Origin of the sequence: Pseudomonas sp. 3MA1 (assembly GCF_029237275.1) — a bacterium.
GTDB classification, from domain to species: Bacteria; Pseudomonadota; Gammaproteobacteria; order Pseudomonadales; family Pseudomonadaceae; genus Aquipseudomonas; species Aquipseudomonas fluorescens_AP.
The window spans coordinates 223,852-318,130 of record NZ_JAACFX010000009.1; the positions used below are offsets into that span (position 1 = coordinate 223,852).

Below are 94,279 nucleotides of genomic sequence, written 5' to 3' on the forward strand. Positions count from 1 at the left end.
AAGATGGTGCCGGCCTACCACTTGCCCCAGGCGGTCAAATTCAATGACGCCTTGAGCAAGGGCCGCGGCCAGCCGGTGCAGGAAGCCAATCCCGCCAGCGGCGACGTCGCCGTGCTGCAGTACACCGGCGGTACCACCGGCGTGGCCAAGGGCGCGATGCTGACCCACCGCAACCTGGTGGCCAACATGCTGCAGTGCAAGGCGCTGATGGGCTCCAACCTCAATGAAGGGTGCGAGATCCTCATCACGCCGCTGCCGCTGTACCACATCTATGCGTTCACCTTCCATTGCATGGCCATCATGCTCATGGGCAACCACAACATCCTGATCAGCAACCCGCGGGACTTGCCGGCGATGGTCAAGGAACTGTCGAAGTGGAAGTTCAGCGGTTTCGTCGGCCTCAACACCCTGTTCGTGGCCCTGTGCAACAACGAAGCCTTCCGCAAGCTGGATTTCTCCGCGCTGAAAGTCACCCTGTCCGGGGGCATGGCCCTGCAGCTGGCGGCGGCCGAGCGCTGGAAGTCGGTGACCAACTGCCCGATCTGCGAAGGCTACGGCATGACCGAAACCAGCCCGGTGGCCACGGTCAACCCGATCCAGAACATCCAGATCGGCACCATCGGCATTCCGGTGCCTTCGACCCTGTGCCGGGTGATCAACGACGCCGGCGACGAACTGCCGTTGGGCGAAGTCGGCGAGTTGTGCGTGAAGGGCCCGCAAGTGATGAAGGGCTACTGGCAGCGCCAGGACGCCACCGACGAAGTCCTCAGCAGCGAAGGCTGGCTCAAGACCGGTGACATTGCCCTGATCCAGCCGGACGGCTACATCCGCATCGTCGACCGCAAGAAGGACATGATCCTGGTTTCGGGCTTCAACGTTTACCCCAACGAACTGGAAGACGTGCTGGCCTCGCTGCCGGGCGTGCTGCAGTGCGCGGCCATCGGCATACCGGATGAAAAGTCTGGCGAGATCATCAAGATCTTCATCGTCGCCAAGCCAGGGGTGACCCTGACCAAGGAGCAGGTGATGGAGCACATGCGCGCCAACGTCACCGGCTACAAGGTGCCCAAGGCCGTGGAGTTCCGCGATGCCCTGCCGACCACCAACGTCGGCAAGATCCTGCGCCGCGAACTGCGTGACGAAGAGCTGAAGAAGCTCGGCGTGAAGAAGTAAGCCGCGCCCACAAAAAGCCCCGCCAGTGCGGGGCTTTTTTATGGGTTCGCGCCAGGAGCGGCTTATTGCTGGAACTGGGCAAAACTCACGCCGGTGCCGGCGGGGCGCACGTCCTTGAGGAAGGAGTCCTTGTCGGCGCTCAGCTCCAGGCTCAGGGCGGCCTTGCGCTTGCCTTGGTTGCGGATCACCAGGCCTTCGAGTTTTTCCCGCAGGAACACCGTCGGCACCTTCAGGTGCAGCAGTTGGTCGGTGTCCGGGGTGTGCAGCAGCAGGTGGACCCATTCGTACTGGCCGATGGCCAGGCGGGTGACCAGGATATCGAACCACCAGATATTGCGATTGCGGTTCAGCTCCGCGAAATGGCAGTTGTTGACGCCCAGCACCGCACCGCCCAGTTCCTGGTTTCTGCGGGCGATGGCCTGCTTTTTATCGAGTTTCATAACATTCCTACGGGGATTGGATCTTCAGTGCGTGGCCTGAACAGGTCGAGCATTCTCCCGGGTTGCCCGGCAAACATAAAGCGCAACCTGGCACCGCTGATGAAATGCCCGATGAAAAATAATTGAAACTCTGCGCAACGGCCACGAGTCAACCTTGGGTAACGACGCAAATCCTCTTTGTTTGATCAATGAATGTTCTACGGAGAAATACCATGGGCAGCACAGCAGATAAGGCAAAAGGTCTGGTCAACGAAGCCATCGGCAACGTCAAGCAAGGTGTCGGTAAGGCCACCGACAACACCAAGCTGCAGGCAGAGGGCAAGCTGCAGGAGAAGAAGGGTGAAGCCCAGCAAGCCTTGGGCAAAGCCAAGGATGCTGTGAAGAAAACCATCGACAAGGCCTGAAACTCCCGGGATCGATGATGCACCGCAGCGGCCATCCAAGGATGGCCGTTTTTATGTTCAGGCCCAGTGGGGCGGTCAGCCAATCCACGTGTTGTCATGGTTGCGGTTCGCCAACTGAGCTAATTTGTTGTAGAAAACGCCCCCTGAGTCGCTTTCGACTTCAACCTTTTTGCGGCGAAAGGAGACGCTATGATTTTTCCGGACCTCAAAGGTTTGCCCTTGCACCGGGTGCTGATTCGCACGGTGCATGAATTCATTGCGGACGAGATGTCCACCTACGCCTCGGCACTGGCCTACCAGATGCTGTTCTCGCTGTTCCCTTTCATCCTGTTTCTCATTGCCCTGATCGGTTTCTTGCACTTGCCGGACTTCTTCAGCTGGCTGCGCCTGCAATCGGAACTGGTGTTGCCGCCCCAGGCGCTGGAGCAGGTCAACCCGGTGATCGACCAACTGCAGCAGTCCAAGGGCGGGCTGCTCTCCGTGGGTATCGTCATCGCGCTGTGGACCGCCTCGGCGGGCGTGCGCCTGATGATGAGCGCGATGAACGCGGCCTACGATGTGGTCGAGGGGCGGCCGATCTGGAAGCGTTTTCCGCTGTCGATCTTCTACACCGTGGGTATCGCCGGCATGCTCCTGGCCGCGGCGGCGCTGATGGTGCTGGGGCCGCAGGTGATGACCTGGCTGGCCGGGCAGGTGGGCCTGGAAGAGTTCATCGTCACCCTGTGGACCATCCTGCGCTGGCCGGTGATCGTGCTGCTGATGATGGTGGCCGTGGCCCTGATGTATTACGTGATGCCCGATGTGAAGCAGAAATTCCGCTTTATCACCCCCGGTTCGGTGCTGGCGGTGGTGGTGTGGATCGTGGCGTCCCTGGGGTTCGCCTACTACGTGAAAACCTTTGCTAACTACAACGCCATGTATGGCAGTATCGGCGCGATCATCGTGCTGCTGCTGTACTTCTATATCTCTTCGGCCGTGCTGTTGCTGGGGGCGGAGATGAACGCGGTGATCGAACACATGTCGGCCGAAGGCAAGGAACCTGGCGAAAAGGACTTTGACGGGCCCGGCGACAAACAACACGTTTCTGGACTGGGCCGGGACCACTCGCTCCGTCCCACTACTGACGAAGCCTGAACATGATCCGTGAAATCCTCAAAATGGGCGATGAACGCCTGCTGCGCATTGCCCCGCCGGTGCCGCCCGAGATGTTCGACAGTCCGCAGTTGTGGGAGCTGATCGACGATATGTTCCAGACCATGGAAAGTGTCGGTGGCGTAGGGCTGGCAGCGCCGCAGATCGGTGTCGACCTGCAACTGGTGATCTTCGGCTTCGAGCACAGCGAACGCTACCCGGACGCCGAAGCCGTGCCCCAGACCATTCTCATCAATCCCCTGATCACCCCGCTGAGCCCGGTGCTGGAAGAAGGCTGGGAAGGCTGCCTCTCGGTCCCCGGACTGCGCGGAGCGGTGCAGCGCTACCAGCACATTCGCTACGAAGGCTTCGACCCCAAGGGCGAGCCGGTGGTGCGCGTGGCGTCGGGCTTTCACGCCCGGGTGGTGCAGCATGAATGCGATCACCTGATCGGTCGGCTGTACCCGTCGCGGATCAGTGATTTCAGCAAATTCGGCTTCACTGAGGTGCTGTTTCCCGATCTGGATCCCAACGCCGACGACTGATCTTGCGGCCCCCGGCTCACGGGGGCGGGTCGAACGCGGGGGCGCCCATGGCCAGCAGCGGCTTGCTGCGTTGGTAGCGGGCCAGGCGTTCGGCCAGGGCCGCTGGCAGGTGGGGCGCGCGGGTGAAACTCATGCGTTGATACAAAGTTTCCAGGTCCGGGTGGCAGAACAGCCAGAGCGGGCCTGGCACCACCTGTCGGGCTCGCTGCACCAACTGCGCCGCCAGCCCCCGGCCACGGTGGGACGGGGCGACGAACAAACCCGTCAGCCAATGCCCCTGAGCCAGCGGGGTCAGGCTCATCCCGGCAATCACCTCGCCCTCTTTGACCACCCACAGCTGGCCCTCGGACGAGGCACGCATGGACGAGCGGTGCTGGCGATAGAACTTGTTCAGCAAGGGGCGAGAGGCCTCGTCGAGCGGGCCGATCTGCAGGCTGGGCATGGCGTTTCCGGGGTTGCGACTGGGCGCGGCGGATTATAAAGGAACCCTGGCGGTCCATAGGTGCTATACCTGAAGCCTATCCCGCATCAGTGGAGTCGCTGTCATGTCCAAAGGTATGAACGCCAAGAAAAACGCCAAGAAGAAACCGGCCAAGAGCGCGGACGAGAAACGCGCCGAGAAAAAGGCCAAGAAAACCGAAGTGAACATCTTCGGCCATTGATCGCTTTGACCAAGCCCGCATTGCGGGCTTGGTTTTGTCTGCTCTCGGGCACGTCCCGACGTCTCTCCAGCTCCTCTATGCCAGCTCTAGCGCCAGTGCCTCGCGCACCGTCGGGCGCTGCTCGATGCGTGCCTGGAACTGCAGCAAGGCTGGCCAGGTGGCCAGGTCGATGGCAAACACCGCGGTCCAGCGCAGCACGGTGAACAGATAGGCATCGGCAATGGTGAACTGTCCACCTTGCAGGTAGTCCTGTTGCGCCAGGATCTGTTCCAGCAGGGCCAGGCGCTTGAACAGCTTTTGCCGGAACAGCTCCTTGGCCTTGTCATCCAGCGCAGAGTTGAACAGCCAGCCCATGATCCCGTGAACCTCGCTGCTGATGAAGTTCAGGGTTTCCTGCAGCCGTACCCGCTGCCAGCTGCCCTGGAGCGCCGCCAGACCGGCCTCGGGCTTGAGGTCGGCGAGGTACTGCAGGATCGCCGGACCCTCGGTCAGCACTTCGCCGTTGTCCAGTTGCAGGGCGGCAACGTAGCCCTTGGGGTTGATGGCGAGGAAATCCTCACCCTGGGCCGTGCGTTTGCTGCGATTGTCGACACGGATCGCTTCGAACGGCAGTTGCAGTTCCCGCAGCACGATATGGCAGGCCAGGGAGCAGGCTTGAGGGGCGTAGTAGAGTTTCATCGGCGGCTCTCCAGTGAAGGTTCGCAGCAGTGTCGGCGAGGCTGCTGGCATGGGTAAAATTCATTTTTCAGAAAACGGCCATAAGGACAGCTACTGCCATGATGAACCTGATGCACTGGCGGCTGCTGGTGGCGATCGCCGAATGCGGCACCATCACCCGTGCCGCCGAGCAAGTGGGGATGACCCAGTCCGGGGCCAGCCAGGCCCTGGCGCAGATGGAGGACATGCTTGGCGTTCAGGTGTTCATCCGCGAGCGTCGCCAGGCGCTGCCTACGGCGATCGGTCAGCAGGTGCTGGAGCAGGCGCGGGTGATGCTCGGTGCGCTGGCCCAGGTGCGGCGCCAGGTGGACGCGGCCCGGGGCGTGTCTCACGGCAGCCTGCGCCTGGCGGGGTTTCCCATGGTCCTGGCGCACGTTCTGCCGCCCTTGCTGCGGCGCTTCAGGCAGTTGCACCCGGGAATCGAGATGGTGCAGCTGGAGGTCAGCGACGATGAGGTCGAAGCCCTGCTGGAGGCGCAACTGGTGGACCTGGGGGTGGTGCTGAACCCCGCGGCCGAGCGTCGCTCGTGGTTGCTGGGGCTGGACTCGTGGGTAGCGGTATTGCCCCGGGAGCATCCCTGGCAGGCGGCGAGCATCGATCTTGCGACCTTGCTGGCACAGCCCTTTGTCCTGGCCACTGGCGGTTGCTCGGTGAACGCCCGCAGTCTGGCGGCCGACGCCGGCTTGTCCCTGGCGCACGTGCGGATCGAAGTGCGGGAGTGGAACAGCGCGTTCAGTCTGGTGCGTGAAGGGCTGGGGGTGACCCTGGTCCCGGAAAGTACCTTGCCGGAGCAGCGCCAGGGCTTGCGGGTGTTGCCATTGAGTCGCCCTATCGAGCGTCGGTTCGCCCTGGTAGCGGCGCCGGGTCGTGAGCAAAGCGGTATGGTTCAGGCGTTCGTGCAGATACTTGAGTGAGGTTAGTCAGAACATTCTTAACGTCTTGTTGGACACTTATTGAGAATGCATCCAATGATTTTAAAAGTTGTGAAAACCGACTGACTGGTGGTCTTGCATAGGGGGCGCGGCTGTCTATGCTCAGTTGTGAAAAAAACTATGGATTGCGTTGTCAGGCATTGCCTCTCACCCCGCGATGTTTGCCCTTGTACCGAGTGATTGCGCAATGTTTATCCGCGGGCGGCACCAAGAACATGAACAAAGACGAGAGTGCGCAACCAGAGGCACCAGAGGTTCGGGAGTTATTAATTAGATGGAGTTTCTTTTCTTTGTTAGGTCGGCCCGTTTATAGGGCATCAAGAAAAGGATGGCTTGATAAGAGCGTTGCAATATGAACTCTCCGATTGAACATCATTGATCACCTGACAATTCCTCTCTCATGTGAAGGGGGGTGTTTGCCGTGTTTTATCGAACGTTGTAGTGGCTCAGTTGAAAGACTAGGAACTTCCGTCAATCAAAAGACAGCGTTGAAGGTGATACAACCATGTTTAACCTACATCACAAGGCTGACCTGCAAGAGATCGAACGTTTTAATTGTGCGCTGGCCGAGGCCAACGCCAAGCTGGCGGCAATCAGCCGCTCCATGGCGATGATCGAGTTTTCTCCCGATGGCATCGTGCTCGATGCCAACGACAACTTCTGCCAGACCATGGGCTATTCCGCTGAAGAGATACGTGGCAAGCATCACCGGATCTTTTGCGAGGAAGAGTTCTACCGCAGCGAGGAATACGCCAAGCTCTGGCGCGACCTGGGGCGCGGCGAACCGGTCAGCGGCACCTTCCTGCGGCTGAACAAGCGCGGCGAGGAGATCTGGCTCGAAGCCAGCTACATGCCGGTGTTCGATGCCGATCGCCGGGTCAAGAGTGTGATCAAGGTGGCTTCGGACATCTCCGAACGCATCCATGTCGAACATGAAAACCAGAGTCTGCTGAATGCCATCGGCCGTTCCATGGCGATCATCGAGTTCAGTCCGGACGGCACGATCCTCAAGGCCAACGACAACTTCCTCAAGACCATGCAGTACCCCTTGAACGAAATCCTGGGCCAGCACCACAGCATGTTCTGTCACCGGGCTGAAGCCGAGTCATCGGAGTACAAGCAGTTCTGGGCTTCGTTGAACCGTGGCGAGTATCACTCCCATCGTTTCGAGCGGGAAAACAAGTACGGTCAGACGGTGTTCCTCGAGGCCTCCTACAACCCCCTGTTCGACACCAAGGGCCGCTTGTACAAGGTGGTCAAGTTCGCCAGCGATATCACCCAGCAGATGACCAGCCTGCAATCGGCCGCCGAATCCGCCCACAGCACCTCGGTTCAGAACGACGCCTGCGCCCAGAAGGGCTCGCAGGTGGTGCAGCAGACGGTGCAGATCATCCAGCAGATTTCCCACGATCTGAACGAGGCGGCGCGCAGCATCGATGCGGTGAGCAAGCAGTCGGAGATCATCGGCAGCATTGTCCAGACCATTCGCGGAATCGCCGACCAGACCAACCTGCTGGCGCTCAATGCGGCCATCGAGGCGGCTCGGGCCGGCGAGCACGGGCGAGGCTTTGCGGTGGTGGCGGACGAAGTGCGCAGCCTGGCGGCGCGAACCAGTCAGGCCACGGTGGAAATCGTCGAAGTGGTGCGCAAGAACCACGACCTGTCGATGAGCGCGGTCACCAGCATGCAATCGAGCCTGAGTCGCACCGGTGTCGGGGTCGAACTGGCCAATGAGGCCGGAGAGGTGATTCTGGAGATCCAGCAAGGCTCGCGACATGTGGTGGATGCCATCAGCCAGTTCAATTCGACCTTGCAGTTGCAGTGACTCGCTCAGGCCAGGCACAAAAAAGGGTTCCCGTTGGGAACCCTTTTTCGTCGTGTGCCATTACAGCGAGGCGAGGAATTTCTCGTCGATCGGTTTGGCGCTGGTCTTGGTGTCAGCCTCTTCCTTGGCCAGCTGCATCTTGTCTTTCAGGCGCTGGGCGATTTCCTGGTTGATGGCCAGCTGGCGCTCCGGCGGCAGGTTCTTCAGGTCTTCTTCGGTCAGGCCCATATCCTTGAGGATGCTGTCGCGCAGACGCTGTTCGGGCGTCTTGCTCATGTAGTCCTTGAATTCGCTCAGGGCGCCGGACTCGGTGGCGCTATTGGCCTGTGGCGTGCTCGCGGTCGGCGGCGTGGCCTGGAGCAGGACGCGGGTCTTGGCGAACGCGGCATTGACGTTGTCGTCCACGGAATTGCCTTGCAGGCTGGACTGGGACGTCGGCACGGTGACGGAGTTCTGGGCCTGCTGCAGCATGCCACTGTACAGCGCGCTGGCGGCTGCAGTGGTCGGGTCCATATCGGTGCGCGAGGTGGGCTGCACCGAAACGGATTTCTGGGCGTTGACCAACATGATCGGGAACCTGTGTGAGAGAACTAGGCGAGTAGTTCAGCAAGATCCATGCCGAATAAAATCACCCTTTAATATCAAAGGATTGGCGCCGCCGGGCGCTGCCGGGCTGTCCGCCGGCGGACAAGTCTTGCCGCTTTCTGGCAAGCGCCGCCCGGGTTTGCCGAGGGCGGCGCTCCGTAGGTGATGGGGATGCCGAGTGCTTCCCGGAAGGCGTCGTCCACCGGAATCTCGACGTCCGGTTCGACGCGCTCGGTCCGGGTGAAAGCGGTAGCGCTCCTGCGAGCCCTGGAAGAATACCTGGCCGGCCCGGCCACCGGCGCCGCTCAGCAATAGGTTGAGGCCATCCGTGCCCAATCTCCGGTAGCAGTTAACGCTGTAGATCAGGCTAGGGGATGCCGTTGCGTCCATGCAGGCGAAAGCCCGGACGCAGGCTGAGGCGTTCGTAGTAGGCGGCCACGGCGGGGAAGTCCGGGTGTGCCATCGGGGTCATCTTCCAGCGATTGACCGAGAGGCCAAGGACGATATCCGCCAGGCTGAAGTCTTCACCGAGAACATAGTTCCCGGTGCTCTCAAGCTGCCGTTCAAGGATCGCCATCTTGCCGTTCCAGGCCTGCAGGCTGGCGTCGATGCGCCGGCTGTCCTGGCAATCCGGATGCTGGCGCACCAGGCCCATGAAGGCGTAGCTCCAGGCCGGATTGAGTTCGGTGGCCTGCCAGTCCATCCACTGTTCCACCAGGGCCCGGGCCCGTGGGGCGAGCGGCAACAGGCCGCTGCCGGGATGCAGGTTGGCCAGGTAGCGGCAGATGCTGTTGGACTCCCACAGGGCGCCGGCGTCATCGATCAGCACCGGAACCTGGGCATTGGGGTTGAGGGCGAGAAACTCAGGAGTGTGGGTCGATTGGAAGCCGCTGCCCCAATCTTCCTGTTGGTAGGCAAGGCCCAGCTCCTCACAGGTCCACAAGACTTTTCTGACGTTGATGGACGAGGCTTTGCCAAGAATTCTGTACGGGGCTCCCATGACGCTTCCTTGTTCGTGGCTCAGACGGGCCATGGGAATCTATCAGTGTGTTCGGTTCCCGGCGATGGCCAATGGGCCTGCGGGTGTTTGTCCGCGCCTCAGGCCGGGTCGGGCAAGGCCGAGGCCGGCAGGCCGAAGACCCGGTCGAACAACCAGTTGAAGACGAAGGTGTAGCAAGGGATGAACAGGATCAGTGCCAGGTCCAGGAGGAAGGCCTGTACCAGGCTGATGTTCATCCACCAGGCAATCAGCGGGATCAGGAACACGATCAGGGTCAATTGGAAGCCCACGGCGTGGGCGATGCGGCGCTTGACGGTGCGGGTGCGCGACGGCTGGCGGCTTTCCCAGCGCTCGAAGAGGCTGGTGTAGATGAAGTTCCAGGTCACCGCGATGCTGGTGATCACCACCGCCAGCGGCCCGGTGCTGCTGGGCGAGGTGCCGGACAGCAGGGCCAGGCCGAGGGCCGAGAAGGTCATGCCGAACACCTCGAACAGGGATACGTAGAGCAGTTTGCGTTTCACGCCTTGCATGGGAATTCCTCGGTATTAAATGCAGCTGGCCAGGGCTGGGCTGGCACGGGGCGCAAAAGATAGCTTCAATATCCATGACAGAAAAAGTCGGAAGCTTTCAGTTTTACTGATAGGTTGTGCCCATGAATTTTTCCAGCGACAGCATCCAGTTGTTTCTCGCCGTGCTTGAGCGCGGTTCCTTTTCCGCGGCGGCCCGGGCGCTGGGCAAGGTGCCCTCGGCGGTGAGCATGGGCATTGCCAATCTTGAGGCCGAACTGGGGTACGCCCTGTTCGATCGCAGTCATCGCGAGCCGGTGCCGACGCCCCTGGCGCTGTCGCTCGCGCCCCATGCCCGGCTGATTGCCGATCAGCTCAAGCAGTTGCAGGTGCATGCCATCGAGCTGTCCCTGGGGCTGGAAAGCACACTCTCGATCGCGGTGGTGGATGACATCGACAAGCAGCGGCTGCTGGCGTCCATCAAGCTGCTGGCCGAGCGCTATCCGTTGCTGGACGTGGAAGTCCTCAGCGCTCCGCAGGATGACGTGCTGCAGCTGCTGCACAGCGGACGGGTCAGCGTTGGCGTGGCCTTTGCCGGCCTGAGCGTGAATGCCCTGGAGTACTTCCAGTACGCCGGCAGCGAACGGATCATCGCCTGCATTTCACCCCGGCATCCGCTGTTCCTGGCCAGCGAGGGGGCGCTGTATCTGGAGGAGTTGATCCGGGTTCGCCAGGTGGTGGTGGCCAGCCGCGACCTGCCCATCAGCGATACCCGGCCCCTGGTGGGCGAGTCGCTGTGGCGCACCGACACCCTGACCATGGCCCTGCACATGGTGGAGGCGGGGATCGGCTGGGGCAATTTCCCGCTGTCGGTGATCCAGCCGCTGCTGGCAGCAGGTCGCTTGCAGCGCTTGACGTTCAAGAATCTCGACAACGGCCTGTCGTTGCCGGTGCATGCGGTGTGGCTCAAGAGCCGGCCACTGCAGAAGGGCGCCCTGGCCCTGGTGCAGTTGCTCAGTGGCGAAGATCCGGCGCTGGGGCCGCCGCCCGGCCCCGGGTTCTAGGCCAGGGCCTGCTGGCGCAACCAGCGCAGCAGTTGGCCGGCCGCCGAGTCGTCGCTGATCGCCTGGGCGGATAACAGGTAGTAGGCACTGCCGTCGGCGACGAAGCCGCAAGGGGCGCACAGCAGTCCGTCGCGCAGGTCGTCGCGCACCAGTTGCCAGGGGGCGATGGCCAGCCCCAAGCCCGCCACCGCCGCTTGCAGGCTGAAGTAGAAATGCTCGAAGACTTGCTCCTGAGGAGCCTGCGACAGCGGCAGCTGACGCAATTGCAGCCATTGTTCCCAGGCTTGCGGCCGGGTGGCGCTGTGCAGGCGCGGGGCGTGCTCCGCGAGGACCGGCTGCTGGTTCGACGCTGGCGTCCAGTCAGCCTGCTTGTCCGGGCGGCACACCGGGCCAATGGCTTCGTCGAACAGCCAGTGGGCCTGGGTCTGGTGGTCCCAGGCGAAATCATTGCGGCGGATCGCCAGGTCGATGCCGGCGTTGAACGAGAAGGGCCCGCCGCCCGCCAGCAACTGGATCGATATTTCCGGGTGAGCGGCCTGGAACGCCGGCAGGCGTGGAATCAGCCAGCGCATCAGCAGGGTCGGTTCGCAGGACAGCACCAGCGGCGCCTCGGGGTCCGGTGCCCGCAGGCGGCGGCTGGTGTTTTCGATCAGGTCCAGGGCCTGGGTCACGCTGTGCAGCAGTTCGGCCCCGGCCGAGGTGAGAAACACCCGGTGGCTGCGGCGCTCGAACAGGGCGGTGCCCAGGTCTTCTTCCAGGCTGCGCACGGCGCGGCTGATGGCGCCGTGGGTCAGGTGCAGGGCGGTGCCGGCCAGGGTGAAACTCTCCAGGCGCGCGGCGGCTTCGAAGCAGCGCAGGGCGCCGAGGGGCGGCAGGCGTCGGCGCGATGTCTGTGAGTTTTTATCACCAAGAGTGTCAGTTTTCATCGTTGGCCCTACCCCTGAAGATCCCCATACAGTAGCGCCAGATTGTATAACCGAGGCGTAGGCAACGTGACAGAACTGTTAGTCGTAATCACCATCACCATTCTCGCGGTACTCAGCCCCGGGGCCGACTTTGCCCTGGTCACCCGTAACAGCCTGATGCTCTCGCGCCGTCACGGCGTGCTGACCGCGGTGGGAATCGGGCTCGGGGTCATGCTGCATATCGGCTACAGCCTGCTGGGGGTGGGGCTGCTGTTGCAGCAGTCGCCGCTGTGGTTCACCGGGCTGAAGCTCGCCGGGGCGCTGTACCTGATCTACCTGGGCATCCGCTTGTTGCGCAGTCCCGCCCAGGGACCGCAGGAGGTGGCGGGGCGTGGCCAGGTGTCGTCCTGGGCGGCCCTGCGCAGCGGTTTCCTGACCAATGCGCTGAATCCGAAGACGATGATTTTCGTCCTCAGCCTGTTCATGCAGGTGATCCAGCCGGGCACCGGGTTGTCGCTGCAGATCGGCTACGGGGCGATCATCGTCCTGGCCCACGTTCTGTGGTTCGTGGCCGTGGCGCTGTTCTTTTCGGCGCCGGCCATTGCCGACCGGCTGATGGGCTACAAGCGCCGTATCGATCAGCTGTTCGGGCTGGTGCTGATCGGCTTTGGACTGCTGCTCAGTGTGCTGGGCGTGCAGCCCTGAGCCCTCAGGTGCTTTCCCGGATCCGCAGTTCGAAGCCCATGTCCACCACGGGCTCGGTCACGCTGTTACCGGCCAGCAGGGTCAGCATCTGCTCGGCGGCGCGGCGGCCGATGGCTTCCCTGGGAGTGCTGATGCTGCTCAGGCGCGGCACCATGTGCTCCGAGGACGGCAGGTCGTTGAAACCCAGCACCGCCACTTGCTCCGGAACCTTGATCCCGCAGCGCATGGCTTCCAGCAGGGCGCCCTGGGCCAGGTCGTCGTTGCCGAAGAAGATGGCGTCCACTTGCGGCTGGCTCTGCATCAATTGCAGGAACAGTTCGCCACCCAGGCCGACCGAGGACGGACGCGGGGTCAGCAGTTCCAGATCGGGGTTGTACAGCCCGGCTTCCTGCAGGGCGCGGCGGAAACCTTCGCCGCGCAGCAGGGTGCGTTGATCCAGCTGCGCGCCGACGTAGGCCAGGTGCTTGCGACCACGGGAAATCAGGTGGCGAGCGGCGGTCTCGCCCGCGTTCAACTGGGAGAAGCCCACGCAGTTGAGCCCGGCGCCGGAGTCCAGATCCATCATGTAGACGCAGGGAATGTTGTTGGCCTCGATCATCCGCCGGGAGCTTTCGGTGCGGTCGAAACCGGTCAGCAGCAGCCCGCGCGGCTGGTAGGTCATGTAGTTGCGCAGCAGGTTCTCTTCTTCGTCCCGGGAATAGTGGTAGTTGCCGATCAGCACTTCGAAGCCCTTGGGCCGCAGGACCTGATGAATGGCTTCCAGGGTTTCGATGAACAGCAGGTTGGACAGCGACGGCACCAGCACCACCACCGACTGGCTCTGGGCCGAGGCCAGGGCACGGGCGGCGGAGTTGACCACGTAGTTCAGCTCTTGCGCGGCCTTCTGCACTTTCTCCACCAGCTCGGTGGCCACGCTGCTGACGCCGCGCAACGCCCGGGAGGCGGTGATCGGACTGACACCAGCCAGTCGCGCCACTTCGTTGAGGGTAGGGCGCCCCGTGGTACGGGAGCTTTTATCGTTTTTATGAGGGGTCATCAGACGGCTTGCCAAACAAAATTCAAGTCACTAAGGTAGCGCTGTCCTGAAACAGCTGCAATGCGTGAGCGAGGTGTGCCTGACCCTCGCTCTTTGGTTTGGCGGACTATATACGCGGCAACCCACAAAAATGACAAGAAGGCGTCGGCAGACACTGTTTTTGTACTAGAACTAGAACTAGCGAAGGTAGCGCTGTCTGCGCGCTGAGGTGTTACATGAGTCAACCAATTACCGCCCTGGTCATCATGGGTGTTGCCGGCTGTGGCAAATCCAGCGTCAGTCAGGCCCTGTGCCAGCGCAGCGGCGCCACGGCCATTGAAGGCGATACGTTCCACCCTGCCGCCAATATCGCCAAGATGAGTGCCGGCATTCCCCTCGACGACGACGACCGCGCCGGCTGGCTCGACAGCCTCTGCGAGGAGTTGCGTCGTACCCTGGCCGCCGGTCAGCGTCCGGTGCTGACCTGTTCGGCGCTGAAGCGCAAATACCGTGAACGCCTGCGCGCCGCCACCCCCGGCCTGGGTTTCATCTTTCTCGAACTGACTCCAGCAGTCGCCGCCGATCGCGTGGCGCACCGGCCAGGGCATTTCATGCCTTCGACCCTGATCGACAGTCAGTTCGCCACCCTCGAATCCCCGGTGGGGGAGCCGCTCACCCTGGCCCTGGATGCCAGCACCCTGAGCGTCCAGCGCCTGGCCGAACTGGCCAATCAATGGTGGCTGGAGCATGGCCTTGAACCTTCACATTGAGTGCTGGCTCGAAATAGGTAGCGCTATCCCACTCGGCCCTTGTTTTTAACGCTTAAATAAAAACAACAAACCGGAGGCAATCCCATGTTTGGCATGTCCCAAGAGACCTATCTGCTGGTTGATGCAGTGGTCACCATCATCGGCCTGATCGTGTTGATCACCCGATTCAAGCTGCATCCCTTTATTGCCCTGACCATCGCCGCGGGGTTCCTCGGCCTGACCTCGGGCATGCCAGTGGACAAGATCATCAAGGCGTTCCAGGACGGCTTTGGTGGCGTGCTCGGTTTTGTCGGCATCATCCTGGCCCTGGGCACCATGCTCGGCAAGATGATGGCCGAGTCCGGCGGCGCCGATCAGATCGCCCAGACCCTGATCCGCTCGTTCGGCAAGGAGCGGGTGCAGTGGGCGATGATGTTCGCCGCGTTCCTGGTGGGCATCCCGCTGTTCTTCGAGATCGGCTTCGTGCTGCTGATCCCGCTGGTGTTCATCGTCGCCCGGCGTACCGGGGTGTCGCTGATCAAGATCGGCATTCCGCTGCTGGCCGGCCTGTCGGCGGTGCACGGCCTGGTGCCGCCGCATCCGGGGCCGCTGCTGGCCATCGGCGTGTTCGGCGCCGACATCGGCAAGACCATTCTCTACGGCCTGATCGTTGCCCTGCCGACCGCCATCATTGCCGGTCCGATCTACGGCACCTTCATCGCCAAGTACATCCCGGGTCACCCGTCCCAGGAACTGGTGGACCAGCTGGCCCGTGAAAACACCTCGCAGAACCTGCCCAGCTTCAGCGTGACCCTGCTGACCGTGCTGCTGCCGGTGTTCCTGATGCTGCTCAAGACCTTCGCCGACGTGGCGTTGCCGGACGGGCACTTCTTCCGCATCTGGATGGACATGATCGGCCACCCGATCAGTGCCTTGCTGCTGGCCCTGCTGCTGTCGCTCTACACCTTCGGCTACAAGCAGGGCATTGGCTCCAAGCAGATCCTCGGCCTGCTCGACGCCAGCCTGGCGCCTACCGCGGCGATCATCCTGATCATCGGTGCCGGCGGCGGTTTCAAGCAGATGCTGGTGACCAGCGGCGTGGGTGATGTGATCGGCCACATGGCGGTCAATGCGCAGATCTCGCCGATCCTTCTGGCCTGGCTGGTGGCGGCGGTGATTCGTATCGCCACCGGTTCGGCCACCGTGGCCACCATCACCGGCGCCGGCATCGTGGTGCCGGTGGTGGGGATGATTCCCGGGGTCAACCGCGAACTGCTGGTGCTGGCCACCGGTGCCGGCTCGCTGATCCTGTCTCACGTCAACGACGCCGGGTTCTGGCTGGTCAAGCAGTACTTCAACATGACCGTGGCCGAGACGTTCAAGACCTGGACGGCGATGGAAACCATCCTCTCGGTGGTGGGCCTGATCTTTATCCTGTTGTTGTCGTTAGTGGTTTAAGAGCTTCGCCTGTAGGAGCGGGCTTGCCCGCGAAAAACCGCCAGCACGACCACAAAAAAACCGCATCACTGCGGTTTTTTTGTGCCTGAAGGCGTCTCAGCTTTTCTGCACCAGCCCGTCGGCGCGGAACATGCTGCGAATGCCGCGCACCGCCTGGCGAATCCGGTCCTGGTTCTCGATCAGGGCGAAGCGCACGTGATCGTCGCCGTACTCACCGAAACCCACCCCCGGCGACACGCAGACCTTGGCCTCGGCCAGCAGCTTCTTGGCGAACTCCAGGGAACCCAGGTGCGCATAGGCTTCGGGAATCTTGGCCCAGACGTACATCGAGGCCTTGGGGTTCTCCACCATCCAGCCCAGTTCGTGCAGGCCCTTGACCAGCACGTTGCGCCGCTGCCGGTATTGCTCGGCAATGTCTTTCACGCACTGCTGGTCGCCTTCCAGGGCGGCAATCGCCGCCACCTGCAACGGGGTGAAGGTGCCGTAGTCGTGGTAGCTCTTGATCCGCGCCAGGGCGCTGACCAGCTCCGGGTTGCCGACCATGAAGCCGATGCGCCAACCGGCCATGTTGTAGCTCTTGGACAGGGTGAAGAACTCCACCGCGATGTCCTTGGCCCCCGGCACCTGCATGATCGACGGGGCTTTCCAGCCGTCGTAGACGATGTCGGCGTAGGCCAGGTCGTGGATCACCAGCACGTCGTACTGCTTGGCCAGGGCGATCACCCGCTCGAAGAAATCCAGCTCCACGCACTGCGCAGTGGGGTTGGAGGGAAAGCCCAGGATCATCATCTTCGGCTTGGGGATCGAACCGCGAATGGCCCGCTCCAGCTCGGCGAAGAAGTCCACCCCGGGCACCAGCGGCACCGAGCGCACCTGGGCGCCGGCGATCACCGCGCCGTAGATGTGGATCGGGTAGCTGGGGTTGGGCACCAGCACCGTGTCGCCCTGGTCCAGGGTGGCCAGCATCAAATGCGCCAGGCCTTCCTTGGAACCGATGGTGACGATGGCTTCGCTTTCCGGGTCGATGTCGACCTCGTAGCGATCCTTGTACCAACGGGAAATCGCCCGGCGCAGCCGTGGAATGCCTTTGGAGGTGGAGTAGCCGTGGGTGTCCTCGCGCTGGGCAACGGTCACCAGTTTTTCGACGATGTGCGGCGGAGTCGCGCCGTCGGGGTTGCCCATGCTCAAGTCGATGATGTCTTCGCCGCGCCGACGCGCAGCCATCTTCAGCTCGGCAGTGATATTGAACACGTAAGGGGGGAGACGATCGATGCGCGCAAAGCGGCGCGGCGAACCTTGTTCGGCCATTGTTGCCTCGAAAAGACGTAAGCGCCCGGAACCGTCCGAGCGACGTTGGCCACTGCGGTGGCCTGCGGGGCAGACGATAAGGGCGCTGGCGCGGGCTTGTCCAGAGGGACGGAAAATTATTTTCGTGGCGCCGGGCGGATTTGCGAGGGTCGATGATTTGCCGCTATAACGTGCACGCTTTTTGCCTGCAAGGGCTGCGACCCAGGTCGGCCAGGGCGATTTTTCAGCGCTCGGCGGACCTGGGCAGCGCTTCGAACCACCGCATCAAACGGGATGAATGATGGAGTTTACCAGCGGCTTTTTGCTGAGCCTTTCGCTGTGCCTGGACATCGGCGTGGCCAATATCGCGATGATCACCCTGGCCATGCAGCGCGGCTATTTCCAGGGCTTCTGCCTGGGCCTGGGGACCTGCGTGGGGGACCTGGTCTACGCGCTGCTGGCCCTGGCCGGGATGACCGTGCTGCTGCAGTACGAAACTGTGCGTTGGGTGCTGTGGCTCGGCGGTTCGGCGCTGTTGGTGTATTTCGCGGCGAAGATGATTTACGCCGCCATTCATCACAGCGCGACACTGGCCACCGCCGGGGAGGCGGATCGTGGTTCGCCGCGCAAGGAGTTCCTGCGCGGTATCTTCCTGGCCATGTCTTCCCCCAGCGCGATCCTCTGGTTCGCCGCCGTGGGCGGCACCCTGATTGCCCGATCCGGGGGCGGCACGATCGGCGACTCCGGGTTGTTCCTGGCCGGCTTCTTTTGCGCCGGGCTGGTCTGGACCATGGGTCTGTGCCTGGCCGCGACCCAGGGCGGCAAGTTGCTGGGCGACAAACTGTTGCGCTACTCCTACCTGGCATCTGCGGCGATCTTCTGCTATTTCGCGGTGTACGTGATCCTATCCGGTTATCAGGAGTTCATCGTCGGGGCCGGGGTGGTCGACCTTCCGGCGCTCTGATCCTGGCCCTGGCGATTGGCTTCTATACTTGCTGCCGTACCCATCATTTCTGCGGCAGGAGTGGCATTCATGGATGAGCAAAAACAGGGCGCAGGTCCCGAACCGCGCTTCGAAAGAGAGCGTTTTCTGCTGATCGCCGGCTTCAGCGAGCGGTTTACCCCAGGCGCCGGCCAGGACATCGGCCAGCTCTGGCAGCGCTTCATCCCCCACATCGGCAAAGTGCCGGGGCAGGTGGATGAGGTGACTTACGGCGTCTGCTGCAACCCCGATGGCCAGGGCAGCTTCGAATACCTGGCCGGGGTCGAGATCAGCAAGCTCGACGATTTGCCCGAGCGCTATCGCTGGATCGAAGTGCAGCCGCAGAACTATGCGGTGTTCGAGCACGGCGGCTCCTTGCAGGAGCTGCCCCAGACCTTCAACTACATCTGGAAGACCTGGCTGCCCCAGTCCGGTCGCGAGGCCGCCGATGCCCCGGAATTCGAGCGCTACAGCGCCGATTTCAACCCCGATACCGGCAGCGGCGTGGTGGAGGTCTGGCTACCGCTCAAAAGTGCATGATCCCCTCGGGGGCGCTGGCCGGCCCCCGATTCCCCCGGCCTTGGCCGCAATCTATACGCCGTCTTAATACCGCCCCCCGCAATCAGTGTCCGACCTTGATACGCCCTCACCTAACCTGCGTGGCGCAGAGGAGAGCGGCGGACGGCTCGTTCCCGACTCCCTGCCGGTGCCCATTGCCGGGCGCCTGACCGGTTGCGCCCCGGGCCGCTGTCTGCGGTTGCGGCGCGGCCTCAATGGATTAAGGGGAAAAGCCTTGCTGACACTGGAATTCATCTACGGCGCCAGCGGTTTCTGCGCCGTGCTGCTGTTTGTCTACCTGGGTTACGCGCTGATCCGTGCCGAGAAATTCTGATGACCGCACTCAGCGCTACCCCGGCATTTTCATTCGCCCGTCCGGGCATTCTCGAGAAAGGAAACCAGCCATGTACGACCTGATCTTCGTGGGCCTGTCCCTGGGGTTCTTTGTACTGACGGCCCTGGTCATCGTCGCCATGGGCAAGATTTGAACGGAGCATCGACATGTTGAGTACTGTGCTGGAATACGCGGTGATCCTCGGGGTAATGACCGGGCTCGCCGTACTCATGGGCAAATGGCTGACCCGGGTCTTCAGCGGCCGCGGCCACGCCTTGCCCGAGCGGGCCACCTACCGCCTGCTGGGGATCGATCCCGGCGAAACCATGGGCTGGGCCCGCTATGGCTCGGCGCTGCTGCTGTCCAACGCGGCGATGATGCTCCTGGGCTACCTGGTGCTGCGCCTGCAAACCGTCATGCCCCTCAACCCCCTGGGGCTGGCGGCGCAAACCCCGGACCTGGCGTTCAACACCGCCGTGTCCTTTATCACCAACACCAACTGGCAGGCGTACTCCGGGGAAAGCAGCCTGTCGAACTTCAGCCAGATGGCGGTGATCACCTTCCTGATGTTCGTCGGCGCCACCGCCGGTGTTGTCGCCGCGGCGGGTTTCATTCGCGGCCTGAGCCGTTCCAGCTCGGCGGATATCGGCAACTACTGGGTCGACTTCACCCGCACCCTGTACCGGGTGATGCTGCCTCTGTGCCTGGTCATGGCCCTGGTCTATGTCTGGCAGGGCATGCCCCAGACCCTCAACTCCCAAGCCCTGGCCACCACCCTGGAAGGCGCCCAGCAGCAGTTGATCGTCGGCGCCGTGGCCAGCTTCGAGTCGATCAAGCACATCGGCACCAACGGCGGCGGCTTCTTCAGCATGAACGCCGCCCACCCGTTCGAGAACCCGACCCCGCTGACCAACGTCCTGCATATCCTCAGCATGTTGCTGATTCCTTCGGCGCTGACCTACACCTTCGGCAGCATGCTCCTGCGCCGGCGTCAGGGCTGGGTGTTCTTCGGCACTTTCCTGGTGATGTTCGTCGGCTTCCTGGCCATCGTCTTCACCGCGGAACAGGGCGGTAATCCGCTGCTGACCCAGGCCGGCGCCGACCAGCAACTGTCGGCGACCCAGAGCGGCGGCAACATGGAAGGCAAGGAACTGCGCTTCGGCATCGCCGACACCGCGCTGTTCGTCACCACCACCACCGGCGCCACCACCGGTTCGGTGAACGCCATGCATGACTCGCTGACCCCCATGGGCGGCTTCGTGCCCCTGGCGCAGATGATGCTCAACTGCGTGTTCGGCGGCGACGGCGTGGGCTTTATCAACCTGATCCAGTACGCCCTGCTGACGGTGTTCCTGGTGGGCATGATGATCGGCCGCAGCCCGGAATTCCTCGGCAAGAAGATCGAGGCCCGGGAGATCAAGCTGGTGATGCTCTCGGTGCTCGCGCACCCGATCTGCATCCTCGGTTTCACCGCCCTGGCGGCGCTGTGGCCGGACACCCTGAACAGCCTCAACAACCTTGGCCCCCATGGTTTCAGCGAGGTGCTCTACGCCTACGCCTCGGGTACCGCCAACAACGGTTCGGCGTTTGCCGGGCTCAATGCCAACACGCCGTTCTTCAACACCACCATTGGTCTGGCAATGCTCATGGGGCGCTTCTTCACCATGCTGCCGATGCTGGCGGTGGCCGGTTCCCTGGCGGCGAAAAAGAACATCCCGGCCGGTGCCGGCACCATTCCCACCGCCACGCCGCTGTTCATGTTCCTGGTGGTGTTCGTGGTGCTGGTGGTCGGTGGCCTGACTTTCCTGCCGGCGCTCGCGCTCGGCCCGCTGGTGGAGCAACTGCAGTTGCTGGCCGGCCAGACTTACAAGTAAGGGGTTGTGATGACGACGCAAATGCAAACCCAAGGCACCACCGTGGTGCTGTTCAAGGGCCTGTTGCGCCCGGTGCTGGTGGCGGCGGTGTTCTTCATGCTGCTGACCGGGCTGGCCTATCCGCTGGCGACCACGTTGCTGGCCAACCTGCTGTTCCCGTTCCAGGCCCAGGGCAGCCTGGTGCAGCGTGACGGCCTGGTGGTGGGCTCAAAACTGATCGGCCAGTCCTTCAGTCGCCCGGAGTATTTCCAGGGTCGGCCGAGCATGACCCTGGGCAGCGATCCGCTGGACCCGAGCAAGAGCGTGCCCCAGCCCTACAACGCCGGGGCCAGCGGTGCCAGCAACCTGGGCCCCACCAGCCAGAAGCTGGTGGACAGCGTGAGCGCGCGGGTCAGCGCCTATCGCCAGCTCAACGGTCTGGCGGCGGATATCCCGGTGCCGGTGGACGCGGTGACCGCTTCGGCTTCCGGCCTGGACCCGCACATCTCCCTGGCCAACGCCCAACTGCAACTGAACCGGGTGGCCCGCCTGCGCAACCTGCCGCTGGCCGAGCTGCAGGCGCTGCTGCAGGACCACAGCGAAAGCCGCACCTTCGGCCTGCTCGGCGAGCCCCGGGTCAATGTGCTGCAACTCAATCTCGCGCTGGATGCCCTGGCACCCGTGCCTGCCTCGCCCCTTGCGGTCAGTGAGTAAGAGATACCGATCATGAGTAAGAACCCTCGTATAGCGTTGTTCGACCGTGGGCTGTTGCTGACGGCGTGCCTGGATGCGGTGAAGAAGCTGCTGCCCCAGGCGCAGTGGAAGAACCCGGTGATGTTCGTGGTCTACCTGGGCAGCATTCTCACCACCCTGCTGTGGTTCCAGTCCCTGGGCGGTGAAGGCGAGGCCTCCAGCGGCTTCATCCTTAGCATTACCCTGTGGCTGTGGTTCACCGTGCTGTTTGCCAACTTCGCCGAAGCCCTGGCCGAGGGCCGCAGCCGGGCCCAGGCCGCGAGCCTCAAGGGCATGAAGCGCCAGACCCTGGCCAAGCTGTTGCAGCAGCCCAAGCATGGCGCTGCCTGGCTGCCGATGGCCGCCAGCGAGCTGCGCAAGGACATGGTGGTGCTGATCGAAGCCGGCGACCTGGTGCCTTTGGATGGCGAGGTCATCGAAGGCGTGGCCACGGTGGACGAGAGCGCCATCACCGGTGAATCGGCGCCGGTGATCCGCGAGGCCGGGGGCGACTTTTCCTCGGTCACCGGCGGTACCAAGGTGCTGTCGGACTGGCTGGTGGTGCGCATCAGCGTCAACCCCGGCGAGTCGTTCCTGGACCGCATGATCTCCATGGTGGAATCGGCCAAGCGCCAGAAGACCCCCAACGAGGTGGCCCTGACCATTCTCCTGGTGGGCCTGACCCTGTTGTTCCTGCTGGTGATCGTGACCCTGAGCCCGTACTCGATCTTCGCCGTGGCCATGAGCGGCACCGGCAGCGTGATCAGCGCCACGGTGATGGTGGCGTTGCTGGTGTGCCTGATTCCCACCACCATCGGCGGCCTGCTCTCGGCGATCGGCGTGGCGGGCATGAGCCGGATGATGTCGGCCAATGTCATCGCCACGTCCGGGCGCGCTGTGGAAGCCGCCGGGGACGTCGACGTGCTGCTGCTGGACAAGACCGGCACCATCACCCTGGGCAACCGTCAGGCCAGCGCCTTCCTGCCGGCCCCGGGAATCAAGGACAGCGAACTGGCGGACGCCGCGCAACTGGCCTCCCTGGCGGACGAAACCCCGGAAGGGCGCAGCATCGTGGTGCTGGCCAAGCAGAAGTTCGACATCCGTGGCCGCGACATCGAGGCCCTGGGCGCCAGCTTCGTGCAGTTCACCGCGCAGACCCGCATGAGCGGCGTCGACCTGCCGGAGGGGCGCAGCATCCGCAAGGGCGCGGCCGATGCCATTCGCCGGCACATCGAAGCCCTGGGGGGCAGCTTCCCGCCGGCCTTGCAGGCCAAGGTCGATGAAGTCTCCCGGCGCGGCAGCACGCCGCTGGTGGTCAGCGACGGCGCCCAGGCCCTGGGCGTGGTGGAACTCAAGGACGTGGTCAAGGGCGGGATGAAGGAGCGCTTCGCCGAACTGCGGCGCATGGGCATCAAGACCGTGATGATCACCGGCGACAACCGCCTGACCGCGGCGGCGATTGCGGTGGAGGCCGGGGTCGATGATTTCCTCGCCGAGGCCCGTCCCGAGGACAAGCTGCAACTGATCCGCGACTACCAGGCCAAGGGCAAGCTGGTGGCCATGACCGGCGACGGCACCAACGACGCCCCGGCCCTGGCCCAGGCCGACGTGGCGGTGGCGATGAACAGCGGCACCCAGGCGGCAAAGGAAGCCGGCAACATGGTCGACCTGGACAGCAACCCGACCAAGCTGATCGAGGTGGTGGAAGTCGGCAAGCAGATGCTCATGACCCGCGGCGCCCTGACCACCTTCAGCGTGGCCAACGACGTGGCCAAGTATTTTGCTATCGTACCGGCCGCGTTCGTCGCCACTTACCCGCAATTGGGCGCGTTGAACGTGATGCAGCTGACCAGCCCGAACTCGGCGATTCTCAGTGCGGTGATCTTCAATGCGCTGATCATCGTGTTCCTCATCCCCCTGGCGCTCAAGGGGGTGAAGTACCGCTCGATCGGCGCGGCGGCCCTGCTTAACCGCAACCTGCTGATCTATGGCCTGGGCGGGGTGCTGGTGCCCTTTGCCGGGATCAAGCTGATCGACATGCTGCTGGCCGGGCTTGGCCTGGTTTGAGGCAAGGACTGACAATGCGGCGCTCCCCGGAGCGCCGCATTGTTCATTTAAGGAAGCTCATGACTGTGCTCGATGCGAGTTCCCCGCCCCGCGACGGGCGTCCCGACCCTGATGCGCTGCTGGAAAAGCTGCAACAGGATGAACAGGCCGCCCAGCGCGGCAAGCTGCGGATCTACTTCGGTTCCAACGCCGGGGTCGGCAAGACCTGCGCCATGCTCACCGCCGCCCGCAGCGAAGTGGCCCAGGGCCGCGACGTGGTGGCCGGGGTGGTGGAAACCCACGGCCGGCGGGAAACCGCCGAGCTCTTGCAAGGCCTGGAAGTGCTGGAGCGTCACCGCCTGATGCACCGCGACTACGCCTTGCCCGAATTCGATCTGGACGCGGCCCTGGCGCGGCGTCCTTCGGTGCTGCTGGTGGACGAGCTGGCCCACAGCAACGTCCCCGGTTCGCGCCACCCCAAGCGCTGGCAGGACGTGGAAGAACTGCTGCGGGCCGGGATCGATGTCTGGACCACCCTCAACGTCCAGCACCTGGAAAGCCTCAACGACATCGTCAGCGGCATCATCGGCATCCGCGTGCGCGAGACGGTGCCCGATCACCTGTTCGACGAAGCCCATGAAGTGCTGGTGATCGACCTGCCGCCGGACGACCTGCTGCGCCGCCTCAAGGACGGCAAGGTCTACATGGGGCCGCAGGCCGAGCGGGCTTCACGGCATTTCTTTCGCAAGGGCAACCTGCTGGCCCTGCGCGAACTGACCCTGCGCCGCACCGCCGACCGGGTCGATGCGCAGATGCGCGACTATCGCCGCGAACGTTCGATCAATGCCCTGTGGCCGGCCCGCGAGCGTTTGCTGGTGGGGGTGGCCGGTGATCCGGCGGACGAACGCCTGGTGCGAGAGGCCGCGCGCCTGGCGCAGAAGCTCGAAGCCGACTGGATGGTGGTGCACGTGGCCTCGGCGCAGCGCCGCGGCCACGGCGCCAGCCGTTATGCGGCGGCGATGAAGACCCTGGCCCTGGCCGCCGAGTTCGGCGCCGAAACCGCGACCCTGCCCGGCCTGGACGTGGCCGAGGCGCTGGTGGCCTGTGCCCGCGAGCACAATGCCAATCGCCTGGTGCTGGGCCATTACCCGCGCAAGGTCTGGCAGTTCTGGCATCAGTCGGTGAGCGACCGGATCAGCCGTCAGCACCCGGAAATCGATCAGATCGTGATCGCCAACGGCCCCTTGAGCCGGCGCCCGGTGCCGGCGGACAAGCCCGAGGCCGGGCTGCCGCCGAGCCGCGCGCCGGCCTACCTGTGGGCCAGCCTGGCGTGCTTTGCCGCCACCGCGGTAGCGGCGCTGCTGCTCAAGGTGTTCGACCCGGCCAACGTGGTCATGCTGTTCCTGCTCACCGTGGTCCTGGTGGCCCTGCGTTTTGGACGCGGCCCGGGCGTCTGGGCGGCGATGCTGGCGGTGTTGTGCTTCGACTTTTTCTTCGTCCAGCCGGTGTGGTCGTTCACGGTCAACGACACCCAGTACTTCTTCACCTTCGCCCTGATGCTCGGCATTGCCCTGATCACCGGCCAGCTCACCGCGCGCCTGCGCCATCAGGCGCGCACCGCCGCCGAAGGCGAGCGCCGTGCCACTTCCCTGGCCGGGCTGGCCCGGGAGCTGTCGGCGGCGCTGACCGAGGAGCAGATCTGCGCCGTGGCCCTGCGCACCTTCAGCGGGGTGTTCGAGGCCCGGGTCGGGCTGGCGCTGCCGGACGCCGACAATCGTGTGCGCGCTCTGAGCGCCAATGTCCTGACCATCGACGAGAGCATCGCCCAATGGGCCTATGACCACGCCCAGCCGGCGGGGCGCGGCACCGATACCCTGGCGGCCGCCAAGGGCTGCTACCTGCCGCTCAAGGCGCCGATGCGGGTGCGCGGGGTGCTGGTGCTGGAACTGGCGGATGCCGAACGCCTGGCCGAACCCGAGGAGCGGCGCCTGCTGCAAGCCTGCATGAGCCAGCTGGCGATTGCCCTGGAACGGGTGCATTACGTCGAAGTGGCCCAGAGCACCGTGGTGCAGATGGAAGGCGAGCGCATGCGCAATACCTTGCTGGCGGCTATTTCCCATGACCTGCGCACGCCCTTGACCACCATCATCGGCGCCGCCGACGCCGCCTTGCCCCATGCCTCCGAGGGCCCGCTCAAGCAGCTGCTGGCGGGTATCCACGATCAGGCTTCGTCCATGCAGCGCCTGATCGAGAACCTGCTGGACATGGCGCGCATGCAGGAGCGCGGGGTGCGCCTCAAGCGCCAGTGGAACTCCCTGGAGGAAATTGTCGGCAGCGCCCTGCGCCAGTTGCGCGAGCCCCTGGCCAAGCATCAGCTGCGAGTGACCATGGCACCGCAGTTGCCCCTGGTGGAAGTGGACGCGCTGCTGCTGGAACGGGTGCTGGTGAACCTTTTGGACAACGCCGCCAAGTACACTCCGGCCGGTACCCTGGTGCAGATCAGCGCCCGTCAGGTCGACCAGCAGATCATTCTGCAGGTCAGCGACTCCGGCCCCGGCTGTCCCAAGGGCAGTTCCCCGGACAGCCTGTTCGAAGCCTTCAGCCGCGGCCAGCAGGAGTCCGCCGTGGCCGGGATCGGCCTGGGCCTGGCCCTGGCCAAACGCATTGTCGAAGCCCATGGCGGGCGGATCGAGGCCCAGCCTCACGCCGACGCCGGGCTGAGTTTTGTCATCACCTTGCCGGCGGGACAACCGCCTTCCCTGGAAGCCCTATGAGCAGCCCACGCATCCTGATCGTCGAGGACGAAGCCAACATCCGCCGCTTTGTCGGCATAGCCCTGGAGGACGAAGGCTTCCAGGTGTTCGAGGCCGACAGCGTCAAGCGCGCGCTGATCCATGCCGCCAGCCGCCAGCCGGACCTGGTGATCGTCGACCTGGGCCTGCCGGACGGCGACGGCAAGCAGTTGATCGGCGAGCTGCGCGGCTGGCTGGCGGTGCCGATCCTGGTGCTCTCGGCCCGGGATCGGGAAGACGAGAAAGTCGCCGCCCTGGACGCCGGGGCCGACGACTACCTGGTCAAGCCGTTCGGCGTGCCGGAGCTGCTGGCGCGGATTCGCGCGCAACTGCGCCGCCACGGCCAGAGCGGCGCGGCGGCGGCCACCAGCAAGGTCAACTTCGGCGTGATCGAGGTCGACCTGGCGACCCATGAAGTGCGCCGCGAAGGGCAACTGGTGCACCTCACGCCGATTGAATACCGCCTGCTCTGCGCGTTGATCCGCGGCCAGAGCCGGGTGCTGACCCATCGCCAGCTGCTGCTGGAAGTCTGGGGCCTGGATTACGTCGACCGCGCCCATTACCTGCGGGTGCACATGGCCCATCTGCGGCAGAAGCTGGAGGCCGATCCGGCTCAGCCCCAGCACCTGATCACCGAGTTGCAGGTGGGTTATCGCCTGGTGGGGCTCTGATCCCGGCGTGTGGCGCCGCTCAGGGGTTTCTCGCCGCGGCGCCGCTCATGCACAAAGTCGATGTACAGGGTGATGCAGCCGAAGGTGGCGATGCCGAACAGCAGAAGAAGGCCGATCTGTATGTTGCTCATGGGGAAGGTCCTGTGGGCAAGACGCGGCACGACCGGCTCGACAGGGCCAGTCAGCAAGCGTCGGGGAGCTGATAGATAATCCCTGGGCGCCGCGCTTGCCAGGGTTTATATGAAAGCTTTACGGCGTCGCCGATGATCCCTATACGCTGCATACGCCAGGCTCTGCGCGGCGCCGCTCTTGCTAGAATCCGCCATCCTTCACCGACTTCAGGTTGCCGCCCCATGACCGCTTCGACCCCGCTGATCCGCACCGTACTGCCCACCGACCTGGACCGCTGCTTCGCCATCGAAACCCTGGCCTACGAAGGCGACGAAGCCGCGACCCGGGACAAGATCGCCACCCGCATCGCCACCTGGCCCGAGGGTTTTATCGTCGCCGAGGTGGACGGTGTGGTGGCCGGCTTCATCAACGCCGGCGCCACCTTCGAGGTGCAGATGGCCGATGAAGCCTTCAAGGAACTGGTCGGCCACGACCCGGCCGGTTCGGAAGTGGTGATCATGTCGGTGGTGGTGCACCCGGACTTCCAGGGCCTGGGCCTGGCCCGGCAACTGCTGCACGCCTTCATCGCGCGCATGGGCGAGCTGGGCAAGGCGCGCATCCACCTGATGTGCAAGGAGCGCCACGTGCCGCTGTACCAGCGCTTTGGTTTTGTCTACGTCAAGGCGTCGGAGTCGGACCACGGCGGCATGGCCTGGCATGAGATGGTGTTGGGGCTTGCGCCGTAACACTCCATCCTTGTGAGTGAGCTTTATGTAGTCTAAATTTAGGCTGCTGCTGGCCCGGGCTATCCCAGTCCAGCATTCCCGAGGACATGTGTCATGCGTATTCAAACCATCAGTTTCGTGAAGAAAAACGCTGCGGATCTGGATCTTTCCGAGCCCATGCTGGTGACCCAGAACGGTGTTCCCGCCTATGTGATCGAATCTTACGAAGAGCGCAAGCGCCGTGACGAAGCCATCGCTCTGATCAAGCTGTTGTCGTTCGCGGATCGAGACAAGCAGCAGGGCAAGCTAGTGAGCGCCGACAATCTGCTGCAACGTCTAGCCCAGCGTCGCCAAGTGTCGAAAGACGATGCAGAAGACTTATAGGGTTGAGTTCGCCACGGCAGCCGAACATGGCGTAGTGGCGTTGGAACACTATCTGATCCAGCAGTGCGGCCCGCAGCAGGCGGGACAGTTTGTCGATCAATTGATCAGGCAGATCGCCTCGACCTTGAGTGAGCAGGCATACACCTTCGCGGTTTGCCAACAAGCGGCCTCGTTGGGCGTCACTCACTTTCGCGAATTCCTGTGCATGGGGCAGCGGGTACTTTATGAGGTCTATCCGGATGAGCAACGGGTGGTTGTGGCCTTGATCATCGGCCAGCGTCAAAGTGTCGAAAAGCAACTGATCGACTACTGCCTGATGCTCTGAGCCTCAGAACGCCAGCACCATCCGCCGTTCATAACCTATCCGGCCCTTGCAGGCCTCGCCGTTCTCCACCCAACCCAGCTTGCGGTACAGCTTGAGGGCCGGCTGGTTGTCGCTGTCCACCGCCAGGTTCAGGCCCTTGAGCCCGGGCCACTGTCGGCGCGCGGCGGCGGGAATGGCTTGCAGGCAGGCCTGGCCGAAGCCGCGGCCCTGGAACCGCTGGTCCACTTGCAGGGCGTGCAGGCTGGCGCTGTCGGCGTCGGCCCAGGCCGGCAGGCACGGCGGGCGCTTGAGCAGCACGAAGGCCACCGGCCACTCGTCGCTGAGCAGGGCAAAGCCCTTGATCGCACCCTGGGGCGCATTGACCAGGGCGTGCAGCGCGCCGTGAATGTCGCCGCTAAAGGTCTTCTGTGCGGGCCGCACTTCAAGCTCCAGCAAGCGCGCGTGCTGCTGACTGTCGAGCTGTTCGTAAGGCACGAGGCGGGTGGTCACGGGCAGGGCGATCCGGTCGGGAGGAGGGGGCGGATTCTAGCGATTTTGCCCAGCGGGTAAATTTTTTTCCGTGGCTTGTCGATTGCGCGAATGGCCAGGCGACTAAGGGTGAAGCGAACAGTCAACGCTCCGTGTGCAGGGGCTGCTCGGCCGCGGTTGATTTCACTCTTGAGGAGTTTGGCCATGCTCAATCCATCCAATGAAGCGCAGATCCGCAGCCTGATCGATCTCTGGCAGCAGGCGGTGCTGGCCCGGGATATCGAACGCATCGTCAGCTATTACGCCGATGACATCACCTCCTTCGACGCGGTCGGGGCCTTGCAGTTCAAGGGCAAGGCGGCCTATCGCGCGCACTGGGAGGCGTGCATGCAGGTCTGCCCCGGCCCGGGCATTTTCGAGTTCCACCAACTGCAGGTGCGGGCTGATGCAGAGCTGGCCTGCGCCCACTGGCTGGCCCATTGCGGCGGCACCGACGCCGAGGGCGTGACCAAGGCCTGCTGGATGCGTGTCAGCGCGGCCTATCAACGTCGCGAGGGCCAGTGGCAGGTGGTGCACGAGCACTGGTCGGCGCCGTTCGACATGCTCACCGGGAGCACCCTGTTCGACTTGCAACCCTGAACAGCGAGCGGTTCGCCAAAGCGCAAAACAGCGACCATAGTTGCTCAGCCCGAGTCCGGAGGTGCCCATGAAATACCTATGCCTGGTCTACAGCGACGAGCGCTTGCTGCACAGCCTGCCCGACAGCCCCGAGGACGCCGAATGCCTGGCCTATGCCGAGTCGGTGCAAGGCAGCGGGCGGATGCTGGCCGCCGAGGCGCTGCAATCGGTGCAGTGCGCCACCACGGTGCGCATGCGCGGCGGCAAGCTGTCGATCACCGACGGCCCGTTCGCCGAAACCAAGGAACAACTGGCCGGTTTCTACCTGATCGAGGCCAGGGACCTGAATGAAGCGATCCAGGTTGCCGGGCATATTCCGGCCGCCCGGGTCGGCAGCGTCGAAGTGCGTCCGGTGCGTGAGTTGAATCCCTGAAAACCACAGTGAACAGGAGTGTGGCGATGAGTTTCCCAACCACGGGCCGCCAGCCCGCCGAGCATGAACTGTCCATCAGCCGCTTGATCGACGCGCCGCGCAACCGGGTGTTTCGCGCCTGGACCGAGCCGGCCTTGCTGGCGCAATGGTGGGGGCCCCACGGCATGACCACCCCGGAGTGTGAAATGGAGCTGTGGGTCGGCGGCCAGTTTCGCACCCTGATGCGCGCCCCGGACGGCAGCGAGTACCCGACCATGGGGGTGTTCCTGGAGATCGACGCCCCGTCGCGGCTGGTGTTTACCGATGCCTACCTGCCGGGCTGGATTCCTTCGGGCAAACCGTTCATGACCGCTGAAGTGACCTTCGAGGAGCAGGGCGACAAGACCCTCTACACCGCCCGGGCCATGCACTGGACCGAAGCCGACCGCAAGGCGCACGAAGCCATGGGGTTTCATGAGGGTTGGGGGCAGAGCCTGGAGCGTCTGGTGGCCCTGGTGACCCGGGGCCTGCCGGACTGATGGCCGAGCCAGCCCGGGAAGCGCTAGCGGCGCAGGTGGCGCAGGTCTACCGCGAGCAGTCGCGGCGGATCCTCGCCACCCTGATCCGCCTGCTGGGGGATTTCGACCTGGCCGAGGAGGCGCTGCACGATGCCTTCTTCGTGGCCGTCGAGCGCTGGCAGGACGCTGGCGTGCCCGACAATCCCCGGGCCTGGCTGGTGTCGGTCGGCCGCTTCAAGGGCATCGACGCCTTGCGCCGACGGGCGCGTTTCGCGGCTTCCCAGGCGGCGCTGCTCAGCCAGTTGGAGCAACTGGAACAGGACGACTGGAGCGTCGAGGATGTGCAGGATGACCGCCTGCGCCTGATCTTCACCTGCTGCCACCCGGCATTGGCGGCCGATGCCCAGGTGCCGTTGACCCTGCGCGAGATCTGCGACCTGAGTACCGAGGAAATCGCCCGGGCCTTCCTGGTCAGCCCGGCCACCATCGCCCAGCGCATCGTGCGCGCCAAGGCGAAGATCCGCGACGCCGGGATTCCCTATCAGGTGCCGGAGCTGAGTGAATTGCCCGAGCGCCTGGGGAGCGTGCTGCGGGTGATCTACCTGGTATTCAACGAGGGTTACTCGGCCTCGATGGGCGCCGAACTGACCCGAGATGAGCTGACCCGCGAAGCCATCCGCCTGGGCTACCTGTTGCTGGAGCTGCTGCCCGAGGCGGAGGTGATGGGCCTGCTGGCGCTGATGCTGTTGCACGAGTCCCGGCGCACGGCGCGGATCTCTGCCACTGGCGAGTTGATCCTGCTGGACGAGCAGGACCGTTCGTTGTGGCAGCAGGACATGATCGAGGAAGGTTGCGCCTTGGTGGAACGCGGCCTGCGCAGTGGACACGCCGGGCCTTATTGCCTGCAGGCGGCGATTGCCGCGGTGCATGCCGAAGCCGCGAGCGCCGAACAGACCGACTGGGCTCAGATCGTCGGCCTGTATGACATCCTGCTGCGCTTGCAGCCTTCACCGGTGATCCGGCTCAACCGTGCCGTGGCCCTGGCCCAGCGCGATGGGCCTGCTGCCGGGCTGGCGCAAGTGGAGGCCATTCTGAGCCGCGGCGACTTGCAGGATTACCACTTGGCCCACGCCGCGCGTGCCGATTTCTGCCGGCAACTGGGGCAGGTCAGTGCGGCGCGCGAATCCTACCAACTCGCCTTGACCCTGGCCCGGCAAGGCCCCGAGCAGCGCTTTCTCGAACAGCGCCTGGCCCAGCTCGACGCCTTGTAGAGGCTGGCGATTCAGGGTGGCCGGCGGGGGCTGGTCAGGAGCCGGTGAACGCGGTCATTGCAGCATCCGCGCCAGTAACCAGCTGCCTGCTGGCCCCGGCGGATGCAGGCGTGACCAGAGCGCATCCACCGCCACGGTGCGCGGCCAGCCACGGACTTGCAGCTCTTGCAACTTGCCGGCGCCGAAGCCCTCCACCAGCCAGCGTGGCAGGGGCGCCCAGCCAAAGCCGCCCTGGGCCATCTCCAGCAGCATCAGGTAGCTGGGAGCCGACCAGACCCGGCCCTGGCTCCGGCTCTCGTAGGGGTTGAGCACGGTGGCCAGGCGCAGTTCCCGGTGCTGGCGCAGGGCTTGTTCGTCGACCCGATCCAGGGCCGCCAGGGGATGGTTGCGCGACACGTAGAGCGACATTTCACCCCGTTCATCCAGGGTCTTGTGTTCCAGGTCCGCCGGGTAATCGTCCTGCTTTTCGGCAAAGGCGATCTGCGCCCGGCCACTTTGCACCAGGGCGATCAGGTCATCGCATTCGGCGATCAGGCATTCCAGCTCCAGGTCCGGGTAGCGCTGCTCGAAGGCGCCGAGGCCGCTTTCAAAACGGTCCGACTGGTAGGTGTCGGACAGGGCGATGGTGAGCTTCGCCTCGATCCCCCGGGACAGTTGGCTGGCGGCCATTTCCAGGCGGCTGGTGGCGGCGAGGATCTCTTCGGCGCGCTGCAGTAGGACATGCCCGGCCGGTGTCAGCCCGGGCTTGCGGCTGCTGCGGTCGAACAGCTGGACATCGAGGTCGATCTCCAGGCTGGCCACCGCCGCGCTGATGGTGGACTGACTCTTGCCCAGCTTGCGCGCGGCAGCGGAAAAGGAGCCTTGGGTGGCGGCCTGGACGAACGCCAGCAGCACTTCATGTGAGGCCATGAAACTATCGCCTTGATCGATGGTTATTGGTTATGAAGTATCGGCCTGCTCCTGGATGATCGCCAACACTTTCACTCCAGGAGTACGCCAATGAGCCTGCCTAAATCCCTGACCGAACGTATTTTCCAGGCGGTAGCCTTCGAGCTGCTGGCGGTGTCGATCTGTACTCCGCTGCTGTCCTGGATCATGGACAAACCCATGGCCGACATGGGTTTGGTGACCCTCGCCATCGGCCTTCTGGCCCTGGGCTGGAACGTGCTGTTCAACGGTCTGTTCGATCGTTTGCTCAAGCGTCTGGGCCTTGAGCACAACGGCAGGACCCGGGTCCTGCATGCCTTTCTGTTCGAAGGCGGGCTGGTGGCGTTCTGTGTGCCGCTGATTGCCTGGTGGCTGGATATCAGCCTGCTGCAGGCCTTCCTCCTGGACATTGGCGTGTTGTTGTTCTTCCTGCCCTACACCTACCTCTACCACTGGGCCTACGACGTGCTGCGGGACAAGTGGCTGCAAACGCGTCTGGTCCATTGAATGGCAAGGCGCTTCGGGGGGAGCGCCTTCGCCTGCGGGCTGCGAAAATCTCCGGGGCGCCTATCATGGCGTAGACGCTGGCGGCGACGCAGCAGACAAAACTGGACACTGTCCCGGTGTTTTTCTGAAAATATGCGCCAGCCGGTTCCGGTGACTGAACCTGCCGCCCTCCCGACTATCTGAAGACCATGACTATTCCCCGCAACTGGATCATCTGCGAGCACTGCGATTCGCTGTACGAATCCGTGCCGCTCCGCAAGGGCCAGGCCGCCCAGTGTTCGCGCTGTGGCGCGCTGCTGGCCCGCGCCCGCCACCTGAGCGTGCAGCAGCTGTTCGCCCTGTCGATCAGCGCCGGGTTGCTGTTCGTCTTCGCCAATCTGTTTCCGGTGATCAAGATCAGTCTCGAAGGCCTGAGCAACGAGGCGACCCTCTGGCAATCGGTGGAGGCCCTGGCCCAGGGCCGCATCAGCCTGATCGCGGCGATCACCGGCCTGACCATCATTCTCGCGCCGTGCCTGCAGATCATCCTGCTGTGCTGGGTGCTGGGCTTTGCCAACGTCGGCCGCGCGGCGCCGGGCTTCAAGGCCTGCATGCGCGCCCTGGAACACCTGCGCCCCTGGAGCATGCTCGAGGTGTGCCTGCTGGGCATCCTGGTGGCCATCGTCAAGCTGGCGGGCATGCTCGATGTGCACCCGGGGATGGGGTTGTGGGCCCTGGCGATGCTCACGGTGCTGATCATCCTGATTTCCGGCAAGGACATCCGCTACCTCTGGGATGACCTGGAGGGCCGCTACTGATGAGTGCGCCGCCCTACGCCCGGGATTACCAACTGATGCTGTGCCACACCTGCGGCCAGGTCTGCCAGGACTTCGAGCACCGCTGCCCGCGCTGCGATAGCGTGGTGCATGCGCGCAAGCCCAACAGCCTGGCGCGCACCTGGGCCTTTCTCCTGGCCAGCCTGATCTTCTACATCCCGGCCAACCTGCTGCCGGTGATGCACACCAGCATCTTTGGCAGCGCCAGTGAAAACACCATCATGAGCGGCGTGGTGGAGTTCTGGAAACACGGCTCCTGGGACATCGCCCTGCTGATCTTCATTGCCAGCGTGGTGGTGCCCTGCAGCAAGTTCTTGGTCCTCGGCACCCTGCTGGTGACCTGCCAGCGCCGCAGCCTCTGGGCCCGGCGCGAGCGGGCCAAGCTGTACCGCTTTATCGAGTTGATCGGCTACTGGTCGATGCTCGACGTACTGGTGGTAGCCCTGGTGGCGGCGCTGGTGCAGTTCCGTGCCCTGAGCTCGATCGATCCGCGCATGGGCATTCTGTTTTTTGGTTTGGTGGTGGTGCTGACGATGTTGGCCGCCATGAGTTTCGATCCCCGGCTTATCTGGGACGCAGAGGTTGAAGATGTCTGAGCATCCAGGTTCCAACGCAGCAAATCCCCGGCCCGCGCCTGGTGCTCCGGCGCTGCGCACGCGGCGTTTCAATGTCTCGCTGGTGTGGCTGGTGCCGATCGTCGCGGCCCTGGTGGGGTTGTCGATGGTGGTGCACAAGTCGCTGTCGGCGGGGCCGGAAATCACCATCAGCTTCCAGACCGCCGAAGGCCTGGAGGCCAACAAGACCCAGGTCAAGTACAAGAACGTGGTGATCGGCAAGGTGACCGCCATCGCCTTGAGCGACGACCGCAAGAAGGTGCTGGCCAAGGTCGAGCTGGATCAGTCCGCCGAACCCTTCACCGCCGACGACTCGATGTTCTGGGTGGTGCGTCCGCGGATCGGCGCCAACGGCGTTTCCGGGGTCGACACCTTGCTCTCCGGGGCCTTTATCGGCGCCGACGCCGGCAAGTCGGAAAAGCGCAAGGACAGCTTCAAGGGCCTGGAAACCCCGCCGCCGATCACCTACGGGCAAAAGGGCAAGCGCTTCACCCTGCACACCGATGACCTGGGTTCGCTGGATATCGGTTCGCCGGTCTACTACCGGCGCATCGAAGTGGGGCAGGTGGTGTCCTACCAGTTGGCCAACGGCGGCAAGGGCGTGGACGTGAAGATCTTCGTCAACGCGCCCAACGACAAGTACGTCACCACCGACACCCGCTTCTGGAACGCCAGCGGCGTCGACGTGACCCTCGGCGCCAATGGCCTGAAGGTCAACACCGAGTCGGTGTCGTCGATCCTCGCCGGCGGCATCGCCTTCGTCGAGCCCAAGTACAGCCCCAATGCCAAGCCGGCCGAGGAGAACGCCGAGTACACCCTGTTCGGCGACCAGGACACCGCCCTGGCGCCGCCGGACGGCGCGCCCTATTACATCCGCATGCGCTTCGACCAGGCCCTGCGCGGGCTGTCGATCAATGCCCCGGTGGAGTTCCTCGGGGTGAACATCGGCAAGGTGGTGTCGATGGACCTGGACTACGACGAACAGCGCAAGTATTTCCCGACCCTGGTCGGCGCGGTGATCTATCCCGAGCGCCTGGGCAAGGCCCACGAAAAGCTGGTCAAGCAGACCGGCGGCGAAGACGACGCGCGCTCGGCCCAGCTGATCGGCGCCTTCGTCAAGAACGGCCTGCGGGCCCAGCCCCGCAGCGGCAACCTGCTGACCGGCCAGCTGTACATCTCCCTGGACTTTGTCGCCAACGCCAAGCCGGTGGCCTATGACGCTACGGCGCGGCCGCTGGAGATCCCCACCATCCCCGGCAGCATGGACAAGTTGCAGGAGCAGTTGCAGGCCGTGGTGGACAAGATCAGCAAGCTGCCGATCGACTCGATTGCCGCCAACCTCAATGGCAGCCTGGTGGAGATGCAGAAGACCCTGAAGCAGGTCAACGGCGAGGTGCTGCCGCAGATGCGCGACACCCTGGAGCAATCGAAGAAGACCCTGGCCAGCGCCAACGAGAGCTTCTCCGAAGACTCGCCACAGCGGCAGAAACTTGGCCAGGCCATGGAAGAAGTGCAGCGTACCGCGCGTTCGGTGCGGGTCCTCAGCGACTTCCTCGGGCGTCATCCGGAAGCGCTGATCCGCGGGCGCCTCAAAGACAACCAACCGGATGCCTACCAGTCGCCATCCTCCTCTGTTCGCGAATCCGTACCGGAAGCCCAGCCATGAAACCCCGTGCCCTGTTGCTCTGCCTGACTCTGGGGCTGGCCGCCTGCAGTTCGGCGCCCACCCGTTACTACACCCTGATGCCGCCCGTGGCCGAAGGCAGCGCTGCGGCGCGCACTGGCGACCTGCAGTTCGAGATGTCCACGGTGCGCATTCCGGTGCAGGTGGATCAGCCGCAACTGGTGGTACGCCAGGACAGCGGCAGCCTGGCGATCCTCGAAACCCAGCGCTGGAGCGCGCCGCTGGTGGACGAATTCCACGATGCCCTGGCCAGCCAGATGGAGCACAAGCTCGGCACCCGCAACCTTGAAGGGTTGCCCAAGCAGCCCGGGCGTCCGCTGCTGGCGTTGCAGACCGATGTGCGGCGTTTCGAATCCCTGCCCGGGCGCTATGCGCTGATCGATGTGGTCTGGAGCCTGCGCCTGCGGGGCGAGGGCGGCCCGGCCCGCAACCTGACCTGCAGCAGCCAGATCCGCCAGCCGGCGGGTGTTGAACTGAGCAGCCTGGTCCAGGCCCACCAGCAGGCCATCGCCCTGCTGGCCGGGCAGATTGCTGGCGCGGCGCGTAGCTGGACCTGCCCCTGACTAGGTTTGTGTAGCCGCTGCCGCAGGCTGCGAACGGCTGCGCAGGAGACGCAGGTTCTTCCGGCCGCCGCAGGTTTGGCTCAGGATCGCCAGGCAAGGCCCTGCGGGCCTTTTCGCAGCCTCGCGGGCTCGGCAGCGGCTACAGGTGTCGGGTTGTGGCCGCTGCCGCAGGCTGCGAACGGCTCCGTAGGAGACGCAGGTTTTTCCGGCCGCCGCAGGTTTGGTTCAGGATCGCCAGGCAAGGCCCTGCGGGCCTTTTCGCAGCCTCGCGGGCTCGGCAGCGGCTACAGGTGTCGGGTTGTAGCCGCTGCCGCAGGCTGCGAACGGCTCCGTAGGAGACGCGTGGATCTTGAGGCCGCTGGAGGTTCGGCAAGAGATCGCCAAGCAAGGTGTTCAGCGCCGGGCGCTGAGTTGCTGGGGCGCGAGGAAGGCGTCGTGGAAGTAGGCACGCAGTGCCTGCATAGCCGGGGTGAAGGCCCGTTCGCGGTGCCAGGCCAGCCCCACGCTCATCGGCGTCACCGCGTCGCTCAGGCTCAGGGTCTCGATGCGCTTGCCCTCCAGTGACCAGGGCCGGTGCACCAGGTCCGAAAGAATCGCTACGCCGCTGCCGTTGGCCACCATGCTGCGCACCGCCTCCACCGAACTGGTGCGCACCCGCACGTTGGGCTGCTGGCCGGCCTGTTCCCAATAGCGCATGGCGCTCTGTTCGGCCTCGTCGACGGTGAGCAGGATGAACGGCTCCTGGGCCACGTCCGCCAGGCTGATGCTGGTGCGCTCGCACAGCGGATGGTGGGCCGGCAGCCACAGCCGGCGCTCGGAGTTGAACAGGGTCTGCGAGACGATATCCGGGTGGGTCAGGTTGGCGGTGAGCACCACCGCCATGTCGAAGCGGCCCTCCAGCAAGCCTTGTTCGATGGCCTGGCGTTCCTGTTCATGCAGTTCGATGGTGACGTCCGGGTGCCAGTGCTCCAGGCGTTGCAGGTGGTGCGGCAGGAAGTAGCCGATCACTGTGTAGCTCGCCGCCAGGTGTAGCACGCCGCTGGCCCGGTAGTCCGGCAATGGGCTGTTCAGCGCATCCTCGACGCTGCGCAGAATCACGTAGGCGCGGTTGAGAAAATGCCGCCCGGCATCGGTCAGGTTCATGCCCTGGGCCGAGCGCACGAACAACTGCACCGCGAGCATGGCCTCCAGTTCCTTGATCGCGGTGGTCACCGCCGACTGCGAGATGTTCAAGTGAATCGCCGCCTGGGAGATCTGCCCGATCTCGGCCGTAGCCACGAAATAGCGCACCTGGCGCAAGGTCAACGACATGGCCCATTCCCCCCTTGTCCTGTAGGAGCCGGCTTGCCGGCGAAAGCGATGGTGCGAACGCCGCTGCCGCCAAACCCGGCATTGCTCTTTAGCTTTATCTGTTTTTCAGAAGAAGCTCTATCTGATAATAGATCTTCCCAAGGGGTCAAGGCCGCTCTAATTTCCGTGACACGAAGTCACAAGAGTTGGAGCAACAGTGATGCAGGCAGTGGATTTCAATTCGGACATGGGCGAGAGCTTCGGCCCCTGGACCATCGGCGATGGCGTCGACAACGAGCTGATGGGTTTTATCAGTTCGGCCAATATCGCCACCGGCTTTCACGCCGGCGACCCCAGCACCATGCGCCGCACCATCGAGCAGGCCAAGCGCCGGGGCGTGGCCATCGGTGCGCACCCGGGGTTTCGTGATCTGGTGGGTTTCGGGCGCCGGCATATCAATGCCCCGGCCCAGGAACTGGTGGACGACATGCTCTATCAGCTCGGCGCCCTGCGTGAGCTGGCCCGGGTACAAGGCGTGAAGCTGCAACACATCAAGCCCCACGGCGCGCTCTACATGCATTTGGCCCGGGACCAGGAAGCGGCGCGGCTGCTGGTGGAAAACCTGCGCCAGCTGGAGCCCGAGCTGCTGCTGTATTGCATGCCCAACTCGGTGATCTGGCAGGTGGCTCGGGAGCTGGGCCAGCCAGTGATCCGCGAGTTCTATGCCGACCGCGACTACGACCTCAGCGGCTCCATCGTCTTCACCCGCCAGGTGCGCGCCCTGGACCCGGCCGCGGTGGCGGCCAAGGTGCTGCGCGCCTGCCAGACCGGCCTGGTGCGCACCGTCGAAGGCGAGGACCTGAGCATCGAATTCGACTCCATCTGCCTGCACAGCGACACCCCGGGCGCCCTGGACCTGGTCGAGGCCACCCGCACGGCGCTGGACCAGGCCGGCATCGAGGTGCGCGCACCGCGCTGAGCGCATCGAAAGCCTGCACATCGACAACAAGCACCGCGCACAGACGCGAGCCTCATCCGGTTTTTGAATTTTTGCCTGCCTTTCTACAACTATTCCAAAAGGAACAGACATGGCCGAACACAGTGTTATCACCCCCTTGCCGGGCACCTTCTATCGCAAGGCCACTCCCGAGTCGGCGCCTTTCGTCGAGGTCGGCGACCGCGTCAGCGCCGATACCGTGATCGGCCTGATCGAAGTCATGAAGCAGTTTTCCGAACTGACCGCCGGGAGCGCGGGCCAAGTCAGCGCCTTTATGGTGGAAGACGGTGATCCGGTGGAACCGGGTCAGGTCGTCGCGACGCTCGAACAGTGAGGGCCGGGGCATGACTCAAGCAATCAACAAGTTGCTGGTGGCCAACCGCGGCGAGATCGCCGTGCGCATCCTTCGCGCGGCCAAGGCCCTGGGCATTCCCACGGTTGCCGCGTGCAGCGAGGCGGATGCCGACTCCATGGCTGCACGTTTGGCCGATGAAGTGCAGATCATCGGCCCGGCGCGGGCCGACAAGAGCTACCTGAATGTCGAGGCCCTGCTGAGTGCGTTGCAGCGCAGCGGCGCCAATGCCGTGCACCCGGGCTATGGCTTTCTTTCCGAGAACGCCGGTTTTGCCGAGGCGGTGGTCGCGGCCGGGGCGATTTTCGTCGGTCCCAGTGCCGAAACCATCCGCCGCATGGGTGACAAGGCCGAAGCCCGGCGCACGGCGCAGGCGGCCGGGGTGCCGGTGGTGCCTGGCTCTCCAGGTGAACTCTTCGATTTGGAGGCCGCGCTCAAGGCCGCTGAAAGCGTGGGCTTTCCACTGTTGATCAAGGCCAGTGCCGGTGGTGGCGGGCGCGGGATCCGCCTGGCCCAGGACGTTGCGCAATTGGCCGAGGAGTTTCCTCGGGCGCAGCGCGAAGCCCAGACCGCGTTCGGCAATGGTGCGCTGTACCTGGAGCGTTTCATTGGCCGTGCCCGGCACATCGAAGTCCAGGTACTGGGCGATGGCCAGCACGCGGTGCACCTGTTCGAGCGCGAATGCTCGTTGCAGCGGCGGCGGCAGAAAATCTTCGAAGAAGCGCCGTCGCCGGTGCTCAGCGCCGCGCAGCGCGAGCAGTTGTGCAGCAGCGCCGTGCGCCTGACCCAAGCCTTGGGTTACCAGGGCGCTGGCACCCTGGAATACCTGTATGACGACAGCACCGGCGAGTTCTTCTTCATCGAGATGAACACGCGGATCCAGGTCGAGCACCCGATCAGCGAGCTGATCACCGGCATCGATCTGGTCCAGGCCATGTTGCGCATTGCCGGGGGCGAGCCCCTGGGGTTGCGCCAGAGCGACATCCAGTTCAATGGCGCGGCCTTGCAGATGCGCCTGAACGCCGAAGACCCGGCGCGGGATTTCTTCCCCAGCCCGGGCCGGGTGGAGCAACTGATCTGGCCGCAAGGGCCGGGAGTGCGGGTCGATAGCCACCTGTACCCGGGCTATGCTGTGCCGCCGTATTACGACTCGCTGCTGGCCAAGCTGATCGTGCACGGAGCTGATCGCGACGAGGCCCTGGCCCGGGCAAGGCTGGTCGTGGAGCAGACCACCCTGACCGGCATGGCCAGTACCTTGTCGCTGCACCGTGAACTGCTGGCCGAACCCTGGTTGCAGCAGGCCGATTTTCACACCGCAACCCTGGAAACCTGGCTGGCCGCGCGCCGCGCCGGAGGTGTCGCATGAGCCAGCCGATCCGCTACAGCTTTGGTGCCGACGAGCACCTGTTTGCCGAAGTCAGCGACAGCATGTCCCTGGAGGCCTTCTTCAAGGGCATGGCGGTGACCCGCGCCGTGGAGCGCCTGGAGTTGGATGGGGTGCTGGATGTGTGCCTGGCCAATGCCTCGTTCCAGATTCGTTTCGACCCGGATCGCATCGCTCCGCAGGTTCTGCTGGAGGCGGTGCAGCAGGCCGAGGCCGGGGCGGTGGCCGAGCGCAGCCTGCACACCCGGATCATCGAGATCCCGGTGCTCTACAACGACCCCTGGACCCATGAAACCCTGATGCGCTTTCGTGACCGGCACCAGGACCCCAGCGCCACGGACCTGGAGTACGCGGCGCGGATCAACGGTCTGGCGGACGTCGAGGCGTTCATCGCCGCCCACAGCGGCGCGCCCTGGTTCGTCTCCATGGTGGGCTTCGTCGCCGGGTTGCCGTTCATGTTCCAGATGGTCGAACGTGAACGGCAGCTGCAGGTGCCCAAGTACCTGCGGCCACGCACCGATACGCCGAAACTGACCCTGGGTCATGGCGGCTGTTTCGGCTGCATCTACTCGGTACGCGGCGCCGGCGGCTACCAGATGTTCGGCGTCACCCCGGCCCCCATCTACGACCCGCAGCAGCAACTGGCTTACCTCAAGGCGCACATGGTGTTCTTCCGTCCGGGGGACATCGTGCAATTCAAACCCATCGATCGTGAGGCTTACGATCAGGCGGTGGCCGAGGTCGAGGCCGGGCGCTTCGATCTGCGCATCCGTGAGGTGGAGTTTTCCCTGGATGCCTTTCTCGCCGACCCGGTCGGCTATCCCAAGTCGCTGCAGGAGGTGCTGGCATGATCAAGGTCATCAAACCGGGCCTGGCCACATCGGTGCAGGATCTGGGTCGCGAAGGTTTCTATCACCTGGGGATTCCGCCGTCCGGGGCCCTGGATCAGTACGCCCTGAGCGCAGCCAACCAGCTGGTGGGCAACCCGGCAGGCGCGGCCGGGCTGGAATGCACCTTGCTCGGGCCGGAGCTTGCGTTCAGCGCCGACGCCCTGGTGGCGGTCTGCGGCGCCCACATGACTCCCAAGCTCGATGGCGTGGACATGCACCTGGACACCGCCTTTGCGGTCAAGGCCGGGCAAGTGCTGCGTTTTGACTTTCCCAAGGCCGGGGCCCGGGCCTACCTGGCGGTGGCCGGTGGCATCGATGTGCCGCTGGTGCTGGGCAGTCGTTCGACCTATGCCCTGGGCGCCCTCGGTGGTTTCCAGGGCCGGCGTCTGGCGGCCGGGGATGAACTGCCGGTGGGCGTCGCCAGCGGCAAGGGCCGACCCGGTGCCAGCCTGCCCATGGCGCTGCGCCAATCCCTGGGCGGCGAAATCACCCTGCGGGTGGTGCCGGGCCTGTACTACGAACGCTTGAGCGAGGCGGCCAAGGTCAGCTTCTTCGCCGAACCTTGGACCGTGGGTTCGGAGGCGGACCGCATCGGCTATCGCTTCAAGGGGGGCAGCGCCTTGAGCTTCCAGCCCCGGGAGCAGCCGTTCGGCGCCGGTTCCGATCCGTCGAACATCGTCGACAGCTGCTACCCCATCGGCTCGATCCAGGTACCGGCGGGGCTGGAGCCCATTGTCCTGCACCGGGACGCGGTGTCCGGTGGCGGCTACGCCATGATCGGCACGGTGATCAGCGCCGACCTCGACCTGATCGGCCAGATGCAGCCCAACCAGAAGGCCCGCTTTGTCGCGGTGACCCTCGAAGAAGCGCTGGAGGCTCGGCGCTCCTACAAGAAAAAGCTCAGCTGTCTGAGCAAACTGTTTCCTTCCTGATTCTGCCCGCCGCATCGCGCGGGCCATGCCAAACGGTAGGCCAACGCCGCACTTCGGTGCGGTGACGGCTGCCCGCGCTTCAACCCTTGATCGGTTCTGGAGTTCACGCATATGGCAGCTTTATCGCAAGCGAATCAAACCGGGCAGACCCCGGCCAATGTGGCCCTTCCCAGCGAGGCCCGGATGGGCCGACTGTCCCTGACCATGGCCTGGTGGGCGGTGTGCAGCGCGATGTTCTACATCGTCGTCGGCGCCTCCCTGGCCTTGTCCTACGGCACCCGCAATGCCTTGATCGGCATGCTCCTGTCGGTGCTCAGCTATGGCCTGGTGAACAGCGTGCTCAGCCGCTTCGCCATGCGCAGCGGGCTCTCGGTGGCGCTGTTCTCGCGGTTGCTGTTCGGCAGCACCGGGGCTTGCCTGGCGACCCTGATCTTTTTCTCCACGGCCATCTACTACGCGGTGTTCGAAGGTTCGGTGATCGCCGTGGCGCTCCATCATCTGTACCCGCAACTGCTGTACCCGCTGGCGGCCTTGCTGGTGGTGCTGTACAGCGTGCCGCTGATCCTGGGCAGCGTGCAGCGCTGGCTGGACAAGCTCAACGGCGTGCTGTTGCCGGTGTATCTGGGGGGCTTGCTGTTCGCCGTGGGCCTGTCCATCAGCCGTTATGGCTACCAGCCGCAATGGCTGGATTTCGGCCCGGCCAATCCCGGCAATACCGGCTGGTGGGATTGCTTCGTGGCCTACATGGGGGTGTGGATCCTGATGCTGTTCACCTTCGACTACGCGCGTTTCGGCAAGCCCGAGGACGCCGGCTACCACGGTCGCTGGAACTTCGGCATGCCGTTCTACGCGGTGACCTTTCTGCTCAACGGCGCCGCGGGGATCTACCTGGTGAGCAGCATTCCCCATGAGGGCGCGCTCAATGAAGTCTCGGTGGTGATGGCGATCCTGCAGTTGATGGGGCTCTGGGGGCTGTTGTTCGTCTGGGCCACGCAAACCCGGATCAACACTGCCAACTATTACTTGGCGACCCTGAACATGCAGGCATTCTTCGGCCGCTTCGGCCTGCGCGGTTCCTACCTGATGTGGGCGCTGGCGGTGGGAGTCATCGTCTACGGCCTGATGCTGGCGGATGTGTTCGCCTACCTGCTCAAGGCCCTGGCCTATCAGGGGATCTTCGTGGTGGCCTGGGTCGGCGTGGCCCTGGCGCAGATCCTGCTGGGGCGTACTGATGTGGCGGCGATTGATCGCGTGGCGGCCTTCAACCCGGTTGGGCTGACGGCCTGGTTCGGCGGTACGGCCCTGGGCCTGATGCTGATGGGGGCGGGGGGCGGCCTGGCGAGTTTCTCGGCGCCGCTGACCGGGGTCCTGGCGTTTACCTTGCAGGCCGGGCTCGCCAGTCGCTTGCACAGCCGCCTGCCCGCCGCCGGCTGAGCGGGCGACCGGGCAGGCGCTGGCTGATCAGAACAGCTGAGTGAACAGCCAGTACAGGCTGCCGGACAGCAGGATCGCCGCCGGCAGGGTCAAGACCCAGGCCATGGCCAGGTTGCGGATGGTGCGCATCTGCAACCCGCCGCCATTGGCCACCATGGTCCCGGCCACCCCCGAGGACAGCACGTGGGTGGTCGACACCGGCAGGCCGAACATGTCCGCCGCGCCGATGGTCAGCATGGCCACGGTTTCCGCCGAGGCGCCCTGGGCGTAGGTCAGGTGGGTCTTGCCGATCTTCTCGCCGACGGTCACCACGATGCGCTTCCAGCCGACCATGGTGCCCAGGCCCAGGGCGATGGCCACGGCGATCTTCACCCACAGCGGGATGAAGCGGGTGGCGTTGTCGATCTGTTGCTTGAACAGTTGCAGCTTGTCCCGGGTGTCCTGGTCGAAGTGGCCGACCTGGTTCTTGTCCATCAGGCGGATGGCTTCGCTGGTCAGGTACATGTCGTTGCGCACGTTGCCCATGGCTTCGGCGGGCACCTTGGCCAGCGAGCCGTAGCCCTTGACCTCGGCACCGATGGCGCCGGTCAGGGCGGCCAGGGCGGGGATCAGCTCCGGCGTCGCTTGCTTGCTGCGCATGTACTCCGAGAGCACAGCGCGAGGATCGGCCGGGGCCGGTTGCGGGGCGCTCTTGATCAGGGCTTGCTGGGTGACCTCGGCCACCGCGGCAAATTGCAGCGACTGGTCGGCGGGCATGGTGCGGTTCAGGGCATAGGCCATGGGCAGGGTGCCCACCAGGATCAGCATGATCAGGCCCATGCCTTTCTGGCCATCGTTGGAGCCATGGGCGAAGGACACCCCGGTGCAGGTCAGGATCAGCAGGCCGCGAATCCACCACGGTGGCGGCGCGTCACCCTTGGGCGCCTTGTACAGGGCGCGGTTCTTGACGAACAGGCGCAGGGCCAACAGCAGCAGGGCGGCAAACACGAAGCCGATCAGTGGCGAGAACAGCAGGGCGTAGCCGACCTTGGTGGCCTGGCTCCAGTCCACCCCGCTGGTGCCGTCGCGGCCGTGCATCAGTGCGTTGGCCACGCCGACGCCGATGATCGAGCCGATCAACGTGTGGGACGAGGAGGCCGGCAGCCCCAGCCACCAGGTGCCGAGGTTCCACAGGATGGCGGCGATCAGCAGGGCGAAGATCATGGCGAAGCCGGCGGAGGAGCCTACTTGCAGGATCAGCTCCACCGGCAGCAGGGCGATGATGCCAAAGGCCACCGCGCCGCTGGACAGCAGCACCCCGAGGAAGTTGAACAGGCCGGACCAGACCACCGCGAACTGCGGCGGCAGCGAGTGGGTGTAGATCACCGTGGCCACGGCGTTGGCGGTGTCGTGGAAGCCGTTGACGAACTCGAAGCCCAGGGCGATCAGCAGCGCCACCCCCAGCAGCAGGAACGGGGTCCAGGTGGTGACCGTGGTGCCCAGCTCGTGCATGTCGTGCACCAGGCTATAGGCGGTGAACAGCAAGCCCATGGCCAGCACGGCGAAGAAGATCACCAGGGTGAAGGGGCTGGGTTTCTTATCCAGTTGCGGTTTGACGTCGGGGCTGGGAGACGCGGCAGTCAGTGACGGGGTGGCCATTGCCGGACAATCCTTTGGCGGAAGAGGAGTGTCGCCCATGATCGTAGCCAAATGTTACAGACAGACTGCCTCAGATCATGGTTTGCGCGATTGAGGCGTTCCGTTGATCCGATCCAGCCCGCGCCGTCGTCGTGCTCAGTAGTCCTGGCGTTTGCGGAAGGCCCAGCGCCCGGCGATCAGGGTGAAGGTGGCCACCAGCGCCACCAGGATCCAGAAACCCTCCGGGTCGCCGGAAAACGGAATGCCGCCGACGTTCATGCCGAAAAAACCGGCGATGATGTTGATCGGCAGCGCCAGCACCGTGACCACGGTCAGGGTGAACAGGGTGCGGTTGGTCTGTTCGTTGAGGTTGGCGGCGATCTCTTCCTGCAGCAGTTTGATCCGCTCCCCGAGGGCCGTGAGGTCGTTGATGATCAGGGCGAACTCTTCGGTGGATTTGCGCAGTTCCTTGACGTCTTCCTTCTGCAGCCATTGCGGCGGGCGGTTGAGCAGGCGCAGCAGGGAGCCCGGCTCCAGGGCCAGCAGGCGTTGCAGGCGCACCAGCACCCGGCGCATGGCCCCCAGTTCGGCGCGGTTGCTGGAAACCCGGGCGGCCAGGAGCTGATCCTCGATCTGGTCGACGCTGAGGCTGGTCTTGCGCACGATCTGGGTCAGCACCTCGCCTTGGTCGCGCAGCAGGTGCACCAGCAGTTCCAGGGGCGAGCGAAAGCGTTCGCCGGCCTTGACCGAGGAGCGCAGCTTGTCCACCGAGTGCAGGGGTTGCAGGCGCGCGCTGATGATCAGGTTGCTGCGCACGCAGACCCACAGGGTGGAGATGTCCGAGGACACCATGCTGCTGAAGTTGAACACCACGTCGTTGACCACCGCCAGGAGGGCCGAGTCGACATGTTCTATGCGAGTCGAGCGCGAGCCTTCGTGCAGGGCTTCGAAGAACTCCTCGGGCAGTTGCAGGTGGGCCTTCATCCAGCGCTCGCAGGCGGCGTGGGCCAGGTTCAGGTGCAGCCAGAGGAATTCATCGCTGTCCTGGGGGTGTTGCAGGGCTTGCAGGGCCTTGGCCGAATCCAGTTCATGACCGCGTTCGCCGGGGCGAAAGCTGAAACCGTAGAGCAGGCCAAACAGATCGGAATCGCGGTGACTCTGGTCGAGGCTGTGGTTCATGGGGTCTCGCAGGAGGGACAGTGCCTGGCGCGGGTTTCACAGGTTCACTTGGGCCCCATCATGGCAAGGCTTTTTGACAGTTTTGTGACGTTTCAACGTGCACAATCCGCGGCGCCATACCGGTGGTCGGCAGCGCTCAAGAATGGATTGCGCATGCCGATCACGCTCACATGCAATGCGCATTCGATTTTCCTCGAATGCTCCTGACAGGGAAGTTCGGACCTACGCATGCCCTTGGTGGGCCTGCTCTATCCCTGTCATGAGATCTTCTCGATGTTTTTGCAAAAATCCCTGAGAGCGCAAATTCTTGCCCTGCTGAGCGGTAGCCTGATTGCGATGCTGTTGATCGCCCTGGCGTGTTTTCAATTGCTGTCCGGTGGCGTGCAGAGCTACCGCGAGCTGATCGACGGCCCGCTGCGCAGTTCGCAGCTGATCGACGAGGCCAACCTGCAGTTCAAGAGCCAGGTGCAGGAGTGGAAGAACGTGCTGCTGCGGGGCAAGCAGCCCCAGGAACTGAACAAGTACTGGCAGCAGTTCGAAGATCGTCAGCGGGATGTGCAGAACATTCTCGGCCAGCTGGTCCAGACCCCGGGTCTGGATCCGGCCCTCAAGAGCCGGGTGCAGCGTCTGGCCGAAGAGCATCGCCTGCTCGGTGCGGCCTATCAGAAGGGCCGTGACGCCTATGTGGCCCAGGGCGCCGACCCCAGCGCCGGGGACGCCGCGGTCAAGGGCGTGGACCGCGCCGCCAGCGAGCAGATGAGCGAGTTGGTAACCCAATTGCGCAAGCACGGTGAGCAGCAGTCGCGGGACATCAGCGCCGCCGCCGACCGCACGGTGTGGCTGGGCATTCTGGTGATGCTGGGCTCGGGTCTGCTGATCGGCCTGCTCAGCCTGTGGCTGGTCAACCGCAGCCTGGTCCAGCCGATTCGCCAATTGATCGACTACGTGGCCCAGCTCAGCCGTGGCCAGTTCGCCGAGCGCGTGGCCAGCGAGCGTCAGGACGAGTTGGGCAAGCTGGCGGCCGCCGCCAACACCCTGCGCGACTTCCTGGCCCAGACCTTCAGCAGCCTGCAGCGCAGCGCCTCGGACCTGGACAGCTCCAGCGGCGAGCTCAATGCCATCGCCACGCTGATGTCCCAGGGCACCAACGAACAGTTCAGCCGCACCGATCAGGTGGCCACGGCGATGAACGAAATGTCCGCCACCGCCCAGGAAGTGGCACGCCACGCCGCCGACGCCGCGCGCGCCGCGGATGATGCTGACCAGTCGGCGCAGCAGGGCGAGCAGGTGATGCAGAGCACCATCCACAGCATCACCCAGATGCGCAGCGAGATCGCCAACACCGCGACGGTGATCCGTCGCCTGGAAGCCGACAGCGGGCGTATCGGCAAGGTGCTGGAAGTGATCCAGGGGATTGCCGAGCAGACCAACCTGCTGGCGCTCAATGCCGCTATCGAAGCGGCCCGGGCCGGTGAGGCCGGGCGTGGATTCGCCGTGGTCGCCGATGAAGTGCGCAGCCTGGCGCAACGCACCGCGGCGTCGATCATCGAGATCAACCAGATCATCCACAGCGTGCAGACCGGCGCGGTGGACGCGGCCCAGGCCATCGAGAGCGGCCAGTCGCGCAGCGAGCAGAGTGTGCAGCAAGTGACCGAGGCCGGGGCCATGCTCGAACGCATCACCCAGGCCGTGGAGGCAATCCGCGACATGAACCGGCAGATCGCCACCGCCGCCGAGGAGCAGACCTCGGTGGCCGAGGACATCTCGCGCAACCTCACCGAGATCACTTCGATTGCCAGTACCAATCTCGACAATGTCCAGCGCACCGAGGCGGCGAGCCGTGACCTGCATGGTCTGTCGGGTCAGTTGAACGAGGTCACCTCGCGTCTGAGTGCCTGACGCCGGTCATCCTGTATCGGCCGGCTTACCAGGCCGATACACGATCACTCTCAAGTGGCGGGTGGCGGTGTCGATGACCGGTTATCTTTCCCGAACCAGGACGCACGCCATGGTCAGCATCACGTCGATTTCCATCAGCCAGACCCCGGTCACCCCGAGCAAGACCCGGATTGACGCCAGCGCCAGCGACAGCAGCGCCACCACTACCGGCAGCGCCACCGACGTCGGCGCTGCCGACAAGGCGCCGGCTGCGGGCGGGGACAGCACCAGCAGCGAAGACTCCAGCAGCGATACGGTGAAGGAGCTGCGCAAGCAGATCGCGGAGCTGCAAAAGCAGTTGCAGGAGCAGCAACAGCAGCTGCAAGCGGCGCAGAACAGCCAGGACAGTGCCGACGCCAAGGCGGCGGCGGTGGCGGCGGCCCAGGCTCAGGTGGCCACCACCAGCGCCTCCCTGCAAACCGCGACGGCGGCCCTGCTGCAGGCGTTGCAGGAGTCGGAGAGCGGTGCTTCGGGGTCGCTGCTCAGCACCACGGCCTGATTGCTTTTTCATGCCCCACGGCACAAGGCCGCGCTCCCGAAACGGGGCGCGGCCTTGTGCCGTATGGCGGGTTAGTGATCTTGCTTGTTGCTCAGGACCTGGCCGGTCTTGGCGTCCAGATCCACGTCCCACTCGATGCCTTTGCTGTCGCGCAGTTCCACCTGGTAGACGTAGGCGCCGGTGGCGGTCTGTTCCAGCTCGGTGTCGGTGATGCTGGCGGCGGTGGTGCCGGGGTGCTGGGCCAGGGCGGCCTGGTTGAGTTTTTCCAGGTCCATGATGGCGCCGGACTTGAGCAGGCCCGGGATCAGGTCCGGGCGGACATCGGCCTGGGCCAGGCCGGCGGTCAGGGTCAGGGCGGCAGCGGCGAACAGGGCAGAGAACTGTTTCATGGTGTTGATTCCTTGGCGTGATGGCTTTCGATGGGCACAGGTTAGCCAGTGCAACTTAATTCACCCTTAAATCAGCGCAGTGTTTGCGTCGTTTGTTCAAGCCGGGGGCCGGGCGACACCGGCAAGCTGGTTTCTCCCTTGTTAAGGAGACACCTTGAATGAAACGCATGCTGGCATGGTTGTACGGTCCCTTGATGCTGGGCGGATTCATCGCCGGCGGGGTGTATTGGATGGGTGACGGGCAGGCGTCTGCGCTGGGTTTGCTGGTGCTGTTCGCCGGGGCGCTGCTGGTGTCGTTCCTGGCGGAATGGGCATTGCCTTACGAGCCGGCCTGGAACCGCTCTCAGGGCGACCGGTTGCGCGATGGCTTGCACGCACTGGTCAATGAAAGCCTGAATGCCCTGGGGTTGCTGGCCTTGCCGGGGTGGGTGGCATGGCTGGGCTGCGATGGCCTGTGGCCTCGGGACTGGCCGCTCTGGGGGCAATTGCTGCTGGCGATAGTGATCGCCGATGGCGGGATCAGCCTGGCCCATTACGCCAGTCATCGCTGGGCCTGGCTGTGGCGCCTGCATGCGGTGCACCACAGCGTGCAGCGCCTGTACGGTTTCAACGGTCTGCTCAAGCACCCTCTGCACCAGATGCTGGAGGCCTCGGCGGGGTTGCTGCCGCTGGTGCTGCTGGGCATTCCGCTGCCGGTGGCGCAGCTGCTGGCCCTGGCCATCGGCATTGCCTTGCTGTTGCAGCATTCCAACGTCGATATGCGCATGGGACCGCTGCGGCGGGTGTTTGCCTGGGCTCCGGTGCATCGCTTTCACCATATGAAGTATGGCCGCGCCGGCGATGTGAATTTCGGGCTGTTCTTCAACCTCTGGGACTGGCTGTTGGGCACCGGGTTCTATCGCGACGACTACTCGATGCGCCAAGGCGATCTGGGTATTGGCAGTCGGCCCGACTACCCGCTGGCGTATTGGCCGCAGTTGCTGGAGCCGTTCAAGGTTCAGCGCTATGTGGTCGAGCCCAAGGTGCCTGCCGCGTTGCGGCGCTCGGTCAATCCAGCAGGCGAGGCCTGAGGGTTTTCAGGGCCTGACCGGCGGTGACTCCGAACAGCGCTTTCAGGGTGCGGGAGAAGTGCGCGCTGTCGGCAAAGCCGGCGCCATGGGCGGCCTGGGCCACGGGCTGGCCGTCGAGCAGCAGGGCCATGGCCAGGCGCAGACGCCGCCAGAGCACCAGGCGCCGCACCGGCAAGCCGACGTCGCGGGCGAACAGGCGCTCCAGCTGGCTCAGGGAGACGTGGGCCTGGGCCGCCAGTTGCGTCGCCACCACCCTGCCTGCGAGCGCGACATCCAGGGCCTGCAGGGCCCGCGCCACACGCCGGTCGGCCAGGGGCTGGCGCGGGCAGGCGCGCAGCGCCGCCACAAGCGTGGGCAACGAGGGACGCACGTTGTGGACACAGGCCAGCAGGTCTGCGGCCGCAATTGACAACGGCTCGGCATAGACCGTGAAGGCGTTGTCGGGCGCCTGCACAATGGCATGCCGCTGCAGGGCCTGGATCACCAGGAAGTGCCCGCTGTGGGGCATGCCGTCGAGCTCCAGCGTCACCGGTTGCTCGGGGGCGATGATCAGCTGATGGGCGTAGTGGGCATGGGGCGCGGTGCGCCCCATGGCGCCTTGAATCAGGCCGAAGTCACGCCCCAGCCAGAGCTCGCCGCTCCAGTGCAAGACCGACATTCAGTAACCGCTGGCCTCCAGCAGTTGGGCCACGCTGGCGTTGGCCGGACGCTTGAAGTACTTGAGCAGCTCGGCGCTGCGGTTGGTGAAGATACCGTCGACCCCGGCGTCCATGGCTTTCTTGAAGTCCACTGGTTCATCGAGGGTGTAGGCGTGCACCAGCAGGCCCTGATCGTGGGTGTACTGATTCATCCAGGGTTGCACCAGATCCGCGTAGCTTTGCTCGCCGCCCGCTGTCAGGGCCGTGGAGGGACCGGTGCCAATGGCGCCCTGGGCCTTGGCGTAGTCGATCCAGCGCTTGAATTCGCCCGGGTCCTTGGGTTGTTGCTTGGCGTAGTAGGCCGCCTTGTCGGTTTCGCCGCTGTCGGCGAAGGTCACGCTGGACGCCGGTTCGATGCTGCCGGCTCCGACCCACAGCAACAGCACCTTGGGCACCTGGGGCATTTCCTTGTGCAGCAGTTGCAGGCTGTGCTTGTCGAAGGTCTGCAGCACCACCTTGCCTTGGCCCTGGCCCACGGCCAGCTCGCTCTTGGCCAGCTTGGAGCCCGCCGGGCTCAGCCAGCCGCGATCCTGGAGCTTTTCCTTGAGTTCGTGCTCGATGCCGGGGAACAGCTGCGGCTCCTTGGTTTCGATGTACAGCCCGGGTTTGTGTTGCGCGCTGCCTTGGGCGATGTCGATGATCTCGTCCAGGGTCAGGATCTTCAGGCCGGCAAAGCCCGGCCGGGCGCGATCCGGGTGGGCCTGGTTGAACCAGCTGCCGGCGTCGAGGCTTTTGAGCTCGGCCAGGGTGAAGGCATTGGGCGGGCTGTCCTTGCGCTCGGGGAATTTCTGCGCCACGTCGGTGGTGCGTAGCAGGTTGTTGTCATGCAGGGCGAAGAGCACGCCGTCCTTGCTGCGTTGCAGGTCCAGCTCCAGATAGTCCGCCCCCAGATCCCGGGCCAGGCGGTAGGCCGCCGCCGTGGACTCGGGGGCATCGAACGAGGCGCCACGGTGGGCGATCACCGCTGGCTGGGGGATGCCCAGGCGCGCCGCCAGGGCATTCGGATCCGGCTGTTCAGCGGCCTGGGCCAGGCCGCAACCGAGCATCAGGCCCAACATCAGGGCGCAAGGAGTGAAGGTCGCAGGCATGCTCGAAATCCTTTCGTGGAGGCGGGGGCAAGGTCCTATCTTTTAGCAACACAATGACGCTTGTGCTATCTCCCGGGCGACATAAATCCTTCTCATGCGCATCAGTCAGGGTTTTTTCCGGCGCTTTGCAGTACTCTTGGGCGCGCAGTTTCCCCAGCAGAGGGAAGCCTCAACACAGTCCTTTCCTTGCCTCGCGTGTAGACCATCGATCACCCAGTCCTGCGGGACTTACCGTGAGGTTTACCATGAGCATCACCTCTGAACTCATCTGCCAGGCCGCCGACCAGCTCAAGGGTTTTGTCGGTTTCAATCGCAAGACCGGGCGTTACATCGTGCGTTTCAGCGAAGACTCCTTCGGCATGGATGTGGCCGACGACGCCATAGTGCCGGCCAGCGAATTTGTCTGGGCGCCGGTGTCCGATCAGGCCATGAGTCTGAAACGCGAGCAGATCCAGTTGTTGCTGGACCAGAACATCGACGACCGGATCAACATCAGTGAACCGCTGCGGGTCTATATGCGCCGTAGCGATCTGCCGGAAATCCAGGCCGTGCGCAGCCTGTTGCCGACGGCTCAGGATTGATCCGGCGGCAGGCCTGGACCGCTGTGGACCGCGGTTCGGGCCTGTGCTTGAGGGCGCACAGCGTAGGCCCGTTCGACCTTGCCGACCCGGGTATGAGCGTACTGGTACCAGTCGTTGCGTCCGCGCTCGCGGATGGCGCTGTGTTCGGCGTGGTGCTTCCACGCCAGGATGGCCGCCTCACTGCTCCAGTAGGACACGGTGATGCCGAAACCGTCCGCGCCCCGGGCCGATTCGACCCCGAGAAAGCCCGGTTGCCGACGCGCCAGTTGCAGCATGCGCTCGGCGGCCTGATCGTAGTCGGGGTCCGCGGCGCCGCGTTGGGAGCTGAAGATCACCGCGTAGTAGGGCAGGGCGGGTGTCTGGCCGATCATCCTCGGGCCTCCAGGCAGGCATTGAGCAGGGCGCGGACCAGGGGCGGGGTCTGGCCCTTGAGAGCCGCGCGCTCGGGCTGGAACAGGGTGGCGACGAAAAATGGATGATCGTCGAGCTCCACGGCGCGCAGGTCCCCCAGGCGGTCATGGCCGCTGGCGCGCAGGGCGCCAGCGAGCAGGGGCCCGGCAAAGTCCGGATTGACGCCGTAGCGGCAGCGATAGCCTTCCTCGATGCGTTGGGTGCCATAGGCCTCGGCGATCCGACTGCCGTCTTGCAGCTCGATGCCCTCCCGGGCCTCCACCAGGGCGCAGCTCAAAGGGGTGAGCAGCGCGCGCTGGGCATCGGGGGCGATTTCGCCGTGTTCGGCATCGGCCCAGCCCAGCACGTTACGCGCGTATTCCAGGACCGCATGCTGAAAGCCGCCGCAGGTGCCGAGGAAGGGGCGCCGTTGCTCCCGGGCCACGCGGATCGCCAGCAGCGCGCCATGGATATTCAGGTACGGGCTGCCGGGCACGCACCAGATGGCGTCGAAGCCTTGCAACCGATGTTCGTCGGTCAACTCAGGAGTGGCCAGCCATTGCACGTCGAGGGTGATGGCGGCGTCGGCTGCAGCCCGAGCCAGGGCCAGGGGAATGGCCTGGTGCGCGGTGATCTGTGGGTCGTGATCCCCCACCAGGGCGATGCGCAGGGTGGGTGGCGAGGCGGGTGCTTGCATGGGCTTCTCCGGTCAGGGGGCTGGCTTGTCGATTGCCTGGGGCCACTATAGATTGGCGTCCACGCAATCAATATTGGCGTTTACCCAAGTGATCAATGCAGCAGCGCACTATCAGCTGGAATACCCCGATCTGTCGCTGGTCCTGGCCCTGGTCCGTGGCGGCTCCCTGGCCCGTGCCGCGGCCCTGCTCAAGGTGGATGTTTCTACGGTGTTTCGTGCCGTGCGTCGCCTGGAGGCCGGGCTCGGTCAGCAACTGTTCGACAAGAGCCGTGCCGGCTACCTGCCCACCAGCCTGGCCCAGGCCCTGGCGCGGCAGGCTGAACAGGCGGAACAGGCCCTGGAGGCGGCGCGGATCGGTGTGGCCCAGGGCGGCGAGGTGATCAGCGGCACGGTGCGCCTGACCTGTACCGACTCGGTGTTGCAGGGCCTGTTGCTGCCGGCCCTGGCGCAGTTCATGCCCAAGTACCCGGCGCTGGTCATCGAACTGTGCACCTCGAATGATTTCGCCAACCTCAACCGCCGCGATGCGGACATCGCCGTGCGCCTCACCGCGACGCCTGCGCAGCATCTGGTGGGGCGCTGCCTGGGGGCGGTGACGTATCGGGTGTGCACCAGCCCGGCGTATCGGCAGCGGGTCGATTGCACCGATCTGGCGCGGGTGGCCTGGATTGCCCCGGATGACTTTCTGCCGGACCACCCCACGGTGGTTTGGCGCCGTCAGCAGTGGCCCGGTGTGCAGCCCAGTTATCGCTGCAACAGCATGCTGGCGGCGACCGAGCTGGTGCGGGCCGGCCTGGGGGTGGCGGCCTTGCCCGACTTTCTCCTGGGCGGTGGCGATCTGGAAGCCCTCGGCGAGCCCCTGGAGCATGCAACCGCCTTGTGGCTGTTGACCCGCCCGGACTGTCGGGCCCTGCGCTCGGTGGTGACGCTGTTCGATGAGCTGGGGCGTCATCTGCGCTGGCCCTGAACAGTTCAGGCCGCTGGTGGCTCCTTGCGGACGAAGTGCGCGTGCATCTCGCTGGTGAGGTTCTCGATGCGTTCGCTCAGTTGCTTGGTCATTTCCGTGAGGCGGGTGTTCTGCTCCAGCAGTGCCAGCAACTGCCCGGTGGTGTGCTCGGCCTGGGCCTGGCGTTCGCTGTTGGCGATGGCCAGGGCTTCGCGGTGCTGGGCGTCGGCGTCGGACTGGGCCTTGTCGCGGGCGGCCTGGCGGGTCTGGGCCAGCAGGATCAGTGGCGCGGCATAGGCCGCCTGCAGGCTGAAGGCCAGGTTCAGAAGGATGAAGGGGTAGACGTCGAACTGCGTGACGCCGCTGAGGTTGAGGGCGATCCAGATCACCACGATCAGGGTTTGTGCTCCGAGAAAGGTCGGGGTGCCGAAGAAGCGGGCAAAGGCCTCGGCCTTCAAGGCGAAGGCATCGTTGCCGAAGGTGGGGGCCAGGTGTGCGTGGGCGCGGTGAAAGCGCAGGTGATCGGGGACCGGGGTGGTTTTCTTCGGCGTGTCGCTGGAACTCATGATGGCCTCCGCCAGGCTCTGGGACGTGAGGCCACTATAGTCTTCAAGGCTGTGCCCCGACGTCATTATCGACGCCGGGAACACCTGCCCTCACAACGCATCGCGTTCGTTGGCGAACATGCTCACCGCTTGCACCGCGTCACTGGCGCCATCGCGAATCTGCAGGATCGCGGTGCCGGCCTGATCCGCCAGTTGCACGCCCTTGGCCGCCCGTTCCCGGGTGCCGTCCATGCTCTTGATGGCTTGCAGGGTTTCGTTCTGGATCATGTCGATCATGCTGGCGATTTCCGCGGTCGAGCCGCTGGTGCGCGCCGCCAGTTGGCGAACCTCATCGGCCACCACGGCAAAGCCGCGACCCTGTTCTCCGGCCCGAGCGGCCTCGATGGCGGCATTGAGGGCCAGCAGGTTGGTCTGGTCGGCAATCCCGCGGATGGTGTTGACGATGGCGGTAATCTGCTCGGAACGTTCGCCCAGGCGGGCGATCAGGGTTGAAGAGTCCTCGATGTTATGGGCGATCTGGCGCATTTCACTGGCGGCCTGCTGGATCACGTCGGTGCCTTGCTCGGCGACTTTGCGGGTCTGCACCGAGATGTGATACGCCTGGCTCGCGCTGTGGGCGTCCTGCTCGTGTTTCTCCACTTGCTGGGTAACGTCTGCGGCGTACTTGACCACTTTGCACAGGCGTCCGCTGGCGTCGTAGACCGGGTTGTAGTTGGCTTCCAGCCACAGCGTGCGGCCGTGTTTGTCGATCCGTTCGAAACGGCCGTTGAAGAATTCGCCCTTGTTCAGGCGATTCCAGAAGTCCTGGTAGGCGCTGCTGTTGACCAGTTCGGGCTTGCAGAACATCCGGTGATGCTTGCCCTGGACCTGCGCCAGGCTGTAGCCCATGCGGCTGAGGAAGTTGGCGTTGGCGTTGATGATGCTGCCATCGAGGTTGAATTCGATCACTGCCATGGCCCGGTCGATGGCATCCAGCTTGTTGCGTGCTTCAGTCTCTTCCTGGATCCGGGCGGTGACATCCAGGGCGTACTTGACCACTTTGTACACCGCGCCCGAGGCGTCGCGGATCGGGTTGTAGCTGGCCTCCAGCCACAGGCTCTGCCCGGCGCTGCCGATTCGTTCAAAGGTTCCGGACTGGAACTGACCTTCTCTGAGTCGCGCCCACCATTGCTGGTAGTCGCTGCTGCGGGCGTATTCCGGGGTACAGAACAGGCGGTGAGGCTGGCCGATTACCTGGTCTTCGCGATAGCCCAGGGTCTTGAGGAAGTTGTGGTTGGCGCGCAATACGCAGCCTTGCAGATCAAATTCGATCACCGCCATGGAGCGCTCGATGGCCTCCAGCAGGCTCGATTGTTCGGCCACGGTGCGGTTCAGGGAGTCGATGGTCTTGTTGTGGCGGTTGAATAGCATGTGGGCAGGTGCTCTGTGGGAGAAACGTTGCGTCGATCCCTATTGAGTGCGCCGGTACGCCGAATGCTCCCCGGCGCTCGGCATTATCTGCTCAATGTCAGCGTTCCATGACTGACAGATACGTTCGCAGCGATGCAACGGGTCACGTTTCGTGCGCGTGTCGGTGGCCGCGTCAAGGGAGACGTAGCGGCTGCGAATCGATTTAGTTGGATTGATTGGCTTCGGTGGCGGCGGTTGCGGTTGAGGGCACTCGTTACTGCGAAGTGGCGGCATTATGATGGCAATTGCCTGGATAAATCCAAATAAACTTATACAAAAATGTTTTTTACTCCCTTTTTGTATAAGTTTTTTGGATTTTATGCCAATTGCGTTTGTGGCGCATAGCCGTTGGCATCGTTGCTGGCTATCCGGTTGCGTCCGGTTTTTTTCGCCTGGTACAGGGCTTGGTCCGCGGCATTGAGCCAGGTGGCCGGATCCTCGAAACCCGCGTCGAATGCGGCCAGGCCAATACTCAGGCTGACATTCAGTTCGCTCACTTGCGGGTGCCGGTACTGGCTGAAGACCCGGCGCAGGCGTTCCATGATATCGAGTGCCTGCTGCGGGCTCATGCGCGGCAGGATCACGCAGAACTCGTCGCCACCGTAGCGACCAGCGAGGTCGTCGTGGCGCAGGTTGCGTCGCAGTTCGTTGCTCAAGTGACGCAGGACGGTATCGCCAACGATGTGGCCGTAGGTGTCGTTGATCGCCTTGAAGTGGTCGATGTCGATCAGGGCGATGCAGGCTTGCATCTGCTGCTGTCGGCACTTGTGGAACTTGATGTGCAGCAGGTCCTTCCAGGAACCGTGGTTGAGCAGGCCGGTGAGGCTGTCGGTACGACTCAAGGCGCTCAGGGCGCGCTTGTGTTCGGACAGTTTGATCGCCAGGCGATAGCAGACCATTCCTACAGCCAGGGGATAGAGGGTGAGCATCGGCAGGCAGGCGTAGATCTGCAGCGGGCTGATAATTGCGGTGAAGTGGGCCCCGAACAGGGCCCAGGACAGCAGCACCCCGGTGCACTGGGCCAGGCTGCCGCGAATGAACAGGCGCAGGCCACCAGCAGCCACGTTGTTCATGGCCATCATCGAGAGGATGGTTACCGCCGGCAGTGGGTTGAACTGCATGGTCGCTGCCCAGAAACCGCCGAGCAGCGAGTCATACAGCAGATTGCGCCGCTCTGCCCGGTAGGGAAACGCCGAACGGGCGGACAGTTGATAGGCCAGGTGGGGCCAGATCAGGCCGTTGAACAACAGCAGGGCCCATATCCAGTCGGGCAGCGCCAGGGGGGCGAGTGCCGCGAGGACACTGATGCCACCGATGCCCAGGCCGATGATCCTTGGCCAATAGATGCGTCGGGCAAATGACAGCCCTTTGCCGCGTTGGTTTTCCATAAATTCCTGCACCAGATTTTGCACTGAAACACCGTGTGGTGTTTTTGCGGCATTGCCGTTTATCGGATCAGTCTGGTGAATATTGTCATTTATTCCACTAGGAATAATCAGTGTCCTTCGAAGCCATTTCACGGTGGCCGGGGCAGGGCATGCTGCTAGGTCGACCTCAATCAGGCCTGGTAGTGGCTGAGAAACATGTCCAGTGCCGATTCGATGACCCGGGTCTGCATGTCCGCTGTCAGGGGCGGTTGGCCCAGGGTGATCTGCGGCCAGAAAGCGAAGCTCTTGAGCAGCCCGTGCATCTGCTGGGCAGCGAACTCCGGGTCCAGCGGCTTGAGGCGACCGTCGGCCAGGGCGCTGCGGATCCACAGGGTCAGGCCTTCCTCCCGTTCACCGAGCCGCGCCACCATGTCCTGAGCCCGCTCCGGGGAATGGATGGCGGCAGCAATGGCCACTCGGGCCAGGTCCAGGAAGTTGTCGTCGGCCAGCAGTTGCAGCTTGGCCCGCAGCAGGGTTTGCAGTTGCTCGCGCAGGGGCCGGTCGGGGCGGTAGGCGACTTCCGCTTGGGCGCTGATACTGGCCCAGAGCTTGTGCAGGATCTCGGCGAACAACTCTTCCTTGCTTGGAAAGTGGTTGTACACCGTGCGCTTGGATACTCCGGCCGTGGCGGCAATCTTGTCCATGCTGGTGATGTCGAAGCCGCTGGCGCGGAATTCGCTGATCGCCGCCTGGATGATGGCATTGCGTTTAAGGTCGGTGAGGCGCTTCGGAGCTGTCATAAGTTGGGTTCGATCAGGGTGGGCGGCTAAATCAATCGGCAGTCTACTTCGTCTTAATCCTGTTGCAATGTAGAAACTACACTGTGTAGTGTAGTTCTCCTTCAGAACGATGATTGGCGGCTGATGCTTGCGTGCCTTGGCCAGTAGATCGTCCCGTAGAGCCACCTCGGAACCTTGCCGCGTTCCACGGAGTCCTTTCAATCATGGCCAATGTCTCGTCCAGCCTGATCCGCGCTTCTGGTCAGCCAACTTCTCGTCGGGAGCAGGGCGCCTTTCGCAACCATGCACCGGTGCGACGTGCCGGCTTCGGCAAAACCCTGCAGATCTTCTGGAACATGCTGTTCCACAAACCGCGCAACACCCGCCCGGCCGGGGCGATTCCGGTGCAGCCGTTGACCCCTGAGCAATTGCTGGCAGCGCCCAATCACAGCGTGTTTCGCCTGGGGCACTCCACCGTGCTGCTGAAGATGCGCGACAAGTTCTGGATCACCGACCCGGTGTTTGCCGAGCGGGCCTCGCCGGTGCAATGGGCCGGGCCGAAGCGCTTTCATCAACCGCCCATCAGCCTGGAGGCGCTGCCGGAGATCGAGGCGGTGATTCTGTCCCACGATCATTACGACCACCTGGACCACCAGACGGTGCTGACCCTGGCGGACAAGACCCGACACTTCCTGACCCCGCTGGGCGTAGGCGACACCCTGATCAAATGGGGCGTACCGGCGACCAAGGTCCGGCAGTTGGATTGGTGGCAGGGGTGCGACGTCGAGGGCATCCGTTTTGTCGCCACGCCGTCGCAGCATTTTTCCGGTCGTGGCCTGTTCGACGGCAACCGGACCCTGTGGGCCTCCTGGGTGATGATCGATGGGCCGACGCGGATCTTCTTCAGCGGTGATACGGGCTACTTCGACGGCTTCAAGCGCATTGGCCAGCAGTACGGTCCCTTCGACCTGACGCTGATGGAAACCGGGGCCTACAACGTCGAATGGCCCCACGTGCACATGCAGCCGGAGCAAACCCTGCAGGCCCATATCGATCTGCGTGGCCGTTGGCTGCTGCCGATCCATAACGGCACCTTCGACCTGGCCATGCATGCCTGGCACGAACCCTTCGACCGTATCCTGGCCCTGGCCTGGGAACGCAGCATCCACATCACCACGCCGCAGATGGGCGAAGCCTTCAGCCTGGCGCAACCTCAGCGGGGCGCCGCCTGGTGGTTGGAGGTGGATGGCGTTCCGGAGCTGATGGGCATCGAGTCCGCGTGAACCAGGACTGGCCACGAGGGTGGCCAGTTTCCTGATTCATCTGCTTTGGACTCGGTGTCGAGTGCCGGGGCGGTGTCGGTAGCTGCCCCGGGCCGTGGATCATTCGATCATGGCGTAGTCGGGGCGCTCCATCGGATTGGGGGTGGCTCCGCGGATGTTCATGCCGCGGCCAGGGGTGAAGCCGGGGAAGAACACCAGGCCTTGTGCTTCAAGGCAGAACGCCAGGGCCAGCCGAGTGACATCACGCACCTCGTAGCCGGCCTCAAAGCGCTGAATGGCTTGCACCGAGACGCTGGACTCACGGGACAGTCGGTCCATGTCCCAACCCAGCATGTCGCGGGCCTGGGCACAGTGCTGCGGAGTGAACTGATAAAGGGCGATACGTTCCAGGGTTATTTTCATCGCTACAGAGGCCATGGTTTTCTCCGGGAGGTTAGGCAGTGTGTTGGCTTGATACTGGTTATTTGTACAGTTGTTTTGCTGGCTGATCAAACTCAATTTCTGCCAACCCCCGAGCCTTTGGTCACAAGGTTTTACCTGGCAACGCAGCCTGCTGATTCAGGTAGGTGCTGGGGGATTGCCCCAGTACCCGGCGGAACATGGTGGAGAACGCCCCGGGGCTGTCATAGCCAAGGTCCAGCGCAATCCGGGTTACCGGTTCGGCGCTCGCCAACCGTGCCAGGGCCTGAATGACGCAGGCCCGTTGGCGCCACTGCACGAAGCTCATGTCGGTCTCTTGGCGAAACCAGCGGTTGAAGGTGCGCAGGCTGATATGCAGTCGTTCAGCCCACTGCTGGGGAGATTGACGGACATTGGGGTGAGCGAGAAAAGCCCGGCACAATTCCAGCAGTGGGCCATTGGCCGGCAAGGGAATGTGCAGCGGTAGGCGAGGGCAGCGCTGGATTTCGTGCAGCAGCAGGCCGACCAGCAACCCGTCACGCCCGTGCTGATCGTATTCCAGGGGCATGTCCACGGCCTCCAGCAGCAGTTGGCGCAGCAGTGGCGAGATGCCGACGACCCGACAGTCGTGGCTGTCCAGGGGCGCGGCGCCAGGTTCTATATAAAGGCTGCGAGTGCTGACCCCAAGCATCAGTACTTCATGTTCTACCCCTGGTGGAATCCACACCGCCCGCTGCGGCGGCACCACCCAGTTCCCCTGGGCGGTGCTCACTTGCATCACTCCGGTGGCGCCATACAGCAGTTGCGCCCGGCGATGACTGTGACGCGGCAGGAGCTGGCCGTCGGCATAGTCGGTGCCGATGGCCACGACCGGACGCGGGGTTTGGTCCAGTGAGTCGATGGAGATATTGCGCATGCGACGAGGTTCCTGGCTGGCGTAAACGCAAACATTATTGGCTGACCTGCTGAAGTCGGCCAGGGCTCGATCTTCTATTGTCCGCAGCTTCTCTCCCAGACGGATGCGGCTCGATGTTCTATCTACTGCTGGCAATTTTTGGTTGCATGACCGGCGTCAGCGCGGTGCTGTTCGGCTTCGGCGGCGGTTTTGTGGTGGTGCCGCTGTTGTACTGGATGCTGTTGAGCAGCCAGGGCGCCGACTCGGCGGCGGGGCATTCGGCCATGCATATCGCTGTGGCCACTTCGACCTGCGTGATGATCGTCAATGCTCTGGTGGCCAGCTGGCGGCATCAGCGGGCCGGCACTCTGGTCCGCCATTACCTGTGGCCCCTGGGCGCTTACATCGCCCTGGGGGCAATGTTCGGCGCGGCCGCGGCGATGTGGGTCAGTGGCGAGGTGATTCGTTATGCCTTCATTGCCTACCTGGGCATCACCATTGCCGATTGCCTGCTGCGGCGCGGCTTTCTTGAGCAGGTGAACCAGGCTCAGGCTCGGCGCCTGGGGGGCGGTGAAACGCTATTGGGGGGTGTAGGAATAGGCGTAATCGCGACTTTTCTCGGGGTGGGAGGCAGCGTCATGACTGTACCTCTGTTACGCCGTTGCGGCCTGAGCATGACCCAGGCCACCTCCATGGCCAATCCCCTGAGCGTCCCGGTGGCCCTGGCCGGAACCGCCACCTACCTGGCCTTGGCGCGCTTCAGTCCATCCGATTTTGGTCCCGGGTTCATCGGCTATGTGGATCTGCTGGCGTTCTCGGTATTGTCCCTGGGCTCGTTGCTGGGCATCCGTCTGGCCACGCCGTGGATCGGCCGTATCCCGGATCGGGTGCATGCGCGGGTGTATATCGGCCTGCTGCTGTTGGTACTGATCAGCCTGTGCCTGAAGTGACAGACGCATCGCTGCGGGCAAAACCTGGCGGGGTCTGAAACTACTGTGCGTGAAGCCCCGGTGCTTCGCGAATCAGGAAGTGGTCGAGGTTCTCGATGTTGGCGCTGAAGACCCCGAAGGTCGCCTCGGGGTTTTTCTTGCTTGGCACTTGCTTGAGTGTCGGGGTGACACCGTAGAAGAAACAGTACAACTCGCGCTGGCTGTCGATGGCGCTCTTGATCTCTTCGAGGAAGGCTTTGCGCTTGCGATAGTTGTCGATCAGCTTCTTGCTCAGGTAGACGTTGACCGAGTAGGGCTTCTTCTTCGATTCGTCCGCGGTCTTGAACCAGACCTTCTGCTCGAAATCGATGCGAAAGCTCTGGGTGTAGTCCTTGATTTCCTTGATCTTGCCCCAGTAGATCAGCCCCTTGTTGTCCAGCAGGTACTCGATCTTCTTGAAGAACGAGGCGTAGGACGCGGTGTGCTCGCCGATTTTCAGCGGCATGCGCTTGAGCAGTTCCTTGTCGTCGATATTCGACACGAAACATTCCACCGGGTGGGCGAAGACGCAGGTCTTGTCCGCAGTGGTGTCGCCCTCGGCGCGCTGGTTTTGTGAGCGGGCCGAGGCCATTGGCGGATTGTCCCTGGGCGTCTGTGTCGCCGCGATCGGGCTGCTGGGTCGACGCGTGTATTCGCGGCGGGTCAGCAGCAGTTCCGAAGGGAAGTGTTCCTCGCGTTCATCCTCGGCTGATGTGCCTTCGAGGCTGCCGGCACCCTTGCCGAGCCGGTAAGGGCAGCTTTCTATATGCAGCGTGCCGGGCAGGTTCTTGAAGTGCGGGGTGCGCAGGTAATTGACGTTCTTGGCATTGAAGGTGCCCAGCTGATTGGCGGCATCGAACGCTGCGCGACAGTCATCGTTGGGGCACTGGAAGCTTTCCTGGGCGGAATCGAAAGCCACGGTTTCATCGAAATTCAGATCCCGCACGTCATAGATCGACAACTTGTCGTCGAGGCTGATGCAGTAGGCGGTATCGAATTTCATGGGCGCTTTGATCCTTAAGCGGGGGAGGGGTCTTTATAACGGCAGGTCTTGCAGCCTGCACGCATTTTAACGAGCCCGCTGCGCTGTCTGTTTCCACGGCCCATAAAAAAGCCCTGAACAGGTCAGGGCTTCTTGTTTGTCGCATTGATCCGGGAATCAATCCCAGCTCAGTGCACCGCCAGTTTGATACTCGATCACGCGGGTCTCGAAGAAGTTCTTCTCTTTCTTCAAGTCCATGATCTCGCTCATCCATGGGAACGGGTTGGTGGTGCCTGGGTATTCTTCCTTCAGGCCGATCTGCGACAGGCGACGGTTGGCGATGAACTTGAGGTAGTCCTCCATCATCGCCGCGTTCATGCCCAGCACGCCGCGCGGCATGGTGTCGCGAGCGTATTCGATTTCCAGTTGGGTACCCTGGAGGATCATCTGGGTGGCTTCTTCCTTCATCTCGGCATCCCACAGGTGCGGGTTTTCGATCTTGATCTGGTTGATCACGTCGATGCCGAAGTTCAGGTGCATGGATTCGTCGCGCAGGATGTATTGGAACTGCTCGGCGACACCGGTCATCTTATTGCGCCGGCCCATGGACAGGATCTGGGTGAAGCCGCAGTAGAAGAAGATGCCTTCCAGCACGCAGTAGTAGGCGATCAGGTTGCGCAGCAGCTCCTTGTCGGTGTCGACGGTGCCGGTTTCGAACTTCGGATCGGAGATCGAACGGGTGTACTTCAGGCCCCAGGCGGCTTTCTTCGCGACCGATGGAATCTCGTGGTACATGTTGAAGATCTCGCCTTCATCCATGGCCAGCGATTCGATGCAGTACTGGTAGGCGTGGGTGTGGATCGCCTCTTCGAATGCCTGGCGCAGGATGTACTGGCGGCATTCCGGGTTGGTGATCAGGCGGTACACGGCCAGCACCAGGTTGTTGGCAACCAGGGAGTCGGCGGTGGAGAAGAAGCCCAGGTTGCGCATGACGATGCGGCGCTCGTCGTCGGTCAGGCCTTCCGGGTTTTTCCACAGGGCGATGTCGGCGGTCATGTTGACCTCTTGCGGCATCCAGTGGTTGGCGCAGCCGTCGAGGTACTTCTGCCAGGCCCAGTCGTATTTGAACGGCACCAGCTGGTTGAGGTCGGCGCGGCAGTTGATCATGCGCTTTTCGTCGACCGCGACGCGGGCGGAAGAGCCTTCCAGTTCTGCCAGGCCTTCGGCGATGTCGAGCTGGTCCAGGGACGCCTTGGCGCGGGCAACGGCAGCGGAGTCGCTGGCGGTCACGGCGCGGGCTTCCAGGGCGGCGGCACCACCGGCGCTGTCGAGGCGGTCCATGTTGGCTTCAGTGGCGTGGCCGGCGTTGGCGCCTTTGACTGCAACTTCGCCTTCTTCTTTGTCGAATTCGTCCCAGCTCAGCATGACGTGTCGTCTCCTGCTCGAGGGCCAGATGCCCGTGTGAAAACAAAAGGGTTGGCTTTTCACACGGCGCTACTGGCCGCGTTAAATCAATAGAAATCGTTTGTTGCAGCTGTGAACGCAGGCAATAAACAGAAATATATGTCCGGGTGCCTTGAGGCTGCTGTCGGGCGGAACTGAGGGTGTCGGTTCCGGCGCGGGATTCAGCAGGTCGTTTTCATCCGGTAAGGGAATGTTGCGGGCCCGTTTTGAGGACGCATTATAAGGATATTTTCCGGGTCGTGGGGTGACCGATGGGCGCAGGCAGGCCGAGGAAGGCAGGGGACCGGGAGCAAAGCGCGGGTTTACAAGGCTTTGACCGCGGAAGATTTTTTTTCGGGCTCGAAAAAATCAGCCGGAAATGGCCAAAAAATAGCCAATTTTACTAGATGTTGTGTTTTTGCAAGCCATTTCGCTGTTTTGAACACAACTCGAATCGACCTGGATTGGGCCACTTAAGGGGCGGGTTGCTGGCCCCTGCGGGGGCGAAAAGGTTGCGTGCGATTGCCGTGGTCGCACGTCGAGGGAGCGATGCTTTTGGCCGGTCCCAGAACGGTGGGCGGCTGGCGAGGCATCTTTGCCGCAAGAGGGATTTCTTGCGGCCGGCAGTCATCAAGGATTATGCAATGAACTTGGCAATTAACCGTTAGAGCAACCGTTGCCCATTACGCGGTATTGAAGAATATGCCGTTGACCGTGAGAGTCTTCATATTCCATACGCGCTGGTACAACTTCGCATACTTCTGGAACTTCGCTCATGGAGATAACTTTGGCGATATCCAGATCAGTGGAGTAAGTGTATTCCTCTACCGGTACTTGTTGCTGTGCGACATCAGTCGGGATCTCATCAGCCATCGCGGTAACGCACAGACTGCTGAGGGCCAGAACTAATAAAGCTTTCATTTGCGTTTTACCTTTCTAAGGTCGTGTGGGGTCACGCAGCCTTTATGAGGCTGCGTGTGGAGCTTGAGTAAATGTTTGATTAACTGCCTTCGTGGGGGCTGCAACTGGGTTAATCAGATTGCCTGTTTGGCGAGACAGATTTTAGGCCCGGGGTTGCGGGTCATATAGGTGTACTTTTGATAAACACCTTTGACAGTTTTTGTAACAATCGCCGAAAAAGGCCTGTCCGGATGCCTGTTTGAATATTTTTGCCAAGGGGGAATGCTGCTGTAACCAGCGTTTTTGAGGGGTTGCGACAAATAGCAGGGTATTTCGCAGGGGGTTGTTACTACCATCGTCGAATGGTTCTATAGGCGCCCCCCGGCTACAACGGGGTCATACAAAAACAACTATGTCACCGAGGTAAGAAAGATGAGTGCGGCTTCTCTGTATCCCGTTCGTCCCGAGGTTTTGGCCAATACGCTGACTGACGAGGCGACCTACAAGGCCATGTACCAGCAGTCGGTCGTGAACCCGGACGGTTTCTGGCGTGAACAGGCCAAGCGTCTCGACTGGATCAAGCCTTTTACCACGGTGAAGCAGACTTCCTTCGACGATCACCATGTCGATATCAAGTGGTTTGCCGATGGCACCTTGAACGTCTCCTACAACTGCCTGGATCGCCATCTCGCCGAGCGCGGCGATCAGATCGCGATCATCTGGGAAGGCGACGATCCTTCCGAAAGCCGCAACATCACCTACCGCGAATTGCATGAAGAAGTCTGCAAGTTCGCCAACGCCTTGCGTGGCCAGGACGTGCACCGTGGCGACGTGGTGACTATCTATATGCCGATGATTCCCGAGGCGGTGGTGGCCATGCTGGCCTGTACCCGTATCGGCGCGATCCACTCGGTAGTGTTCGGTGGGTTCTCCCCTGAGGCTTTGGCCGGGCGCATCATCGACTGCCGCTCGAAAGTGGTGATCACCGCCGACGAAGGCATCCGTGCCGGCAAGAAGGTGCCGCTCAAGGCCAATGTCGACGATGCCCTGACCAACCCGGAAACCAGCAGCATCCAGAAGGTCATCGTGTGCAAGCGCACCGGTGGCGACATCAAGTGGAACCAGCATCGCGACATCTGGTACGAAGACCTGATGAAGGTCGCCGGCAGCGTCTGCGCCCCGAAAGAGATGGGGGCCGAAGAAGCGCTGTTCATCCTCTATACCTCCGGTTCCACCGGCAAGCCCAAGGGCGTGCAGCACACCACCGGCGGCTACCTGCTCTATGCATCGCTGACCCATGAGCGGGTGTTCGACTACCGTCCGGGCGAAGTCTACTGGTGCACCGCCGACGTCGGCTGGGTCACCGGCCACACTTATATCGTCTATGGCCCGCTGGCCAACGGCGCCACCACCGTGCTGTTCGAGGGCGTGCCCAACTATCCGGACGTGACCCGAGTTGCGAAGATCGTCGACAAGCACAAGGTCAACATCCTCTACACCGCGCCGACCGCGATCCGCGCCATGATGGCCTCGGGCACTGCCGCCTGCGAAGGCGCCGATGGCAGCAGCCTGCGCCTGCTGGGTTCGGTGGGCGAGCCGATCAACCCGGAAGCCTGGGACTGGTACTACAAGAACGTCGGCCAATCCCGTTGCCCGATCGTCGACACCTGGTGGCAGACCGAAACCGGCGCCACCCTGATGAGCCCGCTGCCGGGGGCGCATGCCCTGAAGCCGGGTTCCGCGGCGCGTCCGTTCTTCGGTGTGGTGCCGGCCCTGGTGGACAACCTGGGCAACATCATCGAAGGCGCGGCCGAAGGCAACCTGGTGATTCTCGATTCGTGGCCAGGTCAGGCGCGGACCCTGTACCGCGACCACGACCGCTTCGTCGATACCTACTTCAAGACCTTCCGCGGCATGTACTTCACCGGTGACGGTGCTCGTCGCGACGAGGACGGCTACTACTGGATCACCGGCCGTGTGGACGACGTGCTCAACGTGTCCGGGCACCGCATGGGCACCGCCGAGATCGAAAGCGCCATGGTGGCGCATCCGAAAGTCGCCGAAGCGGCGGTGGTGGGCGTGCCTCACGACATCAAGGGCCAGGGTATCTATGTCTACGTGACCCTCAACGGTGGCGAGGAGCCGAGCGAAGCGCTGCGTCTGGAACTGAAGAACTGGGTGCGCAAGGAAATCGGTCCGATCGCTTCGCCGGATGTCATCCAATGGGCGCCGGGCCTGCCGAAGACCCGTTCCGGGAAGATCATGCGGCGGATTCTGCGCAAGATCGCGACCGCGGAGTACGACGGTCTGGGCGATATCTCTACCTTGGCCGACCCAAGCGTGGTGCAGCACCTGATCGATACCCACAAGACCATGAACGTCGCCTGAGGCGGGTTCTGAGTCATCCAGCCCCGCCCGGCCTTGCGCCGGGCGGGGCTTTTTTGTGCCGGGGCGATTCGCCGGCAAGCCGCTCGCTACAGCCTCCGCGCGCCAGTTGTCAGGCCCGCTTGCCGCTGCAGGCGAGCGAATAAATATCGGATTTATCCATCTGCCGGGTTCGAATGTTACCGATGCCGTCGAAGATGTAACCCGGCGCCCATTTTCGGGGCAATGGGAAACGCCGAGCCCCATTTCAGGGCTGTTTATATCCCTATAAAAAATAAGTCATCACGCTGCGCTTGCCGGAATAGAAGGCTTTGCCAATAATAGGCCCGCAATTTGCAGCATAGATCGGTTCCCTGTCATTTGCTCTTGCATAGTTTTGAAGAGCTGTCAATGTGCTCCCCCGGTATTCTCGATGCTTCTGTAATTTGTTGTCGCATTGAGGAAATATCGGCTTCCAGCCTGTCGTTAGAATGCCGGTCACTCGCTCGTCGTTGCCTGTGTGTGAGTCCTCTTCCGGGCTTCTCAGGACGCAGCGCCGCCTTTGCTGTTTTACCCATTCGCATATTGGGCTGTCGCTCACTCTGCCGTTTTCGCCCTTTACCGATGGAGTTCTAAGATGAAGAAACTCGTGCTTCTTGGCGCCCTGGCACTGTCCGTGCTCTCCCTGCCGACTTTCGCCGATGAAAAGCCCCTGAAAATTGGTATCGAAGCGGCCTACCCTCCGTTTGCCTCCAAGGCGCCGGACGGCAGCATCGTCGGTTTCGACTACGACATCGGCAACGCGCTGTGCGAAGAGATGAAGGTCAAGTGCGTATGGGTCGAGCAAGAGTTCGATGGCTTGATCCCGGCACTGAAGGTGCGCAAGATCGACGCCATCCTCTCGTCGATGTCGATCACCGACGATCGCAAGAAATCCGTGGATTTCACCAACAAGTACTACAACACCCCGGCACGTCTGGTGATGAAGGCCGGCACCCAGGTCAGCGACGGCCTGGCCGAGCTCAAGGGCAAGAACATCGGCGTGCAGCGTGGTTCGATCCACGAACGTTTCGCCCGCGAAGTGCTGGCTCCCCTGGGCGCGCAGATCAAGCCTTACGGCTCGCAGAACGAAATCTACCTGGATGTGGCCGCCGGCCGTCTCGACGGCACCGTGGCCGACGCTACGCTGTTGAATGACGGCTTCCTGAAAACCGATGCGGGCAAGGGTTTTGCCTTCGTTGGTCCGGCCTTCACCGACGTCAAGTACTTCGGCGACGGCGTAGGGATCGCAGTGCGCAAAGGCGACAAGGCCGAGCTGGACAAGATCAATGCTGCCATCGCTGCCATTCGCGAGAACGGCAAGTACAAGCAAATCCAGGACAAGTACTTCGACTTCGACATCTACGGCAAGTAAGACCGTCGAAACAGTCAGTCCGAGATGGCGCAAGCAGCAGAATCTCTGAAGTTTGCGCCATTTTTTCATCCCAATTTTCGAGGACCTGAATCATGTTGAAAGGCTACGGGGCTGTCATCCTCGATGGCGCTTGGCTGACGCTTCAGCTCGCCTTGTCGTCCATGGCCCTGGCCATTGTTCTGGGTCTGATCGGGGTCGCGCTGCGTCTCTCGCCGGTGCGCTGGCTGGCCTGGCTTGGCGATCTGTATTCCACGGTGATCCGTGGCATTCCCGATCTGGTGCTGATCCTGCTGATCTTCTACGGCGGCCAGGACTTGTTGAACCGCGTGGCCCCGCTGCTGGGCTACGACGATTACATCGACCTCAATCCACTGGCGGCCGGTATCGGCACCCTGGGTTTCATCTTCGGGGCCTACCTGTCGGAAACCTTCCGTGGCGCCTTCATGGCGATCCCCAAGGGGCAGGCGGAAGCGGGCATGGCTTACGGCATGAGCAGCTTCCAGGTGTTCTTCCGGGTCATGGTGCCGCAGATGATTCGCCTGGCGATTCCCGGCTTCACCAACAACTGGCTGGTGCTGACCAAGGCCACCGCGCTGATTTCCGTGGTGGGCCTGCAAGACATGATGTTCAAGGCCAAGCAGGCGGCGGATGCAACCCGTGAGCCTTTCACCTTCTTCCTCGCAGTGGCGGCCATGTACCTGGTGATCACCAGTGTCTCGTTGCTGGCATTGCGTCACCTTGAGAAGCGCTACTCGGTAGGCGTAAGGGCGGCTGATCTATGATCTTCGACTACAACGTCATCTATGACGCCTTGCCGCTGTACTTCAGCGGCTTGCTGACCACCTTGAAACTGCTGGCACTGTCGTTGTTCTTCGGCTTGCTGGTGGCCTTGCCCCTTGGGCTGATGCGGGTCTCCAAGCAGCCGCTGGTGAACATGACGGCCTGGCTCTACACCTACGTGATCCGCGGCACGCCGATGCTGGTGCAGCTGTTCCTGATCTACTACGGCCTGGCCCAGTTCGAAGCGGTGCGCGAGAGTTTCCTCTGGCCCTGGCTGTCCAGCGCAACCTTCTGCGCCTGCCTGGCCTTTGCCATCAACACCAGCGCCTACACCGCGGAAATCATCGCCGGCAGCCTGCGGGCCACGCCCAATGGCGAGATCGAGGCGGCCAAGGCCATGGGCATGTCGCGCTACAAGATGTACCGCCGCATTCTCTTGCCATCGGCCCTGCGCCGGGCGCTGCCGCAGTACAGCAACGAAGTGATCATGATGCTGCAGACCACCAGTCTGGCGTCCATCGTGACCCTGATCGACATCACCGGCGCGGCGCGCACGGTCAACGCGCAGTACTACCTGCCGTTCGAGGCCTATATCACCGCCGGTGTGTTCTACCTGTGCCTGACCTTTATCCTGGTGCGCCTGTTCAAGCTGGCCGAAGGCCGCTGGCTGCGCTACCTGGCGCCGCGGAAGCACTGATATGGAACGCATCGATCATCCATTGCCCTGGAGTCACCTGGGTAGCGAGCGCAGCATCTCGGTGTTCCGTTTCGGCAGCGGCGAGCGCAAGGCCTATATCCAGGCCAGCCTGCACGCTGACGAACTGCCGGGCATGCGCACCGCCTGGGAGCTGAAAAAGCGCCTGGCCGAGCTGGAGGCCCGGGGCGCGCTCAACGGCGTTGTCGAGCTGGTGCCGGTGGCCAATCCGCTGGGTCTGGGGCAGTTGCTGCAGGGCAATCACCAGGGCCGTTTCGAGGCCGGCAGCGGCAAGAACTTCAACCGCGATTTCGTTGAGCTCAGCGCGCCCGTGGCGCTGCGCCTGGAAGGGCGTCTGGGGGATGATCCGCACGCCAACGTGCACTTGATTCGTCAGGCCATGGCCGAGGTGCTGGCTGAGTTGCCGCCGGCAGCCAGCCAGTTGCAGGGCATGCAGCGGGTGCTGTTGAGCCACGCCTGCGACGCCGATGTGGTGCTGGACCTGCATTGCGATGCCGAGGCGGCGCTGCACATGTACGCCTTGCCGCAGCACTGGCCGCAGTGGCGTTCCCTGGCGGCGCACCTGGATGTGAAGGTTGGCCTGCTGGCGGAAGATTCCGGCGGCAGTTCGTTCGACGAAGCCTGCTCGCTGCCGTGGCTGCGCCTGTCGCGGCAGTTCCCCGAAGCGTCGATTCCCCTGGCGTGCCTGGCGACCACCTTGGAATTGGGTGGTCAGGCCGACACCGGGCGCCCCCAGGCCGAGGCTTGTGCCGAAGGCATCCTGGCGTTTCTGGCCGAGCAGGGGCTGATTGCCGGTGAGTGGCCGGCACCGGGGCGTGACGCCTGCGAGGCCATGCCCTTTGAAGGCACCGAATTGCTGTATGCGCCGCATCCCGGTGTGGTGAGCTTTCTGCGTCCGGCCGGGAGCTGGGTGGACGTGGGCGAGCCGATTTTTGAAGTGATTGATCCCCTATCCGATCGGGTCAGTACGGTGTGTGCTGGCACCAGCGGCGTGTTGTTCGCCGTTGAGCGGCTGCGTTATGCCCAACCCGGTTTCTGGCTGGCCAAGGTGGCGGGGCGCGAAGCGCTGCGTCACGGGCGCTTGCTCAACGACTGACTGTTTTTGTGAGAACCGACCGCATGTACAAACTTGAAGTCCAAGACCTGCATAAGCGCTATGGCAGTCACGAAGTGCTCAAGGGCGTGTCCCTGAAGGCCGCGGCTGGCGATGTGATCAGCATCATCGGCTCCAGTGGCTCGGGCAAGAGCACCTTTTTGCGCTGCATCAACCTGCTGGAGCAGCCTCACGCCGGCAAGATCCTGCTGAACAACGAAGAGTTGAAGCTGGTGGCCAACAAGGACGGCGCGCTCAAGGCTGCCGATCCCAAGCAGTTGCAGCGCATGCGTTCGCGCCTGTCGATGGTGTTCCAGCATTTCAACCTGTGGTCGCACATGACTGCGATTGAAAACATCATGGAAGCACCAGTGCACGTGCTGGGCGTGTCCAAGGCCGAGGCTCGCGAGAAAGCCGAGCACTACCTGGCCAAGGTCGGTGTGGCGCACCGCAAGGATGCTTATCCGGGGCACATGTCCGGTGGTGAGCAGCAGCGCGTGGCGATTGCCCGGGCCCTGGCCATGGAGCCGGAAGTCATGCTGTTCGACGAGCCGACCTCGGCCCTGGACCCGGAGCTGGTGGGCGACGTGCTGAAAGTCATGCAGGCCCTGGCCCAGGAAGGCCGGACCATGGTGGTGGTGACCCACGAAATGGGCTTTGCCCGTGAGGTGTCGAACCAGCTGGTGTTCCTGCACAAGGGTGTGGTGGAAGAGAGTGGCAACCCGCGGGAAGTGCTGGTGAACCCGCAATCAGAACGTTTGCAACAATTCCTCTCCGGTAGCCTCAAGTAATCACTGCCGTTATGCACCAAATTAGGTCATGCTGCGCACCGCGCGCCAGATGGTCTAACTTGGTGCTGCCGCCCTTGGCTTCTAACACTGTTTTCGTTTCGGATTGCCCGCCATGACTGCCCATCGAATTGGTTTCCTGATTTGGCCCAGCACTAAAGCCTTGACGCTGGCGCTGGCCGAGGAGGCCTTGCGTGTTGCTCAGCGGGTGCATCCGGAAGTGGTTTACGAGCTGGCGTTCCTGCAGGCCGAGGCGCCGGGCGAAGGGGCCTGGCAGCTGCCGGGCGAACCCTGGGCGGGCAAGCTTGAGGGCTGTCAGAAACTATTCCTGCTGGCAGACGAACCGCCCGCGCCAATGAGCTCCGGGCTGAGTAGCGCCCTCAAGCAACTGGTGCGTGCCGGCTGTGTGATTGGGGGGCTGTCTGCCGGGGTTTACCCGCTGGCCCAGCTGGGTCTACTCGATGGTTATCGGGCTGCGGTGCACTGGCGCTGGCAGGATGATTTTGCCGAACGTTTCCCCAAGGTCATTGCCACCAGCCATCTGTTCGATTGGGATCGTGATCGCCTGACGGCCTGTGGCGGCATGTCGGTGCTGGACCTGTTGCTGGCGGTGCTGGCGCGGGATCACGGCGCCGAGCTGGCGGGTGCGGTTTCGGAAGAACTGGTGGTGGAGCGCATCCGCGAAGGTGGCGAGCGCCAGCGCATCCCGCTGCAAAATCGCCTGGGCTCCAGCCATCCAAAGCTGACCCAGGCGGTGCTGCTGATGGAGGCCAATATCGAGGAACCGCTGACCACCGACGAGATTGCCCAGCATGTCTGTGTATCCCGTCGTCAATTGGAGCGGATCTTCAAGCAGTACCTGAACCGTGTGCCCAGCCAGTACTACCTGGAGCTGCGCCTGAACAAGGCCCGGCAGATGCTGATGCAGACCAGCAAGTCGATCATTCAGATCGGCCTGTCCTGTGGCTTCTCCTCCGGCCCGCACTTCTCCAGCGCCTACCGCAACTTCTTTGGCGCCACCCCGCGCGAAGATCGCAATCAACGGCGCAGCAGCAGCCCGTTCGAACTCTCCTCGGTCCCCTCCGAACGCGGTTGACCCGCTCCTGTAGGAGCCGGCTTGTCGGCCAATCGCGCCGGCCGCTCGCTATTTGCCCAGTGCACCGCGCCTGCCTGATCCCGATAGCCGCTACAGAAATGCGGCAGGTTGTCGCCTAACTATCTGGATAATTACCTTGGGCAAAATGCCCGGTGAATCTGCCGCTAGAGCCCTGCGCAGTTTAAACTGCGCCTTTGCGACGCTATTTGTCGCATTGCCATAAACCCGCGTAAAACCGGGGTTGGCGCTATAAGAAGTTGTCGCTTGGCGACAAGGCCGGGCATAAAACTGTCCTTACAATCCCTCCATCGCTCGCCAGTTCCAGGCGGGTGTTCCTCTTCAGGAGACTCCGATGTCCGTTGAGCAAGCTCCGGTGCAACGCGCCGATTTCGACCAGGTGATGGTTCCCAATTACGCACCTGCGGCTTTCATTCCTGTGCGTGGCGCGGGGTCCCGAGTCTGGGATCAGTCGGGACGGGAGCTGATCGATTTCGCCGGCGGCATTGCGGTCAACGTACTGGGCCACGCCCATCCAGCGCTGGTGGGGGCACTGACCGAGCAAGCCAACAAGCTGTGGCATGTGTCCAACGTATTCACCAACGAGCCGGCCCTGCGCCTAGCCCACAAGCTGGTCGACGCCACCTTCGCCGAGCGCGCGTTCTTCTGTAACTCCGGTGCAGAAGCCAACGAGGCCGCCTTCAAGCTGGCCCGTCGCGTGGCTCATGATCGTTTCGGTGCCGAGAAGTACGAAATCATCGCCGCATTGAACAGCTTCCACGGCCGGACTCTGTTCACCGTGAACGTCGGTGGCCAGTCGAAGTACTCCGACGGCTTCGGTCCGAAAATCACCGGCATCACCCATGTGCCGTACAACGACCTGGCGGCCCTGAAAGCCGCGGTTTCCGACAAGACCTGCGCTGTGGTGCTGGAACCGGTCCAGGGCGAGGGCGGCGTGTTGCCGGCCGAGCTGGCCTACCTGCAAGGCGCCCGCGAGCTGTGCGACCAGCACAACGCGCTGCTGGTGTTCGACGAAGTACAGACTGGCATGGGCCGCAGCGGCGAGCTGTTCGCCTACCAGTATTACGGCGTGACCCCGGACATCCTCACCAGCGCCAAGAGCCTGGGCGGCGGCTTCCCGATCGCGGCGATGCTGACCACCGAAGCGCTGGCCAAGCACCTGGTGGTTGGCACCCACGGCACCACCTACGGCGGCAACCCGCTGGCCTGTGCGGTGGCCGAGGCGGTGGTCGACGTGATCAACACCCCGCAAGTGCTCAATGGCGTGAAAGCCAAGCACGATCGCTTCAAGACCCGTCTGCTGCAGATCGGCGAGAAATACGGCCTGTTCGGCGAAGTCCGTGGCCTGGGCCTGTTGCTCGGTTGCGTGCTCAGCGAAGCCTGGAAGGGCAAGGCCAAGGACGTGTTCAATGCCGCCGAGAAAGAAGGCCTGATGATTCTGCAGGCCGGTCCGGACGTGGTGCGTTTCGCCCCGAGCCTGGTGATCGAAGACGCCGATATCGATGAGGGCCTGGACCGCTTCGAGCGCGCCGTGGCGAAACTGACTCAAGCCTGATCCAGGTTGCAGTACTTCTCGGCGCCGGCTTTTGCGGTCGGCGTCGAGCCTAATTCCTGTGCCGGGCTGTCCCGGCATTTTTTTCCCTGAGTCGGACGGTTTCCGACCTGTTTTAGAGTAAGGAGTGACACCATGCTGGTGATGCGCCCCGCGCAAATGGCTGATCTGGGCGAGGTACAGCGTCTGGCTGCAGACAGCCCGATTGGTGTCACCTCCTTGCCGGATGATGTGGATCGCCTGCGCGACAAGATCGCCGCGAGCGAGGCTTCGTTTGCCGCCGAAGTGAGTTTCAACGGTGAGGAAAGCTATTTCTTCGTCCTTGAAGACACCGACAACGGCAAGCTGGTGGGCTGTTCGGCCATCGTCGCGTCCGCCGGATATTCCGAGCCGTTCTACAGCTTTCGCAATGAAACCTTCGTTCACGCGTCCCGCGAGCTGAAGATCCACAACAAGATTCATGTCCTGTCCCAGTGTCACGACCTGACCGGCAACAGCCTGTTGACCAGTTTCTATGTGGTGCCGGAGCTGGTGGGCTCGCCCTGGTCGGAACTCAACTCCCGCGGCCGCCTGCTGTTCGTTGCCAGCCACCCGGAGCGTTTCGCCGATTCGGTGGTGACCGAGATCGTCGGTTACAGCGACGAGCACGGTGATTCGCCGTTCTGGGACGCCATCGGGCGCAACTTTTTCGACCTCAACTACGCCGAGGCCGAGCGCCTGTGCGGCCTGAAGAGCCGGACCTTTCTCGCCGAACTGATGCCGCATTACCCGATCTACGTGCCGCTGCTGCCGGACGCCGCCCAGGAAGCCATGGGCCAGGTGCACCCGCGGGCGCAGATCACCTTCGACATCCTGATGCGCGAAGGTTTTGAAACCGATCACTACATCGACATCTTCGACGGTGGTCCGACCTTGCATGCACGGGTTTCGGGGATTCGCTCCATTGCTCAGAGCCGCGTGGTGCCGGTGAAAATCGGCGAGGCGCTCAAGGGCGGTGGCCGTCAGTACCTGGTGTCCAACGGCCAGTTGCAGGATTACCGCGCGGTGTTGCTGGAGCTGGATTACGCCCCGGGCAAACCGGTGACCCTGGATCTGCAAGCCGCCGAAGCCCTGGGCGTCGGCGAAGGTGCCAGCGTGCGTCTGGTGGCGGTTTAAAGCCTGCTTCCACGACCTGGAAAGCATGCCTGGAAAGCAGCGAGTTTCGCGCAGGCCATAAGCGCCTGCGTCTGAGGAGATAGCATGATCGTTCGTCCCGTACGCAGCAGCGATTTACCCGCGCTGATCGACCTGGCCCGCAGCACTGGCACCGGCCTCACCACCTTGCCGGCCAACGAGGAACGCCTGACCCATCGAGTGGGCTGGGCGGAAAAGACCTTTCGCGGCGAAGCCGAACGTGGCGATGCGGACTACCTGTTCGTGCTGGAAGACGACAATGGTCGGGTGGTGGGCATTTCCGCCATCGCCGGCGCCGTCGGCTTGCGTGAGCCCTGGTACAACTTCCGGGTCGGCCTGACGGTCAGCGCCTCCCAGGAGCTGAACATCTACCGCGAGATCCCCACGCTGTTCCTGGCCAACGACCTGACCGGCAACTCCGAGCTGTGCTCGCTGTTCCTCCACGCCGATTACCGCACCGGCCTCAACGGCCGCATGCTGGCCAAGGCGCGGATGCTGTTCATCGCCGAATTCCCGCAGCTGTTCGGCAACAAGATCATTGCCGAGATGCGCGGCATGTCCGATGAGAATGGCCGCTCGCCGTTCTGGGAAAGCCTGGGCCGGCACTTCTTCAAGATGGAGTTCAGCCAGGCCGACTACCTGACCGGGGTTGGCAACAAGGCCTTCATCGCCGAGCTGATGCCCAAGTTCCCGCTGTACACCTGCTTTTTGTCCGAGGATGCGCGCAACGTGATCGGCAAGGTCCACACCGACACCGAGCCGGCCCTGGCCATGCTCAAGAGCGAAGGTTTCAGCTATCAGGGTTACGTCGACATCTTCGATGCCGGTCCGGCGGTGGAGTGCGAGACCAGCAAGATCCGCGCGGTACGTGACAGCCAGGCGCTGGTGCTGGCCATCGGCACCCCGGGCGACGACGCCACGCCGTTCCTGATCCACAACCGCAAGCGCGAGGACTGCCGCATCACCGCGGCGCCTGCGCGCTTTGCCGCGGGCACCCTGGTGGTCGATCCCCTGACCGCCAAGCGCCTGCAACTCAACGCCGGCGACCAGGTCCGCGCGGTTCCGCTGTCTGCTTCTCGGGAGTCGAAATAATGAGCACGCTGTACATCGCTGGCCAATGGCTGGCCGGCCAGGGCGAAGCCTTCACCTCGGTCAATCCGGTGACGCAGGCGGTCATCTGGTCCGGCAACGGCGCCACGGCCGCGCAAGTGGAGAGCGCCGTACAGGCCGCCCGCCAGGCGTTTCCGGCCTGGGCCAAGCGTTCCCTGGAAGAGCGCATCGGCGTGCTCGAAGCCTTTGCCGCCAGCCTCAAGGCGCGGGCCGACGAATTGGCCCGCTGCATCGGTGAGGAAACCGGCAAACCGCTGTGGGAAGCCGCCACCGAAGTCACCAGCATGGTCAACAAGATCGCCATCTCGGTGCAGAGCTACCGCGAGCGTACCGGCGAGAAGAGCGGCCCCTTGGGCGACGCCACCGCTGTGCTGCGCCACAAGCCCCACGGCGTGGTGGCGGTGTTCGGCCCTTACAACTTCCCTGGGCACTTGCCCAACGGGCACATCGTTCCCGCCTTGCTGGCCGGTAACAGCGTGCTGTTCAAGCCCAGCGAGCTGACGCCGAAAGTCGCCGAGCTGACGGTCCAGTGCTGGATCGAAGCCGGCTTGCCGGCGGGTGTGTTGAACCTGCTGCAAGGCGCCCGGGAAACCGGCATCGCCCTGGCCGCCAATCCGGGGATCGATGGGTTGTTCTTCACCGGCTCCAGCCGCACCGGCAATCACCTGCACCAGCAGTTCGCCGGGCGTCCGGACAAGATCCTGGCCCTGGAAATGGGCGGCAACAATCCGCTGGTGGTGGATCAGGTCGCTGATCTGGATGCGGCGGTGTACACCATCATCCAGTCGGCCTTCATTTCGGCCGGCCAGCGCTGCACCTGTGCCCGCCGCCTGCTGGTGCCACAAGGCGCCTGGGGTGATGCGTTGCTGGCGCGCCTGGTGGCGGTCAGCGCGAGCATCGATGTCGGTGCTTATGACCAGCAGCCGGCGCCGTTCATGGGTTCGGTGATTTCCCTGGGCGCCGCTCGCGCGCTGATGGATGCGCAGCAGCAACTGTTGGCCAATGGCGCCGTGGCCTTGCTGGAAATGACTCAGCCCCGGGCCCAGGCCGCCTTGCTGACCCCTGGGATTCTGGACGTCACGGCGGTGGCTGAGCGTCCCGATGAAGAGCTGTTCGGGCCGTTGCTGCAAGTGATCCGCTACGCTGATTTCGATGCGGCGATCGCCGAGGCCAACAACACTCAGTACGGCCTGGCTGCCGGTCTGTTGTCGGATTCTGCCGAGCGTTACCAGCAGTTCTGGCTGGAAAGCCGGGCGGGCATCGTCAACTGGAACAAGCAGTTGACCGGCGCTGCCAGCAGCGCGCCGTTTGGTGGCGTGGGGGCTTCGGGCAACCACCGGGCCAGCGCCTATTACGCGGCGGATTATTGCGCGTACCCGGTGGCGTCCCTGGAAACCCCGAGCCTGGTGCTGCCGAGCGCGTTGACGCCGGGTGTGCGCTTGTCCTGATTTGCGGGGCCTTTTCGCCGGCCAGCCGGCTCCTACAGATTTGGATAGGAGTCGGCTGGCCGGCGAACGAGCGCACCGCGTTCGCCCTGTGTAGATATCGATTGCCTATAACAAACAGATTCGTGGAGCCTCGCTGATGAAATCCTATGAAGTCAATTTTGACGGTCTAGTGGGGCCGACCCATAACTATGGCGGTCTGTCCTACGGGAACGTGGCCTCCCAGAGCAACAGCCAGCAGGGCTCCAACCCCAAGGAAGCGGCGCTGCAAGGCCTGGCGAAAATGAAAGCGCTGATGGAAATGGGCTTTCAGCAAGGCGTGCTCGCCCCGCAAGAGCGCCCCGACGTGGCAGCCCTGCGCAACCTGGGGTTTGCCGGGACTGATGCCCAGGTCATCCAGCAAGCCGCCCAGCAGGCCATGCCCTTGCTGGTCGCCAGTTGCTCGGCATCGAGCATGTGGGTGGCCAACGCCGCTACCGTCAGTCCGAGTGCCGACACCGCCGATGGCCGCGTGCATTTCACCGCCGCCAACTTGAACTGCAAATACCACCGCAGCATCGAACACCCGACCACCAGCCGCGTGCTGGGCGCGATGTTCGCCGACCACAAGCACTTTGCTCATCACGCCGCCTTGCCGGCGGTGGCGCAGTTCGGCGATGAAGGCGCGGCCAACCACACCCGCTTCTGCCGTGACTATGGCGAGGCCGGGGTCGAGTTCTTCGTCTTCGGTCGCAGCGCGTTCGATACCCGTTACCCGGCGCCGCAGAAATACCCGGCGCGCCAGACCCTGGAAGCCTCGCAAGCCGTGGCGCGTCTGCATGGCCTGAGCGAGGAGGGCGTGGTCTATGCCCAGCAGAATCCAGCGGTGATCGATCAGGGCGTGTTCCACAACGACGTGATCGCGGTGGGCAATGGCGAAGTGCTGTTCTATCACGAGGACGCCTTCCTCGAGACCGAGAAGATGCTCGCCGAACTGCAGTGCAAGCTGGGTAAACGCGGCGGCAACTTCCAGTCGATCTGCGTGCCGCGCTCGCAGGTGACGGTGGAAGACGCCGTGCGCTCCTACCTGTTCAACAGCCAGCTGCTGTCCCGCGCCGATGGTTCGATGCTGCTGATCGTGCCGGAAGAGTGCCGCGGCAACGAGCGTGTCTGGCACTACCTGCAAAGCCTCACCAGCTCCGGCGGACTGATCCGCGAAGTGAAGGTTTTCGATCTCAAGCAGAGCATGCAGAACGGCGGCGGCCCGGCTTGCCTGCGCTTGCGGGTGGCGCTGAATGAAACTGAGCTGGCGGCGGTCAATCCTGGGGTTATCATGACCGCGCCGTTGTACGACACCCTGACCCAATGGGTCGGTAAGCACTACCGCGACCGCCTGTGCGAAAGCGATCTGGCGGACCCGCAGCTGCTGCTTGAGTGCCGGACGGCACTGGATGAACTGACGCAAATCCTTAAACTGGGCGCGGTTTATCCCTTCCAGATCAATTGAAAGCCCGCGCCCGGCTGATTCGGGCGCGCCGCTTCACCCCAGATGAGAACGACCCCCATGAGCGATACCCTGCAGCTGATCCTTGAAGACAGCGACGGCACCCAACTGCAAACCTCCTGCACCCGTTTCGCGGTGCTGTGGCAGGGCAAGGAAGTGTGGATTCAACAGGACGGCCGCGGCCAACTGCTGATCGGCGTGGACGTGGAGGAGGGCGACGACGAATACGCCAGCCTGCTGCTGCGTCCATTGGCGACCAACCTGGTCAGCCTGCAACTGGAAATGGAACCGGCCGACGCCGGTGATGATGATCACGTGCACGGCCCTGACTGCGGCCACGCTCACTAAGGAAGTCCGCACTATGCTCGCCCTCGGCAAACTGCTTGAACTGACCCTCGCCGGCCGTGAACCGGCGGAGAAGACTCAACTGACTGTCGACGGCGTGCGCATGCGCTGGCTGAGCGAGGGCGCGCTGGAAGTGCGGCCGCCCGAAGCTCGCGATAACGGTCTGGACCTGCTGCTGTCAGCCGGTATCCATGGCAACGAGACGGCTCCCATCGAGCTGCTCGACCGTTTGTTGCATGACATTGCCCGGGGTGACCTGAAGCCTCGCGCACGCATTCTGTTCCTGTTCGGCAACCCCGAGGCCATGCGTCGCGGCGAGCGTTTTGTCGAGCAGGACGTCAACCGGCTGTTCAATGGCCGGCATGAATCGAGCAGTGGGGTCGAAGCCCTGCGTGCCTGTGAGCTGGAGCGTCTGGCGGCGAGTTTCTTCAGCCTGCCGGATCGCCAGCGCTTGCACTACGACCTGCACACCGCGATCCGCGGCTCGAAGATCGAACAGTTCGCCCTGTATCCGTGGAAAGACGGGCGCCAGCATTCGCGCCGTGAACTGGCGCGCCTGCGGGCGGCGGGCATGGAGGCGGTACTGCTGCAGAACAAGCCTTCCATTGTCTTCAGCGCCTACACCTACGATCAGCTGGGGGCCGAATCCTTCACCCTGGAGCTGGGCAAGGCACGGCCGTTCGGGCAGAACCAGGGGGTCAATGTCGAGCGCCTGGAAACCCGTCTCAAGCAGATCATCGACGGCAGCGAGCCCGGGCAAGAGCAGGACAGCCTCGATGGCTTGCAGCTGTTCAGCGTGGCGCGGGAAGTCATCAAGCACAGCGACAGCTTCCACCTGCACCTGCCGGCGGACGTGGAGAACTTTTCCGAGCTGGAAGTGGGTTACCTGCTGGCCGAGGACATCGCCCAGACCCGTTGGGTGATCGAGGAGGAGGGGGCACGGATCATTTTCCCCAATCCCAAGGTGAAGAACGGCCTGCGCGCGGGGATTCTGATCGTGCCGACCACGGCCGACTGCCTGGCCTGAGGTTCGCCGGCAAGCCGGGCCCCGCGGGAGCCGGCTTGCTGGCAATGCGCTTAACGCTTAAACCGCAACCGCACGCTGCTCGTTACGGCGCAGGGCACGCAGCTTGTGCAGGGTGTCGGCGCAGGTCTTCGCCGCTTCCTGACCCTTGTGCACGAAGTGCTCGAAGAAGAACTTCTGATGCTCTTCACCGGCATGGAAGTGATGCGGGGTCAGCACGACCGAGAACACCGGCACTTCGGTTTCCAGTTGCACTTGCATCAGGCCGCTGATCACCGACTGGGCGACGAATTCATGGCGGTAGATGCCGCCGTCCACCACCAGGCCTGCCGCCACGATGCCGCTGTAGCGACCGGTCTTGGCCAGCAGCTTGGCGTGCAGCGGAATTTCGAAGGCGCCACCGACTTCGAAGAAGTCGATATCGGATTCCTGGTAGCCCTGAGCGAGCATTTCGGCGACGAAGCCCTGACGGCTCTGATCGACGATTTCCTTGTGCCAGCAAGCCTGGATAAAGGCGACGCGCTCGTTGGGGTGGTGTTTGCCTTTGCTATCGATTGCGGTGGGTTGCATCTGTTCTGACTCCTGTTTGTATGAAAAACAGGGCGTATATGAATCGAATGGGATTTAAGGGTACGCGCAGAGCCCGCGTGGATAGTCCACGTCTGCCCGGCAACGGCCCTTTGGCGCCAATCCCGTTCTCTCTTCATCCGGACTATGACCGTCGGCCCCGGGATCACACCGGGTCTGCTGACCTTGTCGGCACCTGTGGAACCGCCACGGGTGTCATCAAGCGCTCGCGGGCTATGCGCATTGCGCGCAATTACCGCCGGTGGGGAATTGCACCCCGCCCTGAGAACGATTGCCCGGGTGTTTTCCCGGGCGGTGAGTTTTTAACACAGATCTGACGGGGAAGCATCGCGCCTTTTGGATAATGTTCATCGGATTTTTCTCGCTACGATTCGAGATTTTCTACAGTTGCTGCTTGATTAATCGTCCACGGGGCCGCAGTAATTCGCTTCGAAAGGGAATTCCCCCTGTCCCAGCGTGGACCCTGGTGTCCCCCTGTAGCCGGAGCCTGATGTGATGAGCGTGATCGATCTTCGTAGTGACACCGTGACCCAGCCGACCCCGGGCATGCTCGATGCCATGGCGCGCGCCCGTACCGGAGACGACGTCTACGGCGAAGACCCGACGGTCAATCAGTTGGAGGCCGAACTGGCCCGGCGTCTGGGGTTTGCCGCGGCCCTGTTCGTGCCTTCCGGCACCATGAGCAATCTGCTGGCCTTGATGGCCCACTGCGAGCGGGGCGAGGAGTACATCGTCGGCCAGCAGGCCCACACCTATAAATATGAAGGTGGCGGCGCCGCGGTGTTGGGCTCGATCCAGCCCCAGCCGCTGGAGCTGCAGGCTGATGGCTCCCTCGATCTGGAGCAGGTGGCGGCGGCGATCAAGCCGGATGACTTTCATTTTGCCCGCACGCGCCTGCTGGCCCTGGAAAACACCATGCAGGGTAAAGTGCTGCCTCTGGCCTACCTGGCCCAGGCCCGAGCTTTCACCCGTGAGCGGGGTCTGGCCCTGCACCTGGATGGCGCGCGGCTGTATAACGCGGCGGTGAAGCTGGGGGTGGATGCTCGGATGATTACCCAACACTTCGATTCGGTGTCGGTGTGCCTGTCCAAGGGCCTCGGCGCGCCAGTGGGCTCGGTGTTGTGCGGCTCCCGAGAACTGATCGGCAAGGCGCGGCGCCTGCGCAAGATGCTCGGCGGTGGCATGCGCCAGGCCGGTGGGCTGGCGGCGGCGGGGCTGTATGCCCTGGAGCATCAGGTGCAGCGCTTGGCGGATGACCATGCCAATGCGCAGTTGCTGGCTCAGGGGCTGAGCCAGGCGGGCTTCAGTGTCGAGCCGGTGCAGACCAATATGGTGTATGTGCAGATGGGGGACAGGGCCGAAGCCCTCAAGGCGTTCGCCGCCGAGCGGGGGATCGAGCTCAGCGCGGCGCCACGCTTGCGTCTGGTGACTCATCTGGACGTCGATGCCGGGCAAATCGAGCAGGTGGTGAGTACTTTTGCCGAGTTTTCCCGTAACTGACAGTGTTCTCCGTCCAATTGACTGTTTGTATCGTACAAACACGCTGTACCAAGTGATTAACGCCGATATAATGCGGCCCTTTGCCGTCGTTTCGTCTGTTGACGTTGCGCACAGGCCTTTGGCCGCAGTCTCCGTGGAAGAACCTAATGAAAAGCGCAGAAATCCGTGAAGCCTTCCTTCGCTTCTTCGAAGAGCAAGGCCACACCCGTGTAGCCTCCAGCTCTTTGATCCCAGGCAACGACCCTACCCTGCTGTTCACCAACGCGGGGATGAACCAGTTCAAGGACTGCTTCCTGGGCCAGGAAAAGCGCGCCTATACCCGCGCTGTCAGCAGCCAGAAGTGCGTCCGCGCCGGTGGCAAGCACAACGACCTGGAAAACGTCGGTTACACCGCTCGTCACCACACCTTCTTCGAAATGCTGGGCAACTTCAGCTTCGGTGACTACTTCAAGCGCGATGCCATCACCTTCGCCTGGACCTTCCTGACGTCCGACAAGTGGCTGAACCTGCCGAAAGAGAAGCTCTGGGTCACGGTTTACGCCAGCGATGACGAGGCCTACGACATCTGGACCAAAGAGGTCGGGGTGCCGGCCGAGCGCATGGTGCGCATTGGAGACAACAAAGGCGCGCCTTACGCTTCGGACAACTTCTGGACCATGGGCGATACCGGCCCTTGCGGTCCTTGCACCGAGATCTTCTACGATCACGGCGCCGACATCTGGGGCGGCCCACCCGGCTCGCCGGAAGAAGACGGTGACCGCTACATCGAAATCTGGAACAACGTGTTCATGCAGTTCAACCGCACCGCCGATGGCGTGCTGCATCCGCTGCCAGCACCGTCGGTGGACACCGGCATGGGCCTGGAGCGGATCAGTGCGGTGCTGCAGCACGTGCACTCGAACTATGAAATCGACCTGTTCCAGAGCCTGCTGGATGCCGCGGCCAAGGCCATTGGCTGCACCAACGATGCTCAGGCGTCGCTGAAAGTGGTGGCCGACCATATCCGTTCCTGCGGCTTCCTGATTGCCGACGGTGTGCTGCCGTCCAATGAAGGCCGCGGTTATGTGCTGCGTCGAATCATTCGCCGTGCTTGCCGCCACGGCAACAAGCTGGGGGCCAAGGGCAGCTTCTTCTATCAGATCGTTGCCGCCCTGGTTGCCGAGATGGGTGAAGCCTTCCCTGAGCTTAAATCCCAGCAGGCGCATATCGAGCGCGTGCTCAAGGCCGAAGAAGAACAGTTCGCCAAGACCCTGGAGCAGGGCCTGAAGATCCTCGAGCAGGATCTGGCTGCGCTGGAAGGCTCGGTGGTACCGGGCGACGTGGTGTTCAAGTTGTACGACACCTATGGTTTCCCGATGGACCTGACCGGCGACATCGCTCGTGAGCGCAACCTGACCCTCGACGAGGAAGGTTTCGAACGCGAGATGGAAGCGCAGCGCGTGCGTGCCCGCTCTGCCAGCTCCTTCGGCATGGACTACAACAGCCTGGTCAAGGTTGATGTGGCCACTGAATTCACCGGCTACCAGGCCACCAGCGGTTCGGCCAAAGTGGTTGCCCTCTATAAGGAAGGGCAGTCGGTAGACATCCTCAATGAAGGCGAAGAAGGCGTTGTGGTCCTCGACCGGACCCCGTTCTACGCTGAGTCCGGCGGTCAGATCGGCGACTGCGGTTACCTGCAGGCCGGCGGCGCACGGTTTGATGTGCGCGACACCACCAAGACTGGCGGCGCGTTCCTGCATCACGGCGTGCTGGCCAAGGGCAGCTTGATCGTAGGCGCTCCGGTTGAAACCCAGGTCGACGCCGACGTGCGTCACGCCACCTCGCTGAACCACTCGGCCACCCACTTGCTGCACGCCGCCCTGCGCCAGGTGCTGGGCGAGCACGTCCAGCAGAAGGGCTCGCTGGTGGACAGTCAGCGTCTGCGTTTCGACTTCAGCCACTTTGAAGCGATCAAGCCTGAGCAGATCAAGGCCCTGGAAGACATCGTCAACGCCGAGATTCGCAAGAACACGGCGGTGGAAACCGAAGAAACCGACATCGATACCGCCAAGAAGAAGGGCGCCATGGCGCTGTTCGGCGAGAAGTACGGCGACAGCGTGCGCGTGCTGAGCATGGGCGGCGATTTTTCGGTGGAGCTGTGCGGTGGTATCCACGCCAATCGTACCGGCGACATCGGCTTGCTGAAGATCACCAGCGAAGGCGGCGTGGCGTCTGGCGTGCGGCGTATTGAAGCCGTTACCGGTGCTGCGGCCCTGGCGTATCTGAATGCTGCGGAAGAACAACTCAAGGAAGCGGCGACCCTGGTCAAGGGCAGCCGCGACAATCTGATCGACAAGCTGTCGGCGGTGCTGGAGCGCAATCGTCTGCTGGAGAAGCAGCTCGAGCAGTTACAGGCCAAGGCTGCCAGCGCTGCCGGTGACGATCTGTCCGCTCAGGCGGCAGACGTCAAGGGCGTGAAGGTGCTGGCTGCGCGCCTCGACGGCCAGGACGGCAAGGCGCTGCTGGCGCTGGTGGATCAGTTGAAAAACAAACTCGGCCGCGCAGTGATCCTGCTCGGCAGTGTCCATGAGGAAAAGGTCGTACTGGTTGCTGGTGTAACCAAGGACCTGACTGGCCAACTCAAAGCCGGTGATTTGATGAAGCAAGCCGCTGCGGCAGTGGGCGGTAAGGGCGGTGGTCGTCCAGACATGGCCCAGGGTGGTGGTGTTGATGCTGCTGCACTGGATGCCGCGCTGGCCCTGACCGTGCCATTTGTCGAGCAGGGCATTTAAGGCGCCGAGCCGGGCCAGTCGTCTAGTGGCGGGTCCTTGCGCTGTGCAGTTTGATTGTTTAACGGGCGCCCCTTTACGGGCTGAGGCGGCTTAGAAAATGGCTTTGATCGTACAGAAATTTGGAGGCACTTCGGTCGGCTCTGTGGAGCGGATCGAGCAGGTCGCCGACAAGGTTAAGAAGTTCCGCGAAGCCGGCGATGACCTGGTGATTGTGCTGTCGGCGATGAGTGGCGAAACCAACCGCCTGATCGATCTGGCCAAGCAGATCAGCGGCGAAGCCATACCGGTTCCCCGTGAGCTGGATGTGATCGTGTCCACCGGTGAGCAAGTGACCATCGCTTTGCTGGCCATGGCATTGATCAAGCGCGGTATTCCTGCGGTGTCTTACACCGGGAATCAGGTGCGCATCCTCACCGACAGTGCTCACAATAAAGCGCGAATCCTGCAGATCGATGATCAGAAGATTCGCAGCGATCTGAAGGCTGGTCGTGTGGTCGTGGTTGCCGGTTTCCAGGGCGTAGACGAGCACGGCAACATCACCACGTTGGGGCGTGGCGGTTCCGATACCACCGGGGTGGCGCTGGCCGCGGCCCTGAAGGCTGACGAGTGCCAGATCTACACCGATGTGGACGGCGTCTACACCACCGATCCGCGTGTGGTACCCAAGGCTCAGCGCCTGGACAAGATCACCTTTGAAGAGATGCTGGAAATGGCCAGCCTCGGTTCCAAGGTGCTGCAGATCCGCGCGGTCGAGTTTGCTGGCAAGTACAACGTTCCGCTGCGCGTGTTGCACAGCTTTCAGGAGGGTCCGGGCACCCTCATTACTATTGATGAAGAGGAATCCATGGAACAGCCGATCATTTCCGGCATCGCTTTTAACCGCGATGAAGCCAAGCTGACTATCCGTGGCGTGCCAGACAATCCTGGCGTGGCCTTCAAGATTCTCGGCCCGATTAGCGCGTCGAACATTGAAGTCGACATGATCGTGCAGAACGTTTCGCACGATAACACCACCGACTTCACCTTCACCGTGCACCGCAATGACTACCTGGCTGCCCAGACCGTGCTGGAAAACACCGCACGTGAAATCGGTGCCCGTGAAGTGGTCGGTGATACCGACATTGCCAAGGTTTCGATCGTTGGTGTCGGCATGCGCTCTCATGCGGGCGTAGCCAGCCGGATGTTTGAAGCCCTGGCGAAGGAAAGCATCAACATCCAGATGATCTCCACTTCTGAAATCAAGGTGTCGGTGGTGATTGAAGAGAAGTACCTGGAGTTGGCGGTACGTGCGCTGCATACCGCGTTCGAGCTCGACGCTCCGGCCCGACAGGGCGAGTAATGCGTGTTTGAAAGGGGCGCGGTCTGACCGCGCCCTTTGTGTTTTTGATCGGCGCGGGAGAAAGCTGTTCTTTTGCCCGTGCTAGTCAATACTTAGGCGTGTAGGACTGCAGCCGCCCTGGTTGTAGGCCGACACCCTTTTTTTTGCAGACTGTAGTCCCTGAAAATGTAATGCGTGAGGAGATAGGTATGCTGATTCTGACTCGTCGGTGCGCAGAAAGCCTGATCATTGGTGATGGCGAGATCACTGTGACCGTGCTCGGCGTCAAAGGTAATCAAGTGCGTATTGGTGTCAACGCCCCCAAAGAAGTGGCGGTTCACCGTGAGGAAATTTACCTGCGGATCAAGAAAGAGAAGGACGAAGAACCAAGCCATTAATTTTTATCGTTTTTTTTGTTTGCAAACGGGGAGAAAGCTGGTTAATATACGCCCCGTGTTGCGGAGAGCTGGCCGAGTGGCCGAAGGCGCTCCCCTGCTAAGGGAGTACACCTCAAAAGGGTGTCGGGGGTTCGAATCCCCCGTTCTCCGCCATTATTTGCTTAGTACGTTGTAATCTGGCTTCTTCTGTAAGTTGTTGAAATTACTAGAAAAAGTGCTTGACAAGAAGATTGAACGGCCTATAATGCGCGGCAACAAATGCACTCGTAGCTCAGCTGGATAGAGTACTCGGCTACGAACCGAGCGGTCACAGGTTCGAATCCTGTCGAGTGCACCATTTAAGAGTTAGTTGCAGCGATGTAGTTAACTTGGCTTCAACCAGTTGTGGTCTGGTCTAAAAACACAAAATGCACTCGTAGCTCAGCTGGATAGAGTACTCGGCTACGAACCGAGCGGTCACAGGTTCGAATCCTGTCGAGTGCACCATACAACAGAAAGCCCGCATCGAAAGATGCGGGCTTTTTGCTTTCTGCGATTTATCCATCTATCTCTCTTCTTATGGCTTGTGGCTGGAACGGCTTAGTTTGCTGGCAGTCGAATGGCGTGCTGCCTCCAGCTTTTTTCTTTTGGCATGTGTTTTCTTTTTCTGCGGGGGCGTCGCAGTTTCATAGATTCGGGCGCTGCTTAGGTTTGTGTCGCAAGCGCTTGTTCTTGCCACGATTTTTTAACGTTTAAAGCTGCCAAGGGGTGTATCATTGCGCCCGTCAGCCCCGCCGGGGCTTGTGGAATACCTCCATGGACTTACCCAGTAGTTATTCAGTATCCCGTTTTCACAATCATGAACTGACTGATTGATCCTTCCGGCGTGCTCCTCTGCTGGGAGTGGAGTTCGCCTATGACCGAAGTAGAAGTAAAGAAAACGCAGGAAAGCCTGCAAGACCGTCTCGCTCAAGTCGTTGAGCTGCTGCAGCGCCAGCGGGTGGTCGAAGACCTGACGCATCGTCAGGAAGGTCACCACCACGATCGGGTCGAGAACCTGGTCCACCGGCAAAATCTCGTCGAGTTGCAGCGCAAGCTTGATGATCTGCACTCTGCCGACGTTGCCTACATCCTTGAAGCCTTACCGCTGGAAGAGCGCCTGACCGTCTGGCAATTGGTCAAGGCCGAGCGCGATGGCGACATTCTTCTTGAAGTATCCGATTCCGTTCGTGAAACCCTGATCGCCGACATGGATGATCACGAGCTCCTGGCCGCCGCCAAGGAGATGGACGCTGACGAACTCGCTGACCTGGCTCCCGAGCTGCCGCGAGACGTTGTCCATGAGCTCATGGAGACTCTCGATGGCCAGCAGCGTGAGCGTGTTCGCTCTGCGCTGTCCTATGACGAGGAGCAGGTCGGTGCGTTGATGGACTTCGAGATGGTGACGATCCGCGAGGATGTCAGTCTTGAAGTGGTGCTGCGTTACTTGCGTCGGCTCAAGGAGCTGCCAAGTCATACCGACAAGCTGTTCGTGGTGGATTATGACGGCGTGCTCAAGGGTGTCCTGCCGATCAAGCGCCTGTTGGTCAATGATCCCGATAAGCAAGTCTCGGAAGTGATGGCCAGCGATCCGGTGAGCTTTCATCCTGATGAGGATGCCTATGACGCGGCTCAGGCATTTGAGCGCTATGACCTGATTTCGGCTCCTGTGGTCGACAAGAATGACAAGTTGATCGGTCGCTTGACCATCGACGAAATGGTCGACCTGATTCGTGAGGAAAGTGAAACCGAAGTCCTCAATATGGCGGGTTTGCGCGAGGAGGAAGATATCTTCGCCTCGGTCTGGAAGTCCTTGCGCAACCGTTGGGCTTGGCTGGCCATCAATCTGATCACGGCGTTCGTCGCGTCGCGCGTGATCGGCCTGTTTGAAGGCTCCATCGAGAAATTGGTAGCCCTGGCGGCCTTGATGCCGATTGTTGCTGGCATCGGCGGCAACTCGGGTAATCAGACCATCACCATGATCGTTCGGGCCATGGCCTTGGATCAGGTGAGCACTGGTAATACTTCGCGCCTGATGCGCAAGGAGCTGGCAGTGGCCCTGATCAATGGCCTGGTCTGGGGAGGGGTGATCGGTGTTGTTGCCTACATGCTCTACGGGAGTTGGTCGTTGGGAGTGGTGATGACTGCCGCGATGACTCTGAACCTGTTATTGGCGGCCTTGATGGGGGTTTTGATTCCCATGACTCTGGCGCGTCTGGGGCGTGATCCGGCAATGGGTGCCAGCGTAATGATTACTGCCATGACCGACAGTGGCGGTTTCTTTATCTTCCTCGGCCTGGCGACGATCTTCTTGCTTTGACTCTTCCTTTATGTATAGGTAACCCGCGAAGCGCCTTTATGGCGCTTCGTTGTTTTTATTGCAGGCAAAAAAAAGCCAGCAACTAGGCTGGCTTGAGCATTCTGGGAATAGTCAGTTGGCGTCTGCGGCCATTTCAGCGTCATGGGCTATCAGCGAAACCAAAGCGTTTTGCTGGCGATGTGAAAGTTGGCGGAAACGTTGAAGTAGTTCGCGCTCATGCAAGGACAGCTCTGGGCTGTCCAGGCGCATGCTCAACTCTTCACCCAAGGCGCCTTCCTGAATAAGACTCTGTTCCAGGCGCGCGATGATTTCGGAGTTCATGCTGCGGTGATGATTGCGAGCCACCTCGGCAATGCGTTCACGCATCCCGTCGGGTAGACGTACGACGAACTTGTCAGCCGTACGGCTGGAATAAATTGCCTGTTTCAATGGGCGCATATATTTAACCGGTTAGTTCAGGGGAGCGGTTCTCGGAATTGGCCGCGGGCTGTCTTTTAGGACAAGCCGTATTGCCAAATGTTCAACCTGAATTGTTAAGAGGCCCGCATCATGCCTCAAAATTGCCAGATCCTTGGCGTCAATTCTGTGACAAATATTGAACTGGATAAAGGCGTTATGCCAGCACCAATTATCAGAAATGCGGACTGGTTTGAAAAGATCGCCGACTCCGCATTGTGGGCCGCATTCTCCCATCCGAGGGGAGTGTCAGGGCACGGGCGAACGTGCATGCTATGCGGGTGAGAGCGTAATCCCTACTTGTTAGAGGATAGTGGCAAATGGCCGATTTACTAGTTGGGCTATCCAGGGCGGCGACCAGTGCCGGGTAGAGTGATTTATCTGATGGGGCCCTCAGGGGCTGGCAAAGATAGTTTGATTGACGCGGCCAGGCAGCCTATCAGCACATTGGGGTGTGAGGTGGCAAAAAGAGTCATCACCCGCTCGGCTGAGTCTGTGGGCGAGGAAGCGCTCGAAGTTACGGTCGAGGAGTTTGAGCGGCGTGTGGCGTTGGGTGAGTTTGCTTTGTTCTGGCGTGCCAATGGTTTGGGTTATGGCATTCCCAGGCAGATTGATGCTTGGCTGGCACAGGGGCGAAATGTTTTGGTCAATGGTTCCCGAGGGTATTTGCGCCAGGCGCGAAAACGCTATCCCGATCTGGTTCCTATAGTTCTGACGGTCGATGACGAAGTGCTGCGCCGGCGTTTGCTGCGTCGTGCCAGGGAAAGTCTGCCAGAGATTGAGCGTCGTCTGCAGCGCAACCAGCAGTTTGTCAGTGCTACCTGGCTGGATGAAGAGCGTGTCATACGCTTGGATAATTCGGGTGAGCTTGAGGCCACTCTGGTGCGTCTGTTGGACATACTCCGTGAGCAGGGTGTCAACGCAGTACCGGGTCAAACTTGATCTTGCGCCCGACCAGAAGTGCCAGCAGGAACAGGCCGAACATCGAGCCGCAGATGATCAGTGCAGCATTTCCTATTGGGTCGTCAGGTAGTAGCAAGGCGGCAATGCCGCTGAGTAGCGTTAGACAGAGCAGGCTTTTGGCTGCATTGGACATGATGGCTCCTGGAGCGTGTTCTTAAATGGCTCAGCGTACATTTTGAGTGGTGCTGGGTTGCTGCTGATGCTGTCTATTGGTGGGCGGCTCGCATCTAAAAGGCGGGCTGGGTGTTCATTATCGCCAGATGCGGTTTAAGACCGTTTTGGTAATCAAGGGCGGCAGGTCTGGCGTTGTCTGCGGGTTGAAAGTGAAAAGTCGCAAGCACGATGATGGCGATCACATTTAATAGAAGTGGAGCGCTGTGTATGGGCGTTATCTCCGTAGTCCTCGTCCGCTTGCTCAAGCAGCTCGCGTGCCAGGAGTCTATCTTTAAAAAGTCCTTTAAAAATAAAGGCTTGTCTTGATGGTGAGAGGGCGATTCATTGCATATTGCAAGGATGGCTTTTGGTGGTGATGCAATTTGCACGCGGGGATCCTCAGCTAACAAATTGCTTCTGGCAGTTCGTACAAAAAGCCCAATGGATGACATGACAAACGTGGCCTTGGCCGTTAACATGCTTGCCGTTCGTTGCGCCTGACGGCCTCGGGCACTCGCTGTTTTGTCTCAGTAGCTCAATTGGATAGAGCATCCCCCTCCTAAGGGGAAGGTTGGCAGTTCGAACCTGCCCTGGGACACCATATTCTCCGAGACTCCCTCCCTCTGCCTATCTATAGCTGCCGCCTTTATTAAGGTTGGTCGCCGCTTCTCGTTGTAGTCAGTCTCCTGATTATATTCTCCAGGCCTGATGCCTGCGGCGCGTATGTTGCTCAATGTTATGGTTTGGGCGTCATTATCGGATTGCTGATTTGAGCGGGCTACTTGCGTAATGGCCTGGTTTCATTTCTCTTGAGCGCTGCGTTGAGGGGGCGTGTAACTAAGGCAGCTTTTTTCGCCTTGTTAACGATTCGATCGTCTCGGTCGAAAGCGGTTGAAAAGAGGTGTTGACAGCAGCGTGTAACGCTGTAGAATTCGCCTCCCGCTAACGAGAGATCGGAAGCGCAAGTGGTTGAAGTTGT

At 62.7% G+C, this 94,279-nt stretch carries 97 protein-coding genes, 4 tRNA genes and 1 riboswitch (1 of these 102 cut by a window edge); of the genes, 68 read left to right on the forward strand and 33 right to left on the reverse strand.

Annotated features, from left to right (window positions below):
* A protein-coding gene (gene fadD1 / locus GWQ44_RS23315; RefSeq protein ID WP_047305714.1) for a long-chain-fatty-acid--CoA ligase FadD1 crosses the window boundary here: on the forward strand, nucleotides 1–1,173 show its 3' portion. 519 nt of this gene lie to the left of the window's left edge; only the last 1,173 of its 1,692 coding nucleotides appear in the window; its start codon lies off the left edge, out of view; it ends in the stop codon at nucleotides 1,171–1,173.
* Nucleotides 1,174–1,235: 62 nt separating this feature from the next.
* Here the strand turns inward: fadD1 and GWQ44_RS23320 are convergent, their stop codons facing one another.
* Complete coding sequence (locus tag GWQ44_RS23320; protein WP_060840664.1) at nucleotides 1,236–1,613, reverse strand: hypothetical protein; 378 nt, start codon at nucleotides 1,611–1,613, stop codon at nucleotides 1,236–1,238.
* Between the two features lie 212 nt (nucleotides 1,614–1,825).
* Here GWQ44_RS23320 and GWQ44_RS23325 point away from each other — a divergent pair, with 212 nt between their 5' ends.
* From GWQ44_RS23325 to def, 3 genes are all read left to right on the forward strand, one after another.
* Complete coding sequence (locus tag GWQ44_RS23325; RefSeq protein ID WP_275928343.1) at nucleotides 1,826–2,017, forward strand: CsbD family protein; 192 nt, start codon at nucleotides 1,826–1,828, stop codon at nucleotides 2,015–2,017.
* Between the two features lie 189 nt (nucleotides 2,018–2,206).
* Complete coding sequence (locus GWQ44_RS23330; RefSeq protein ID WP_199009808.1) at nucleotides 2,207–3,151, forward strand: YihY/virulence factor BrkB family protein; 945 nt, start codon at nucleotides 2,207–2,209, stop codon at nucleotides 3,149–3,151.
* Between the two features lie 2 nt (nucleotides 3,152–3,153).
* Nucleotides 3,154–3,693, forward strand: a complete 540-nt coding sequence (def, locus tag GWQ44_RS23335; RefSeq protein WP_047305712.1) for a peptide deformylase — start codon at nucleotides 3,154–3,156, stop codon at nucleotides 3,691–3,693.
* A 16-nt stretch (nucleotides 3,694–3,709) separates the two neighbouring features.
* Here the strand turns inward: def and GWQ44_RS23340 are convergent, their stop codons facing one another.
* Nucleotides 3,710–4,135, reverse strand: coding sequence for a GNAT family N-acetyltransferase (locus GWQ44_RS23340; RefSeq protein ID WP_275928344.1), 426 nt, complete (start codon nucleotides 4,133–4,135; stop codon nucleotides 3,710–3,712).
* Nucleotides 4,136–4,430: 295 nt separating this feature from the next.
* Nucleotides 4,431–5,033: a glutathione transferase GstA gene (gene gstA, locus GWQ44_RS23345; RefSeq protein WP_275928345.1), complete on the reverse strand. Its 603-nt coding sequence runs from the start codon at nucleotides 5,031–5,033 to the stop codon at nucleotides 4,431–4,433.
* A 98-nt stretch (nucleotides 5,034–5,131) separates the two neighbouring features.
* Here gstA and GWQ44_RS23350 point away from each other — a divergent pair, with 98 nt between their 5' ends.
* Both GWQ44_RS23350 and GWQ44_RS23355 read left to right on the forward strand, forming a co-directional pair.
* A complete protein-coding gene (locus GWQ44_RS23350; RefSeq protein WP_275928346.1) occupies nucleotides 5,132–5,986 on the forward strand; it encodes a LysR family transcriptional regulator in 855 nt (284 codons plus the stop codon).
* 523 nt (nucleotides 5,987–6,509) lie between these two features.
* On the forward strand, nucleotides 6,510–7,829 hold the full coding sequence (locus GWQ44_RS23355) for a PAS domain-containing methyl-accepting chemotaxis protein (protein ID WP_016967283.1): 1,320 nt from the start codon (nucleotides 6,510–6,512) through the stop codon (nucleotides 7,827–7,829).
* A gap of 60 nt (nucleotides 7,830–7,889) precedes the next feature.
* Here the strand turns inward: GWQ44_RS23355 and GWQ44_RS23360 are convergent, their stop codons facing one another.
* The 3 genes from GWQ44_RS23360 to GWQ44_RS23370 form a co-directional block, all read right to left on the reverse strand.
* The gene (locus GWQ44_RS23360; RefSeq protein WP_275928347.1) at nucleotides 7,890–8,396 is read right to left on the reverse strand and encodes a hypothetical protein; all 507 of its coding nucleotides are present in this window, start codon (nucleotides 8,394–8,396) and stop codon (nucleotides 7,890–7,892) included.
* A 385-nt stretch (nucleotides 8,397–8,781) separates the two neighbouring features.
* Complete coding sequence (locus GWQ44_RS23365; RefSeq protein WP_275928348.1) at nucleotides 8,782–9,414, reverse strand: glutathione S-transferase; 633 nt, start codon at nucleotides 9,412–9,414, stop codon at nucleotides 8,782–8,784.
* A 98-nt stretch (nucleotides 9,415–9,512) separates the two neighbouring features.
* On the reverse strand, nucleotides 9,513–9,944 hold the full coding sequence (locus tag GWQ44_RS23370; RefSeq protein WP_275928349.1) for a PACE efflux transporter: 432 nt from the start codon (nucleotides 9,942–9,944) through the stop codon (nucleotides 9,513–9,515).
* Between the two features lie 122 nt (nucleotides 9,945–10,066).
* Here GWQ44_RS23370 and GWQ44_RS23375 point away from each other — a divergent pair, with 122 nt between their 5' ends.
* Complete coding sequence (locus GWQ44_RS23375) at nucleotides 10,067–10,984, forward strand: LysR family transcriptional regulator (protein ID WP_275928350.1); 918 nt, start codon at nucleotides 10,067–10,069, stop codon at nucleotides 10,982–10,984.
* Here the strand turns inward: GWQ44_RS23375 and GWQ44_RS23380 are convergent.
* Nucleotides 10,981–11,910 carry a LysR family transcriptional regulator gene (locus tag GWQ44_RS23380; RefSeq protein ID WP_275928351.1) on the reverse strand — a complete coding sequence of 310 codons (930 nt, stop codon included), beginning with the start codon at nucleotides 11,908–11,910 and terminating at the stop codon, nucleotides 10,981–10,983. The two genes, GWQ44_RS23375 and GWQ44_RS23380, sit on opposite strands and share 4 nt — an antisense overlap.
* A gap of 66 nt (nucleotides 11,911–11,976) precedes the next feature.
* Between GWQ44_RS23380 and GWQ44_RS23385 the strand changes: the two genes are divergently transcribed.
* The gene (locus GWQ44_RS23385) at nucleotides 11,977–12,594 is read left to right on the forward strand and encodes a LysE family transporter (protein ID WP_047305705.1); all 618 of its coding nucleotides are present in this window, start codon (nucleotides 11,977–11,979) and stop codon (nucleotides 12,592–12,594) included.
* A 4-nt stretch (nucleotides 12,595–12,598) separates the two neighbouring features.
* On the opposite strand, the gene GWQ44_RS23390 is transcribed toward GWQ44_RS23385, so the two are convergent.
* Complete coding sequence (locus tag GWQ44_RS23390; protein ID WP_016967276.1) at nucleotides 12,599–13,630, reverse strand: LacI family DNA-binding transcriptional regulator; 1,032 nt, start codon at nucleotides 13,628–13,630, stop codon at nucleotides 12,599–12,601.
* Between the two features lie 215 nt (nucleotides 13,631–13,845).
* Here GWQ44_RS23390 and GWQ44_RS23395 point away from each other — a divergent pair, with 215 nt between their 5' ends.
* Together GWQ44_RS23395 and GWQ44_RS23400 are read left to right on the forward strand one after the other, a co-directional pair.
* Nucleotides 13,846–14,379 (forward strand): gluconokinase, encoded by a 534-nt coding sequence (locus GWQ44_RS23395; RefSeq protein ID WP_047305703.1) that lies wholly within the window; start codon nucleotides 13,846–13,848, stop codon nucleotides 14,377–14,379.
* A gap of 84 nt (nucleotides 14,380–14,463) precedes the next feature.
* Nucleotides 14,464–15,816: a GntP family permease gene (locus GWQ44_RS23400; RefSeq protein WP_047305702.1), complete on the forward strand. Its 1,353-nt coding sequence runs from the start codon at nucleotides 14,464–14,466 to the stop codon at nucleotides 15,814–15,816.
* Nucleotides 15,817–15,912: 96 nt separating this feature from the next.
* Here GWQ44_RS23400 and alaC read toward each other — a convergent pair whose 3' ends face one another.
* On the reverse strand, nucleotides 15,913–17,124 hold the full coding sequence (gene alaC / locus GWQ44_RS23405) for an alanine transaminase (protein WP_060840648.1): 1,212 nt from the start codon (nucleotides 17,122–17,124) through the stop codon (nucleotides 15,913–15,915).
* A gap of 280 nt (nucleotides 17,125–17,404) precedes the next feature.
* Here alaC and GWQ44_RS23410 point away from each other — a divergent pair, with 280 nt between their 5' ends.
* The 9 genes from GWQ44_RS23410 to GWQ44_RS23450 all read left to right on the forward strand — a co-directional run bounded on the left by GWQ44_RS23410 (nucleotide 17,405) and on the right by GWQ44_RS23450 (nucleotide 27,071).
* Nucleotides 17,405–18,067: a LysE family translocator gene (locus GWQ44_RS23410; RefSeq protein ID WP_275928352.1), complete on the forward strand. Its 663-nt coding sequence runs from the start codon at nucleotides 17,405–17,407 to the stop codon at nucleotides 18,065–18,067.
* Nucleotides 18,068–18,136: 69 nt separating this feature from the next.
* Nucleotides 18,137–18,625, forward strand: a complete 489-nt coding sequence (locus GWQ44_RS23415; RefSeq protein ID WP_103742200.1) for a GyrI-like domain-containing protein — start codon at nucleotides 18,137–18,139, stop codon at nucleotides 18,623–18,625.
* Between the two features lie 253 nt (nucleotides 18,626–18,878).
* Nucleotides 18,879–18,977 carry a K(+)-transporting ATPase subunit F gene (kdpF, locus tag GWQ44_RS23420; protein ID WP_016968152.1) on the forward strand — a complete coding sequence of 33 codons (99 nt, stop codon included), beginning with the start codon at nucleotides 18,879–18,881 and terminating at the stop codon, nucleotides 18,975–18,977.
* Nucleotides 18,961–19,131, forward strand: coding sequence for a hypothetical protein (locus GWQ44_RS23425; RefSeq protein ID WP_162884082.1), 171 nt, complete (start codon nucleotides 18,961–18,963; stop codon nucleotides 19,129–19,131). Before kdpF ends, GWQ44_RS23425 begins: the two co-directional genes overlap by 17 nt.
* Nucleotides 19,132–19,144: 13 nt before the next feature.
* On the forward strand, nucleotides 19,145–20,851 hold the full coding sequence (kdpA, locus tag GWQ44_RS23430) for a potassium-transporting ATPase subunit KdpA (RefSeq protein WP_179600194.1): 1,707 nt from the start codon (nucleotides 19,145–19,147) through the stop codon (nucleotides 20,849–20,851).
* A gap of 9 nt (nucleotides 20,852–20,860) precedes the next feature.
* Nucleotides 20,861–21,544 (forward strand): potassium-transporting ATPase subunit KdpC, encoded by a 684-nt coding sequence (gene kdpC / locus GWQ44_RS23435; protein ID WP_275928353.1) that lies wholly within the window; start codon nucleotides 20,861–20,863, stop codon nucleotides 21,542–21,544.
* A gap of 12 nt (nucleotides 21,545–21,556) precedes the next feature.
* Complete coding sequence (kdpB, locus tag GWQ44_RS23440; RefSeq protein ID WP_016968149.1) at nucleotides 21,557–23,629, forward strand: potassium-transporting ATPase subunit KdpB; 2,073 nt, start codon at nucleotides 21,557–21,559, stop codon at nucleotides 23,627–23,629.
* Nucleotides 23,630–23,688: 59 nt separating this feature from the next.
* Nucleotides 23,689–26,382 carry a sensor histidine kinase KdpD gene (locus tag GWQ44_RS23445; protein ID WP_275928354.1) on the forward strand — a complete coding sequence of 898 codons (2,694 nt, stop codon included), beginning with the start codon at nucleotides 23,689–23,691 and terminating at the stop codon, nucleotides 26,380–26,382.
* Nucleotides 26,379–27,071: a response regulator gene (locus GWQ44_RS23450; RefSeq protein ID WP_016968147.1), complete on the forward strand. Its 693-nt coding sequence runs from the start codon at nucleotides 26,379–26,381 to the stop codon at nucleotides 27,069–27,071. The genes GWQ44_RS23445 and GWQ44_RS23450 overlap by 4 nt, the downstream gene beginning before the upstream one ends.
* Here GWQ44_RS23450 and GWQ44_RS23455 read toward each other — a convergent pair.
* Entirely contained in the window at nucleotides 27,050–27,202 is a 153-nt protein-coding gene (locus tag GWQ44_RS23455) for a hypothetical protein (RefSeq protein WP_016968146.1), read from the reverse strand. The genes GWQ44_RS23450 and GWQ44_RS23455 overlap by 22 nt on opposite strands.
* A gap of 222 nt (nucleotides 27,203–27,424) precedes the next feature.
* Between GWQ44_RS23455 and GWQ44_RS23460 the strand changes: the two genes are divergently transcribed.
* From GWQ44_RS23460 to GWQ44_RS23470, 3 genes are all read left to right on the forward strand, one after another.
* Nucleotides 27,425–27,928: an N-acetyltransferase gene (locus GWQ44_RS23460; protein ID WP_275928355.1), complete on the forward strand. Its 504-nt coding sequence runs from the start codon at nucleotides 27,425–27,427 to the stop codon at nucleotides 27,926–27,928.
* 93 nt (nucleotides 27,929–28,021) lie between these two features.
* Entirely contained in the window at nucleotides 28,022–28,291 is a 270-nt protein-coding gene (locus GWQ44_RS23465) for a prevent-host-death protein (RefSeq protein WP_047305695.1), read from the forward strand.
* Nucleotides 28,275–28,616: a hypothetical protein gene (locus tag GWQ44_RS23470; RefSeq protein ID WP_047305694.1), complete on the forward strand. Its 342-nt coding sequence runs from the start codon at nucleotides 28,275–28,277 to the stop codon at nucleotides 28,614–28,616. The genes GWQ44_RS23465 and GWQ44_RS23470 overlap by 17 nt, the downstream gene beginning before the upstream one ends.
* Nucleotides 28,617–28,619: 3 nt before the next feature.
* Here the strand turns inward: GWQ44_RS23470 and GWQ44_RS23475 are convergent, their stop codons facing one another.
* Nucleotides 28,620–29,105 carry a GNAT family N-acetyltransferase gene (locus tag GWQ44_RS23475; RefSeq protein WP_253128331.1) on the reverse strand — a complete coding sequence of 162 codons (486 nt, stop codon included), beginning with the start codon at nucleotides 29,103–29,105 and terminating at the stop codon, nucleotides 28,620–28,622.
* Nucleotides 29,106–29,288: 183 nt separating this feature from the next.
* Between GWQ44_RS23475 and GWQ44_RS23480 the strand changes: the two genes are divergently transcribed.
* The 4 genes from GWQ44_RS23480 to GWQ44_RS23495 all read left to right on the forward strand — a co-directional run bounded on the left by GWQ44_RS23480 (nucleotide 29,289) and on the right by GWQ44_RS23495 (nucleotide 31,903).
* Nucleotides 29,289–29,723 (forward strand): SgcJ/EcaC family oxidoreductase, encoded by a 435-nt coding sequence (locus GWQ44_RS23480; RefSeq protein WP_275928356.1) that lies wholly within the window; start codon nucleotides 29,289–29,291, stop codon nucleotides 29,721–29,723.
* Nucleotides 29,724–29,790: 67 nt separating this feature from the next.
* On the forward strand, nucleotides 29,791–30,135 hold the full coding sequence (locus tag GWQ44_RS23485; protein WP_016968142.1) for a YciI family protein: 345 nt from the start codon (nucleotides 29,791–29,793) through the stop codon (nucleotides 30,133–30,135).
* 26 nt (nucleotides 30,136–30,161) lie between these two features.
* Nucleotides 30,162–30,653, forward strand: a complete 492-nt coding sequence (locus tag GWQ44_RS23490) for an SRPBCC family protein (protein WP_275928357.1) — start codon at nucleotides 30,162–30,164, stop codon at nucleotides 30,651–30,653.
* A complete protein-coding gene (locus tag GWQ44_RS23495; RefSeq protein WP_275928358.1) occupies nucleotides 30,653–31,903 on the forward strand; it encodes an RNA polymerase sigma factor in 1,251 nt (416 codons plus the stop codon). Before GWQ44_RS23490 ends, GWQ44_RS23495 begins: the two co-directional genes overlap by 1 nt.
* A gap of 54 nt (nucleotides 31,904–31,957) precedes the next feature.
* Here the strand turns inward: GWQ44_RS23495 and GWQ44_RS23500 are convergent, their stop codons facing one another.
* Nucleotides 31,958–32,812, reverse strand: coding sequence for a LysR family transcriptional regulator (locus GWQ44_RS23500; protein WP_016968139.1), 855 nt, complete (start codon nucleotides 32,810–32,812; stop codon nucleotides 31,958–31,960).
* A gap of 90 nt (nucleotides 32,813–32,902) precedes the next feature.
* Here GWQ44_RS23500 and GWQ44_RS23505 point away from each other — a divergent pair, with 90 nt between their 5' ends.
* The 5 genes from GWQ44_RS23505 to GWQ44_RS23525 all read left to right on the forward strand — a co-directional run bounded on the left by GWQ44_RS23505 (nucleotide 32,903) and on the right by GWQ44_RS23525 (nucleotide 37,013).
* Nucleotides 32,903–33,337, forward strand: a complete 435-nt coding sequence (locus GWQ44_RS23505) for a multidrug/biocide efflux PACE transporter (protein ID WP_275928359.1) — start codon at nucleotides 32,903–32,905, stop codon at nucleotides 33,335–33,337.
* 188 nt (nucleotides 33,338–33,525) lie between these two features.
* Entirely contained in the window at nucleotides 33,526–34,134 is a 609-nt protein-coding gene (locus GWQ44_RS23510; RefSeq protein WP_016968136.1) for a paraquat-inducible protein A, read from the forward strand.
* Nucleotides 34,134–34,748 (forward strand): paraquat-inducible protein A, encoded by a 615-nt coding sequence (locus tag GWQ44_RS23515; protein ID WP_016968135.1) that lies wholly within the window; start codon nucleotides 34,134–34,136, stop codon nucleotides 34,746–34,748. Before GWQ44_RS23510 ends, GWQ44_RS23515 begins: the two co-directional genes overlap by 1 nt.
* Entirely contained in the window at nucleotides 34,741–36,432 is a 1,692-nt protein-coding gene (locus GWQ44_RS23520; protein WP_042942151.1) for an MlaD family protein, read from the forward strand. Before GWQ44_RS23515 ends, GWQ44_RS23520 begins: the two co-directional genes overlap by 8 nt.
* On the forward strand, nucleotides 36,429–37,013 hold the full coding sequence (locus GWQ44_RS23525; protein WP_275928360.1) for a PqiC family protein: 585 nt from the start codon (nucleotides 36,429–36,431) through the stop codon (nucleotides 37,011–37,013). Before GWQ44_RS23520 ends, GWQ44_RS23525 begins: the two co-directional genes overlap by 4 nt.
* A gap of 393 nt (nucleotides 37,014–37,406) precedes the next feature.
* On the opposite strand, the gene GWQ44_RS23530 is transcribed toward GWQ44_RS23525, so the two are convergent.
* Nucleotides 37,407–38,324 carry a LysR family transcriptional regulator gene (locus GWQ44_RS23530; RefSeq protein ID WP_016968132.1) on the reverse strand — a complete coding sequence of 306 codons (918 nt, stop codon included), beginning with the start codon at nucleotides 38,322–38,324 and terminating at the stop codon, nucleotides 37,407–37,409.
* 199 nt (nucleotides 38,325–38,523) lie between these two features.
* Between GWQ44_RS23530 and GWQ44_RS23535 the strand changes: the two genes are divergently transcribed.
* The 6 genes from GWQ44_RS23535 (at nucleotide 38,524) to GWQ44_RS23560 (ending at nucleotide 44,292) form a co-directional block, all read left to right on the forward strand.
* Nucleotides 38,524–39,282 carry a 5-oxoprolinase subunit PxpA gene (locus GWQ44_RS23535; protein WP_275928361.1) on the forward strand — a complete coding sequence of 253 codons (759 nt, stop codon included), beginning with the start codon at nucleotides 38,524–38,526 and terminating at the stop codon, nucleotides 39,280–39,282.
* Nucleotides 39,283–39,391: 109 nt separating this feature from the next.
* The gene (locus GWQ44_RS23540) at nucleotides 39,392–39,634 is read left to right on the forward strand and encodes an acetyl-CoA carboxylase (RefSeq protein WP_275928362.1); all 243 of its coding nucleotides are present in this window, start codon (nucleotides 39,392–39,394) and stop codon (nucleotides 39,632–39,634) included.
* Nucleotides 39,635–39,644: 10 nt separating this feature from the next.
* Nucleotides 39,645–41,018: an acetyl-CoA carboxylase biotin carboxylase subunit gene (locus GWQ44_RS23545; protein ID WP_275928363.1), complete on the forward strand. Its 1,374-nt coding sequence runs from the start codon at nucleotides 39,645–39,647 to the stop codon at nucleotides 41,016–41,018.
* On the forward strand, nucleotides 41,015–41,887 hold the full coding sequence (locus tag GWQ44_RS23550) for an allophanate hydrolase subunit 1 (RefSeq protein ID WP_110594787.1): 873 nt from the start codon (nucleotides 41,015–41,017) through the stop codon (nucleotides 41,885–41,887). Before GWQ44_RS23545 ends, GWQ44_RS23550 begins: the two co-directional genes overlap by 4 nt.
* Complete coding sequence (locus GWQ44_RS23555) at nucleotides 41,884–42,858, forward strand: biotin-dependent carboxyltransferase family protein (protein ID WP_275928364.1); 975 nt, start codon at nucleotides 41,884–41,886, stop codon at nucleotides 42,856–42,858. Before GWQ44_RS23550 ends, GWQ44_RS23555 begins: the two co-directional genes overlap by 4 nt.
* 183 nt (nucleotides 42,859–43,041) lie before the next feature.
* A complete protein-coding gene (locus GWQ44_RS23560; protein ID WP_275928365.1) occupies nucleotides 43,042–44,292 on the forward strand; it encodes an allantoin permease in 1,251 nt (416 codons plus the stop codon).
* Between the two features lie 27 nt (nucleotides 44,293–44,319).
* Here the strand turns inward: GWQ44_RS23560 and GWQ44_RS23565 are convergent, their stop codons facing one another.
* Together GWQ44_RS23565 and GWQ44_RS23570 are read right to left on the reverse strand one after the other, a co-directional pair.
* Nucleotides 44,320–45,930 (reverse strand): inorganic phosphate transporter, encoded by a 1,611-nt coding sequence (locus tag GWQ44_RS23565; protein WP_047305681.1) that lies wholly within the window; start codon nucleotides 45,928–45,930, stop codon nucleotides 44,320–44,322.
* 135 nt (nucleotides 45,931–46,065) lie between these two features.
* A complete protein-coding gene (locus GWQ44_RS23570; RefSeq protein ID WP_016968126.1) occupies nucleotides 46,066–47,088 on the reverse strand; it encodes a transporter in 1,023 nt (340 codons plus the stop codon).
* 273 nt (nucleotides 47,089–47,361) lie between these two features.
* Between GWQ44_RS23570 and GWQ44_RS23575 the strand changes: the two genes are divergently transcribed.
* On the forward strand, nucleotides 47,362–48,987 hold the full coding sequence (locus tag GWQ44_RS23575; RefSeq protein WP_042942150.1) for a HAMP domain-containing methyl-accepting chemotaxis protein: 1,626 nt from the start codon (nucleotides 47,362–47,364) through the stop codon (nucleotides 48,985–48,987).
* A 109-nt stretch (nucleotides 48,988–49,096) separates the two neighbouring features.
* A complete protein-coding gene (locus GWQ44_RS23580; protein ID WP_275928366.1) occupies nucleotides 49,097–49,525 on the forward strand; it encodes a hypothetical protein in 429 nt (142 codons plus the stop codon).
* A gap of 71 nt (nucleotides 49,526–49,596) precedes the next feature.
* Here GWQ44_RS23580 and GWQ44_RS23585 read toward each other — a convergent pair whose 3' ends face one another.
* Nucleotides 49,597–49,914 (reverse strand): PepSY domain-containing protein, encoded by a 318-nt coding sequence (locus GWQ44_RS23585; RefSeq protein WP_016968123.1) that lies wholly within the window; start codon nucleotides 49,912–49,914, stop codon nucleotides 49,597–49,599.
* Nucleotides 49,915–50,072: 158 nt separating this feature from the next.
* Here GWQ44_RS23585 and GWQ44_RS23590 point away from each other — a divergent pair, with 158 nt between their 5' ends.
* Complete coding sequence (locus GWQ44_RS23590) at nucleotides 50,073–50,984, forward strand: sterol desaturase family protein (protein WP_275928367.1); 912 nt, start codon at nucleotides 50,073–50,075, stop codon at nucleotides 50,982–50,984.
* Here the strand turns inward: GWQ44_RS23590 and GWQ44_RS23595 are convergent.
* Together GWQ44_RS23595 and GWQ44_RS23600 are read right to left on the reverse strand one after the other, a co-directional pair.
* The gene (locus GWQ44_RS23595; RefSeq protein WP_275928368.1) at nucleotides 50,962–51,642 is read right to left on the reverse strand and encodes an AraC family transcriptional regulator; all 681 of its coding nucleotides are present in this window, start codon (nucleotides 51,640–51,642) and stop codon (nucleotides 50,962–50,964) included. The genes GWQ44_RS23590 and GWQ44_RS23595 overlap by 23 nt on opposite strands.
* Nucleotides 51,643–52,770 (reverse strand): glycerophosphodiester phosphodiesterase, encoded by a 1,128-nt coding sequence (locus GWQ44_RS23600; protein ID WP_199010197.1) that lies wholly within the window; start codon nucleotides 52,768–52,770, stop codon nucleotides 51,643–51,645.
* A 245-nt stretch (nucleotides 52,771–53,015) separates the two neighbouring features.
* Between GWQ44_RS23600 and GWQ44_RS23605 the strand changes: the two genes are divergently transcribed.
* Nucleotides 53,016–53,351, forward strand: coding sequence for a DUF2025 family protein (locus GWQ44_RS23605; RefSeq protein ID WP_016968120.1), 336 nt, complete (start codon nucleotides 53,016–53,018; stop codon nucleotides 53,349–53,351).
* On the opposite strand, the gene GWQ44_RS23610 is transcribed toward GWQ44_RS23605, so the two are convergent.
* Nucleotides 53,342–53,722, reverse strand: a complete 381-nt coding sequence (locus tag GWQ44_RS23610) for an antibiotic biosynthesis monooxygenase (protein WP_275928369.1) — start codon at nucleotides 53,720–53,722, stop codon at nucleotides 53,342–53,344. The genes GWQ44_RS23605 and GWQ44_RS23610 overlap by 10 nt on opposite strands.
* Entirely contained in the window at nucleotides 53,719–54,438 is a 720-nt protein-coding gene (locus GWQ44_RS23615; RefSeq protein ID WP_275928370.1) for a CTP synthase, read from the reverse strand. Before GWQ44_RS23615 ends, GWQ44_RS23610 begins: the two co-directional genes overlap by 4 nt.
* Before the next feature lie 88 nt (nucleotides 54,439–54,526).
* Between GWQ44_RS23615 and GWQ44_RS23620 the strand changes: the two genes are divergently transcribed.
* Nucleotides 54,527–55,405 (forward strand): LysR family transcriptional regulator, encoded by an 879-nt coding sequence (locus GWQ44_RS23620; protein ID WP_275928382.1) that lies wholly within the window; start codon nucleotides 54,527–54,529, stop codon nucleotides 55,403–55,405.
* Nucleotides 55,406–55,410: 5 nt separating this feature from the next.
* Here GWQ44_RS23620 and GWQ44_RS23625 read toward each other — a convergent pair whose 3' ends face one another.
* The 4 genes from GWQ44_RS23625 to GWQ44_RS23640 form a co-directional block, all read right to left on the reverse strand.
* Nucleotides 55,411–55,950: a DUF1003 domain-containing protein gene (locus GWQ44_RS23625; protein WP_275928371.1), complete on the reverse strand. Its 540-nt coding sequence runs from the start codon at nucleotides 55,948–55,950 to the stop codon at nucleotides 55,411–55,413.
* Nucleotides 55,951–56,040: 90 nt separating this feature from the next.
* Nucleotides 56,041–57,360 carry a methyl-accepting chemotaxis protein gene (locus GWQ44_RS23630; RefSeq protein WP_199010200.1) on the reverse strand — a complete coding sequence of 440 codons (1,320 nt, stop codon included), beginning with the start codon at nucleotides 57,358–57,360 and terminating at the stop codon, nucleotides 56,041–56,043.
* A 356-nt stretch (nucleotides 57,361–57,716) separates the two neighbouring features.
* Nucleotides 57,717–58,787, reverse strand: a complete 1,071-nt coding sequence (locus GWQ44_RS23635) for a diguanylate cyclase (RefSeq protein ID WP_016968114.1) — start codon at nucleotides 58,785–58,787, stop codon at nucleotides 57,717–57,719.
* Nucleotides 58,788–58,957: 170 nt separating this feature from the next.
* Nucleotides 58,958–59,566 (reverse strand): TetR/AcrR family transcriptional regulator, encoded by a 609-nt coding sequence (locus GWQ44_RS23640; protein WP_016968113.1) that lies wholly within the window; start codon nucleotides 59,564–59,566, stop codon nucleotides 58,958–58,960.
* Nucleotides 59,567–59,769: 203 nt separating this feature from the next.
* Between GWQ44_RS23640 and GWQ44_RS23645 the strand changes: the two genes are divergently transcribed.
* Complete coding sequence (locus tag GWQ44_RS23645; protein ID WP_275928372.1) at nucleotides 59,770–60,828, forward strand: MBL fold metallo-hydrolase; 1,059 nt, start codon at nucleotides 59,770–59,772, stop codon at nucleotides 60,826–60,828.
* Nucleotides 60,829–60,927: 99 nt separating this feature from the next.
* On the opposite strand, the gene GWQ44_RS23650 is transcribed toward GWQ44_RS23645, so the two are convergent.
* Nucleotides 60,928–61,245: an XRE family transcriptional regulator gene (locus GWQ44_RS23650; RefSeq protein ID WP_016968111.1), complete on the reverse strand. Its 318-nt coding sequence runs from the start codon at nucleotides 61,243–61,245 to the stop codon at nucleotides 60,928–60,930.
* A gap of 106 nt (nucleotides 61,246–61,351) precedes the next feature.
* Complete coding sequence (locus GWQ44_RS23655) at nucleotides 61,352–62,143, reverse strand: helix-turn-helix transcriptional regulator (RefSeq protein WP_103740083.1); 792 nt, start codon at nucleotides 62,141–62,143, stop codon at nucleotides 61,352–61,354.
* 113 nt (nucleotides 62,144–62,256) lie between these two features.
* On the opposite strand from GWQ44_RS23655, the gene GWQ44_RS23660 reads away from it, so the two are divergent.
* Complete coding sequence (locus GWQ44_RS23660; protein WP_275928373.1) at nucleotides 62,257–63,072, forward strand: sulfite exporter TauE/SafE family protein; 816 nt, start codon at nucleotides 62,257–62,259, stop codon at nucleotides 63,070–63,072.
* Between the two features lie 40 nt (nucleotides 63,073–63,112).
* On the opposite strand, the gene GWQ44_RS23665 is transcribed toward GWQ44_RS23660, so the two are convergent.
* The 3 genes from GWQ44_RS23665 to GWQ44_RS23675 form a co-directional block, all read right to left on the reverse strand.
* Complete coding sequence (locus GWQ44_RS23665; protein WP_275928374.1) at nucleotides 63,113–64,093, reverse strand: hypothetical protein; 981 nt, start codon at nucleotides 64,091–64,093, stop codon at nucleotides 63,113–63,115.
* 156 nt (nucleotides 64,094–64,249) lie between these two features.
* Nucleotides 64,250–65,497 (reverse strand): ribonucleotide-diphosphate reductase subunit beta, encoded by a 1,248-nt coding sequence (locus GWQ44_RS23670; RefSeq protein ID WP_011062780.1) that lies wholly within the window; start codon nucleotides 65,495–65,497, stop codon nucleotides 64,250–64,252.
* Between the two features lie 675 nt (nucleotides 65,498–66,172).
* On the reverse strand, nucleotides 66,173–66,436 hold the full coding sequence (locus GWQ44_RS23675; RefSeq protein WP_016968107.1) for a DUF2790 domain-containing protein: 264 nt from the start codon (nucleotides 66,434–66,436) through the stop codon (nucleotides 66,173–66,175).
* A 411-nt stretch (nucleotides 66,437–66,847) separates the two neighbouring features.
* Here GWQ44_RS23675 and acs point away from each other — a divergent pair, with 411 nt between their 5' ends.
* The 14 genes from acs (at nucleotide 66,848) to astE (ending at nucleotide 82,818) form a co-directional block, all read left to right on the forward strand.
* Nucleotides 66,848–68,803, forward strand: a complete 1,956-nt coding sequence (gene acs, locus GWQ44_RS23680) for an acetate--CoA ligase (protein ID WP_016968106.1) — start codon at nucleotides 66,848–66,850, stop codon at nucleotides 68,801–68,803.
* A gap of 613 nt (nucleotides 68,804–69,416) precedes the next feature.
* Nucleotides 69,417–70,193: an ABC transporter substrate-binding protein gene (locus GWQ44_RS23685; RefSeq protein ID WP_016968105.1), complete on the forward strand. Its 777-nt coding sequence runs from the start codon at nucleotides 69,417–69,419 to the stop codon at nucleotides 70,191–70,193.
* A 92-nt stretch (nucleotides 70,194–70,285) separates the two neighbouring features.
* Entirely contained in the window at nucleotides 70,286–70,975 is a 690-nt protein-coding gene (locus GWQ44_RS23690; protein WP_016968104.1) for an ABC transporter permease, read from the forward strand.
* Nucleotides 70,972–71,670: an ABC transporter permease gene (locus GWQ44_RS23695; protein ID WP_016968103.1), complete on the forward strand. Its 699-nt coding sequence runs from the start codon at nucleotides 70,972–70,974 to the stop codon at nucleotides 71,668–71,670. The genes GWQ44_RS23690 and GWQ44_RS23695 overlap by 4 nt, the downstream gene beginning before the upstream one ends.
* Before the next feature lies 1 nt (nucleotide 71,671).
* Nucleotides 71,672–72,784 (forward strand): succinylglutamate desuccinylase/aspartoacylase family protein, encoded by a 1,113-nt coding sequence (locus tag GWQ44_RS23700; RefSeq protein WP_275928375.1) that lies wholly within the window; start codon nucleotides 71,672–71,674, stop codon nucleotides 72,782–72,784.
* Between the two features lie 23 nt (nucleotides 72,785–72,807).
* Entirely contained in the window at nucleotides 72,808–73,572 is a 765-nt protein-coding gene (locus GWQ44_RS23705) for an ATP-binding cassette domain-containing protein (RefSeq protein ID WP_011062773.1), read from the forward strand.
* Nucleotides 73,573–73,684: 112 nt separating this feature from the next.
* A complete protein-coding gene (gene argR / locus GWQ44_RS23710; RefSeq protein WP_016968172.1) occupies nucleotides 73,685–74,665 on the forward strand; it encodes a transcriptional regulator ArgR in 981 nt (326 codons plus the stop codon).
* A gap of 352 nt (nucleotides 74,666–75,017) precedes the next feature.
* Nucleotides 75,018–76,238, forward strand: coding sequence for an aspartate aminotransferase family protein (locus tag GWQ44_RS23715; protein ID WP_047305667.1), 1,221 nt, complete (start codon nucleotides 75,018–75,020; stop codon nucleotides 76,236–76,238).
* Nucleotides 76,239–76,370: 132 nt separating this feature from the next.
* Nucleotides 76,371–77,390 carry an arginine/ornithine succinyltransferase subunit alpha gene (gene aruF, locus GWQ44_RS23720; RefSeq protein WP_016968174.1) on the forward strand — a complete coding sequence of 340 codons (1,020 nt, stop codon included), beginning with the start codon at nucleotides 76,371–76,373 and terminating at the stop codon, nucleotides 77,388–77,390.
* 84 nt (nucleotides 77,391–77,474) lie between these two features.
* Nucleotides 77,475–78,500: an arginine N-succinyltransferase gene (gene astA, locus GWQ44_RS23725; RefSeq protein WP_016968175.1), complete on the forward strand. Its 1,026-nt coding sequence runs from the start codon at nucleotides 77,475–77,477 to the stop codon at nucleotides 78,498–78,500.
* A complete protein-coding gene (gene astD, locus GWQ44_RS23730) occupies nucleotides 78,497–79,966 on the forward strand; it encodes a succinylglutamate-semialdehyde dehydrogenase (RefSeq protein ID WP_275928383.1) in 1,470 nt (489 codons plus the stop codon). Before astA ends, astD begins: the two co-directional genes overlap by 4 nt.
* Before the next feature lie 136 nt (nucleotides 79,967–80,102).
* A complete protein-coding gene (gene astB, locus GWQ44_RS23735) occupies nucleotides 80,103–81,449 on the forward strand; it encodes an N-succinylarginine dihydrolase (protein ID WP_275928376.1) in 1,347 nt (448 codons plus the stop codon).
* Between the two features lie 57 nt (nucleotides 81,450–81,506).
* A complete protein-coding gene (locus GWQ44_RS23740; protein WP_016968178.1) occupies nucleotides 81,507–81,794 on the forward strand; it encodes a hypothetical protein in 288 nt (95 codons plus the stop codon).
* Between the two features lie 13 nt (nucleotides 81,795–81,807).
* The gene (gene astE, locus GWQ44_RS23745; protein WP_275928377.1) at nucleotides 81,808–82,818 is read left to right on the forward strand and encodes a succinylglutamate desuccinylase; all 1,011 of its coding nucleotides are present in this window, start codon (nucleotides 81,808–81,810) and stop codon (nucleotides 82,816–82,818) included.
* A gap of 57 nt (nucleotides 82,819–82,875) precedes the next feature.
* Here the strand turns inward: astE and GWQ44_RS23750 are convergent, their stop codons facing one another.
* The gene (locus GWQ44_RS23750; protein WP_016968180.1) at nucleotides 82,876–83,385 is read right to left on the reverse strand and encodes a 6,7-dimethyl-8-ribityllumazine synthase; all 510 of its coding nucleotides are present in this window, start codon (nucleotides 83,383–83,385) and stop codon (nucleotides 82,876–82,878) included.
* Between the two features lie 120 nt (nucleotides 83,386–83,505).
* A riboswitch (FMN riboswitch) is annotated at nucleotides 83,506–83,676 on the reverse strand.
* A 222-nt stretch (nucleotides 83,677–83,898) separates the two neighbouring features.
* Here GWQ44_RS23750 and ltaE point away from each other — a divergent pair.
* The 8 genes from ltaE to mgtE all read left to right on the forward strand — a co-directional run bounded on the left by ltaE (nucleotide 83,899) and on the right by mgtE (nucleotide 91,728).
* Nucleotides 83,899–84,903, forward strand: a complete 1,005-nt coding sequence (gene ltaE / locus GWQ44_RS23755) for a low-specificity L-threonine aldolase (RefSeq protein WP_275928378.1) — start codon at nucleotides 83,899–83,901, stop codon at nucleotides 84,901–84,903.
* Between the two features lie 146 nt (nucleotides 84,904–85,049).
* Nucleotides 85,050–87,674 carry an alanine--tRNA ligase gene (alaS, locus tag GWQ44_RS23760; RefSeq protein WP_047305664.1) on the forward strand — a complete coding sequence of 875 codons (2,625 nt, stop codon included), beginning with the start codon at nucleotides 85,050–85,052 and terminating at the stop codon, nucleotides 87,672–87,674.
* A 97-nt stretch (nucleotides 87,675–87,771) separates the two neighbouring features.
* Nucleotides 87,772–89,013 carry an aspartate kinase gene (locus GWQ44_RS23765; protein WP_016968182.1) on the forward strand — a complete coding sequence of 414 codons (1,242 nt, stop codon included), beginning with the start codon at nucleotides 87,772–87,774 and terminating at the stop codon, nucleotides 89,011–89,013.
* A gap of 188 nt (nucleotides 89,014–89,201) precedes the next feature.
* Nucleotides 89,202–89,390, forward strand: a complete 189-nt coding sequence (gene csrA, locus GWQ44_RS23770; RefSeq protein WP_002554426.1) for a carbon storage regulator CsrA — start codon at nucleotides 89,202–89,204, stop codon at nucleotides 89,388–89,390.
* 62 nt (nucleotides 89,391–89,452) lie between these two features.
* Nucleotides 89,453–89,543, forward strand: a tRNA-Ser gene (locus tag GWQ44_RS23775).
* 107 nt (nucleotides 89,544–89,650) lie between these two features.
* Nucleotides 89,651–89,727 (forward strand) — tRNA-Arg (locus GWQ44_RS23780).
* Nucleotides 89,728–89,799: 72 nt separating this feature from the next.
* Nucleotides 89,800–89,876 (forward strand) — tRNA-Arg (locus GWQ44_RS23785).
* A 409-nt stretch (nucleotides 89,877–90,285) separates the two neighbouring features.
* Nucleotides 90,286–91,728: a magnesium transporter gene (mgtE, locus tag GWQ44_RS23790; RefSeq protein ID WP_016968183.1), complete on the forward strand. Its 1,443-nt coding sequence runs from the start codon at nucleotides 90,286–90,288 to the stop codon at nucleotides 91,726–91,728.
* A gap of 111 nt (nucleotides 91,729–91,839) precedes the next feature.
* Here the strand turns inward: mgtE and GWQ44_RS23795 are convergent, their stop codons facing one another.
* Nucleotides 91,840–92,166 carry an Arc family DNA-binding protein gene (locus GWQ44_RS23795; protein WP_016968184.1) on the reverse strand — a complete coding sequence of 109 codons (327 nt, stop codon included), beginning with the start codon at nucleotides 92,164–92,166 and terminating at the stop codon, nucleotides 91,840–91,842.
* A 378-nt stretch (nucleotides 92,167–92,544) separates the two neighbouring features.
* On the opposite strand from GWQ44_RS23795, the gene phnN reads away from it, so the two are divergent.
* Entirely contained in the window at nucleotides 92,545–93,126 is a 582-nt protein-coding gene (phnN, locus tag GWQ44_RS23800) for a phosphonate metabolism protein/1,5-bisphosphokinase (PRPP-forming) PhnN (protein ID WP_275928379.1), read from the forward strand.
* On the opposite strand, the gene GWQ44_RS23805 is transcribed toward phnN, so the two are convergent.
* Entirely contained in the window at nucleotides 93,101–93,280 is a 180-nt protein-coding gene (locus GWQ44_RS23805) for a PA3371 family protein (protein ID WP_275928380.1), read from the reverse strand. The genes phnN and GWQ44_RS23805 overlap by 26 nt on opposite strands.
* 94 nt (nucleotides 93,281–93,374) lie before the next feature.
* The gene (locus GWQ44_RS23810) at nucleotides 93,375–93,779 is read right to left on the reverse strand and encodes a hypothetical protein (protein WP_275928381.1); all 405 of its coding nucleotides are present in this window, start codon (nucleotides 93,777–93,779) and stop codon (nucleotides 93,375–93,377) included.
* A 45-nt stretch (nucleotides 93,780–93,824) separates the two neighbouring features.
* Between GWQ44_RS23810 and GWQ44_RS23815 the strand changes: the two genes are divergently transcribed.
* Nucleotides 93,825–93,901: transfer RNA gene (locus GWQ44_RS23815), tRNA-Arg, on the forward strand.
* Nucleotides 93,902–94,279 lie beyond the last annotated feature (378 nt).

Coding starts and splice junctions, on each gene's coding strand:
- GWQ44_RS23320 (WP_060840664.1), bottom strand. CDS start 1,613: ATGAAACTCGATAAAAAGCAGGCCATCGCCCGCAGAAACCAGGAACTG.
- GWQ44_RS23325 (WP_275928343.1), top strand. CDS start 1,826: ATGGGCAGCACAGCAGATAAGGCAAAAGGTCTGGTCAACGAAGCCATC.
- GWQ44_RS23330 (WP_199009808.1), top strand. CDS start 2,207: ATGATTTTTCCGGACCTCAAAGGTTTGCCCTTGCACCGGGTGCTGATT.
- def (WP_047305712.1), top strand. CDS start 3,154: ATGATCCGTGAAATCCTCAAAATGGGCGATGAACGCCTGCTGCGCATT.
- GWQ44_RS23340 (WP_275928344.1), bottom strand. CDS start 4,135: ATGCCCAGCCTGCAGATCGGCCCGCTCGACGAGGCCTCTCGCCCCTTG.
- gstA (WP_275928345.1), bottom strand. CDS start 5,033: ATGAAACTCTACTACGCCCCTCAAGCCTGCTCCCTGGCCTGCCATATC.
- GWQ44_RS23350 (WP_275928346.1), top strand. CDS start 5,132: ATGATGAACCTGATGCACTGGCGGCTGCTGGTGGCGATCGCCGAATGC.
- GWQ44_RS23355 (WP_016967283.1), top strand. CDS start 6,510: ATGTTTAACCTACATCACAAGGCTGACCTGCAAGAGATCGAACGTTTT.
- GWQ44_RS23360 (WP_275928347.1), bottom strand. CDS start 8,396: ATGTTGGTCAACGCCCAGAAATCCGTTTCGGTGCAGCCCACCTCGCGC.
- GWQ44_RS23365 (WP_275928348.1), bottom strand. CDS start 9,414: ATGGGAGCCCCGTACAGAATTCTTGGCAAAGCCTCGTCCATCAACGTC.
- GWQ44_RS23370 (WP_275928349.1), bottom strand. CDS start 9,944: ATGCAAGGCGTGAAACGCAAACTGCTCTACGTATCCCTGTTCGAGGTG.
- GWQ44_RS23375 (WP_275928350.1), top strand. CDS start 10,067: ATGAATTTTTCCAGCGACAGCATCCAGTTGTTTCTCGCCGTGCTTGAG.
- GWQ44_RS23380 (WP_275928351.1), bottom strand. CDS start 11,910: ATGAAAACTGACACTCTTGGTGATAAAAACTCACAGACATCGCGCCGA.
- GWQ44_RS23390 (WP_016967276.1), bottom strand. CDS start 13,630: ATGACCCCTCATAAAAACGATAAAAGCTCCCGTACCACGGGGCGCCCT.
- GWQ44_RS23395 (WP_047305703.1), top strand. CDS start 13,846: ATGAGTCAACCAATTACCGCCCTGGTCATCATGGGTGTTGCCGGCTGT.
- GWQ44_RS23400 (WP_047305702.1), top strand. CDS start 14,464: ATGTTTGGCATGTCCCAAGAGACCTATCTGCTGGTTGATGCAGTGGTC.
- alaC (WP_060840648.1), bottom strand. CDS start 17,124: ATGGCCGAACAAGGTTCGCCGCGCCGCTTTGCGCGCATCGATCGTCTC.
- GWQ44_RS23410 (WP_275928352.1), top strand. CDS start 17,405: ATGGAGTTTACCAGCGGCTTTTTGCTGAGCCTTTCGCTGTGCCTGGAC.
- GWQ44_RS23415 (WP_103742200.1), top strand. CDS start 18,137: ATGGATGAGCAAAAACAGGGCGCAGGTCCCGAACCGCGCTTCGAAAGA.
- kdpA (WP_179600194.1), top strand. CDS start 19,145: ATGTTGAGTACTGTGCTGGAATACGCGGTGATCCTCGGGGTAATGACC.
- kdpC (WP_275928353.1), top strand. CDS start 20,861: ATGACGACGCAAATGCAAACCCAAGGCACCACCGTGGTGCTGTTCAAG.
- kdpB (WP_016968149.1), top strand. CDS start 21,557: ATGAGTAAGAACCCTCGTATAGCGTTGTTCGACCGTGGGCTGTTGCTG.
- GWQ44_RS23445 (WP_275928354.1), top strand. CDS start 23,689: ATGACTGTGCTCGATGCGAGTTCCCCGCCCCGCGACGGGCGTCCCGAC.
- GWQ44_RS23450 (WP_016968147.1), top strand. CDS start 26,379: ATGAGCAGCCCACGCATCCTGATCGTCGAGGACGAAGCCAACATCCGC.
- GWQ44_RS23455 (WP_016968146.1), bottom strand. CDS start 27,202: ATGAGCAACATACAGATCGGCCTTCTTCTGCTGTTCGGCATCGCCACC.
- GWQ44_RS23460 (WP_275928355.1), top strand. CDS start 27,425: ATGACCGCTTCGACCCCGCTGATCCGCACCGTACTGCCCACCGACCTG.
- GWQ44_RS23465 (WP_047305695.1), top strand. CDS start 28,022: ATGCGTATTCAAACCATCAGTTTCGTGAAGAAAAACGCTGCGGATCTG.
- GWQ44_RS23470 (WP_047305694.1), top strand. CDS start 28,275: ATGCAGAAGACTTATAGGGTTGAGTTCGCCACGGCAGCCGAACATGGC.
- GWQ44_RS23480 (WP_275928356.1), top strand. CDS start 29,289: ATGCTCAATCCATCCAATGAAGCGCAGATCCGCAGCCTGATCGATCTC.
- GWQ44_RS23485 (WP_016968142.1), top strand. CDS start 29,791: ATGAAATACCTATGCCTGGTCTACAGCGACGAGCGCTTGCTGCACAGC.
- GWQ44_RS23490 (WP_275928357.1), top strand. CDS start 30,162: ATGAGTTTCCCAACCACGGGCCGCCAGCCCGCCGAGCATGAACTGTCC.
- GWQ44_RS23495 (WP_275928358.1), top strand. CDS start 30,653: ATGGCCGAGCCAGCCCGGGAAGCGCTAGCGGCGCAGGTGGCGCAGGTC.
- GWQ44_RS23500 (WP_016968139.1), bottom strand. CDS start 32,812: ATGGCCTCACATGAAGTGCTGCTGGCGTTCGTCCAGGCCGCCACCCAA.
- GWQ44_RS23505 (WP_275928359.1), top strand. CDS start 32,903: ATGAGCCTGCCTAAATCCCTGACCGAACGTATTTTCCAGGCGGTAGCC.
- GWQ44_RS23510 (WP_016968136.1), top strand. CDS start 33,526: ATGACTATTCCCCGCAACTGGATCATCTGCGAGCACTGCGATTCGCTG.
- GWQ44_RS23515 (WP_016968135.1), top strand. CDS start 34,134: ATGAGTGCGCCGCCCTACGCCCGGGATTACCAACTGATGCTGTGCCAC.
- GWQ44_RS23520 (WP_042942151.1), top strand. CDS start 34,741: ATGTCTGAGCATCCAGGTTCCAACGCAGCAAATCCCCGGCCCGCGCCT.
- GWQ44_RS23525 (WP_275928360.1), top strand. CDS start 36,429: ATGAAACCCCGTGCCCTGTTGCTCTGCCTGACTCTGGGGCTGGCCGCC.
- GWQ44_RS23530 (WP_016968132.1), bottom strand. CDS start 38,324: ATGTCGTTGACCTTGCGCCAGGTGCGCTATTTCGTGGCTACGGCCGAG.
- GWQ44_RS23535 (WP_275928361.1), top strand. CDS start 38,524: ATGCAGGCAGTGGATTTCAATTCGGACATGGGCGAGAGCTTCGGCCCC.
- GWQ44_RS23540 (WP_275928362.1), top strand. CDS start 39,392: ATGGCCGAACACAGTGTTATCACCCCCTTGCCGGGCACCTTCTATCGC.
- GWQ44_RS23545 (WP_275928363.1), top strand. CDS start 39,645: ATGACTCAAGCAATCAACAAGTTGCTGGTGGCCAACCGCGGCGAGATC.
- GWQ44_RS23550 (WP_110594787.1), top strand. CDS start 41,015: ATGAGCCAGCCGATCCGCTACAGCTTTGGTGCCGACGAGCACCTGTTT.
- GWQ44_RS23555 (WP_275928364.1), top strand. CDS start 41,884: ATGATCAAGGTCATCAAACCGGGCCTGGCCACATCGGTGCAGGATCTG.
- GWQ44_RS23560 (WP_275928365.1), top strand. CDS start 43,042: ATGGGCCGACTGTCCCTGACCATGGCCTGGTGGGCGGTGTGCAGCGCG.
- GWQ44_RS23565 (WP_047305681.1), bottom strand. CDS start 45,930: ATGGCCACCCCGTCACTGACTGCCGCGTCTCCCAGCCCCGACGTCAAA.
- GWQ44_RS23570 (WP_016968126.1), bottom strand. CDS start 47,088: ATGAACCACAGCCTCGACCAGAGTCACCGCGATTCCGATCTGTTTGGC.
- GWQ44_RS23575 (WP_042942150.1), top strand. CDS start 47,362: ATGTTTTTGCAAAAATCCCTGAGAGCGCAAATTCTTGCCCTGCTGAGC.
- GWQ44_RS23580 (WP_275928366.1), top strand. CDS start 49,097: ATGGTCAGCATCACGTCGATTTCCATCAGCCAGACCCCGGTCACCCCG.
- GWQ44_RS23585 (WP_016968123.1), bottom strand. CDS start 49,914: ATGAAACAGTTCTCTGCCCTGTTCGCCGCTGCCGCCCTGACCCTGACC.
- GWQ44_RS23590 (WP_275928367.1), top strand. CDS start 50,073: ATGAAACGCATGCTGGCATGGTTGTACGGTCCCTTGATGCTGGGCGGA.
- GWQ44_RS23595 (WP_275928368.1), bottom strand. CDS start 51,642: ATGTCGGTCTTGCACTGGAGCGGCGAGCTCTGGCTGGGGCGTGACTTC.
- GWQ44_RS23600 (WP_199010197.1), bottom strand. CDS start 52,770: ATGCCTGCGACCTTCACTCCTTGCGCCCTGATGTTGGGCCTGATGCTC.
- GWQ44_RS23605 (WP_016968120.1), top strand. CDS start 53,016: ATGAGCATCACCTCTGAACTCATCTGCCAGGCCGCCGACCAGCTCAAG.
- GWQ44_RS23610 (WP_275928369.1), bottom strand. CDS start 53,722: ATGATCGGCCAGACACCCGCCCTGCCCTACTACGCGGTGATCTTCAGC.
- GWQ44_RS23615 (WP_275928370.1), bottom strand. CDS start 54,438: ATGCAAGCACCCGCCTCGCCACCCACCCTGCGCATCGCCCTGGTGGGG.
- GWQ44_RS23625 (WP_275928371.1), bottom strand. CDS start 55,950: ATGAGTTCCAGCGACACGCCGAAGAAAACCACCCCGGTCCCCGATCAC.
- GWQ44_RS23630 (WP_199010200.1), bottom strand. CDS start 57,360: ATGCTATTCAACCGCCACAACAAGACCATCGACTCCCTGAACCGCACC.
- GWQ44_RS23635 (WP_016968114.1), bottom strand. CDS start 58,787: ATGGAAAACCAACGCGGCAAAGGGCTGTCATTTGCCCGACGCATCTAT.
- GWQ44_RS23640 (WP_016968113.1), bottom strand. CDS start 59,566: ATGACAGCTCCGAAGCGCCTCACCGACCTTAAACGCAATGCCATCATC.
- GWQ44_RS23645 (WP_275928372.1), top strand. CDS start 59,770: ATGGCCAATGTCTCGTCCAGCCTGATCCGCGCTTCTGGTCAGCCAACT.
- GWQ44_RS23650 (WP_016968111.1), bottom strand. CDS start 61,245: ATGGCCTCTGTAGCGATGAAAATAACCCTGGAACGTATCGCCCTTTAT.
- GWQ44_RS23655 (WP_103740083.1), bottom strand. CDS start 62,143: ATGCGCAATATCTCCATCGACTCACTGGACCAAACCCCGCGTCCGGTC.
- GWQ44_RS23660 (WP_275928373.1), top strand. CDS start 62,257: ATGTTCTATCTACTGCTGGCAATTTTTGGTTGCATGACCGGCGTCAGC.
- GWQ44_RS23665 (WP_275928374.1), bottom strand. CDS start 64,093: ATGAAATTCGATACCGCCTACTGCATCAGCCTCGACGACAAGTTGTCG.
- GWQ44_RS23670 (WP_011062780.1), bottom strand. CDS start 65,497: ATGCTGAGCTGGGACGAATTCGACAAAGAAGAAGGCGAAGTTGCAGTC.
- GWQ44_RS23675 (WP_016968107.1), bottom strand. CDS start 66,436: ATGAAAGCTTTATTAGTTCTGGCCCTCAGCAGTCTGTGCGTTACCGCG.
- acs (WP_016968106.1), top strand. CDS start 66,848: ATGAGTGCGGCTTCTCTGTATCCCGTTCGTCCCGAGGTTTTGGCCAAT.
- GWQ44_RS23685 (WP_016968105.1), top strand. CDS start 69,417: ATGAAGAAACTCGTGCTTCTTGGCGCCCTGGCACTGTCCGTGCTCTCC.
- GWQ44_RS23690 (WP_016968104.1), top strand. CDS start 70,286: ATGTTGAAAGGCTACGGGGCTGTCATCCTCGATGGCGCTTGGCTGACG.
- GWQ44_RS23695 (WP_016968103.1), top strand. CDS start 70,972: ATGATCTTCGACTACAACGTCATCTATGACGCCTTGCCGCTGTACTTC.
- GWQ44_RS23700 (WP_275928375.1), top strand. CDS start 71,672: ATGGAACGCATCGATCATCCATTGCCCTGGAGTCACCTGGGTAGCGAG.
- GWQ44_RS23705 (WP_011062773.1), top strand. CDS start 72,808: ATGTACAAACTTGAAGTCCAAGACCTGCATAAGCGCTATGGCAGTCAC.
- argR (WP_016968172.1), top strand. CDS start 73,685: ATGACTGCCCATCGAATTGGTTTCCTGATTTGGCCCAGCACTAAAGCC.
- GWQ44_RS23715 (WP_047305667.1), top strand. CDS start 75,018: ATGTCCGTTGAGCAAGCTCCGGTGCAACGCGCCGATTTCGACCAGGTG.
- aruF (WP_016968174.1), top strand. CDS start 76,371: ATGCTGGTGATGCGCCCCGCGCAAATGGCTGATCTGGGCGAGGTACAG.
- astA (WP_016968175.1), top strand. CDS start 77,475: ATGATCGTTCGTCCCGTACGCAGCAGCGATTTACCCGCGCTGATCGAC.
- astB (WP_275928376.1), top strand. CDS start 80,103: ATGAAATCCTATGAAGTCAATTTTGACGGTCTAGTGGGGCCGACCCAT.
- GWQ44_RS23740 (WP_016968178.1), top strand. CDS start 81,507: ATGAGCGATACCCTGCAGCTGATCCTTGAAGACAGCGACGGCACCCAA.
- astE (WP_275928377.1), top strand. CDS start 81,808: ATGCTCGCCCTCGGCAAACTGCTTGAACTGACCCTCGCCGGCCGTGAA.
- GWQ44_RS23750 (WP_016968180.1), bottom strand. CDS start 83,385: ATGCAACCCACCGCAATCGATAGCAAAGGCAAACACCACCCCAACGAG.
- ltaE (WP_275928378.1), top strand. CDS start 83,899: ATGAGCGTGATCGATCTTCGTAGTGACACCGTGACCCAGCCGACCCCG.
- alaS (WP_047305664.1), top strand. CDS start 85,050: ATGAAAAGCGCAGAAATCCGTGAAGCCTTCCTTCGCTTCTTCGAAGAG.
- GWQ44_RS23765 (WP_016968182.1), top strand. CDS start 87,772: ATGGCTTTGATCGTACAGAAATTTGGAGGCACTTCGGTCGGCTCTGTG.
- csrA (WP_002554426.1), top strand. CDS start 89,202: ATGCTGATTCTGACTCGTCGGTGCGCAGAAAGCCTGATCATTGGTGAT.
- mgtE (WP_016968183.1), top strand. CDS start 90,286: ATGACCGAAGTAGAAGTAAAGAAAACGCAGGAAAGCCTGCAAGACCGT.
- GWQ44_RS23795 (WP_016968184.1), bottom strand. CDS start 92,166: ATGCGCCCATTGAAACAGGCAATTTATTCCAGCCGTACGGCTGACAAG.
- GWQ44_RS23805 (WP_275928380.1), bottom strand. CDS start 93,280: ATGTCCAATGCAGCCAAAAGCCTGCTCTGTCTAACGCTACTCAGCGGC.
- GWQ44_RS23810 (WP_275928381.1), bottom strand. CDS start 93,779: ATGTTAACGGCCAAGGCCACGTTTGTCATGTCATCCATTGGGCTTTTT.